Genomic DNA, 115343 nt, shown 5'->3' on the forward strand with positions numbered 1-115343 from the left:
TTAGAAGAACCCCGTACCGTAAGGTGCGGGGTTTTTTGCTTTTGTTTTCTACCCCCTCCTTGAAACTTTCTCACCTTTCGCTTGCAGACTCGACATTCATACCGTTTCTGGGTATCGTTAGCTGTCTGGATGTCTAAACGTTTATACGTATGCTGTGAGGATTTAAGGTTATGCCGATTCGGGTGCAGGACGAGCTACCAGCCGTCAATTTCTTACGTGAAGAAAACGTCTTCGTCATGACAACTTCACGCGCTTCAGGTCAGGAAATTCGCCCGCTGAAGGTGCTTATTCTCAACCTGATGCCCAAAAAGATCGAAACGGAGAATCAGTTCCTGCGCCTGCTGTCGAACTCCCCGCTGCAGGTCGATATTCAACTGCTGCGGATCGATGCCCGTGAGTCACGCAACACCCCCGCTGAGCATCTGAATAACTTCTACTGTAACTTTGACGACATCCGCGATGAGAACTTTGATGGGCTGATCGTCACCGGCGCGCCGCTCGGCCTGGTTGAGTTTAACGATGTCGCCTACTGGCCGCAGATAAAACAGGTTCTGGAGTGGGCAAAAGATCACGTTACCTCCACGCTGTTTGTCTGTTGGGCCGTACAGGCCGCACTGAATATCCTCTACGGAATTCCCAAACAAACCCGCAGCGACAAGCTTTCTGGCGTATACGAACACCATATTCTTCACCCCCACGCGCTGCTGACGCGTGGTTTCGATGACGCCTTCCTGGCCCCGCATTCTCGCTATGCCGATTTCCCGGCACAACTGATCCGTGATTACACCGATCTGGAGATCCTGGCCGAAACGGAAGACGGCGATGCCTATCTGTTTGCCAGCAAAGACAAGCGCATCGCGTTCGTTACGGGGCATCCTGAGTACGATCCCGATACCCTCGCGTCAGAGTATTTCCGTGACGTTGAAGCAGGTCTCAATCCTGATGTCCCGTACAACTATTTCCCGAAAAACGATCCGCAAAACACGCCTCGGGCGACCTGGCGCAGCCACGGAAATTTGCTGTTTACTAACTGGCTCAACTATTACGTCTACCAGATTACGCCATACGATCTTCGTCACATGAATCCGACGCTGGAGTAATCGTCTGCGTTAAACGATCCTAAAGCGTTTCAGCTATTCAAATCAGGCACCTTCGGGTGCCTTTTTTATTTCCGAAATACCACTCATCATCCAATAAAAATTTAATCCCATATTAATCAAATAGTTGCATTGCAAAATAAATTAAAATGGAAATTGTTTTTGATTTTAGAAAAATTACAGATAGTCTTAATTCTGCTGAGCGAAAACTACACAACGATCTTTCGTTCGCATTGGGGGCGTGATTTTGGATCTTTGATGAGGAGTAGAAAGATGACTCAACAGGCAACAACGGTCGATGAACTGACCTTTACCCAGCCGTATGGTGAGCAAGAAAAGCAAGTTTTGACGGCGGAAGCGGTAGAATTTCTGACTGAACTGGTGACCCGCTTTACGTCACAGCGTAATAAGCTGCTGGCGGCACGTATTCATCAGCAGCAGGAAATCGATAACGGCAAGTTGCCTGGATTTATTTCGGAAATCGCTTCCATTCGTCGTGGTGAGTGGAAAGTCCGCGGCATTCCTGAAGATTTACAGGATCGCCGCGTTGAGATCACCGGTCCGGTAGAACGCAAAATGGTGATCAACGCCATGAACGCTAACGTTAAAGTCTTTATGGCGGATTTTGAAGATTCGCTGGCCCCGGACTGGAACAAAGTTATCGACGGGCAGATCAACCTGCGCGATGCCGTAAACGGCACTATCAGCTACACCAACGAAGCTGGCAAAATTTACCAGCTCAAACCGAACCCGGCGGTGCTGATCTGTCGCGTACGCGGTCTGCATCTGCCTGAAAAGCACGTGACCTGGCGCGGGGAAGCCATCCCGGGCAGCCTCTTTGATTTCGCGCTCTATTTCTTCCACAACCATAAAAGCCTGCTGGCCAAAGGCAGCGGCCCCTATTTCTACCTGCCAAAAACACAGTCCTGGCAGGAAGCGGCCTGGTGGAGCGAAGTGTTCAGCTACGCCGAGGATCGTTTTGACCTGCCACGCGGTACCATCAAGGCCACGCTGCTGATTGAAACGCTGCCTGCGGTATTCCAGATGCATGAAATCCTGCATGCGCTGCGCGATCACATTGTCGGGCTGAACTGCGGACGCTGGGACTATATCTTCAGCTACATCAAAACCCTGAAAAATTATCCCGACCGCGTGCTGCCGGATCGCCAGGTCGTGACCATGGATAAACCGTTCCTCAGCGCCTACTCGCGTCTGCTGATTAAAACCTGCCACAAGCGCGGTGCCTTTGCGATGGGCGGCATGGCGGCCTTTATCCCGAGCAAAGACGCGGAGCGCAACAATCAGGTGCTCAACAAGGTGAAAGCCGATAAAGAGCTTGAAGCCCGTAACGGCCACGACGGCACGTGGATTGCACATCCGGGTCTCGCCGATACGGCGATGGAGGTCTTCAACCGCGTACTCGGCGACAACAAAAACCAGCTGTTTGTCACGCGCGAAGAAGATGCTCCAACGGCTGAAGAACAGCTGCTGGCACCGTGCGCAGGTGAGCGTACGGAAGAGGGCATGCGCGCCAATATCCGCGTCGCGGTCCAGTACATCGAGGCGTGGATCTCCGGAAACGGCTGTGTGCCTATCTACGGCCTGATGGAAGATGCTGCCACGGCGGAAATCTCCCGCACCTCTATCTGGCAGTGGATCCACCATCAAAAAACGCTCAGCAACGGCAAGCCGGTGACAAAAGCGCTGTTCCGCCAGATGCTGGCCGAAGAGATGCGCGTCATCCAGGACGAACTGGGCGAACACCGCTTCAGCAGCGGACGTTTTGACGACGCGGCGCGCCTGATGGAGCAAATCACCACCTCAGATGACTTAATCGACTTCCTGACCCTGCCGGGCTACCGCTTCCTGGCGTAACTCACCACATAACAATATGGAGCATCTGCACATGAAAACCCGTACCCAACAAATCGAAGAATTAAAGAAAGAGTGGACTCAACCGCGCTGGGAAGGCATCCGTCGCCCGTACAGCGCAGAGGAAGTGGTGAAATTACGCGGCTCGGTCAACCCGGAATGCACGCTGGCGCAAAATGGCGCGGCGAAAATGTGGAAGCTGCTGCACGGTGGTTCCAAAAAGGGTTATATCAACAGCCTCGGCGCGCTGACCGGCGGTCAGGCACTGCAGCAGGCAAAGGCCGGTATTGAGGCGATTTACCTCTCCGGCTGGCAGGTCGCGGCGGACGCCAACCTGGCCTCCAGCATGTACCCGGATCAGTCGCTCTATCCGGCTAACTCGGTGCCGTCGGTGGTGGATCGGATCAACAACACCTTCCGCCGTGCGGATCAGATCCAGTGGGCCGCCGGTATCGAACCTGGCGATCCGCGCTTTATTGACTACTTCCTGCCGATCGTCGCGGATGCGGAAGCGGGCTTCGGCGGCGTGCTGAACGCCTTCGAGCTGATGAAATCGATGATTGAGGCCGGTGCAGCGGCCGTTCACTTCGAAGACCAGCTGGCGTCAGTGAAAAAATGCGGACACATGGGCGGTAAGGTGCTGGTTCCGACTCAGGAAGCGATTCAGAAGCTGGTTGCCGCGCGTCTGGCTGCTGACGTGCTCGGCGTGCCGACGCTGGTGATTGCCCGCACCGATGCGGATGCGGCGGACCTGATCACCTCTGACTGCGATCCGTACGACAGCGAATTTATTACCGGCGAGCGCACCAGCGAGGGGTTCTATCGCACGCATGCCGGTATCGAACAGGCCATCAGCCGCGGTCTCGCCTATGCCCCTTACGCCGACCTGGTCTGGTGTGAAACCTCCACGCCGGATCTGGCGCTGGCGAAGCGTTTTGCCGATGCGATTCATGCGAAATATCCGGGCAAGCTGCTGGCCTATAACTGTTCGCCGTCCTTCAACTGGCAAAAAAATCTGGACGACACGACCATTGCCAGCTTCCAGCAGCAGCTGTCGGATATGGGCTACAAGTACCAGTTCATCACCCTGGCGGGTATCCACAGCATGTGGTTCAACATGTTCGACCTGGCGCACGCCTACGCGCAGGGCGAAGGCATGAAGCACTACGTTGAAAAGGTACAGCAGCCAGAATTTGCAGCAGGAAAAGAGGGCTATACCTTTGTTTCTCACCAGCAGGAAGTGGGAACCGGCTACTTCGACAATGTGACCACGATTATTCAGGGCGGCACTTCCTCCGTCACGGCATTAACGGGTTCAACCGAAGAAGCACAGTTCTAATTTTTCCCCCTCTCCCCTTTGGGGAGAGGGCAGGGGTGAGGGGGAATATATGTCGCGTGGTCTGGAATTATTGATTGCCCAAACCATTCTTCAGGGCTTTGACGCCCAGTATGGTCGTTTTCTCGAAGTGACATCCGGCGCGCAGCAGCGCTTTGAACATGCAGACTGGCATGCGGTTCAGCAGGCCATGAAGCAGCGTATCCATCTCTACGACCACCACGTGGGTCTGGTGGTGGAGCAACTGCGCTGTATTACCGACGGTAAAAGCCCGGACGCGGATTTTTTACTGCGCGTGAAGGAGCACTACACCCATTTGTTACCCGACTACCCGCGCTTCGAGATTGCGGAGAGCTTTTTCAACTCCGTCTATTGCCGGTTATTTGACCACCGCTCATTATCTCCTGAGCGGTTATTTATTTTCAGCTCCCAGCCCGAGCGACGCTTTCGAACCATTCCGCGTCCGCTGGCGAAAGATTTCTTTCCCGAGCGCGGCTGGGAAAAGCTCCTGCACCGCGTATTAACGGATTTGCCGCTGCGCCTGCCCTGGGAGAATAAAGCCCGGGATATCGGCTATATCCACGCGCATCTCAACGAAACCTTCGGCGCGGAGGTGCTCAGCCACAGCCATTTGCAGGTGGCCAACGAGCTTTTCTACCGCAATAAAGCCGCCTGGCTGGTGGGCAAACTGGTTACGCCGACGGCCATCGTGCCGTTTCTGCTGCCGATTCACCGTACCGACGACGGGGAACTGTTTGTCGATACCTGCCTGACCACCAGCGCCGAGGCCAGCATCGTATTTGGCTTCGCCCGCTCCTATTTCATGGTGTACGCCCCGCTGCCTGCCGCGCTGGTGGAGTGGCTGCGCGAAATCCTGCCCGGTAAAACCACCGCCGAGCTGTATATGGCGATTGGCTGCCAGAAGCACGCCAAAACGGAAAGCTACCGGGAGTACCTGCGCTATGTCACCACGGCCGATGAGCAGTTTATCGAAGCGCCCGGGATTCGCGGTATGGTGATGCTGGTCTTCACGCTGCCGGGCTTTGACCGGGTGTTTAAGGTGATTAAGGACAGATTCGCGCCGCAGAAAGAGATGAGCGCCGCTCACGTCCGCGCCTGCTATCAGCTGGTCAAAGAGCACGACCGCGTCGGGCGCATGGCGGATACGCAGGAATTCGAAAACTTTGTGCTGGATAAGCGGCAGATCGATCCGGCTTTAATGGCCCTGTTACTACAGGAAGCTCCGGCAAAAATCACCGATCTGGGCGACAAAATAGCGATTAGTCATCTGTATATCGAGCGCCGCATGGTGCCGCTGAATATCTGGCTGGAGCAGGCCGAAGGTCAGGCTCTGCGGGATGCCATTGAAGAATACGGCAACGCGATTCGCCAGCTTGCCGCCGCCAATATTTTCCCCGGCGATATGCTGTTTAAAAACTTCGGCGTCACCCGTCACGGGCGGGTGGTGTTCTATGATTACGACGAAATTTGCTACATGACCGAGGTGAACTTCCGCGATATCCCGCCGCCCCGTTACCCGGAGGATGAGCTGTCCAGCGAGCCGTGGTACAGCGTCTCGCCGGGAGATGTGTTTCCTGAAGAGTTTCGCCACTGGCTGTGCGCTGACCCGCGTATCGGGCCGCTATTTGAAGAGATGCATGCCGATCTGTTCCGCGCCAGCTACTGGCGCGGGCTGCAAACGCGGATCAAAAATGGGCATGTGGAAGATGTGTACGCTTACCGCCGCAAGCAGCGGTTTTGTGTGCGGTTTAACGAATCCCACCATACGCCAGCGTCACCTCTTTCGCGGCCTTAATCACCAGCGCGCCCAGCTCGGTCACCCGGTCGTCTGTCATGCGTGAAATCGGTCCGGAGATGGAGATCGCGGCAAACGGCTCGCGGTGCTCGTCAAAAATGCAGGACGCGAGGCAGCGCAGGCCCAGGGCATGTTCTTCGTCATCAAACGAATAGCCGCGCTTGCGGGTCAAAGCCAGATCTTCTTTCAGATGCACCGGCGACACCAGCGTGGCGTGGGTGTAGGCATGCAGACCTTTACGGTGCAGCAGACCCGTCACCTGCTCTTCGCTCAGCTGTGAGAGAAACGCTTTCCCTGCGCCAGAGGCGTGCATCGGCAGCTTGCCGCCAATCGGCGCGGACATACGCATCAGCTGCGTACACTGCACCTGGTCGATGATAATCGCCTGGTGATCGCTCTGGTCCAGCACCGCCAGGTTGACCGTCTCGCCGGACTCCTCCATCAGCTTGCGCAGAATAGGGTGCACAATCGCCAGCAGGTTACGGCTTTGCAGGAAGCTGCTGCCGACAATAAACGCATGCGCCCCCACCGCCCAGTGCCCCAGCTCGCCTACCTGGCGGACAAAACCCAGCTGTTGCATGGTGGTCAGCAGGCGGTGCGTGGTGGAGTTCGGCAGGCCAGCCTGCTGGGCCAGCTCGGTCAGGGCCACGCTGCCGTGCGACTCGGCTATCCACTCCAGCAGCTTCAGACCGCGCGTCAGGGATTGAACCTGTCCGCCGGGTTGTACAGCGGTGGTGGCAGCAGGTTTTCTGCCGCGTTTGGCGGGAACGGTCGCGACCATGACGATCTCCTTTTTCTGTATCGTGGAAATCATTTTCGTTTTATTTGGTGAATTTGCAACCGCTTTCCTGACTGATCGGAGGAGTGATGGTGAACATGTCTCATGTTACCCCTGAGTGGCTTTTCCACCCTGCGAGATTGTGCCAGTATGGAACGCAGCCTTTTGGCCTTGTTGAGCGTTGTCGGGAGCAAGTGTGAGCAGCAAAGTAGAGCAACTGCGTGCGCAGTTAAATGAACGAATTCTGGTGCTGGACGGCGGCATGGGCACCATGATCCAGGGCTATCGCCTGAGCGAAGACGATTTCCGCGGCGAGCGCTTCGCCGACTGGCCCTGCGACCTGAAAGGCAACAACGACCTGCTGGTGCTCAGCAAGCCGTCCGTGATTAAGGATATCCACAACGCCTACTTCGAAGCAGGTGCGGATATCGTTGAAACCAACACCTTCAACTCGACAACCATCGCCATGGCGGATTACCAGATGGAATCCCTGTCGGGGGAGATCAACTTTGAAGCCGCGAAGCTGGCGCGCGCCTGCGCCGACGAATGGACGGCCCGCACGCCGGACAAGCCGCGCTACGTTGCCGGTGTGCTTGGCCCAACGAACCGCACCGCGTCGATTTCACCGGACGTCAACGACCCGGCGTTTCGTAATATCACCTTTGACCAGCTGGTGGCCGCCTACCGTGAATCGACCAGAGCGCTGGTGGAAGGCGGCTCCGATCTGATTCTGATTGAAACCGTATTCGACACGCTCAACGCCAAAGCGGCGATTTATGCGGTGAAAGAGGAGTTTGAGGCGCTGGGCGTGAACCTGCCGATCATGATTTCCGGCACCATCACCGACGCCTCTGGCCGTACCCTGTCCGGCCAGACCACCGAAGCGTTCTATAACTCCCTGCGTCACGCCGACGCGCTCTCCTTTGGCCTTAACTGCGCGCTGGGGCCAGATGAACTGCGCCAGTACGTGCAGGAGCTTTCGCGCATTGCCGAATGCTATGTCACCGCCCACCCGAACGCCGGACTGCCGAACGCGTTCGGTGAATACGATCTCGATGCTGACACCATGGCGGCGCAAATCCGCGAGTGGGCCGAGTCTGGCTTCCTGAACATCGTCGGCGGCTGCTGCGGCACCACGCCGGAGCACATCGCCGCCATGAGCAACGCCGTGGCCGGGCTGCCGCCGCGCAAGCTGCCCGAGCTGCCGGTTGCCTGTCGCCTTTCCGGCCTGGAGCCGTTGACCATCGGCGACGATAGCCTGTTTGTGAACGTGGGTGAGCGTACTAACGTCACCGGTTCTGCAAAGTTCAAGCGCCTGATTAAAGAAGAGAAGTACAGCGAAGCGCTGGACGTTGCCCGCCAGCAGGTGGAAAGCGGCGCGCAGATTATCGATATCAACATGGACGAGGGCATGCTCGACGCCGAAGCGGCGATGGTGCGTTTCCTCAACCTGATTGCCGGTGAGCCGGACATCGCCCGCGTGCCGATCATGATCGACTCCTCCAAGTGGGAAGTCATCGAAAAAGGGCTGAAGTGCATCCAGGGCAAAGGCATCGTCAACTCCATCTCGATGAAAGAGGGCGTCGATATCTTTATCCACCACGCGAAGATGGTGCGCCGCTACGGTGCCGCCGTGGTGGTGATGGCCTTCGACGAAGTAGGCCAGGCCGACACCCGCGAGCGCAAAATTGAGATATGCCGCCGCGCGTACAAGATTTTGACCGAAGAGGTAGGATTCCCGCCGGAAGACATTATCTTCGACCCGAATATCTTCGCCGTCGCGACCGGCATCGAAGAGCACAACAACTACGCGCAGGACTTTATCGGCGCATGTGAAGACATTAAACGCGAGCTGCCGCACGCGCTGATCTCCGGCGGCGTGTCGAACGTCTCGTTCTCGTTCCGTGGTAACGACCCGGTGCGTGAAGCGATCCACGCCGTGTTCCTCTACTACGCCATCCGCAACGGCATGGACATGGGCATCGTTAACGCCGGACAACTGGCGATTTACGACGATTTGCCTGCCGAGCTGCGCGATGCCGTTGAGGACGTGATCCTTAACCGCCGTGACGACGCCACCGAGCGCATGCTGGACCTGGCGGAGAAATACCGCGGCAGCAAAGCGGATGAATCGGCCAACGTTCAGCAGGCCGAGTGGCGCTCCTGGGATGTGAAAAAGCGTCTGGAATACTCGCTGGTGAAAGGCATTACCGAGTTCATCGAGCAGGATACCGAGGAAGCGCGTCAGCAGGCAGCCCGCCCGATTGAAGTGATCGAAGGGCCGCTAATGGACGGCATGAACGTGGTCGGCGATCTGTTCGGCGAGGGCAAGATGTTCCTGCCGCAGGTGGTGAAATCTGCGCGCGTGATGAAGCAGGCCGTGGCGTATCTGGAGCCGTTTATCGAGGCCAGCAAAGAGAAAGGCTCCAGCAACGGCAAGATGGTCATCGCCACCGTGAAGGGGGACGTGCACGACATCGGCAAGAATATCGTCGGCGTGGTGCTGCAGTGTAATAACTACGAGATTATTGACCTCGGCGTGATGGTTCCGGCGGACAAAATCCTCAAGACCGCGCGCGAAGTGAACGCCGACCTGATTGGCCTCTCCGGGCTGATTACCCCGTCGCTGGACGAGATGGTCAACGTGGCTAAGGAGATGGAGCGTCAGGGCTTCACCATTCCGCTGCTGATTGGCGGGGCGACCACCTCCAAAGCGCACACGGCGGTGAAAATCGAGCAGAACTACAGCGGCCCGACGGTCTACGTGCAAAACGCCTCGCGCACGGTGGGCGTGGTCTCCGCGCTGCTCTCCGATACTCAGCGCGACGATTTTGTGGCGCGCACCCGCAAAGAGTACGAAACCGTCCGCATCCAACACGGCCGTAAGAAACCGCGCACCCCGCCTGTTTCGCTTCAGGCGGCGCGCGATAACGACCTGGCCTTTGACTGGTCCAGCTATACGCCGCCGGTCGCGCACCGTCTGGGCGTGCAGGATGTGACGGCCAGCATCGAAACGCTGCGCAACTACATCGACTGGACGCCATTCTTTATGACCTGGTCGCTGGCGGGTAAATATCCGCGCATCCTGGAAGACGAGGTGGTAGGCGAAGAGGCGAAGCGCCTGTTTAAAGACGCCAACGACATGCTCGACAAGCTGAGCGCTGAGAAAGCTCTCAACCCGCGCGGCGTGGTGGGGCTGTTCCCGGCGAACCGCGTGGGCGACGACGTGGAGATCTACCGCGATGAAACCCGCACCCACGTGCTGGCCGTGAGTCACCATCTGCGGCAGCAAACCGAGAAAGTGGGCTTTGCCAACTATTGCCTGGCGGATTTCGTTGCGCCGAAGCTGAGCGGTAAGGCCGACTATATCGGCGCCTTTGCGGTTACCGGCGGTCTGGAAGAAGACGCCCTGGCGGACGCGTTCGACGCGCAGCACGATGATTACAATAAGATCATGGTGAAAGCGATTGCCGACCGCCTGGCGGAAGCCTTTGCCGAGTACCTCCACGAGCGCGTGCGTAAGGTGTACTGGGGCTATGCGGCGAATGAGAACCTCAGCAACGAGGAGTTGATCCGCGAAAATTACCAGGGCATTCGTCCGGCGCCGGGCTATCCGGCCTGTCCGGAACACACCGAAAAAGGCACCATCTGGAAACTGCTGGACGTGGAAGCGCATACCGGCATGAAGCTCACCGAGTCGTTCGCCATGTGGCCGGGCGCGTCCGTCTCGGGCTGGTACTTCAGTCATCCGGACAGCAAGTACTTCGCCGTGGCGCAGTTGCAGCGCGACCAGATCGAAGATTACGCCCTGCGCAAAGGCATGAGCGTGTCTGACGTTGAACGCTGGCTGGCACCGAATTTGGGCTACGACGCAGACTAACGTCACTTTTCCTTACAACAAACAGGGCACCTCAACGGTGCCCTGTCTCTTTCTTACGTTTAAACCCTTATACTCAATCATAAAATCTATAACGATAAGGAGAACCCACTTCCGTGCTGACGTTGTTACATTTGCTTTCGGCAGTCGCACTGCTCGTATGGGGTACCCATATTGTCCGCACCGGCGTGATGCGCGTGTTTGGCGCACGTTTACGTACCGTTCTCAGCGGCAGCGTTGAGAAGAAGCCGCTCGCCTTCTGCGCGGGGATTGGCGTCACGGCGCTGGTGCAAAGCAGCAATGCCACCACCATGCTCGTCACCTCGTTTGTGGCGCAGGATCTGGTCGCGCTCGCCCCGGCGCTGGTGATCGTACTGGGTGCCGACGTCGGTACCGCACTGATGGCGCGTATCCTGACGTTCGATCTCTCCTGGCTGTCGCCGCTGCTGATTTTCATTGGGGTCATCTTCTTCCTTGGCCGCAAGCAGACGCGTGCCGGGCAGCTGGGCCGCGTCGGCATTGGCCTCGGCCTCATCCTGCTGGCGCTTGAGCTGATTGTGCAGGCGGTGACGCCGATCACCCAGGCCAACGGCGTGCAGGTCATTTTCGCCTCGCTGACTGGCGATATCATGCTGGATGCGCTAATCGGGGCGGTATTTGCCATCGTCAGCTACTCCAGCCTGGCGGCGGTGCTGCTGACGGCCACGCTTACCGCCGCGGGCGCGATCTCCTTCCCGGTGGCGCTGTGTCTGGTGATCGGCGCTAACCTCGGCTCTGGCCTGCTGGCGATGCTCAACAACAGCGCCGCCAATGCCGCTGCCCGCCGCGTGGCGCTGGGGAGCCTGCTGTTTAAGCTGGTGGGCAGCCTGATTATTCTGCCGTTTGTGCACCCGCTGGCGAACCTGATGGACAACCTCCCGCTGCCGAAAGCGGAGCTGGTAATCTACTTCCACGTCTTCTACAACCTGGTGCGCTGTCTGGCGATGGTGCCGTTTGCCGCGCCGATGGCCCGCTTCTGCGAGCGCCTTATCCGTGATGAACCGGAGCTGGACGCGCGCCTGAAACCGAAGCATCTGGATACTTCCGTACTGGACACGCCCGCGCTGGCTATCGCCAACGCCGCCCGCGAAACGCTGCGCATGGGTGATGCAATGGAAACCATGCTTGAAGGGCTGCAGAAGGTGATGCACGGCGAGCCGCGCGAAGAGAAAGAGCTGCGCAGGCTGGCGGACGACATCAACGTGCTCTATACCGCCATCAAGCTTTATCTGGCGCGTATCCCGCAGGACGAGCTGGCGGAGGAGGAGTCGCGCCGCTGGGCGGAAATCATCGAGATGTCGCTTAACCTCGAGCAGGCTTCGGATATCGTTGAGCGTATGGGCAGTGAGATCGCCGATAAGTCGCTGGCCGCGCGTCGCGCATTTTCTGTAGAAGGGCTGAAGGAGCTCGAAGCGCTCCACGAACAGCTGGTGAGTAACCTTAAGCTGGCGATGTCAGTCTTCTTCTCCAGCGACGTGCCGAGCGCGCGCCGCCTGCGCCGCAACAAACACCGTTTCCGCATCCTCAACCGCCGCTACTCGCACGCCCATGTTGAGCGTCTGCACCAGCAGAACGTGCAGAGCATCGAGACCAGCTCCCTGCACCTGGGGCTGCTGGGAGATATGAAACGCCTGAATTCGTTGTTCTGCGCGGTGGCGTACAGCGTGATGGAACAGCCGGATGAAGATGACGAACGGGACGAGTATTAATCTCTGAAAGCGCCTCGCAAAACCGTTTTGCGAGGCGTGACACCTTATAAAGCAGCATTTACTCTTCAGACCTTACATTTTGAAGGGAATAGAAAATGCTCGTTTATTACGCTACACTTCGTCAATTCATGCGCATTCCGATGGGGGTTCTCATGCGCACTACTCCTGGCATTAAAAAATCAGTCAATGTGTCGTTAGCACCAGACATTCTTGAAGAGGCGCGACGGCTTAAACTTAATCTTTCCGCTGTGCTCACGGCTGCACTGCAGGAACAGTTTCGTGCGCATCAGCGCGCAGAGTGGTTAGCAGAAAATAAAGCTTCTATCGAGGCCATTAACCACTGGGTTGATGAAAACGGCTCCTTTAGTGATTTTCAGAGGTCGTTTTGATGGAGCAATATTTTGCTTATGAGAATGAAGGTAGGGGAAAAACTGCCTATCCCTGGCTAATCAATATGCAGCATCCCGTGGCTAATGTGATGAAGCATGTTCTGGTTGCCCCCGCAGTTGAGCTTAGCCACCTGGGAGGCATTCAGCCGCCTGCGAAAGTGTGCCCCGTCGTTGAGATAGCGGGTAAGCCCTGCGTGGTCATGATGCACATGATGGCTGGCATATCGCCAAGAGAGTTAGGTGAGCGTGTTGCCGATCTTACGCAAAACCGGGCTTCATTGCGGGATGCACTCGATTTTTTAATCAACGGTTACTAACACTTTTTTGTCAGCCGCAAGGTAAGGTATATTTCGCCCTTCACAGGAGAAACTATGCTGCCAACTCAATCAACCCGATTAAACAAATACATTAGCGAGAGCGGGATCTGCTCACGTCGCGAGGCTGACCGTTACATTGAACAGGGTAACGTGTTTCTTAACGGCAAACGCGCCACCATCGGCGATCAGGTGGTCCCTGGCGATGTGGTTAAAGTGAATGGTCAGGTCATCGAACCGCGTGATGCAGAAGACCTGGTGTTTATCGCGTTGAACAAGCCGGTTGGGATTGTCAGCACCACGGAAGATGGCGAGCGGGACAACATCGTTGATTTCGTGAACCACAGCAGCCGTATCTTCCCGATTGGCCGTCTGGATAAAGATTCTCAGGGGCTGATTTTCCTCACTAACCACGGCGATCTGGTCAACAAAATTCTGCGTGCCGGTAACGACCACGAGAAAGAGTATATCGTTACGGTGAACAAGCCGGTGACTGACGAATTTATCCGTGGCATGGGCGCAGGCGTGCCGATCCTGGGCACCGTGACGAAGAAGTGTAAGGTCAAAAAAGAGGCACCGTTTGCGTTTCGTATCACGCTGGTGCAGGGCCTGAATCGCCAGATCCGCCGCATGTGCGAGCACTTCGGCTATGAAGTGACGAAGCTGGAACGCACGCGCATCATGAACGTTAGCCTGACCGGGATCCCGCTGGGCGAGTGGCGTGACTTAACGGATGACGAGCTGATTGAACTGTTCAAGCTTATCGAGAACTCCTCGTCCGAAGCGAAGCCGAAAGCTAAAGCGAAACCGAAAACGCAGGCGATAAAGCGTCCGGTCGTGAAGGCACCGCAGGCGGAAGAGAAAGGGCGAGGCAAGCCGGGCAACGGAAAACGCTTTACCCAGCCGGGGCGCAAAAAGAAAGGGCGCTGATTAGCGCCTTCCACGGGTTGATGTCGTGGCGGACCAGGAAAAGGTCGCCTCTGCATCCGGCTTATAAGCCTGCTCTTTTTTCAGCTTGCGGGCTTTCTTCGCCGCAGCCTCACGTTGCGCCATCAGTTTATCGATGTACTCTTTTTTAACCTGATTGGTTTCGGCGTTCTTCAGCGTGCGGCCATGCGCGATGCGGGCGCGGTCGAGAAGCGTTTTCAGTTCGCGCTGCTCGGCTTCCGTCATGTCTTTCTGGGTCAAGCGTGGTGTAGCCATTGCTGAAGCCTCCTGATGGGGAGGCTTCAGTGTAAAGCATACTGACAGACAGATATATGATTACCACGAGTGCGGTTAAATCATTTTTGAGTCTTATTTAGCGCAAAACGTAGTGTCCTTCACGAGAAAGGTTCCAGTTGTGGCCATCCAGTGGATATACGCTTTTCTTTTTGGCAATACTCGTTAAGTCGCTGTTAATGCTTAAAAGCAAACTTGCATCCCCTGTTGCCACATAGGACTTCATGTTTTTATTTGCGCGTTCATAAAGCGAGAAGTTATCACCCACGACGACGCCTGCTCTGGCTTCGAACTCATCTTCGGGGTCGTCATTTCTGTTTGTCGGACCAATAAATAAATTACCCGGTAGCCAGGCATAGAACGACGCAAAGTCGTCAAAATAGTCAGGAAATGCCGCCGCAGGATTATTGGTCACCGTGCCGTTGATTATCATATCGATAAGGTTTGCTGTTCCCGCTAAATCGTCGGCGTTAACAGCACAATTTCCTGCGCTGGCATAATCTCGCAGATTATCCCGGAGAGTCAAAAATAGACTACGAAGTTTAGGTAACGCTTTTTCTTGCAGCGCCCGGTTATAAAAATCGCGCAGCAGGTTGTAAGGGATGATGTGATGCCTTGATACATGAACAGGCTCAGTGCCGCCAGCAACAGTAAGGTCTTTACTGTAATTAGGCATGGCAGGGAAACATGAACCATTACGAACGTTCGGCATAGTGATTTTGTAGGCACCGGCAGCGATGGGCCGTGGGGCCGCCAGTGCCTGGTGGGTAAATACGAAGAGTGTTGCGATAACGATCAGGGCTTTTTTCATCTCATTTTTCCTTCAGCAAAAGAGTGTGCCTGTTGAAAATAAAGAAAGTTCCGCTGACAGAAAATTTGCCTTATGCCCTGTGATATTTGACCGGGTGATACAACGAAATAAAAAGCCGGGCACAGGGCCCGGCTTATCTTTTTTGCGAAAAAATTATTCAAACAAATTCTGATGAAGTTTCTGCACCACCTGCTCAGCCTGATCGGCAGGGACCAGGAAGCAAAGGTTATAGCTTGATGCGCCGTAACAGATCATGCGGATGTTGAACGGATCGAGCACGCCGAAGACCTCTTTGCCCACGCCACAGGCGCGCGACAGTTTGTTACCGATGATGGCCACCAGCGCCAGGTCTTCTTCCACTTCCACGCGGCACAGCTCAGACAGCTCAATCAGCAGCGACTGCGTCAGCAGGGTGTCACCCGTGGAGGTGGAACCCGTGGTGTCGAGCGTCAGCGCAATGCTCACTTCGGAAGTGGTAATCAAATCTACAGAGATATTGTGGCGCGCCAGGATGCCAAACACTTCCGCCAGGAAACCGCGGGAGTGCAGCATATTGTGGCTGTGCAGCGTGACCAGCGTCTGGCGGCGGCGCAGGGCCAGCGCGCGGAACAGCGGCGGGTTCTCGGTTTTCTTGCAGACCAGCGTCCCGCCCGCTTTTGGATCTTTACTGGAGCCAACGAAGACCGGAATATCGCTGCGCACGGCAGGCAGCAGCGTTGCCGGATGCAGCACTTTCGCGCCGAAGGTGGCCATTTCCGCCGCTTCTTCAAATGCGATCACATCAATACGTTTTGCCGCAGAGACCACGCGCGGGTCGGTGGTGTAAATACCCGGCACGTCAGTCCAGATATCCACGCGGGTCGCGTGCAGCGCTTCGCCCAGCAGCGCGGCGGTGTAGTCGCTGCCGCCACGGCCAAGCGTGGTGGTGCGTCCTTTTGCTTCGCTGCCGATAAAGCCCTGGGTGATCACCATGCCTTCTGCCAGGCGCGGCGCCAGCTGCTGGTTGGTGAGCTCGGCCAGCATCTCAACGTCCGGTTCGGCGCGCCCAAAACGATCGCTGGTACGCATCACTTTACGCACGTCAAACCACTGGGCCTGAACGTTACGCTCGCGCATGATTTCAACAAACAGCAGGGTGGACATCAGCTCGCCGTGGCTGACCAGTTCATCGGTCAGGGCGGTGGAGGTTGCCAGTGACGCGGCTTCTGCCAGGGTGGTGATATTTTCCAGCAGGCGCTCCACTTCCTCACGAATAACGTTCGGGTTTTGCAGACGTTCAAGAATATCGAACTGAATTTTGCGCAGTGCATCCAGCTTCACGAAACGTTCGGTCGCTTCCAGTCCTTCAGACAAAGAAACCAGCAGGTTCGTCACGCCGGCGGATGCAGAGAGCACCACCAGGCGGGTATTCGGATCGGCCAGCACCACATCGGCGCTGCGGTTCATGGCATCGTAATCGGCCACACTGGTGCCGCCAAACTTGGCGACCACAAAACTCGTCATAACAACCTCGTGTCAGGGAATGAATAAGCGACCTTGGCACAAGAGTGAAACGAAAACAGGTGCAGGCGCAAAATACGGCCCTATAAATAAAATGCGGGGGAGGTCCTGTCAATGCTGGGATTATGCGGATTTTTTATGGGGGGGTACCCCTGAGAAACAGGACTTATAACAGGCCCATATTTTATGCTCCTTTTTACCCCCTTTTGACCAACATTTCGCCACGCCGGAAGGGCGCGACAGCAGCTATACTTTTCGGGTCTTTTCACCTGCGTTTGATGCAGACCAGGGCAATGGCATAAAAACCATCACAATTTTTATTTGCAGGCGCTACAATCGACCGCAGTCACAATTCTCAAATCAGAAGAGTATTGCTAATGAAAAACATCAACCCAACGCAGACCGCTGCCTGGCAGGCACTACAGAAACATTTTGATGAAATGAAAGACGTCACCATCGCGGACCTGTTCGCGAAAGATGCCGATCGTTTCACTAAGTTCTCCGCGACCTTCGACGACCTGATGCTGGTGGATTTCTCCAAGAACCGCATTACCGAAGAGACGCTGGCAAAACTGCAGGACCTGGCGAAAGAGACCCAACTGGCAGACGCCATCAAATCCATGTTCTCCGGTGAGAAGATCAACCGCACCGAAGACCGCGCCGTGCTGCACGTGGCCCTGCGTAACCGTAGCAATACGCCAATCATCGTTGACGGCAAAGATGTCATGCCGGAAGTGAACGCGGTGCTGGAAAAGATGAAAGCTTTCTCCGAAGCGATCATCTCAGGCCAGTGGAAAGGTTACACCGGCAAACCAATTACGGATGTTGTTAACATCGGTATCGGCGGCTCTGACCTCGGTCCGTTCATGGTGACCGAAGCGCTGCGTCCGTACAAAAACCACCTCAACATGCACTTTGTCTCTAACGTCGATGGTACCCACATCGCTGAAGTGCTGAAGAATGTGAATCCGGAAACCACCCTGTTCCTGGTGGCGTCCAAAACCTTTACCACGCAGGAAACCATGACCAACGCCCACAGCGCGCGCGACTGGTTCCTGAAAACCGCAGGCGACAACAAGCACGTGGCGAAACACTTTGCGGCGCTCTCCACCAACGGTAAAGCCGTGAGCGAGTTCGGTATCGACACCGCGAACATGTTCGAGTTCTGGGACTGGGTTGGTGGCCGCTACTCTCTGTGGTCTGCGATTGGTCTGTCCATCATCCTGTCCGTGGGCTTCGACAACTTCGTTGAGCTGCTCTCCGGCGCGCACGCGATGGATAAACACTTCTCTACCACTGCCCCTGAGAAAAACCTGCCGGTGCTGCTGGCGCTGATCGGTATCTGGTACAACAACTTCTTCGGTGCGGAAACCGAAGCGATCCTGCCGTACGACCAGTACATGCACCGCTTTGCGGCCTACTTCCAGCAGGGCAATATGGAATCCAACGGTAAGTACGTTGACCGTAACGGCAACGCGGTGGATTACCAGACCGGTCCAATCATCTGGGGCGAGCCGGGCACTAACGGCCAGCACGCGTTCTACCAGCTGATTCACCAGGGCACCAAAATGGTACCGTGCGATTTCATCGCCCCGGCTATCACCCACAACCCGCTGTCCGACCACCATCCGAAGCTGCTGTCTAACTTCTTCGCACAGACCGAAGCGCTGGCGTTCGGTAAATCCCGCGAGGTGGTAGAGCAGGAATACCGTGACCAGGGTAAAGATCCGGCAACCCTGGACCACGTTGTGCCGTTCAAAGTGTTCGAAGGCAACCGTCCAACTAACTCCATCCTGCTGCGCGAAATCACCCCGTTCAGCCTGGGTGCGCTGATTGCCTTGTATGAGCACAAGATCTTCACGCAGGGCGCTATCCTGAACATCTTCACCTTTGACCAGTGGGGCGTTGAGCTGGGCAAACAGCTGGCAAACCGCATTCTGCCAGAGCTGGGTGACGATAAAGCCATCGACAGTCACGACAGCTCTACAAACGGTTTGATCAACCGTTATAAAGCATGGCGTGCGTAATTAATATGTCATGAAAAATGCCGGCGATATGCCGGCATTTTTTTATCGGATAATTCCTGATGTCTGTTAGTTAACTCAAATTCCGGCTCTGAGTTTAATCCGAAAAAGACGGTTAACCCGTTAATTGCTGCGGTTTATTTTAAGAAAATACGCAGCATGTAGTGAATGTGATTATATTATAACTATTTGATTTTAATTGCTTATATATTTAATTTATTTTTCTTTCGTTTCAGTTTTATCCATTAGTCCGAAAACCCACTCCCTATTTCCAGCCACGGTAAACCCTCTGCTTTAGTTGTGTATACTCGATTCCGCCTGAATTTCTTTTCGGGCAAATCTCCATTCATTCATTGAAGGGAAATTGTTATGAAGAAAGTACTGTATGGCATTTTTGCCATATCTGCACTTGCGGCGACGTCTGTCTATGCAGCTCCGGTCCAGGTCGGGGAAGCAGCAGGGTCGGCAGCGACGTCTGCGTCTGCGGGGAGTTCTACCGCAGCCAGCACCAGCGCCGTAAGTTCAGCCGTGGGTGTCGCGCTGGCGGCAACCGGTGGCGGTGATGGCTCCAATACCGGAACCACGACCACTACGACGACCAGCACCCAGTAATACCGGGTGTTTTAATCATAACCACACTTCGGTGTGGTTATTTCGCCCCTTCGGAGAAGAGTCGTGAAGCGACCTGCAATCATTCTGATTTGCCTGCTGTTGCAGGCGTGCTCAGCCACCACCAAAGGGCTGGGAACCTCACTGTGGGAAAGCATGTTCGGCACACCGGGCGTGCAGTTGACCGATGACGAACTTCAGAACATGCCGTATGCCAGCCAGTACATGCAGCTTAATGATGGCCCGCAGCTGTTTGTGGTGCTCGCTTTCGATGAAAACGGGCAGCAGAAATGGGTGACGCAGGATCAGGCCACCATCGTGACGCAGCATGGCCGAATGGTGAAAACGCTGCTCGGCGGCGACAACCTGCTTGAGGTCAACAACCTCGCGGAAGATCCGCTTATCAAGCCGAATCAGATCGTCGATGGCGCAAGCTGGACGCGCACCCTGGGCTGGACCGAGCACAAGCAGGTTCGTTATGCCACGGCGCGCTCTACCTTCCGCTGGGACGGTACAGACAGCGTGAAAGTGGGTAGCGACGAAACGCAGGTGCGCGTGCTGGACGAAGAGGTGACGACTGACCAGGCTACGTGGCATAACCGCTTCTGGATTGATGAGGAAGGGCAAATTCGTCAGTCCTTGCAATATCTCGGTGCCGGTTTCTTCCCGGTGAAAACCACCCTGATCAAGGCGGCGAAATCATGAAAACGCTCATCCACGTTGCGCTTCTCGCCAGTCTTGCCGCGCCGCTGGCATGGTCCGCAGGAACGGTAAAGGTCTACACGCCGGACAGTGAAAAACCCAAAACCTTAACCAATGCAGAGCATCTGCTCGATCTCGTCGGGCAGCCAAGGCTGGCCAACAGCTGGTGGCCGGGGGCCGTGATCGGCGAGCGCCAGGCGACGGTTGAGACGGAACAACAACATCGTGCCCTGCTGGCCCGCCTGACGGGTCTGGCGGAGCAGGAAGACGGCGACGATGCCGCTGCCATTAACAGCGTTCGCCAGCAGCTTCAGGCGCTGAAGGTGACAGGCCGCCAGAAGGTGAATCTGGATCCCGATAAAGTGCGCGTTACGGAAAACGGCAACCCAACGCTGGTAGGGGATTACACGCTCTGGCTGCCGGTGAAGCCGACGACGGTGACCGTAATGGGGCTTATCAGCAGTCCCGGTAAAAAGCCCTTTACGCCCGGTCGTGATGTGGCGAGCTATCTCGACGAACAAAGCCTGCTGAGCGGCGCGGATAACAGCTACGCGTGGATTATTTATCCGGACGGGCATACGCAAAAAGCGCCGGTGGCGTACTGGAATAAACGCCATATCGAACCCATGCCAGGCAGCATTATTTTTGTCGGTTTTGCCGACCATTTCTGGACGAAGGCGTATGACGGGCTTAACGCCGATATCCTTCACTCCCTGACACAGCGGATACCGGAATAATGAAAAGAACCTATCTCTACAGCATGCTGGCGCTTTGTGTGAGCGCCGCCTGCCATGCAGAAACCTATCCGGCACCCATTGGCCCGTCTCAGTCAGACTTCGGCGGCGTCGGTTTGCTGCAAACGCCCACCGCGCGCATGGCGCGTGAAGGGGAAATTAGCCTGAACTATCGCGATAACGACCAGTATCGCTACTATTCCGCCTCCGTACAGCTGTTCCCGTGGCTCGAAACCACGCTGCGCTACACCGACGTGCGTACGAAACAGTACAGCAGCGTCGATGCGTTCTCCGGCGATCAGACCTACAAAGATAAAGCTTTCGACGTCAAACTGCGCCTGTGGGAAGAGAGCTACTGGATGCCGCAGGTCTCCGTGGGGGCAAAAGATATCGGCGGGACCGGCCTGTTCGACGCGGAATACATCGTGGCCAGCAAGGCCTGGGGACCGTTTGATTTTTCTCTCGGTCTTGGCTGGGGCTATCTCGGCACCAGCGGCAACGTCAAAAACCCGTTCTGTACCTATAGCGACAAATACTGCTACCGCGATAACAGCTACAAGAAAGCGGGTTCCATCAACGGTGACCAGATGTTCCACGGCCCGGCCTCGCTGTTTGGCGGTGTGGAATACCAGACACCGTGGCAGCCGCTGCGCCTGAAGCTGGAGTACGAAGGAAACGACTACTCGCACGATTTCGCCGGGAAGATTGAGCAGAAGAGCAAGTTTAACGTCGGCGCCATTTACCGCGTCACCGACTGGGCCGACGTTAACCTCAGCTACGAGCGTGGCAACACGGTGATGTTTGGCTTCACGCTACGCACCAACTTCAACGACATGCGGCCACACTACAACGATAACGCGCGGCCAGCCTATCGGCCGGAGCCGCAGGATGCGATTCTGCAGCACTCCGTGGTGGCAAACCAACTGACGCTGTTGAAATACAATGCCGGTCTGGCCGATCCGAAAATTCAGGTGAAAGGCGATACGCTTTACGTCACCGGCGAGCAGGTGAAATACCGCGACTCGCGGGAAGGGATCGAACGCGCCAACCGGATCGTGATGAACGATCTGCCGGACGGGATCCGCACGATCCGAGTGACGGAAAACCGCCTGAATCTGCCGCAGGTCACCACCGAAACCGATGTCGCCAGCCTTAAGCGCCATCTGGAAGGCGAACCGCTCGGGCATGAAACCGAACTGGTGCAAAAACGCGTAGAGCCGATCGTGCCGGAAACCACCGAGCAGGGCTGGTATATCGACAAATCACGCTTTGATTTCCATATCGATCCGGTGCTGAACCAGTCCGTCGGCGGGCCGGAAAACTTCTACATGTATCAGCTGGGCGTCATGGCAACGGCGGATCTGTGGGTCACCGACCACCTGCTGACCACCGGCAGCCTGTTCGGCAACATCGCCAACAACTACGACAAATTCAACTATACCAACCCGCCAAAAGACTCGACGCTGCCGCGCGTACGTACCCGCGTGCGTGAGTACGTGCAGAACGATGCCTACGTGAATAACCTGCAGGCTAACTACTTCCAGTACTTCGGCAACGGCTTCTACGGCCAGGTGTACGGCGGGTATCTGGAAACCATGTACGGCGGCGCGGGGGCGGAAGTGCTTTATCGCCCTGTCGACAGCAACTGGGCGTTTGGCATTGATGCCAACTACGTTAAGCAGCGTGACTGGCGCAGCGCACAGGACATGATGAAGTTCACCGACTACAGCGTCAAAACCGGCCACCTGACCGCCTACTGGACGCCGTCGTTCGCGCAGGACGTGCTGGTGAAAGCCAGCGTCGGCCAGTATCTGGCGGGCGATAAGGGCGGCACGCTGGATATCTCCAAACACTTCGACAGCGGCGTCGTGGTGGGCGGCTACGCCACCATCACCAACGTTTCGCCGGACGAGTACGGGGAAGGGGACTTCACCAAAGGGGTGTACGTGTCGATTCCGCTGGATCTGTTCTCATCAGGCCCAACCCGCAGCCGTGCGGCAGTGGGCTGGACGCCGCTGACGCGCGACGGCGGTCAGCAGCTTGGACGTAAATTCCAGCTGTATGATATGACCAGCGATAAGAACATTAATTTCCGCTGATGCTTATTTGCCCGGTGGCGCTGCGCTTACCGGGCCTACGAGAGTGTTTTTGTAGGCCGGGCAAACGCAGTGCCGCCCGGCAAGAATGTTCATCTGGACAAAACATAAACAAAAAATATAGATCCCCGTCACATTTTTGCGTTATACAGGAACCTCGCCCTGGAGAATGAGGTGCTGTATGACATCCCTGACTCGTCCGCGCGTTGAGTTTATCTCAACGATACTCCAGACCGTGCTGAACCTCGGTCTGCTGAGCCTTGGCCTGATCCTGGTCGTCTTTCTCGGTAAAGAGACGGTGCATCTGGCGGATGTGCTGTTCGCCCCTGAGCAAACCAGCAAATATGCGCTGGTGGAAGGGCTGGTGGTCTACTTTCTCTACTTCGAGTTTATTGCCCTGATTGTGAAGTACTTTCAGTCCGGCTTTCACTTCCCGCTACGTTATTTTGTCTACATAGGTATCACTGCGATTGTGCGGCTGATCATCGTCGATCATAAATCCCCGCTCGACGTGCTGATCTACTCGGCGGCGATCCTGCTGCTGGTGATCACCCTCTGGCTATGCAACTCGAAGCGGCTGAAACGCGAATAAAAAAATGGCGCTCCGAAGAGCGCCGAATAACAGTCACAAGTTGGGTCAATACAATACGTCTAAAGTTGAGGGTTGCAGTGGCATAACAAATGAAACTTAACCTTTCACGCCGCCCGCCGTCAGGCCATTCACCAGCCAGCGCTGGGCCAGCAGGAACACCACGGTAATCGGGATGGCGGAGAGTACGGCCGCCGCGGCAAAGTCGCCCCACAGGTAGTTTTGCGGGTTGAGGTATTGCTGCATACCTACGGCCAGGGTGTAGCTGTTCACATCGCGCAGTAACAGTGAGGCGACCGGTACTTCGGTGATCGCCGCGATAAACGACAGGATAAATACCACCGCCAGAATCGGCACGGACAGCGGCAGCAGCACCAGACGGAATGCCTGCCACGGGGTAGCGCCATCCAGCGACGCTGCCTCTTCCAGCGAGCCGTCGATGGTTTCGAAATAGCCTTTGATGGTCCACACGTGCAGGGCGATACCGCCGAGATAGGCGAAGATCACGCCGCCGTGGGTATTCAGGCCGATAAACGGCACATACTGGCCGAGACGGTCAAACAGGGCATACAACGCGACCAGAGACAGCACGGCCGGGAACATCTGGAAAATCAGCATCCCTTTCAGCAGCGTCGCTTTGCCCGGGAAGCGCATACGGGCGAAGGCATAAGCACAGGTGGTGGAGAGCGTCACGATGCCAATCGCCGTAATCGTTGCCACTTTCACCGAGTTCCACAGCCACAGCAGCACCGGGAACGGCGGCGGCGTGACGCGGCCATCGGCGTGCTCCACGCTGAAGCCCAGCGCGAGCTTCCAGTGCTCCCAGGAGATTTCATCCGGGATCAGGCTCCCCGTCGCAAAGTTACCCGAACGCAGGGAGATGGCGATGACCATCAGCAGCGGGAACATAATCGCCGCGATGAAAATCAGCAGGCCTAAGTGCGTCGCGAGGAGGCGCAGTTTCTGAGATTTGGGTTGTACCATAGCCATGATCGATGCCCTCCTTAGTCAAATTTCATACGTGTGGCTTTCAGGTTAACAATCGCCAGGGCGCCAACCAGCAGGAAGATCAGGGTGGCAATCGCCGCCGCCAGGCCGAAGTCCTGACCGCCGCCGCCCTCGAAGGCGATACGGTAGGTGTAGCTCACGAGCAGGTCGGTATAGCCTGCCGGCGTGGTGGTGCCGAGACGGTCCGGGCCACCGTTGGTCAACAGCTGAATCAGCACGAAGTTGTTAAAGTTAAAGGCGAAGCTGGCAATCATCAGCGGCGTTAGCGGCTTAATGAGCAGCGGCAGCGTAATTTTAAAGAAGTTCTGGAACGGACCCGCGCCGTCCATCGCCGAGGCTTCGTACAGATCGTCCGGGATAGCCTTCAGCAGCCCCATGCACAGGATCATCATGTACGGATAACCCAGCCAGGTGTTGACGATGATAATCATCGAGCGGGCGGTGGTCGGGTCGCTGAACCAGGCCGGTTTGATACCGAACAGCGCGCTCAGCATCATGTTGATTTCACCGAAGCTCTGGTTAAACAGCCCTTTGAAAATCAGAATCGAGATAAACGACGGTACGGCATAAGGCAGAATCAGCAGCACGCGGTAAATCGCTTTGCCTTTCAGAGACTCCCACTGCACGAGACAGGCCAGCACCATGCCCACGGCCACGGTCAGGATCACCGTCAGCACCGAGAAGACCACCGTCCAGACGAAGATGGCGAAGAACGGTTTCTGGATACCTTCGTCGGTAAACACGCGGGTAAAGTTGTCCCAGCCGATGGTGACGGTATAGCCAGGGCTGAGTTTGTCATCACCCCATTTGCCGTCGGCAGTAATGGACTGATAGAACCCAATGTCGTTATTTGGACGGTACTTCACGCCGCTCTGGTTGTTGGTCAGCGTGCCGTCGTCCGCCAGGGTATAGAGCGGCTGCGTGCCTGAGAACTGGCGCAGCGAGCTCATGGTCACTTTGCTGTCATCGGGCAGCACGGCGGTGAGCTGGGTCAGCGCCTGGCGATTCTGGGTGATGATTCGCAGGTTGGCACGTTCACCATCCGGCAGGGCCGCAGCCTCTTTTAAGGCCAGCGTCTGCTCGCCGCCAAATTTGAACGCGTCTGAAATATAGTTTTTGCCGCTCTCTCCGTCGGTGAGCGCTAACTTCCACTCGTCGCCCTCAGGATACAAGCCGAAGTTAAAGGTTTTACCCGCCTGATAAGAGCGATCCAGAAGCACCTGAGTGGCGCGCTCCTGCGCGAGCTGGTTGGTGCTGCTGTAGTTGGTGAACGCAATGGCGATGGTACAAATCAGCGGGAAGAGAACAAAAAGCCCCATCCCGGCAACCCCTGGGTAAACATAACGCCAGGCATAGGCTTTACGGTTGGCGAAAATATACAGGCCAGCAGAGCTTAAGATCAGCGTCATGATGGCAAACAGATATTCCCCTTGTACGTACATTAAAACAACAAGGTAACCCACCAGCAGACACAGCAGACCTATCACTGACCACTTCAGTGCGTCGCTTTGCCACCAGTGCTTCTTTTTAATGACATCCATGGGGTTCTTCCTCTACAACGGTGGAAACTTTTCGTCAGGTGGCGCTGCGCTTACCTGACCTACGGATCGTGCCGTAGTTGTAGGGCGGGCGGCGTACGCGCCACCCGCCGTTCTTCTGCTTACTTAGTAATACGACCCTGAGCATCCTTCAGCGCGGCATCGACAGTCTGACGACCGCTTGCAGCGTTGATGACCGCAGTACGGGTGGCGTACCAGAACGCAGCCATCTGTGGGATGTTCGGCATGATTTCGCCTTTCTGGGCGTTATCCATGGTTGCCGCGATGCGTGGGTCTTTCGCCAGCTGATCCTGGAAGGATTTCAGCGCCACGGCGCCCAGCGGTTTGTCCTTGTTCACTTCATCCAGACCCTGATCGGTCAGCAGGTAGTTTTCCAGGAACTCTTTCGCCAGCTCTTTGTTCGGGCTGGCGGCGTTGATGCCCGCGCTCAGCACGCCCACGAACGGTTTAGACGGCTTGCCGTTGAAGGTTGGCAGCAGCGTCACGCCGTAGTTGATTTTGCTCTTGTCGATATTGGTCCAGGCCCACGGACCGTTGATGGTCATCGCGGTTTCGCCTTTGTTGAACGCCGCTTCCGCGATGGAGTAGTCGGTATCGGCGTTCATGTGTTTGTTCTTAATCAGGTCAACCAGGAAGGTCAGGCCTTTTTTCGCGCCCGCGTTGTCCACGCCCACGTCTTTCACGTCATATTTGCCGTTTTCAAACTTGAACGCGTAACCGCCGTCGGCAGCAATCAGCGGCCAGGTGAAGTACGGCTCTTGCAGGTTGAACATCAGGGCGGATTTACCTTTCGCCTTCAGCTCTTTATCCAGTTTCGGGATCTCTTCCCAGGTTTTCGGCGGGTTAGGCACCAGGTCTTTGTTGTAAATCAGAGACAGGGCTTCAACCGCGATAGGGTAAGCAATCAGCTTGCCGTTGTAGCGAACGGCGTCCCAGGTGAACGGGAACAGCTTGTCCTGGAAAGCGTTGTCTGGCGTGACTTCAGCCAGCAGGCCAGACTGCGCGTAACCGCCGAAACGGTCATGCGCCCAGAAGATAATGTCCGGGCCATCGCCGGTTGCCGCAACCTGCGGGAATTTCTCTTCCAGTTTGTCCGGGTGTTCTACGGTAACTTTGATACCGGTGTCTTTCTCGAATTTTTTGCCCACTTCGGCCAGGCCGTTATAGCCCTTGTCGCCGTTAATCCAGATAACCAGCTTGCCTTCTTCAATTTTGGCGAGCGCTGGGGCGGAAACCATCATTGCTGCAAGGGCGGACAATGCGAAAACGCGTGCGCCAGTCTTGATATTCATATCTGCCATCCTTTTTGGTGATGTGCTCGTGGATACATAAGGTGGTTCAACGTGACTCAGTCTCCTTATTTGACATCCTCTTTCCATCCTCCCAACCCCTACGCCCCACCCCCCGTTTGTGTGATCTCCGTTGCATAAATTTAAGTTATGAGTGCTGGCGCACATAAAAACCCACCGAATTTTGCAGGCGGCTTCACGAATTTCGCCTCAGCCCCCCGGATGCGGTCGCAGAGCCTGCTCTCTCATCCTCCCGCCTCCTCCCCCATAAAAAAGACGGGGGGTGGAGGATTCACGAAAGTAATGGATACCCCATAGTGAACTTATCTTGAATGTTTCTGTCGGTGACAGGTTGTAACGAAGGGAGAAGGGCATGGCGAGCGTACAGCTGCGTAATGTAACGAAAGCCTGGGGCGACGTAGTGGTGTCGAAAGATATCAATCTGGACATCACCGAAGGCGAATTTGTAGTGTTTGTCGGCCCATCAGGCTGTGGTAAATCGACTCTGCTGCGTATGATTGCCGGTCTTGAAACCATCACCAGCGGCGACCTGCTGATCGGTGATACCCGAATGAACGACATCCCGCCTGCCGAACGCGGCGTAGGCATGGTGTTCCAGTCTTATGCGCTTTATCCCCATCTGTCCGTTGCCGAGAACATGTCCTTTGGCCTGAAGCTTGCCGGGGCGAAGAAAGAGGTCATTAACCAGCGCGTCACGCAGGTCGCGGAAGTGTTACAGCTGGCTCACCTGCTGGAGCGCAAACCGAAAGCGCTCTCCGGCGGTCAGCGTCAGCGCGTGGCGATTGGCCGTACGCTGGTAGCCGAACCGCGCGTGTTCCTGCTTGATGAACCTCTCTCTAACCTGGATGCCGCCCTGCGCGTCCAGATGCGTATCGAAATCTCCCGTCTGCATAAGCGCCTTGGCCGCACGATGATTTACGTCACCCACGATCAGGTCGAAGCGATGACTCTGGCCGACAAAATCGTGGTGCTGGACGCCGGTCGCGTGGCGCAGGTGGGCAAACCGCTGGAGCTCTATCACTACCCGGCAGACCGCTTTGTTGCGGGCTTCATTGGCTCGCCAAAGATGAACTTCCTGCCCGTCAAAGTGACGGCGACAGCGATTGAACAGGTACAGGTGGAGCTGCCAAACCGCCAGCAGGTCTGGCTGCCGGTCGACAGCGCCAACGTACAGGTCGGGGCAAATATGTCCCTCGGTATCCGTCCTGAGCATCTGCTGCCGAGCCACATCGCCGATGTGACCCTGGAAGGTGACGTTCAGGTCGTCGAACAGCTTGGTCACGAAACACAGATTCATATCCAGATCCCCGCCATCCGTCAGAACCTGGTCTACCGCCAGAATGACGTGGTGTTGGTAGAAGAGGGTGCCACATTCGCTATCGGCTTGCCGCCAGAGCGTTGCCATCTGTTCCGTGAGGATGGCACTGCATGTCGTCGGCTGCACAAAGAGCCAGGCGTTTAAGCAATCCCAAAAGAAGACACGAAACCGACAGGTGAAGTGTTCAAAGAAAAGCAATGATCTCAGGAGATAGAATGATGATTACTCTGCGCAAACTTCCTCTGGCAGTTGCCGTCGCAGCGGGCGTAATGTCTGCTCAGGCACTGGCCGTGGATTTCCATGGTTATGCTCGTTCCGGTATCGGCTGGACGGGTAGTGGCGGCGAACAACAGTGCTTCCAGGCAACCGGTGCTCAAAGTAAATACCGTCTTGGTAACGAATGTGAAACCTATGCGGAATTGAAACTGGGCCAGGAAGTGTGGAAAGAAGGTGACAAGAGCTTCTACTTCGACACCAACGTAGCGTACTCCGTGGCGCAGCAGAACGACTGGGAAGCGACTGACCCGGCGTTCCGTGAAGCTAACGTGCAGGGTAAAAACCTGATCGAATGGCTGCCTGGCTCCACCATCTGGGCCGGTAAGCGCTTCTATCAGCGTCACGACGTCCACATGATCGACTTCTACTACTGGGATATTTCAGGTCCTGGTGCGGGTCTGGAAAACATTGACGTCGGTTTCGGTAAGCTCTCTCTGGCTGCAACCCGTTCTTCTGAAGCAGGCGGTTCTTCATCCTTCGCCAGCAACAGCATCTATGATTACACCACCCGCACGGCGAACGATGTCTTTGACGTCCGTTTAGCCCAGATGGAAATTAACCCGGGCGGTACCCTGGAGCTTGGCGTTGACTACGGTCGCGCAAACCCACGTGATGATTATCATCTGATCGATGGCGCATCCAAAGATGGCTGGATGTTCACCGCTGAACACACGCAGAGCATGCTGAAAGGCTACAACAAGTTCGTTCTGCAATATGCAACTGACTCTATGACCTCTCAGGGCAAAGGTCTGTCGCAAGGTTCGAACATCGGTACCACTGACGATATCAACTACGGCATCAACAACAACGGTCACCTGTGGCGCGTACTTGACCACGGTGCTATCTCCCTGGGCGATAGCTGGGACCTGATGTATGTCGGTATGTACCAGGATATCAACTGGGATAACAACAACGGTACGAAATGGTGGACCGTGGGCGTTCGTCCTATGTACAAATGGACGCCAATCATGAGCACCCTGCTGGAAGTGGGTTATGACAACGTCAAATCCCAGGAAACCGGCGAAACCAACGACCAGTATAAAATTACCCTGGCCCAGCAGTGGCAGGCAGGCGACAGCATCTGGTCACGTCCGGCAATCCGCGTATTCGCAACCTATGCGAAGTGGGATGAGAAGTGGGGCTATGCGCCAACCGGTAAAAACTCCGTTGCGGGTTACACCCCAGGCATGGCCTATAGCGATACCACTGCGAAAAGCTTCAGCCGCGGCGACAGCGATGAGTGGTCCTTCGGCGCCCAGATGGAAATCTGGTGGTAATCCCGTCTTAATCTGACGTAATGACCAAACTGAGGGGCGCAAGCCCCTCAATCCTTGGGACGGCGCGCTATTGCCTGGCTACCGCTGAACCTGTGCATTTTGAGGTGATAACAATGAAAATGAACAAAACTCTCCTTGCCCTTTGTTTATCCGCAGGGCTGCTGGCAAGCGCGCCTGCCGTAACGCTCGCTAACGTCAATTTCGTTCCGCAAAACACAACATCTGCGCCAGCCATTCCGACAGCGGCATTGCAACAGCTTGTCTGGACGCCTGTCGATCAGTCTAAAACCCAGACCACCCAGCTCTCAACGGCCGGCCAGTCGCTTAATGTTCCGGGTATTACCGGCCCGGTCGCTGCGTATAGCGTACCCGCCAATATCGGTGAACTGGCCATTACCCTGACCAGTGAAGTCAACAAGCAGACGAGCGTATTTGCGCCTAACGTGCTGATTCTCGATCAGAACATGACGCCATCTGCCTTTTTCCCAAGCGAATACTTTACCTATCAGGAACCCGGCGTGATGAGCGCAGATCGTCTGGAAGGCGTCATGCGCCTGACGCCTGCGCTGGGCCAGCAAAAACTCTACGTGCTGGTCTTTACCACCGAGCAGGATCTCCAGAAGACCACCACGCTGCTCGATCCGGCTAAAGCCTACGCAAAAGGCACCGGTAACGCGGTTCCGGATATTCCAGACCCGATCGCCCGTCACGTCACCGACGGAACGTTAAAGCTGAAGGTGAAAACAAACAGCGGTTCCAGCGTGCTGGTTGGCCCGCTGTTTGGCTCCTCCGGTAACGGCCCTGTTACGGTGGGCAACACGGCTGCACCTGCTTACGCCGCCCCAGCTGCCGCGGCAGCCGCACCGGTCGCTACCGCAGCGCCAGCCCCGGCGAAGAAAGCCGAACCGGTACTGAACGACACCGAAGAGTACTTCAACAACGCCATTAAGCAGGCGGTGAAGCGCGGCGACGTTGATAAAGCGCTGAAACTGCTTGATGAAGCCGAACGTTTAGGTTCAACCACTGCCCGTTCCACCTTTATCAGCAGTGTAAAAGGCAAGGGGTAACCGTTTCCCCACAGTGCTGATTTGTTAGTAGTTTAGTGCGCCTGAGTGGGCGCACTTTTTTTCGTATCCGCCAGGCTGTTGCGCCCATGTTGCGATCGTGATCGTTAAATAACGTTTGGCCCCCCTCAATCCGTGTTTCTGCGATACAATGCCATTACGTTATGTATCGGAGAGTCTGGCATGTCACACCCCGCGCTAACGCAACTGCGTGCGCTGCGCTATTTCGACCAAATACCTGCGCTTGATCCGCAGCAGCTGGACTGGTTGCTGCTGGAAGATTCAATGACCAAACGTTTTGAGCAACAGGGTAAAACGGTCACGGTAACCCTGATACACGAAGGGTTTGTCTCCGGCGATGAGATCGCCAGCGAGCTGCCGCTATTGCCGCAAGAGGAACGCTACTGGCTGCGCGAAATTTTGCTCTGTGCCGATGGCGAACCCTGGCTTGCCGGGCGCACCGTGGTACCCGAATCCACCCTGTCCGGGCCTGAGCTTGCGCTGCAACGGCTGGGGAAAACGCCGCTGGGACGTTATCTTTTCACCTCATCTGAGCTGACCAGGGATTTCATTGAGATTGGGCGTGATGCCGAACTGTGGGGACGCCGTTCCCGCCTTCGCCTGAGCGGTAAGCCGTTAATCCTGACGGAGCTATTTTTACCGGCATCACCGTTGTACTAAGAGGAAGAAAAAATGGAGTGGAGCCTGACGCAGAATAAGCTGCTGGCGTATCACCGCTTAATGCGTACTGATAAACCCATCGGCGCGTTGCTGCTACTGTGGCCGACCTTATGGGCGCTGTGGGTGGCCACGCCGGGCGTGCCGCCGCTGTGGATCCTGGGCGTGTTTGTTGCCGGCGTCTGGCTGATGCGCGCGGCGGGCTGCGTGGTGAATGACTATGCCGATCGTAAATTTGACGGCCACGTAAAGCGTACCGCCAATCGCCCGCTACCCAGTGGACAGGTCACCGGGAAAGAAGCTCGCGTGCTGTTCCTCGTTCTGGTGCTGCTCTCTTTCCTGCTGGTATTAACCCTGAACACCATGACGATTCTGCTGTCCGTCGCGGCGCTCGCACTGGCCTGGGTTTATCCCTTTATGAAGCGCTATACCCATCTGCCTCAGGTGGTGCTGGGGGCGGCGTTTGGCTGGTCAATTCCGATGGCGTTTGCGGCAGTTAGTGAGTCCTTACCGCTTAGCTGCTGGCTGATGTTCCTGGCGAACATCCTCTGGGCCGTGGCGTATGACACGCAATATGCGATGGTTGACCGCGACGATGACCTGAAAATTGGCATTAAATCCACCGCCATTCTCTTTGGACGCCAGGACAAACTTATCATTGGCATTCTGCAGGTTGCGGTACTGGCGCTGATGGTCGCGATTGCGCGCCTGAACGGACTGAACTGGGAATTTTACTGGTCGATACTGGTAGCAGGACTGCTGTTTGCCTACCAGCAGAAGCTGATTGCAAAACGCGAACGCGAAGCCTGCTTTAAAGCGTTTATGAACAATAACTATGTCGGTCTGGTGCTGTTTTTAGGACTGGTCATGAGCTATTTTTCCTGATTGACGTGCGGTCATGCCCAGCCGGGTATGACCGCATCGTTACCCGGCATTACCGCCCTCACAAATTTAAACCATCGTTTCATAAATTCGCGCTTTTGTGAGGCGCTTCACCTACGCTTCTCCCGGGCTAGTCTATTTTCTAAGCGTAAAAAAATAAAACACTGTTTTAACGCTGACATCACTACCCTGGAGCTGACTCAATGAAAACGACCCTCAAGCCGTTACTGGCCGCGCTGTGCCTGTCTGCTTTTGCCTGCACCGTTTCTGCCCAAACCATCAAAGCTGCCGATGTGCATCCTGAAGGCTACCCGAACGTGGTCGCGGTTCAGCACATGGGTGAAAAACTCAAACAGCAAACCGACGGCAAGCTGGAGATTAAGGTCTTCCCGGGCGGCGTGCTGGGGGATGAAAAACAGATGATTGAGCAGGCGCAAATGGGGGCGATTGACATGATCCGCGTCTCCATGGCGCCGGTTGCCGCTATCCTGCCGGATATCGAAGTCTTCACGCTGCCGTACGTTTTTCGCGATGAGGACCACATGCACAAGGTGATCGACGGGGATATCGGCAAGCAGATCGGCGACAAGCTGACCGCGAACCCGAAATCCCGCCTGGTGTTCCTCGGCTGGATGGATTCCGGTACCCGTAACCTCATCACCAAAGAGCCGATCGTGAAGCCGGAAGATCTGAAAGGGAAGAAAATCCGCGTGCAGGGCAGCCCGGTGGCGCTCGCCACGCTGAAGGACATGGGGGCGAACTCGGTGGCGATGGGCGTTAGCGAGGTGTACAGCGGCATGCAGACCGGCGTGATCGACGGCGCGGAGAACAACCCGCCCACCTTTATCGCCCATAACTACATGCCGGTTGCCAAAAACTACACCCTCAGCGGCCACTTTATCACTCCTGAAATGCTGCTCTACTCCAAAGTGAAATGGGACAAACTGAGCGCTGATGAACAGCAAAAAATTCTGACCCTGGCCCGTGAAGCGCAGTTTGAACAGCGCAAGCTGTGGAATGCGTATAACGACCAGGCGCTGGCGAAAATGAAGGCGGGCGGCGTGCAGTTCCACGACATCGATAAGTCAGTCTTCATCAAGGCCACAGAGCCGGTGCGCGCCCAGTATGGCGACAAGCATCAGGATCTGATGAAAGCCATTGCTGACGTCCAGTAATCCGGAGTACGTATGTCCGAACTCTACCTGAAGTGGATGGACCGTCTGTACCTCTTCGCTATGGCTGTGGCGGGTATTTCGCTGCTGGTGATGACGATTGTCATCCCCATCGGCATTTTTTCACGCTACGTGCTCAATCGCGGCGAATCCTGGCCGGAGCCGATCGCCATTATCTGCATGGTGACGTTCACCTTCATCGGCGCGGCGGTGAGCTACCGTGCCGGGTCGCATATCGCGGTCAATATGCTCACCGACCGTCTGCCCGCGTCGCTGCAAAAGCTGTGCGCGCGGGTGGTGGATCTGCTGATGCTGCTGATCTCCGGCCTGATGTGCTGGTACAGCTACTGGCTGTGCGTCGAGCTGTGGGAGCAACCGGTGGCGGAGTTCCCGATCCTGACCTCCGGCGAAAGTTATCTGCCGCTGCCGATCGGGTCGGCGATTTTGATCCTGTTTGTGCTTGAACGCCTGCTGTTTGGCTCACAGGAAAACCGTCCGGTCGTGCTGATCGGCAATCACAGTTAAGGGGTGAACGATGGATGCTTTTGTTTTGTTATTCACCCTCGCCATTTTGCTGGCGCTGGGGATGCCGGTGGCGTTTGCCGTGGGGCTGAGCGCCGTGGCAGGTGCGCTATGGATTGATTTACCGCTGGAGGCGCTGATGATCCAGATCACCAGTGGGGTGAACAAATTTACCCTGCTGGCGATCCCGTTCTTCATCCTCGCCGGAGCGATCATGGCGGAAGGGGGCATTGCCCGACGGCTGGTCAACTTCGCCTATGTGTTTGTCGGCTTTATTCGCGGCGGGCTGTCGCTGGTGAACATTGTTGCCTCAACGTTCTTCGGCGCGATTTCCGGATCGTCGGTGGCGGACACGGCGTCTATCGGCAGCGTGATGATCCCGGAGATGGAGAAGAAGGGCTATCCGCGCGAATACGCTGCGGCGGTCACGGCGAGCGGGTCGGTGCAGGCGATTCTGATCCCGCCCAGCCACAACTCGGTAATTTACTCCCTGGCGGCGGGGGGCACGGTCTCTATTGCCACGCTGTTTATTGCGGGCGTACTGCCGGGTCTGCTGTTGGGTATGAGTTTGATGGCGCTCTGCCTGTGCTTCGCCCGCAAGCGCGGCTATCCGAAGGGGGACAAAATCCCCCTTAAACAGGCGCTGAAAATCATGCTCGATGCCCTGTGGGGGCTGATGACGGTGGTGATTATCCTGGGTGGGATCTTGTCCGGGATATTCACGGCGACCGAATCCGCCGCTGTGGCCTGCCTGTGGGCGTTCTTCGTCACCATGTTCATCTACCGCGACTACAAGTGGAATGAACTGCCGAAGCTGATGTGTCGCACGGTCAAAACCGTCACCATCGTGATGATTTTGATTGGCTTTGCGGCGGCGTTTGGTGCGGTGATGACCTACATGCAGCTGCCGATGCGCATCACCGAGTTCTTTACGTCGCTCTCCGATAACAAGTACGTGATCCTGATGTACCTCAACATCATGCTGTTGCTGATTGGCACCCTGATGGACATGGCACCGATCATTCTGATCCTGACACCGGTGCTGCTGCCGGTGACCAACTCGCTGGGGATCGACCCGGTGCATTTCGGGATGATCATGATGGTGAACCTGGGGATCGGGCTGATCACCCCGCCGGTCGGGTCGGTGCTGTTCGTGGCGAGCGCGGTGAGCAAACAGAAGATCGAGCACGTTGTGCGAGCGATGCTGCCGTTTTACGGTATGTTGCTGATCGTGCTGGGGATGGTGACCTATATCCCGGCGATCTCATTATGGCTGCCAGGGGTGTTAGGAATGCAGTGATGTCGTTTTATGCCGGGTGGCGGCTACGCCTTACCCGGCCTACGGTTCGGAGATGTTGTAGGCCCGGTAAGGCGTAGCCGCCACCGGGCGTTTTACTGACGGCGCAACAGCCTCAACGCGTTCGCCGTCACCAGCACCGTCGCCCCCGTATCCGCCAGCACCGCCAGCCACAGGCCAGTCATGCCGAGCAGCGTGGTCACGAGGAAAATCCCCTTCAGACCCAGCGCAATGCCGATGTTCTGGCGGATATTGGCCCGCGTCGCTCGCGCCAGGCTAATCATCTGCGCCAGGCCGGTCAGGCGGTTGTGCGTCAGTGCCGCATCCGCCGTCTCCAGCGCCACGTCGGTTCCGCTGCCCATCGCAATGCCGATGGTGGAAGCTTTCATCGCAGGTGCATCGTTGATCCCGTCGCCGACCATCGCCAGCGGAGCGCGTGCGTTCAGCTCCGTGACCGCGCTGACCTTATCCGCTGGCAACAATCCGGCCTCAAATTCCAGCCCCAGCTCGCCGGCAATCGCAGCCGCGGCGCGCGGGTTATCGCCGGTGAGGATCACGCCCTGTACGCCCAGCTGATGCAACGCCGCTACGGCGTCTCTGGCGTCATCGCGCAGAGTGTCGCGCATTGCCAGCATGCCCTTCGACACGCCGTCCTGCATCACGGCAACGACCGTCTGCCCGGCCTGCTCTAACGCCTCAACCTGTGGATGAGAGAACGCGTCCGCCGCGACAATCAGCACCTTTTTACCGTCGACGATAGCCTCAATCCCTGACCCGACCAGCGCCCGTTGGGCGGTTGCCGGAGGGATGTTCAGCCCGCGCCCCTGCGCTTCACGCACTATCGCCTGCGCCAGCGGGTGAGTTGAACCCTGCTCAACGGCGGCGGCCATTATCAGCAGTTCGTCTTCACTGATGTCCTGCGGATAGACGCCGGTGACCTGCGGCTTGCCAACCGTCAGCGTGCCGGTTTTATCGAAGGCGATGTGCTGAACCTGGCTCAGCTGTTCCAGCGCCGCGCCGCCCTTAATCAGCGCTCCGCGACGTGCCGCCGCTGCCAGCCCCGAGGTAATCGCCGCGGGCGTGGAGATCACCAGTGCGCACGGACAGCCGATCAGCAGCAGGGTCAGCCCTTTGTAAATCCAGCCCTCCCACGGCGCGCCGAAGAAAAGCGGTGGCACCACGGTAACCAGCAGGGCGACCAGCATGATGGCGGGGGTGTAAATCCGGCTAAAGCGGTCAATAAAGCGCTCAACTGGCGCGCGGCGCTCTTCGGCTTCTTCAATCAGCCTGAGGATGCGGTCGATGGCGCTGTCGCCCGGCTCGGACAGGACTTTGAGCTGCACCAGACGGTCAACGCTGGTGGCACCGGCAGGGACTTTTTCGCCTGCCGCACGCTCCACGGGAATGGATTCCCCGGTCAGGGCACTTTCGTCAAAGCTCGCGGTGGCGGTAACCAGCGCACCATCGGCGGGTAAACGCCCGCCCGCGGCGACTTCAATCACGTCGCCCGGGCGCAGCGTGCTGATGGCGACCGTTTCACGCTTGCCTTCATTAACTCGCGTGGCGGTTTCGGGCTTCAGCGCCATCAGCGCACTCACCCCTTTACGCGCCCGGCTCGCCGCCCAGCCCTCAAGCTGTTCGCCGATCAGGAACAGCAGCAGCACCATCGCCGCTTCCGCCGTCGCGCCAATGAACAGCGCGCCGATGGCCGCCACGCTCATCAACGTTTCAATGGCAAACCAGCTGCCGCTTCTCATCAGTCGCAGCGCCTGGCGGGCAATCGGGAACAGGCCGACCAGCGTGGTGGCGATAAACGCCAGATTGCCGAACGGGTGGTTAATCTGCTCCAGCCCCCAGCTCAGGGTCATCATGATGACGAGCGTGATAAGGGGCAGGTTTTCTTTTAACGGGGACGTTTTTTCAGCAAGAGCCGTTTCGCTGCGCAAGGCATAGCCCGCTTTGCTGACGGCGGCTTCAACCTGTTTGCTGACGTCATTATCGGCGCTGACCAGCAGCTTTTCGGTGGCGAACAGCACCTGAACGTGATTCACGCCCGGCACCTGTTTCACCGCATTTTCCACTTTACGGGCGCAGGCCGCGCAGTCCATGCCGTTGACGATCCAGCTGTAGTGATTGCCGCTTTCAGGCAGCGCTTTGACCTGCGTTTCGCACGCGCCCTCGCAGCAGCAGCCGTCTTTCGGCGGAACCGGACTGAGCTTAAGTGCCGAGAATTGTGGGACTTTTCTGGGTGTTTCTGGAGTCGACATGGCAGTCTCCGGTAATGATAATTTTCTCATTAACCGCAGCATACACTCTGGAGTCGACTCCAGAGTCAAGCGTTATTTAGATATACAATGAACGCACGATCAGGAAGTGCCCGGCAAAGTAGCAGGCGGACGCAATCGCGTTATCGGCGCGGAAGCGGCGGCGATAGTGGCTGCCCAGCCAGACAATATTGCCGATTAACAGCAACGCCGCCCCGAAGAACGCGGACATAGCCTGAGATGTCGGACGAAAAAACCACAGCTCCCCGGCCAGCCACACCATCACCAGCGTCATGGCGATAAACGTGCATACCGGCAGACGCATCTCTTCCAGGCGCGACCAGATCACCGCAATCAGCAGCGCGCCAATCACCAGCAGCACCAGCGGCAGCGGCCAGAAGAAGGAGAGCGTCATCTGGCTGGCAAAGTAGATAGTATACAGCAGATGGGAAAGGAAGAACGCCCCAACGGCGTACAGCAGGCGCTGACGCGGCAGCAGGGTTAAGGCATCGCCAATCAGGGAGGCACACAGCCCGGCGAGCACCAGATAGCTGATGGCGTTAAACATCGGGGCCTGCCAGGCGAGCAGCAGAAGCAACAGCAGCGTGACGGGTTTAAACAACCAGCGCTGCCAGGCTGGACCGCGATAGGACGCATCGACATAAAGCCATGCGGAAAAACAGACAGCGATAAATGACCAAAGCATATTAACTCCCTGTAACTGTTGAGGCTGAATAATCAGTTTCTGATCCAGTGTAGTGACGCGGGCAGGCGTTTGGCAATGACGGGGAAGGCGAGGTATCCTGAATTCCGCATAATCTGATGGGATTTATCAATGAGCAAGATGCCGCTGTTTTTCATTATTGTGGTGGCGATTATCGTCATTGCCGCCTCGTTTCGCTTCGTGCAGCAGCGCCGTGAAAAAGCGGACAACGACGCCGCGCCGCTGATGCAAAAGCGCGTCGTGGTGACAAATAAGCGCGAGAAGCCGCTTAACGATCGCCGCTCGCGCCAGCAGCAGGTGACGCCTGCGGGATCCGGTATGCGCTATGAAGCGAGCTTTAAGCCGGAAACGGGCGGCCTGGAGATGACCTTCCGCCTGGAGGCGCAGCAGTACCACCAACTGACGGTAGGGGAGAAAGGCACGCTGAGCTATAAAGGGTCGCGGTTTGAGGGGTTCAGGACGGAATAATGCACGAACGGTTCCCTCTCCCCGTGGGAGAGGGTTAGGGTGAGGGCATCAGGCCGCACCTTACTTCTTCACCTGCGCCTTAAACTTCTTCATCCACACCAGCAGTTCAAACACGCCGAAAATAAACACCCGCAGCTGCTGCCAGCCGGTCATCGGCGGGCCATCTTTCGGCAGGCCGTTTTTCAGCATCACCATCTGCAGGGCGTGCATGAACGAGGTGAAAATCAGCGCCACGTTAACGAAGATGTTCAGCGGGCGCGGGAACGGGTGCACCAGATTCAAAATCAAAAATGCCCAGACGCCCAGCATCAGCAAACGTCCCAGGTTAATCAGTACCGGCATCGGATCCTCCTTGTGCCTGACGGTGATACAGACGATAAGCAACCTGACCTGCGACCTTTTCGCGGTGCAGATCCCAGTGCGCGGGCACCGGCGGCAAACCGTTTTCCACTTCGCTTTCTACATAAATTAGCGCGTCATCCGCCAGCCAGCCATTGTGCTCCAGCAGGGATAACGTCTCTTCCAGCAGCCCCTTGCGGAACGGCGGATCGACAAATACTACGGTATGCGGCGTGCCCGGTTGCGCGAGAAAGCTCAGCGTATTGGTGTTCACGACTTTTGCATTCGTCGCCTTCAGCGTCGCCAGATTTTGCTGCAGCGTCTGCGCGACGCCGCGCTCCATCTCCAGCAGCGTGGCGCTGGCGGCATAACGCGACAGCGCTTCCAGCCCTAATGCGCCGCTTCCGGCGAAGCAGTCCAGGCAGCGGGCGTCTACCATTGACGGGGCGAGCCAGTTAAACAGCGTCTCGCGCACGCGGTCGGTGGTGGGGCGTAAACCGGGGCTATCCGGCACCGGTAATTTCCGGCCTCGCCACTGGCCGCCGATAATGCGAATTTGACCGGCCGGGGCGCGGGTGGGTTTCTTCATCTCAGGAAAGCTCTGTTAACCATTGCCCTACGATTGCGGGCGGTGATGTCAATTAAGTAAAGTGTTAGACTATTTCATCATTTTTTTAGCTTCCCTGTATATAGCGCCGCGAGGAGTGTAGTCGCAGATGGCAAAACAAAAAAAACGTGGCTTCTTTTCCTGGTTGGGTTTCGGTGAAAAAGAGCAAGAAACAGAACAGAAAACCGAAGAACAACAGGTTGTAGAAGAGCAGTCACAGCCTGAAACGCCTGTAGAAACCGCTGCGGTTGTCGAAGCGGAAGAGCCTGCCCACAGCAAAGAAGAGATCGAGTCCTTTGCTGAAGAGGTGGTTGAGGTCACTGAGCAGGTTCAGGAGAGCGAGAAGCCAGAACCTGTCGTCATCGAAGCCGTTACCGAGGCGCCGCAGGCTGTACTCGAACACGAAGAGCTGCCGCTGCCGGAAGAGGTCAACGCCGAAGAGGTGTCTGCCGAAGAGTGGCAGGCTGAAGCGGAAACCGTTGAAATCGTTGAGGCGGTGGAAGAAGAGGCGGCACTTGAGCCAGAGCTGACCGACGAAGAGCTGGAAGCCCAGGCGCTGGCGGCGGAAGCGGCTGAAGAAGCGGTTATCGTCGTGCCGGTGGAAGAGCAGGCCGAAGAAGAGATCGTTCAGGAGCAGGAAAAACCGACCAAAGAAGGTTTCTTCGCGCGCCTGAAGCGCAGCCTGCTTAAAACCAAAGAAAACTTAGGTTCCGGATTTATCAGTCTGTTCCGCGGCAAGAAGATCGACGACGATCTGTTTGAAGAGCTGGAAGAGCAACTGCTGATTGCGGACGTGGGCGTTGAAACCACCCGTAAGATCATCGCCAACCTGACCGAAGGGGCGAGCCGCAAACAGCTGCGCGACGCCGAGGCGCTGTACGGCCTGCTGAAAGACGAGATGGGTGAAATTCTCGCAAAAGTTGACGAACCGCTTAATATTGAAGGCAAAACGCCATTTGTTATTCTGATGGTTGGCGTGAACGGCGTGGGTAAAACCACCACCATCGGCAAGCTGGCGCGCCAGTTTGAGCAGCAGGGCAAATCGGTGATGCTGGCGGCGGGCGATACCTTCCGTGCGGCAGCGGTTGAGCAGCTTCAGGTGTGGGGCCAGCGCAACAACATCCCGGTGATTGCTCAGCACACCGGCGCGGATTCCGCGTCCGTGATTTTCGATGCCATTCAGGCGGCGAAGTCGCGCAACGTGGACGTGCTGATTGCCGACACCGCAGGGCGTTTGCAGAACAAATCGCACCTGATGGAAGAGCTGAAGAAAATCGTCCGCGTCATGAAGAAGCTGGACGAAGATGCACCGCATGAAATTATGCTGACTATCGACGCCAGCACCGGGCAGAACGCCATCAGTCAGGCGAAGCTGTTCCATGAAGCGGTAGGACTGACGGGGATCGCGCTGACCAAGCTGGACGGCACCGCGAAAGGCGGGGTGATCTTCTCCGTGGCCGACCAGTTCGGCATTCCTATCCGTTACATCGGTGTGGGCGAGCGTATTGAGGATTTGCGTCCGTTTAAGGCGGACGACTTTATTGAGGCATTATTTGCCCGAGAGGACTAACAATGATTCGCTTTGAACACGTCAGCAAGGCCTATCTCGGTGGGAGACAAGCGCTGCAGGGGGTCACGTTCCACCTGCAGCCAGGCGAGATGGCATTCCTGACCGGCCATTCCGGCGCGGGGAAAAGTACCCTGCTCAAGCTTATCTGTGGGATCGAACGGCCAAGCGCCGGGAAAATCTTTTTCAGCGGCCACGAAATTAGCCGCCTGAAAAACCGCGAAGTGCCGTTTCTGCGTCGTCAGATCGGCATGATTTTCCAGGATCACCACCTGCTGATGGATCGCACCGTTTTTGATAACGTGGCGATCCCGCTGATTATTGCCGGCGCCAGCTACGATGATATTCGCCGTCGCGTCTCTGCGGCGCTGGATAAGGTCGGGCTGCTGGACAAAGCGAAGAACTTCCCGATCCAGCTCTCCGGCGGTGAACAGCAGCGCGTGGGCATCGCCCGCGCGGTGGTGAACAAGCCTGCGGTGCTGCTGGCGGATGAACCGACCGGTAACCTGGACGATGCCCTGTCCGAAGGGATTTTGCGTCTGTTTGAGGAATTCAACCGCGTAGGGGTAACGGTACTGATGGCAACGCACGACATGGGGCTGATTTCCCGTCGTTCGTACCGCATGCTGACCCTGAGCGACGGGCATTTGCACGGAGGCCACGGTGAACAAGCGTGATGCAATGAACCAGATTCGGCAGTTCGGGAACCGGTTCGACCGTTTCCGTAAGCCGCAGGGCGGCGGTGACGGTAACCGCAATGCGCCTAAGCGCCAGAAAGCGGCGCCGAAGCCGGCCTCCCGCAAGACCAACGTCTTTAACGAGCAGGTGCGCTACGCCTTCCACGGCGCGCTGCAGGACCTGAAAAGCAAACCGCTGGCGACCTTCCTGACGGTGATGGTGATTGCCATCTCCCTGACGCTGCCAAGCGTCTGCTACATGGTCTATAAGAACGTCAACCAGGCAGCGTCGCAGTATTACCCGTCGCCGCAGATCACCGTTTATCTGGATAAAGCGCTCGACGATAACGCGGCGGCGCAGGTGGTCGGGCAGATTCAGGCCGAGCAGGGCGTGGAGAAGGTCAACTATCTCTCGCGCGATGAAGCGCTGGGCGAGTTCCGCAACTGGTCAGGCTTTGGCGGCGCGCTGGATATGCTCGAAGAGAACCCGCTGCCTGCGGTGGCGGTGGTGATCCCGAAACTGGATTTCCAGGGCACCGATTCGCTGAATACCCTGCGCGACCGCATCACCCGCATCAACGGGATTGATGAAGTGCGCATGGACGACAGCTGGTTTGCCCGTCTTGCGGCGCTGACCGGGCTGGTGGGACGCGTGTCGGCGATGATCGGCGTGCTGATGGTGGCGGCGGTGTTCCTCGTCATCGGTAACAGCGTGCGTCTGAGCATCTTCGCCCGTCGCGATACCATCAACGTCCAGAAACTGATTGGCGCAACGGACGGCTTCATCCTGCGTCCGTTCCTTTACGGTGGCGCACTGCTCGGTTTTTCCGGCGCATTTCTTTCACTGATATTGTCAGAAATTTTGGTGATGCGGCTTTCGTCTGCCGTCACTGAAGTGGCGCAGGTTTTCGGAACTAAGTTTGATATCAGTGGCTTAGGCTTCGATGAGTGCCTGCTGTTGCTGCTGGTGTGCTCAATGATCGGCTGGGTGGCCGCATGGCTGGCAACGGTTCAACATTTACGCCACTTTACTCCCGACTAATAAAAGCGTGATATAATCTTTCCCTGCACCGAGATGTTCGCTCTGCAGGGAAAGCGTCCCTGTTGTCTCTTCCCCTGTTATCATCTCCATGTCACATTTTGTGCGTAATTTATTCACCGTTGCACCTGGAACTTGTGGATAAAATCACTGTCTGATAAAAGAGTGAATGCTAATCTCGTTGCTCAAACGCTTTGGCATGGTTGTTGCCTGACGGGGACAACCTGGACCAGAAGAAACATTGAGAGGAATGAATGACCAAAGAAATGCAAACTTTAGCTTTAGCCCCTGTTGGTAACCTGGAATCTTACATCCGGGCTGCGAACACCTGGCCGATGTTAACGGCCGAGGAAGAAAAGGAGCTTGCTGAAAAGCTGCATTACCAGGGCGATCTGGAAGCAGCGAAAAAGCTGATCCTGTCTCACCTGCGCTTTGTTGTTCACATTGCTCGTAACTATGCGGGCTATGGCCTGCCGCAGGCGGACTTGATTCAGGAAGGTAACATCGGCCTGATGAAGGCTGTACGTCGCTTTAACCCGGAAGTGGGCGTGCGACTGGTCTCCTTCGCCGTGCACTGGATCAAAGCAGAAATTCATGAATACGTGCTGCGCAACTGGCGTATCGTGAAAGTCGCCACGACAAAAGCGCAACGTAAACTGTTCTTCAACCTGCGTAAAACCAAGCAGCGTCTGGGCTGGTTCAACCAGGATGAAGTGGAAATGGTGGCGCGCGAGCTGGGCGTATCCAGCAAAGACGTGCGTGAGATGGAATCCCGTATGGCCGCGCAGGACATGACCTTTGATATGTCCTCCGACGACGACGCATCTGACAGCCAGCCGATGGCACCGGTTCTGTATCTGCAGGATAAAACCTCTAACTTTGCCGACGGCATTGAAGAGGACAACTGGGAAGATCAGGCCGCGAACAAGCTGACCCATGCGATGGAAGGTCTCGACGAGCGTAGCCAGGACATTATCCGCGCCCGCTGGCTGGATGAAGACAACAAGTCCACGCTGCAGGAGCTGGCCGACCGCTACGGCGTTTCTGCGGAACGTGTCCGTCAGCTTGAGAAGAACGCCATGAAAAAACTTCGCGCCGCTATCGAAGCGTAATCTAAGCGAAGTACACCGAGAACCCCTGGATGCGAGTCCGGGGGTTTTGTTTTTTTGGCGCCCGCTCTGGCGAATTCCCTGCCCCTGGCAAACACTTACTGATGCGCTAAGCAGGCGACTTTCTCAGGGGGACAGGGTGAAAAATAACGAACTGAACGATCGGCGTTTACAGGCGACGCCGCGCGGTATCGGCGTCATGTGTAACTTCTATGCCGATAAAGCCGAAAACGCCACGGTGTGGGACGTGGAAGGCAACGAGTACATCGACTTCGCCGCCGGGATCGCGGTGCTGAATACCGGCCATCGCCATCCCAAAGTCATCTCCGCCATCGAAAAACAACTCCACGCCTTTACCCACACGGCCTATCAGATTGTGCCGTACGAGGGCTACGTGGCCCTTGCCGAGCGCATCAACCAGCGTGTGCCGATTGACGGCCCTGCCAAAACCGCGTTCTTCTCGACGGGCGCTGAAGCGGTTGAAAACGCGGTCAAAATTGCCCGCGCGTACACCAGGCGCCCTGGCCTTATCACCTTCGGCGGCGCGTTCCATGGCCGCACCTTTATGACCATGGCGCTGACCGGCAAGGTCGCACCGTATAAGCTGGGCTTCGGCCCGTTCCCCGGCTCGGTGTATCACGCGCAGTATCCGAACGATCTGCACGGCGTCAGCACGGCGGAAGCGTTGAAAAGCCTGGAACGCATCTTTAAGGCGGATATCGCCCCAGACCAGGTGGCGGCCATTATTCTCGAACCGGTTCAGGGGGAGGGCGGTTTCAACATCGCGCCCGCTGATTTTATGCAGGCTCTGCGCGCCCTGTGCGATACCCACGGTATTTTGCTGATTGCCGACGAGGTGCAAAGCGGCTTTGCCCGCACCGGCAAGCTGTTCTCGATGGAACACCACTGCGTGAAGCCGGACCTGATCACCATGGCAAAAAGCCTCGCGGGCGGGATGCCGCTCTCTGCGGTATCGGGCCGTGCGGAGGTGATGGACGCCCCCGCGCCGGGCGGACTGGGCGGCACTTACGCGGGTAACCCGCTGGCGATTGCCGCGGCCCACGCGGTGCTGGACGTGATTGACGAGGAAGATCTCTGCACGCGCTCGGCGCATCTCGGTCATCATCTTGTGGAAGTGCTTAACAAAGCGAAGGAAAACTGCCCGTTCATCGCCGACATCCGTGCCCAGGGCTCGATGGTGGCGGTGGAGTTTAACGATCCGCAATCCGGGCAACCGTCGCCGGAATTCACCCGCCAGGTGCAGGAGCGCGCGCTGAACGAGGGGCTGCTGCTCCTGAGCTGCGGCGTGTACGGCAACGTGATCCGCTTCCTCTATCCGCTCACTATCCCCGAAGCGCAGTTCCGTAAAGCGCTGGACATTATCTTCGCGTCGCTGACTCGTTAAAGCCACCAGCCCGGCGGTAAATCCTGTCGGGCTTATCATATATTCATTTCAAATTAGCTATTCCAAAATCATAAAAATGGGGTATGTTTTAGCAGAGTATGCTGAAAAAGCGCGAACAGCACACCAATAACTGAAATAAAGCGCTGCACAACAACATCACAACAATCGTAATAACCATAATAATGGGGAATCTCAGGATGAACATGAAGGATAAAGCGTTACTGGCAGGATGTATTGCGTTGGCATTCAGCACCATGGCGCAGGCAGACATAAAAGTGGCTGTGGTGGGCGCAATGTCCGGTCCGGTAGCACAGTACGGCGACCAGGAGTTTACGGGCGCTGAACAGGCGGTTGCAGACATTAATGCCAAGGGCGGCATCAAGGGCGAAAAACTGCAGATCGTAAAATACGATGATGCCTGTGACCCGAAACAAGCGGTCGCGGTGGCGAACAAAGTGGTCAACGACGGGATCAAATACGTTATCGGTCACCTGTGTTCCTCTTCCACTCAGCCAGCGTCTGACATCTACGAAGACGAAGGCATTCTGATGATCACCCCAGCGGCAACCGCACCAGAGCTGACCGCGCGTGGCTACAAGCTGACTCTGCGCACCACCGGTCTGGACTCCGATCAGGGCCCAACGGCGGCTAAGTACATTCTGGAAAAAGTGAAGCCGCAGCGTATCGCGATTGTTCACGATAAACAGCAGTATGGCGAAGGTCTGGCCCGTGCAGTGCAGGACGGTCTGAAAAAAGGCAATGCCAACGTGGTCTTCTTTGACGGGATCACCGCCGGTGAGAAAGACTTCTCCACGCTGGTGGCGCGTCTGAAGAAAGAGAATATTGATTTCGTTTACTACGGCGGCTACCACCCGGAAATGGGCCAGATCCTGCGCCAGGCGCGTGCGGCAGGTCTGAAAACCCAGTTCATGGGGCCGGAAGGCGTGGCGAACGTCTCTCTGTCTAACATCGCGGGTGAATCTGCCGAAGGTTTGCTGGTGACCAAGCCGAAGAACTACGACCAGGTGCCTGCGAACAAACCTATCGTGGATGCCATCAAGGCGAAAAAACAGGATCCAAGCGGCGCGTTCGTCTGGACCACCTATGCGGCGCTCCAGTCTCTGCAGGCGGGTCTGAACCAGTCAGCCGATCCGGCTGAGATTGCTACCTGGCTGAAAGCCAACACGGTCGAAACCGTCATGGGGCCGCTGTCCTGGGATGCGAAAGGCGACCTGAAGGGCTTCGAGTTCGGCGTGTTTGACTGGCATGCCAACGGCACGGCGACTGACGCAAAATAATGCTGGTGCGGGGTGAGGGCATCACCCCGCACACATCAACTCTGGCGCTTCTCCCACCCGCTCTCCTGTGCCGTAAACCCTAACGCCTGCATAAACGCCGCCATCACGCCGCGGTCTTCCACGCCCACGTCGGCCATCCACCAGGAGGTTACGCTCGGGTTTTCGCGGATCACTTCTTCAATCAAATACTGTCCGACCCCGCGACGACGGGTGACGTCGCGCACGCGCAGGGAATCCAGCGCCCCTTCCGTGCCGCTCAGGGTCACGCGAACGGCGGCCAGCAGGCGCTCGTTAAAGCGCGCGGCATAGATGCGGTGATTCTCGTCGACGGCCAGCGACGAAGGGGAATATTCCGGCCAGATCTTGCCCAGGTCGATATGATCCTGGTCGCTAAAGGTCACCAGACGCACGATAGTCAGTTTCATTAGCAGCGTGTCCAAATCAAAAAGAGTACGGCCAGTGTACTCAATTTATTTGCTCAGGCGCTGTCTCTTTTTATTCCCATTTGCCAGGTGATTAGTTTTTTGGCAACGCAATGGGCAGTTTGAAAACACATGGATCGAAAAATAAGCAGAATTTTAACCTGAATGGTAGTGATTTATTCGGCGCATTGTGCCGTTATTTTATGCTGCAAACTGCACTTTTATTTGTTTATCTCTGCCTTATTTCAGAATATTATCTTTGCTTAATCGCCTGAAAAATAGAGATTTTAGTCTGGTTTTTGACAAAAAACTGCGCTAAACCATTAAGGGCACTGGTAAAAATAGCGTTGTTCATTAAAAGTACAGAATGCTTTTTAACCATAATAAAACAAAATATAAACACGACATCACGAATGGGGATTCTGAGATGAAAAGGAACGCGAAGACGTTAATCGCGGGGATGGTCGCACTGTCGATCTCGCATGCCGCTATGGCAGACGACATTAAAGTTGCGGTAGTGGGTGCGATATCCGGCCCTGTTGCCCAGTGGGGTGACATGGAGTTCAACGGCGCGCGTCAGGCCATCAAAGACATCAATGCTAAAGGCGGCATCAAAGGCGACAAGCTGGTAGGCGTGGAGTATGACGACGCCTGCGATCCGAAACAGGCCGTCGCGGTTGCCAACAAAATCGTCAACGACGGCATCCAGTACGTCATCGGTCACCTGTGCTCATCCTCCACACAGCCCGCGTCTGATATCTACGAAGACGAAGGCATCCTGATGATCACCCCTGGCGCAACGAACCCGGAGCTGACCCAGCGCGGCTACCAGCACATCATGCGTACCGCCGGTCTGGACTCCTCGCAGGGCCCCACCGCCGCCAAATACATCCTCGAAACCGTTAAGCCACAGCGCATTGCCATTATTCATGACAAACAGCAGTACGGCGAGGGCCTGGCGCGCTCCGTGCAGGACGGCCTGAAAAAAGGCGGCGCGAACATCGTCTTCTTCGACGGCATTACCGCCGGTGAGAAAGACTTTTCCGCGCTGATCGCTCGTCTGCAAAAAGAGAATATCGACTTCGTTTACTACGGCGGCTACTACCCGGAAATGGGCCAGATGCTGCGCCAGGCGCGCGCAACCGGCCTGAAAACCCAGTTTATGGGGCCAGAGGGCGTGGGCAACGCCTCTCTGTCGAACATCGCAGGGGATTCTGCCGAAGGCATGCTGGTGACGATGCCAAAACGCTATGACCAGGATCCGGCGAACAAAGCTATCGTGGATGCGCTCAAGGCGCAGAAGAAAGATCCGAGTGGTCCGTACGTCTGGATCACCTATGCAGCCGTGCAGTCTCTGGCTACCGCGCTGGAGCGTACCGGCAGCAAAGAGCCGCTGGATCTGGTGAAAGATTTAAAAGCACACGGGGCGAACACCGTGATTGGGCCGCTGAACTGGGATGAGAAAGGCGATCTGAAGGGATTTGAGTTTGGTGTCTTTAAGTGGCACGCCGACGGTTCGTCCTCGGTCGCCAAATAATTATCCCACCGCCCGGCTCACCGGGCGGGTATAAAAAGGTTTGCATATGTCCGAGCAGTTTCTCTATTTCCTGCAGCAGATGTTTAACGGCGTCACGCTGGGAAGCACTTACGCGCTGATTGCCATCGGCTATACGATGGTTTACGGCATTATCGGCATGATCAACTTCGCCCACGGCGAGGTGTACATGATCGGTAGCTACGTCTCCTTTATGATTATCGCCGCCCTGATGATGATGGGCATCGACAGCAGCTGGCTGCTGGTGGCCGCCGGGTTTGTCGGCGCGATTGTGATTGCCAGCGCCTACGGCTGGAGCATTGAGCGCGTGGCCTACCGGCCAGTGCGCAGCTCCAAGCGTCTGATTGCGCTCATCTCCGCCATCGGGATGTCCATTTTCCTGCAAAACTACGTCAGCCTGACCGAAGGCTCGCGCGACGTGGCGTTGCCAAGCCTGTTTAACGGCCAGTGGATTGTGGGGGCCAGCGAAAACTTCTCGGCCTCTATCACGACCATGCAGCTGGTGATTTGGGTCGTGACTTTTATCGCGATGCTGGCCCTGACGCTGTTCATCCGTTACTCCCGCATGGGACGCGCCTGTCGCGCCTGCGCGGAAGACCTGAAGATGGCGAGCCTGCTCGGCATCAACACCGACCGCGTAATTGCGCTCACCTTCGTGATCGGCGCGGCGATGGCTGCCGTCGCAGGTGTTCTGCTCGGCCAGTTCTATGGCGTGATCAACCCGTACATCGGCTTTATGGCCGGGATGAAAGCCTTCACCGCGGCGGTATTGGGCGGCATCGGCAGCATTCCGGGCGCGATGATCGGTGGCCTGATCCTGGGCGTGGCGGAAGCGCTCTCCTCGGCGTATCTGAGCACGGAATATAAAGATGTGGTGTCGTTTGCCCTGCTGATTCTGGTTCTGCTGGTGATGCCTACCGGTATTCTGGGCCGTCCGGAGGTAGAGAAAGTATGAAACCGATGCATTTTGCAATGGCGCTGCTCTCTGCCGCCATGTTCTTCGTGCTGGCGGGCGTCTTTATGGGCGTCCAGTTAGGTCTGGACGGCACGAAGCTGGTGGTGGATACCGCCCCCGACATCCGCTGGCAGTGGGTGTTTATCGGCACCGCCGTGGTGTTCCTGTTCCAGCTGCTGCGCCCGCTGTTCCAGAAGACGCTGAAAAACGTCTCCGGGCCGAAGTTCGTGCTGCCGGCAATTGACGGCTCTACCGTTAAGCAGAAGCTGTTCCTCGTGGCGCTGCTGGTGGCCGCCGTGGCGTGGCCGTTTGTGGTGTCGCGTGGCACCGTGGATATCGCCACCCTGACCATGATTTATGTGATCCTTGGCCTCGGTCTGAACGTGGTCGTGGGGCTGTCTGGCCTGCTGGTGCTGGGCTACGGCGGCTTCTACGCCATCGGTGCCTACACCTTTGCGCTGCTGAACCACTATTACGGCCTCGGCTTCTGGACCTGTCTGCCGCTGGCGGGGCTGGTCTCTGCCGCCGCGGGCTTCCTGCTCGGCTTCCCGGTGCTGCGCCTGCGCGGTGACTACCTGGCGATTGTGACCTTAGGCTTCGGTGAAATCGTCCGTATCCTGCTGCTCAACAATACCGAAGTGACCGGCGGCCCGAACGGCATCAGCCAGATCCCGAAACCGACCTTCTTTGGCCTGGAGTTTAGCCGTACCGCTCGCGAAGGGGGCTGGGATACCTTCAGCAACTTCTTCGGCATCAAATATGACCCGTCCGACCGCGTGATCTGGCTTTACCTGGTGGCGCTGCTGCTGGTGGTGATTACCCTGTTCGTGATCAACCGTCTGCTGCGCATGCCGCTGGGCCGCGCGTGGGAAGCGCTGCGTGAAGATGAGATCGCCTGCCGCTCCCTGGGCCTGAACCCGACCCGCATCAAGCTGACCGCGTTTACCATCAGCGCCGCGTTTGCCGGTTTCGCCGGAACGCTGTTTGCCGCGCGTCAGGGCTTCGTTAGCCCGGAATCGTTCACCTTTGCCGAATCCGCCTTTGTGCTGGCGATTGTGGTGCTCGGCGGGATGGGATCGCAGTTCGCCGTGATCCTCGCGGCCATCCTGCTGGTGGTTTCGCGCGAGCTGATGCGCGATTTTAACGAATACAGCATGCTGATGCTGGGTGGTTTGATGGTGCTGATGATGATCTGGCGTCCGCAGGGCCTCCTGCCGATGACGCGTCCACAGCTGAAGCTTAAGAGTGCGGAAGCGAAAGGAGAGCAGGCATGAGTCAGCCATTATTATCCGTTAACGGCCTGATGATGCGTTTTGGCGGCCTGCTGGCAGTCAACAACGTGAATCTGGATCTGCACAAGAAAGAGATTGTCTCCCTGATTGGCCCGAACGGCGCGGGGAAAACCACGGTCTTCAACTGCCTGACCGGCTTCTACAAGCCGACGGGCGGCACCATCATGCTGCGCGACCAGCACCTTGAAGGGCTGCCGGGCCAGCAGATCGCCCGCATGGGCGTGGTGCGTACCTTCCAGCACGTGCGTCTGTTCCGCGAGATGACGGTGATTGAGAACCTGCTGGTGGCACAGCATCAGCAGCTAAAAACCGGGCTGTTCTCCGGCCTGTTGAAAACCCCGGCCTTCCGCCGCGCGCAGGAGGAGGCGCTCGACCGCGCCGCCACCTGGCTCGACCGTATCGGCCTGCTCCAGCACGCTAACCGTCAGGCCAGCAACCTGGCCTACGGCGATCAGCGTCGCCTGGAGATTGTGCGCTGCATGGTGACGCAGCCGGAAATCCTGATGCTCGACGAACCGGCGGCGGGTCTTAACCCGAAAGAGACTAAAGAGCTGGACGAGCTGATTGCCGAGCTGCGCGATAGTCACGACACCACCATTCTGCTGATTGAACACGACATGAAGCTGGTGATGGGTATTTCGGACCGTATCTATGTGGTAAACCAGGGCACGCCGCTGGCAAACGGCACGCCGGAAGAGATCCGCAATAACCCGGACGTGATCCGCGCATACCTTGGTGAGGCATAAGATGGAAAAAGCGATGTTAACGTTCGACAAGGTCAACGCGCACTACGGCAAGATCCAGGCGCTGCACGACGTCAGCCTGCACATCAATCAGGGTGAAATCGTCACCCTGATTGGTGCCAACGGCGCGGGTAAAACCACGCTGCTCGGCACCCTGTGCGGCGACCCGCGCGCCACCAGCGGGCGGATTGTGTTTGATGGCAAAGACATTACCGACTGGCAGACCGCCAGAATCATGCGCGAGGCGGTGGCGATTGTGCCGGAAGGGCGCCGCGTGTTCTCGCGTATGACGGTGGAAGAGAACCTGGCGATGGGCGGTTTCTTCGCCCATCGGGATGAATACCAGACCCGCATCAAGTGGGTATACGAACTCTTCCCGCGCCTGTGGGAGCGCCGCATCCAGCGTGCGGGCACCATGTCCGGCGGTGAGCAGCAGATGCTGGCAATTGGCCGCGCGCTGATGAGCCAGCCGCGCCTGCTGCTGCTGGATGAACCCTCGCTCGGCCTTGCGCCGATCATCATTCAGCAGATCTTCGACACTATCGAGCAGTTGCGTAAAGAGGGGATGACCATCTTCCTCGTCGAGCAGAACGCCAACCAGGCGCTGAAGCTTGCTGACCGTGGCTACGTGCTGGAGAACGGCCGCGTGGTGCTGGAGGATACCGGCGATGCACTGCTGGCGAACGAAGCGGTGCGGAGCGCGTACTTAGGCGGCTGAGCCGTCTGTATCGCCCGGTGGCGCTTACGCTTACCGGGCCTACGGGATCGACCAGGCCGGGTAAGGCGAAGCCGCCACCCGGCTTTTTTTTAACCCAACCCGCTTCACACAACCATCATCCCACTGACCTTTTGTTGTCACTTATCTGTAAACAAACAGTTATTTTTCTGTCATTCGAGCATGTCATGTTACCTCGCGAGCATAAAACGCGTGATATCGCGCATCCGGCACAATAAGAGAGATGACAATGACATCGTTACGACACACAGCTTTGGGTCTGGCACTAAGTCTGGCTTTTGCGACGAACGCAATGGCTGTGACCACCATTCCGTTCTGGCATTCCATGGAAGGGGAGTTGGGTAAAGAGGTTGACTCCCTGGCGCAGCGTTTCAACGACACCCACCCGGATTACAAAATTGTGCCGGTGTACAAAGGCAACTACGAGCAGAGCCTGAGCGCGGGCATCGCCGCCTTCCGTACCGGCAACGCGCCGGCCCTGTTACAGGTTTACGAAGTGGGTACCGCCACCATGATGGCTTCCAAAGCCATCAAGCCGGTGTATGAAGTGTTCAAAGAGGCGGGTATCAACTTCGACGAATCGCAGTTTGTGCCGACCGTAGCGGGTTACTACACCGATTCCAAAACCGGCCATCTGCTGTCCCAGCCGTTTAACAGCTCCACGCCGGTGCTGTACTACAACAAAGACGCCTTCAAAAAAGCCGGTTTAGATCCGGAACAGCCGCCAAAAACCTGGCAGGACCTGGCTGAGTATACCGCGAAGCTGAAAGCGGCGGGCATGAAGTGCGGCTACGCCAGCGGCTGGCAGGGCTGGATCCAGATTGAAAACTTCAGCGCCTGGCACGGCCTGCCGGTTGCGACAAAAAACAACGGCTTCGACGGCACCGACGCGGTGCTGGAGTTCAACAAGCCGGAGCAGGTGAAGCACATCGCATTGCTGGAAGAACTCAACAAGAAGGGCGATTTCAGCTACTTCGGGCGTAAGGACGAATCCACCGAGAAGTTCTACAACGGCGACTGCGCCATTACCACCGCCTCGTCCGGCTCGCTGGCGGATATCCGTCACTACGCCAAATTCAACTACGGCGTGGGCATGATGCCGTATGACGCCGACGTTAAGGGCGCGCCGCAGAACGCCATCATCGGCGGGGCGAGCCTGTGGGTGATGCAGGGTAAAGATAAGGGCACTTACAAAGGGGTGGCCGAGTTCCTCGACTTCCTGGCTAAGCCGGAAAACGCCGCCGAGTGGCACCAGAAGACTGGCTATCTGCCGATCACCAAAGCCGCGTACGACCTGACCCGCGAGCAGGGCTTCTACAGCAAGAACCCGGGCGCAGATATCGCGACGCGTCAGATGCTGAACAAGCCGCCGTTGCCGTTCACCAAGGGCCTGCGTCTGGGCAACATGCCGCAGATCCGCACCATCGTGGATGAAGAGCTGGAAAGCGTCTGGACCGGGAAGAAAACGCCACAGCAGGCGCTGGACTCTGCGGTAGAGCGCGGCAATCAGCTGCTGCGCCGCTTTGAGCAGTCGACGAAATCGTAATCGCTGAAACGCCCGGTGGCGCTGCGCTTACCGGGCCTACGATGTGCCCCATGTAGGCCGGGTAAGGCGCAGCCGCCACCCGGCATTGTTCAGGAATCAAATCTCAATGTCCTCATCCCGTCCGGTGTTCCGTTCCCGCGGGCTGCCGTACCTGCTGGTCGCGCCGCAGCTGGTCATCACCGTTATCTTCTTTATCTGGCCTGCGGGCGAAGCGCTGTGGTACTCGGTACAAAGCGTCGATCCGTTCGGGCTTTCCAGCCAGTTTGTCGGGCTGGACAATTTCACTGCGCTGTTCCACGACAGCTACTACCTGGACTCCTTCTGGACGACGATGAAGTTCAGCGCCCTCGTAACCGTCAGCGGCCTTGTTGCCTCGCTGTTCTTCGCCGCGCTGGTGGATTACGTGGTGCGCGGCAGCCGTCTTTACCAGACGCTGATGCTGCTGCCTTACGCCGTGGCTCCCGCCGTCGCCGCCGTGCTGTGGATCTTCCTGTTTAACCCCGGACGCGGGTTGATTACGCATTTTCTGGCAGAGTTCGGCGTTGACTGGAACCACGCCCAGAACAGCGGTCAGGCGATGTTCCTGGTGGTGTTCGCCTCGGTGTGGAAGCAGATCAGCTACAACTTCCTGTTCTTCTTTGCCGCGCTGCAGTCCATTCCGCGTTCGCTGGTGGAAGCCGCGGCAATTGACGGCGCAGGGCCCATTCGTCGCTTCTTCAGGCTGTCACTGCCGCTGATCGCCCCGGTGAGTTTCTTCCTGCTGGTGGTTAACCTCGTGTACGCCTTCTTCGACACCTTCCCGGTGATCGACGCGGCGACCGCAGGCGGCCCGGTACAGGCGACAACGACGCTGATCTACAAGATCTACCGCGAAGGTTTTGCGGGGCTGGATCTCTCCGCCTCTGCCGCCCAGTCGGTCGTGCTGATGTTCCTCGTCATCATCCTCACGGTGGTGCAGTTCCGCTATGTCGAAAGTAAGGTGCGCTACCAATGATTGAGAACCGTCGCGGGCTGACGATTTTCAGCCATACCATGCTGATTTTAGGGATTATCGTCATTCTCTTCCCGCTGTACGTGGCGTTTGTCGCCGCCACGCTGGACACCAAAGCGGTGTTCGACACGCCGATGACGCTGATCCCAGGCGGGCATCTTTTTGAGAACATGAAAACCATCTGGACCCAGGGCGTGGGTGCCAATAGCGCGCCGTTCTGGCTGATGATGCTCAACAGCTTCATCATGGCGTTCGGCATCACCGTCGGCAAAATCACCGTGTCGATGCTCTCGGCCTTCGCCATCGTCTGGTTCCGCTTTCCGCTGCGTAACCTGTTCTTCTGGATGATCTTCATTACCCTGATGCTGCCGGTGGAAGTGCGTATCTTCCCGACGGTGGAAGTGATCGCCAACCTCAAGATGCTCGACAGCTACGCGGGCTTAACCCTGCCGCTGATGGCCTCGGCGACCGCCACCTTCCTGTTCCGCCAGTTCTTTATGACCCTGCCGGACGAGCTGATTGAGGCCGCGCGCATCGACGGCGCGTCGCCGATGCGCTTCTTCCGCGACATCGTGCTGCCGCTGTCGAAAACCAATCTCGCGGCGCTGTTTGTGATCACCTTTATCTACGGCTGGAACCAGTACCTGTGGCCGCTGCTGATTATTCAGGACGTCAACCTCGGCACCGCCGTAGCAGGCATCAAAGGCATGATCGCCACCGGCGAAGGCACCACTCTCTGGAACCAGGTGATGGCGGCGATGCTGCTCACCCTTATCCCCCCGGTCGTTATCGTTTTAGCCATGCAGCGTGCGTTTGTGCGTGGTTTAGTGGACAGTGAGAAATAAGATGGCAGGTTTAAAATTACAGGCAGTTACCAAAAGCTGGGACGGCAAAACCCAGGTGATTCAGCCGCTGACGCTCGACGTGGCGGACGGGGAATTCATCGTCATGGTCGGCCCGTCCGGCTGCGGAAAATCCACCCTGCTGCGCATGGTGGCGGGGCTGGAGCGCGTCACCTCCGGGGATATCTGGATTGACCGTCAGCGCGTCACCGAGATGGAGCCAAAAGACAGAGGCATCGCGATGGTGTTCCAGAACTACGCCCTCTATCCGCACATGAGCGTGGAGGAGAACATGGCCTGGGGGCTGAAAATTCGCGGCATGGGCAAAGGCCATATCGACGAGCGCGTGAAAGAAGCCGCGCGCATTCTGGAACTCGACGGCCTGCTGAAGCGTCGCCCGCGCGAGCTCTCCGGCGGCCAGCGCCAGCGCGTGGCGATGGGGCGCGCCATCGTGCGCGATCCGGCGGTATTCCTGTTCGACGAGCCGCTGTCTAACCTCGATGCCAAGCTGCGCGTACAGATGCGTCTTGAGCTGCAGCAGCTGCACCGTCGTCTGAAAACCACCTCCCTGTACGTGACCCACGATCAGGTCGAAGCCATGACCCTCGCCCAGCGCGTAATGGTGATGAACAAAGGCATCGCCGAGCAGATTGGCACCCCGGTGGAAGTGTACGAAAAACCGGCCACCCGCTTTGTGGCGAGCTTTATCGGCAGCCCGGCGATGAACCTGCTGGAGGGGCGCATCAGCAGCGCGGGCACGCACTTTGAGCTGGAAAGCGGGATGGCGTTGCCGATCAACTGGTACTATCGTGGCTACGCCGGGCGTAAGATGACGCTCGGCATCCGCCCGGAGCATATTGGCTTAACGTCTCAGGCGGACGGCGGCGTGCCGCTGGTGATGGACACGCTGGAGATGTTGGGTGCAGATAACCTGGCGCACGGGCGCTGGGGCGAGCAAAAAATGGTGGTGCGCCTCGCGCATCAGGAACGCCCGAAAGCGGGCAGCACGCTGTGGCTGCACCTGCCGGAAAACCATCTGCACCTTTTTGACGGTGAAACAGGACAACGAGTATGAGCAACTGGCCTTATCCCCACGTCGTCGCCCACCGCGGCGGCGGTAAGCTGGCCCCGGAAAACACCCTGGCGGCGATTGATGTCGGCGCGCGCTACGGCCACACGATGATCGAGTTCGACGCCAAGCTCTCGAAGGACGGTGAAATTTTCCTGCTGCATGACGACAACCTCGAACGCACCAGCAACGGCTGGGGCGTGGCGGGCGAGCTGCCGTGGCGCGATCTGCTGAAGGTAGACGCCGGAAGCTGGTACAGCGGCGAGTTCAAAGGCGAACCGCTGCCGCTGCTGGCGGAAGTGGCCGAACGCTGCCGCCAGCACGGCATGATGGCCAATATCGAAATCAAACCGACCACCGGCACCGGGCCGCTGACGGGCAAAGTGATTGCGCTGGCCGCGCGCGAGCTGTGGGATGGGATGACCGCGCCGCTGCTGTCGTCGTTTGACATCGACGCGCTGGAAGCCGCACAGGCGGCCGTACCTGAGCTGCCGCGCGGGCTGCTGCTGGACGAGTGGCGTGAGGACTGGCGCGAACTAACGGGCCGCTTAGGCTGCGTCTCGATCCATCTGAACCACAAGCTGCTGGACGAGGCGCGGGTGAAAATGCTGAAAGACGCGGGTCTGCATATTCTGGTCTACACCGTTAACAAACCCCAGCGCGCAGCCGAATTGCTGCGCTGGGGCGTGGACAGCATCTGCACCGATGCGATTGACCAGATCGGGCCGAAGTTTATTTATTGAGCATACTGCCGTTCTGCTGGGTCGGCAGCATATGCTGCTGACCGCTGCTTTGTGACATCCCGCCCCCTAACATTCCGCCGTTTGCATTTGGCAACGGCTGCTCGCGCACCTGTCCCTGCTGCACGCGCTGGGTGTTGGCGTTCATCTGGTTTTGCAGGCTCTGCTGCTGCATCTGGGTCTGTGTTCTCAGCTGCTGATTGAGCATCCCTTTCTGCTGCTGTTGCTGGCTCATCATCTCGGTCTGCATGCGCTGCTGGCTCGGGATAACGTAACCCTGCTGGTTCGGGTTGTTCATGGTGTTGAGTGGCTGTGCGAGCGCGGCAAACGGGATCAGCGCCGCAAGAATCATCAAGCGTTTCATTGTCATTTCCTCCTCTTGAGGGCTCTCTTAAGTTTACCCTGATTTCACCATGACGATGATTTTTTAGGAGTTGTGAACCAGGCTTAAGCGGGGAATATGGATCCCTTCACCTGGAGAACAATAATGATGAAACCAACGTTTTTGCGCTGGGTCGCCATCGCCGCGCTGATGGCAGGCGGTACATTTACCGTGGCGGCCAACCCGCCAGCGGCTCCTCCGGTCTCTTACGGCGTGGAGGAAGATGTTTTTCATCCCGTGCGGGCAACCCATGGCATGGTGGCGTCGGTGGATGCGCTGGCAACTAACGTGGGCGTCGATATTCTTAAGCAGGGCGGTAACGCGGTGGATGCGGCGGTTGCGGTAGGGTACGCGCTGGCGGTAACGCACCCGCAGGCGGGGAACCTGGGCGGCGGCGGCTTTATGATGCTGCGCACCAAAGACGGCAAAACTACCGCCATCGACTTCCGCGAAATGGCACCTTCGCAGGCGTCCCGCGATATGTTCCTCGACGACCAGGGTAACCCGGACAGCAAGAAATCCCTGACCTCGCACCTCGCCTCCGGCACGCCGGGCACCGTTGCGGGCTTCTCGCTGGCGCTGGAAAAATACGGCACGCTGCCGCTGAACAAGGTGGTGCAGCCTGCCATCAAGCTGGCGCGGGAGGGGTTTGTGGTCAATGACGCGCTGGCAGACGACCTCAAAACCTACGGCAGCGAAGTTATTCCGAATCATGAAAACAGCAAGGCCATCTTCTGGAAGGACGGCGAGCCGCTGAAGAAGGGCGATAAGCTGGTGCAGAAGAACCTCGCCAAAAGCCTGGAGCTGATTGCGGAGCACGGTCCGGACGCCTTCTACAAAGGGGCGATTGCCGACCAGATTGCGCAAGAGATGCAAAAGAACGGCGGGCTTATCACCAAAGCGGATCTGGCGGAATACAAGGCGGTGGAGCGCGAGCCGATTAGCGGCACCTACCGCGGCTACGAGGTCTTCTCCATGCCGCCGCCGTCCTCCGGCGGGATCCACATCGTGCAGATCCTCAACATTCTTGAAAACTTCGATATGCACAAGTTCGGCTTCGGCAGCGCGGATGCCATGCAGGTGATGGCGGAGGCAGAAAAACGCGCCTACGCCGACCGCTCGGAATACCTCGGCGATCCGGACTTCGTGAAGGTGCCGTGGCAGGCGCTGACTAATAAAGCCTATGCCAAATCTATTGCCGATCAGATCGACATCAACAAGGCTAAGCCGTCGAGCGAGATCCGCCCCGGCAAGCTGGCACCGTATGAAAGCAACCAGACCACCCACTTCTCGGTGGTGGATAAAGACGGCAACGCGGTGGCGGTGACCTATACGCTGAATACCACCTTTGGTACCGGGATTGTGGCGGGCAACAGCGGTATTCTGCTAAACAACGAGATGGATGACTTCTCTGCCAAGCCGGGCGTGCCGAACGTCTACGGGCTGGTCGGCGGCGATGCGAATGCGGTCGGGCCGAAAAAACGTCCGCTGTCGTCCATGTCGCCCACTATCGTGGTGAAAGACGGTAAAACCTGGCTGGTGACCGGCAGCCCGGGCGGCAGCCGGATTATCACTACCGTGCTGCAGATGGTGGTGAACAGCATCGACTTTGGCATGAACGTCGCCGAAGCCACCAACGCTCCGCGTTTCCACCACCAGTGGCTGCCGGACGAGCTGCGCGTGGAGAAGGGCTTTAGCCCGGACACCATCAAGCTGCTGGAACAGCGCGGACAGAAGGTGGCGGTGAAAGAGGCGATGGGCAGCACCCAGAGCATTATGGTCGGGCCGGACGGCGCGCTGTTTGGGGCGTCGGACCCGCGTTCGGTGGATGATTTAACGGCGGGATATTGAACATCCCCCTCACCCCGGCCCTCTCCCCAAAGGGGAGAGGGTTAGGGTGAGGGGTCTGTGTCACTTCATTCTCGCCATATAATACGCATCCACATACTCGCCTTTGCGCAGGCCGTAGCGCTTGCCGGTGCCTTCAATTTCAAACCCGTGCTTTTTGTACACCGCGATAGCCGGTTCGTTATCCACAAATACCGTTAACTCAATGCGGTCGACGCGCAGCCAGTTGTCGCACATATCGATCATGGTTCGCATCAGCGCGCTGGCAACGCCCCGATTTTGCCACTGCGCACCCACACAAATACCGAAATCGGCAACGTGGCTGCGACGCGGGCGTTGTGCGACGGCAATGCACAGATGCCCGGCGACGGTATCGTCGATGCAGGCGACCAGTTGCTTGATGCCGGGCTGGTCGGTTAGCCGCTCCTGCCACATTTGCTCTGAGGGATGAGGAACCTGTAGCGTGTTGTGGTACACCTCCGGCTGGGCGTGGATCTGACGAATGGCGTCGTAATCTCTCGGTTCAGCGTGGCGTATCACTATCTCACTCATTCCTTGTTCCTCAGTTAGTTAAAAGTCCCCTCCAACATCAATGACTTTAAAATTTGAGTCAACCGCTATTTTTTGCAAAAAGTATTGGACAAGTGCGAATGAGAATGATTATTATTGCTTTGCATTCAGGAAGACCCCTACGGGAACCTGAAAGCACGACATTGCTCACATTGCTTCCAGTATTACTTTAGCCAGCTTCTCGCTGGCTTTTTTTTTGTTATGGTTAGATTCAGTAACCTTCCAAAAGGACTGAGCCATGACACTACATTGCGCATTTATTGGATTTGGCAAAAGCACGACGCGTTACCACCTTCCGTATGTCCTCCATCGTAAAGACACCTGGCACGTCGCCCACATCTACCGCCGCAGCGCGAAGCCGGAAGAGCAGTCTCCGCAGTATTCCCACATTCACTTCACCAGCGATCTTGATGAAGTGTTGAATGACCCGCAGGTAAAGCTGGTGGTTGTCTGCACCCATGCCGACAGCCATTTTGACTATGCGAAACGCGCGCTCGAAGCGGGTAAGAACGTGCTGGTGGAAAAGCCGTTCACCCCGACCATTGCCGAAGCGAAAGCGCTGTTTGCGCTGGCGAAAAGTAAAGGGCTGACCGTCACCCCGTATCAGAACCGTCGCTTTGACAGCTGTTTCCTGACGGCGAAAAAAGCGATTGAGGGCGGCAGGCTGGGCGACATCGTGGAAATTGAAAGCCACTTCGATTACTACCGCCCTGTGGCGGAGACCCAACCCGGTCTGCCGCAGGACGGCTCGTTCTATGGTCTGGGCGTACACACCATGGACCAGATCATCTCCCTGTTTGGTCGCCCGGACCATGTGGCGTATGACATCCGCAGCCTGCGCAATAAAGCCAACCCGGACGACACTTTTGAAGCGCAGCTTTTCTACGGCGACCTGAAAGCCATCGTCAAAACCAGCCATCTGGTGAAAATCGACTACCCGAAATTTATCGTTCACGGCACCAGAGGCTCGTTCATTAAGTATGGCATTGACCAGCAGGAGACCAGCCTGAAGGCCAACATCATGCCGGGCGAACCGGGCTTTGCGGCGGATGATTCCGTGGGCGTGCTGGAGTATGTGAACGATGAGGGTGTGACGGTCAAAGAAGAGCTGAAACCGGAAACCGGCGACTATGGTCGCGTCTACGATGCGCTGTATGAAACCCTCACCAGCGGCGCACCGAATTACGTCAAGGAATCTGACGTTCTGACCAACCTTGAAATCCTTGAGCGGGCCTTTGAGCAGGCTTCTCCTGCCACGGTAACCCTAGCGAAATAAGCAAAAACGGCTCCTCTGCACTTATTCATAATTTTTGAACAGAGGAGTCAATTTTCACCCTCTATGATCCCCGACCGTTTGCGTCCACACTTACTCCATCGAAACGAACTGAGGGTGAAAACAATGATCTACTTACGCAAAGCAAACGAACGTGGTCACGCAAATCATGGCTGGCTGGACTCATGGCATTCATTCTCGTTTGCCGACTACTACGACCCGAACTTCATGGGCTTCTCCGCACTGCGCGTGATTAACGACGACGTGATTGATGCAGGCCAGGGCTTCGGTACTCACCCGCACAAAGACATGGAAATCCTGACCTATGTGCTGGAAGGGGCGGTTGAGCACCAGGACAGCATGGGCAACAAAGAGCAGGTTCCGGCGGGCGAGTTTCAGATTATGAGCGCGGGTACCGGGGTGCGCCACTCCGAGTACAACCCGAGCAAAACGGAAAAACTGCACCTGTATCAAATCTGGATCATTCCAGAAGAGACCGGCATCACGCCGCGCTACGAACAGCGCCGCTTCGACGCGAAACAGGGCAAACAGCTGGTGCTCTCCCCGGATGCGCGTGAAGGTTCCCTGAAGGTGCATCAGGATATGGAGCTGTACCGCTGGGCGCTGGCAAAAGACGAACAGTCTGTGCACCAGATTGCCGCCAACCGCCGCGTCTGGATCCAGGTGGTAAAAGGTGAAGTGTCCATTAACGGCACCAAAGCCACTACCGCCGATGGTCTGGCAATCTGGGATGAGCAGGCGCTCTCCGTGCATGCCGACAGCGAAAGTGAAATCCTGCTGTTTGACCTGCCTCCGGTCTAAATAATTTCTCAACCTTCCCTTTAAACGGGGAAGGTTGAGCTTTGTCCGTGATAAACTGAGCAAATCTCTCACTTCAAGATTTCTCAGGACGATGAAAAAGAAACGCCCCGTACTTCAGGATGTCGCCGATCGCGTCGGTGTGACCAAAATGACGGTCAGCCGCTTTTTACGTAACCCGGAGCAGGTTTCCGTGGCGTTGCGTGGCAAGATTGCTGCCGCTCTTGATGAACTGGGTTATATCCCTAACCGCGCACCCGATATTCTCTCCAATGCGACCAGCCGTGCGGTAGGTGTCCTGCTTCCTTCCCTGACCAACCAGGTTTTCGCCGAAGTTCTGCGCGGCATTGAAAGCGTCACCGATGCTTTTGGCTACCAGACCATGCTTGCCCACTATGGGTACAAGCCGGAACTGGAAGAAGAACGTCTTGAATCGATGCTTTCCTGGAACATCGACGGCCTGATTTTAACCGAACGTACCCACACTGCCCGCACGCTCAAAATGATTGAAGTCGCCGGTATCCCGGTGGTGGAGCTCATGGACAGCCAGTCGCCATGCCTCGATATCGCCGTTGGGTTCGATAACTTTGAAGCGGCTCGTCAGATGACGGCGGCCATCATTGCCCGCGGTCATCGTCATATTGCTTATCTGGGTGCGCGTCTTGATGAACGTACTATCATCAAACAGAAGGGATACGAGCAGGCGATGCTCGACGCGAACTTAACCCCGTACAGCGTGATGGTGGAGCAGTCCTCATCTTACACCTCGGGTATTGAGCTGATGCGTCAGGCACGACGCGAGTATCCGCAACTGGACGGTATTTTCTGTACCAACGATGACCTTGCGGTCGGTGCAGCGTTCGAATGCCAGCGTCTGGGGTTGAAGATCCCTGAGGATATGGCAATTGCTGGCTTCCACGGCCACGATATTGGTCAGGTGATGGAACCGCGTCTGGCGAGCGTTCTGACACCGCGTGAGCGTATGGGTCGCATTGGCGCAGAACGCCTGCTGGCGCGTATTCGTGGCGAAGCGGTTACCCCTAAAATGTTAGATTTAGGTTTCACCTTGTCACCGGGTGGATCTATTTGAGCTGACAAGTTTGAAGTAGGTCACACTTATTCACTTCGCGCACGTTTGGATATTGCTTCTCTTTTGCCCCGGCAGGACAATGTTACCGATAACTGTTACCCGTAACAATTGACTGAGGGACACCCTTTGAGCACGACTAATCACGATCACCACGTTTACGTCCTGATGGGCGTGTCCGGTAGCGGTAAATCTGCCGTGGCGAGCGAAGTGGCGCATCAACTTCAGGCTGCGTTTCTTGATGGTGACTTCCTCCATCCCCGCAGCAACATTATGAAAATGGCCTCCGGCGAACCGCTGAACGACGACGACCGCAAACCGTGGTTGCAGGCGCTGAACGATGCCGCCTTTGCGATGCAGCGTACCAACAAAGTTTCCCTGATTGTTTGCTCCGCGCTGAAAAAAACCTACCGCGATCTGCTGCGCGACGGCAACCCAAACCTCTCCTTCATCTACCTGAAGGGCGATTTCGAAGTGATTGAAAGCCGTCTGAAGGCGCGCAAAGGTCACTTCTTCAAAACCCAGATGCTGGTCACGCAGTTCGACGCGCTGCAGGAGCCGGGTGAAGACGAAAAAGACGTCTTAGTGGTTGATATCGATCAGTCACTGGAGGGTGTTGTAGCCAGCACCATCGAGGTCATTAATAAAAGGCAGTAAGTTTTGAGTACATTAACGCTAGTGTTGACAGCAGTGGGTTCGGTTTTGCTGCTGCTGTTTTTAGTGATGAAGGCGCGTATGCACGCCTTCGTTGCTTTGATGGTGGTTTCTATTGGTGCAGGTCTCTTTTCCGGTATGCCGCTCGACAAGATCGCCGCGACGATGGAAAAAGGGATGGGAGGCACGCTGGGCTTCCTGGCGATTGTGGTCGCGCTGGGCGCGATGTTTGGCAAGATCCTGCATGAGACGGGCGCGGTCGACCAGATTGCCGTCAAGATGCTCAAATCCTTCGGTCACAGCCGCGCGCACTACGCGATTGGCCTGGCCGGTCTGATTTGCGCGCTGCCGCTGTTCTTCGAAGTGGCGGTGGTGCTGCTCATCAGCGTCGCGTTCTCTATGGCGCGCCATACCGGCACTAACCTCGTGAAGCTGGTTATTCCACTGTTTGCGGGCGTGGCGGCGGCGGCAGCGTTTCTGCTGCCTGGACCTGCGCCGATGCTGCTGGCCTCACAGATGCACGCCGATTTTGGCTGGATGATCCTGATTGGCCTGTGCGCTGCGATCCCGGGAATGATTATCGCCGGTCCGCTGTGGGGCAACTTCATCAGCCGTTACGTTGAGCTGCACATTCCTGACGACATCACCGAGCCGCACCTTGGCGAAGGCAAAATGCCGTCCTTCGGCTTTAGCCTGTCGCTGATCCTGCTGCCGCTGGTGCTGGTGGGCCTGAAAACCATCGCCGCGCGCTTTGTGCCGGTCGGTTCTACCGCGTACGAATGGTTTGAGTTTATCGGCCATCCGTTCACGGCGATTCTGGTGGCGTGTCTGGTGGCGATTTACGGCCTGGCGATGCGCCAGGGTATGCCGAAAGACCGCGTGATGGAGATCTGCGGTGCGGCGCTGCAGCCTGCGGGGATTATCCTGCTGGTGATCGGTGCCGGTGGCGTGTTCAAGCAGGTGCTGGTGGATTCCGGCGTGGGCCCGGCTCTGGGTGAAGCGCTGACCGGGATGGGCCTGCCGATTGCGGTAACCTGCTTCGTGCTGGCTGCGGCGGTGCGTATCATTCAGGGTTCCGCGACCGTCGCGTGCTTAACCGCCGTGGGTCTGGTGATGCCGGTGATTGAACAGCTCAACTACTCTGGTGCGCAGATGGCCGCGCTGTCTATCTGTATCGCGGGCGGTTCGATTGTCGTCTCGCACGTTAACGATGCTGGCTTCTGGCTGTTCGGTAAGTTTACCGGCGCGACCGAAGCGCAAACCCTGAAAACCTGGACGCTGATGGAAACCATCCTCGGCACGACGGGTGCGATTGTCGGGATGATTGCCTTTACGCTTCTGAGCTGAATACGGTGATTTAATAAGGCTCAAAAATAAGGCCCGGTAGCGTTAGCGCTTACCGGGCCTTTCTGTTATGCAGAACGTCAGGCCGGGCAAGGTGAAACACCACCCGGCTTTTTCACATCACTCGCCCTGCGTCGCGCTCTCAATCGTCAAACGCACGTCCGACGTAATCAGCTCAGCCAGCATCTGGTAAACCTTCAGCGTCTCTTCCGGCTCGGCATCGCCCGTATCGCTGATGAAGCCTTCGTCACGCAGCGTCAGCACCAGCGAGCTAAAGACCGCCTTGTCGAAGAATTCCGGGGCGTTAATGCCGTGCAGAACGGACAAGCGCTGTGCCAGCGTCCGGCTCTCTTTCTCCAGCGTACCGCGGTTGATAGACGGGTTCGCGCTCAGCAGCCAGAACGTAATGGCGTAGCGCTGCAGCGTTTCGCGCGCACCGGCCGCCAGCAGTTGGAGGGTGCGGGAGCGTGACGGATTGATGTGCAGCTCGTCGTTCGCAACGGTGATCAGCCCCTGACGGCGCAGTTCTTCCGTCAGTTTTTCCAGCTCAACGGCCAGCTCTTCCTTGCTCCAGCGCAGGAACAGCTCCGCTTTCAGCATCGGGTAGAGCGTCTCAACGTGACGCAACAGTTCCTGACGTGAAATGCGGCGATGCTGGGTGATAATGGCCGCCATGAGCGACGGCAGCATTAGCATATGGGCGATGTTGTTGCGATAGTACGTCATCAGCACCGCCTGCTCGCGCGGCAAAATGATGATGTCGCCGATCGTGTCCTTCTCGACTTCAAACTTATTCATCTGCAACGCGTGATCGATAAGCTCGCTGGCGGTAGCAGAAGGCGCTGTCGAATCAACCGAGTACGGTACGTTGCGCATCATGTCCAGATAGCAGTCCAGCTGCTCCGTGAGCTGTTCACGGGTCAGGGAACGCTGACGGGAAGCCAGCAGCGCCGTACAGCACAGGTTCATGGCATTGGCCGCACCGGCGTTGTTAATGCGCACCATCAGCTCGGACGCGATACCGTTCACCGTTGGCGTCAGCCAGGCCGGACGAACCGCTTCGATAGGATCGATAGACTCGCGCCAATCCGGAACATGATGGTTCAGATACGTCATCAGCGGCATCGGCTCGCCAAAGTTTACGTAGCCCTGACCCAGGTTGCGTAACTTGCTCAGGCCGCGCAGCATCTGCGGCAGGCTCTCTTTTTCTTTGGTCGCACCACGCAGCTCTTTCGCGTAGGTGCCCACTTCCATTACGTGCTCATAGCCAATATAGATCGGCACAAGCGTAATCGGACGCGTACCGCCGCGCAGCATCGCCTGGATGGTCATCGACAGCGTGCCGGTCTTCGGATCGAGCAGACGACCGGTACGGGAACGTCCCCCTTCCACGAAGTACTCTACGGAATAACCGCGGCTGAACAGCTCGCCCAGATACTCGCGGAACACGGTGGAGTAGAGCTTGTTGCCCTTAAAGGTACGACGAATAAAGAACGCACCCAGGCGGCGGAAGATCGGGCCTGCTGGCCAGAAGTTCAGGTTAATACCGGCAGCGATATGTGGCGGTACCAGCCCCTGGTGATAGAGCACGTAGGAGAGAAGCAGGTAGTCCATGTGGCTGCGGTGGCAGGGGACATAGACAATCTCATGGCCATCGTGCGCCAGCTGACGTACACGCTCAGCATTATGCACGTTGATGCCCTGATACAGACGGTTCCAGGTAAAGCCGAGAATACGATCGGAAAGACGAATCATCTCGTAAGAGAAGTTCGCTGCGATCTCTTCCATCAGCGCAATGGCGTTCTGCTGGGCTTTCTCATGCGAAATTTTCTTGCTGCGCGCTTCGTCTTCAACGGCGCGGGCGATCGCTTTGGAGGCCAGCAGCTTGTTGAACAGATCCTGACGCGCAGGGAGACGTGGCCCTACGGCCGCCAGGCGCTGACGGGCGAAGTGCATACGCGCCACGCGCGCCAGTTTTTGCGCGATGATCTTATCGGTGCCGTGCTCGTCCGCCATTCGGCGAAGGGAGACGGAAGGGGAGAAGCGCACAAAGCTGTCGCGTCCCAGCCAGGAGACCGCGAAGAACTTCTGGATGCCGTTAAGCATGCGCAGCGGCGGGTTCTCTTCGCCTTTTTCGCGGCCCGGACGGCGGCCAAACATCACCGATACCGGCACCATCTGCACATCCAGGTCAGGATTGCTGCGGTGCAGATCGAGATAGTCGTGGAACAGCTTGATGGACTCTTCTTTCGGTGTGTAATAGGTAAACACGCGCGGCCCGCCATGAATGAACACGTAGCGCGGCAGCAAAGTGCCGTCAACTTCCAGCGGTTCAAGCGGGTCGGGTAAATCATGCGCCAGACACTGGGCGCGAAGTGTCAGCAGGTCTGCCTTCGAGTTATAAGGCAAAACATACATAATAGGGCGCGACGTATCGAGCCCCAGTTCCAGCGCGGGTTCTGCTGGGATAGACTTGCTTTTTACCAGTATGCTTAATGGTAAATTAAGTAATTTGTAGTAAATTCGTGGCCAGCCGGACATAAACGATGTAAAGCCTCTGGTTAATAATGCAATTGCGGCGCAAGGATAACAGAAAGCGCGCAAAATTTCTGTTGTTACCCGTCATACTTCAGGCGGCAGCGCAACGCGCTACGCCTTCTGTTACTGACGCTCTTTTTTAAAAAAGGTTCTTTTAATGGCCAATAATACCACTGGGTTAACGCGTATCATCAAAGCTGCCGGTTATTCATGGAAAGGTTTCCGTGCCGCCTGGGTTAATGAAGCCGCTTTTCGCCAGGAAGGTGTCGCCGCTATCGTCGCGGTTATCATCGCCTGTTTCCTTGATGTAGATGCCATTACCCGCGTGCTTCTCATCGGTTCCGTACTTCTGGTGATGATAGTGGAAATTCTCAATAGCGCTATTGAGGCCGTGGTCGACCGGATCGGCTCTGATTTCCACGAGCTTTCTGGCCGCGCGAAAGATATGGGCTCCGCCGCTGTCCTGCTGGCGATTATCACCGCAGCCATTACCTGGGTCACGCTGCTTTGGTCACATTTCCGATGAGCCTCGAGGAATAATTAAGTCCCTGGTTTTTTGTGCAGTTTTTGGTTCCAAAATCGCCTTTGACTGTATATACTCACAGCATAACTGTATATACACCCAGGGGGCGGAATGAAAGCATTAACGACCAGGCAGCAAGAGGTGTTTGATCTCATTCGGGATCATATCGGCCAGACGGGTATGCCACCCACGCGTGCGGAAATCGCGCAGCGTCTGGGCTTCCGTTCTCCGAATGCTGCCGAGGAACACCTGAAAGCGCTGGCGCGTAAGGGTGTGATTGAGATTGTGTCAGGCGCGTCGCGTGGTATTCGCCTGCTGGTGGAAGAAGAGACGGGCATTCCGCTGATAGGCCGCGTTGCTGCAGGTGAACCGCTGCTGGCACAACAGCATATTGAAGGTCACTACCAGGTCGATCCTGGCATGTTCAAACCGAGCGCTGATTTCCTGCTGCGCGTCAGCGGGATGTCCATGAAAGACATCGGTATCCTGGACGGCGATCTGCTGGCCGTTCACAAAACGCAGGATGTACGTAACGGCCAGGTGGTGGTCGCGCGTATTGATGACGAAGTGACCGTTAAGCGTTTGAAAAAACAGGGTAACACCGTTCAGCTGCTGCCCGAAAACAGCGAATTCACTCCGATTGTGGTCGATCTCCGCGAACAGAGCTTCTCTATTGAAGGTTTGGCTGTTGGCGTGATTCGTAACGGCGAATGGCTGTAATCTCTTCCTGACAGGCTACGCTTCCGCTGTAGCCTGCTTCATTTACCCTTGCCGGTATCTCTCATGTTACTGCTGACGGCATCTGATAAGGCATTGTGGCGTCTTGCCCTGCCGATGATTTTTTCCAATATCACCGTGCCCTTGCTGGGTCTGGTCGACACGGCCGTTATTGGCCATCTCGATTCCCCTGTTTATCTTGGCGGCGTGGCGATTGGCGCAACCGCAACCAGCTTCCTGTTTATGCTGCTGCTCTTTTTGCGGATGAGCACTACCGGGCTCACGGCACAGGCGTATGGTGCAAAAGACCCGTTACGTCTGGCGCGCGCGCTGGTGCAGCCGCTGATCCTGGCGCTTGGCGCGGGGGCGCTCATTGTTTTACTGCGCACGCCCCTGATAGACCTTGCGCTCCATGTTGTTGGCGGCAGCGAGGCGGTACTGGAGCAGGCGCGTCGCTTCCTGGAAATCCGCTGGCTCAGCGCGCCTGCCTCGCTGGCGAATCTCGTTCTGCTGGGGTGGCTACTGGGCGTGCAGTACGCCCGTGCGCCCGTAATTTTACTGGTCGTGGGAAACCTGCTTAACATTGCGCTCGATCTCTGGCTGGTGATAGGCCTGCATATGGACGTGCGCGGGGCGGCACTGGCGACGGCAATTGCCGAATACGGAACCTTATTCATTGGGCTGTGGATGGTCTGGCGCGTACTGGTCCTGCGCGGGATATCCCTCGTAATGCTGAAAACCGCATGGCGCGGCAATATCCGTAAACTGCTGGCGCTCAACCGTGACATCATGCTGCGCTCGCTTCTGCTACAGCTCTGTTTTGGCGCGTTGACGGTTTTTGGTGCCCGCCTTGGGCCTGAGATTGTCGCGGTGAATGCGGTCCTGATGACATTGCTGACGTTTACCGCCTACGCGCTGGACGGTTTCGCCTACGCCGTTGAGGCGCATTCAGGGCAGGCGTACGGTGCGCGTGAAAGTGGCCAGCTTCGTGAAGTATGGCGCGCGGCATGCCGTCAGTCGGGCCTGGTCGCGCTGGCATTCGCACTGATTTACGCCTGCTTTGGTCGCGACATTATTGCATTACTCACTTCGATCCCGTCTTTACGCGGACTTGCGGGCCACTACATCGTCTGGCAGGTGATCTTGCCGGTGGTAGGTGTCTGGTGTTATCTGCTGGACGGCATGTTTATCGGTGCGACGCGCGGGGCGGAAATGCGTAACAGTATGGCGGTCGCGGCGGCGGGGTTTGGTCTGACGCTGCTGACGCTTCCCTGGCTGGGTAATCACGGTTTGTGGCTGGCGCTTGCGGTCTTTCTCTCCCTGCGCGGCCTGTCGCTTGCGTTTATCTGGCACCGTCACTGGCAAAATAATACCTGGCTTCCTTCCCGTCACGATATATCGTGACGGTTAAAGATTCCGAATATGAAATCAACTGCCGAATCCTTAACTACAATAATTATCACGTCCAGCAGAAAAGAACGTAACGGACGTTACGACCCGACGCTTAACTAAGAGGACACGATGATGAATAAAGACGAAATCGGCGGCAACTGGAAGCAGTTCAAAGGTAAAGCGAAAGAACAGTGGGGTAAGCTGACTGATGACGATATGACCGTCATTGAAGGTAAACGCGATCAGCTTGTCGGTAAAATTCAGGAACGTTACGGCTACGCGAAAGATCAGGCGGAAAATGAAGTCAAAGACTGGGAAACCCGTAACGACTACCGCTGGTAACGCTGAATAACCCACACAGGCGGCTCTAAGCCGCCTTTTCTTTTGCCCTTAACGCGGCTTTTTCTTCACCAGGATTGAGTGGTCGTGCTGACACGCATCCTGATGCCGACAGGCTTCCACCTCAACGCATGCTGAACACAACCCGTGTGCTTCAATCACGTTATGACGCAGGGCAAAACCCATTTTTGCCGCCAGCGTATGCATAATATCCTCTACGCCCTCCGCTCCCTCTTCTTTCACCACGCCGCAACGATCGCAGATAAACATGGCCGATGTATGCGTTGGCTGATCGAAAAGATGGCACAGGACATAGCTGTTTGTGGATTCGACCTTATGCACAAACCCTTGTTCCAGCAGGAAATCCAGCGCGCGATACACCGTCGGCGGTTTAGCCTGCGGCTCGCTTTCGCGGAGCAGGTCGAGGAGGTCATATGCGCTGATGGCACCCTGCTGCAGGCTCATCAGACGCAGGACTTCAAGGCGCTGCGGGGTCAGGCGCACATTGCGTTGCGCGCACAGCTTTTCGGCCTGCGCTAACAGCTCTTTTGTGGACTTATCCATATAGCACCTCGGATGTTCTGGGACGTAAAACCCTCACTTTACCATGTTCTGGCAAAAACACCGATATCCGCCAGGCTGTGCTATACCTGACGCATCGCAAACCGGGAATACCACCATGAAAAAACCAGACTGTATCAAGCACTGGCGCGACGTAGAAGGGCCCGATGACGCCACCTACCCCGACAGTAACGAGCTTTTTTCCATCGGATCGCCGCTGGCGCGCAGCCTCGGCCTCAGGCGCATCGGCATTCACCATGAGCGTTTACCGCCGGGGCGTCGGACATCCTATCCCCATGCGGAAAGTGACGAAGAAGAGTTTATCTATGTACTTGAAGGTTATCCCGAAGCCTGGATTAATGGCTATTTGTGGAAACTAGAACCAGGAGACAGCGTGGGCTTTCCTGCCGGAACCGGCGTCTGCCATACCTTTATCAACAACACGGAAGAAGAGGTGCGGTTGCTGGTTGTGGGGGAAGCCAACAAGAAGCACAACCGCATCTACTATCCGCTCAACCCGGTCTATGCCGCCACGCGAGAGGACCGCTGGGTGGACCATCCACCGCAGTTTTTCGGGCCGCATGATGGAAAACCTGGGAAAAAATAATTTCCTCTTCTATAAATATTGAGGGCCGTCACAAATTACAACAGGCCGTAAGGAAGTTTTACTTAGGGAATGAATTAGCGGGTCTTTTTATCTTTATTCACAGCAATAGTTCGCGCCTGTTTGGGGGATAACAGACAGGGGTTATTTCATAACAGACTATAAGACGAGCATACTGTGAAAAAACATTTTAAATTTTCGGTGGTTAGCATCGCTGTCTCCTTGTTTATGGCAAATCAGGCGGGAGCAGCCAATACCTGGACAGAATCACGAAGCGACGCCATGGGCGGCACCGGCGTTGCTTCGGGCAATTATGGTAGCGGGGCGTTAATTAACCCAGCGCTGCTGGCAAAGGCAAAACCGGACGATGACGTGACGGTCATTTTACCGTCCGTTGGGGTGCAGGTAACGGATGAGGACAATCTTCAGGATGAGATTGATACCATCAACGACAAAATCAATCACTATAAGGATGTGGTTGATAACCTTACGCCAATTCAGGTCATCACTAATCCTTTAGGCTCAATCAACCAGTTCCAGGGCGCGGCCAAAGATCTGGCCGATGAGCTGGACTATCTTAAGGGCAAAACCGCTCGCGCGACGGCAGGAGCAGGCCTCGCCGTGAGTATCCCTAACGATGTGCTTTCCGTGGCCTTTATGGCGAAAGGCTATGCCCATGGCCGGGTAAGTTCGTCTATCGACCAGCAGGATATTGAATATCTGCGCGGTATTCAACGCAGCAATGTGGTGGCTGCCGGCGTTGCTCTGGACGCTGCACTGAGGGGCACGGACCAGATTACCAAAAACCTTAACTCAACGGCGTCTGGCCGGGCGGCAATTGTCTCCGACTACGGTATTGCCGTAGCGCGTCAGTTTGACCTCGGCGGCGTTCCGGTTTCCGTGGGCGTGACGCCAAAACTGCAGAAAACCTGGGTCTACAACTACACCACCTCAATCTACGATTACGACAGTAATAAGTGGAACGACAGCCGCTACCGCACGGACGACACGGGCTTCAACGTCGATGCCGGTATTGCCGCTGACTTAGGCGAACATTGGACGGTCGGCGTGAGTGGGCAAAACCTGATGTCGCGCGATATCGACACCAAAGATGTCCGCATTAGCAACGGGCGTACGGGGGAAGTGGTGAGCTATAAAGACACCTACCAGATTCGTCCGCTGGTGACCGCGGGCGCCGCCTGGCACAACGATCTGGTGACCCTGACCGCCGATGGCGATCTGACCGAAACCAAAGGCTTTAAGAGCGAAGATACGTCGCAGTATGTTGGGGTCGGCGCTGAAGTAACTCCGCTCAGCTGGCTGGCGGTGCGTGCCGGTTATCGTGCGGATATGAAAGGGAACGACAGCAACGTCTTTACCGGTGGTGTCGGTTTCGCGCCGTTTAATACCGTGCATGTTGACCTGATGGGCCTGTACGGTGAAGACGAAACCTGGGGCGCGGGGGCTCAGCTGAGCATGACGTTCTAAAGTACACCGGAGGCGCTGCGCCTCCGGCTTTTCTTTGTGCTATAGTAGCGCCCCTTTTCCACCAGATGCTTAAAACTTCGCCATGTCGTCAGAACACCAGACCGCTTTTCCTGCACACCGTTTCTCCATTGCGCCAATGCTCGACTGGACGGACAGACACTGCCGCTACTTCCTGCGCCAGCTCTCCCGCCATACGCTGCTGTATACCGAAATGGTGACCACGGGCGCAATTATTCACGGGAAGGGCGACTACCTGGCATACAGTGAAGAAGAGCATCCGGTTGCGCTGCAGCTGGGGGGTAGCGATCCGGCCGCGCTGGCGCACTGTGCGAAGCTGGCGGAAGAACGCGGCTACGATGAGATCAACCTCAACGTCGGTTGCCCTTCCGACCGCGTGCAGAACGGCATGTTCGGCGCCTGTCTGATGGGTAACGCCCAACTGGTGGCGGACTGCATCAAAGCGATGCGCGATGTGGTCTCCATTCCGGTGACGGTCAAAACCCGTATCGGCATTGACGACCAGGACAGCTACGAATTCCTGTGCGATTTCATCAACACGGTTTCAGGGAAAGGCGAGTGTGAGATGTTTATCATCCACGCCCGTAAAGCCTGGCTCTCGGGTCTGAGCCCGAAAGAAAATCGTGAGATCCCGCCGCTGGACTACCCGCGCGTGTATCAACTGAAGCGTGATTTTCCCCACCTGACGATGTCGATCAACGGCGGTATCAGGTCGCTGGACGAGGCGAAGGCGCACCTTGAGCATATGGATGGCGTGATGGTCGGGCGCGAGGCGTATCAGAATCCGGGCATTCTGGCGACGGTTGACCGTGAGATCTTTGGCGTTGCAGGCGCAGAAGCCGATCCGGTTGCGGTCGTGCGCGCCATGTACCCCTACATTGAGCGTGAGCTGAGCAGCGGCACGTATCTTGGCCACATCACCCGCCATATGCTTGGCCTGTTCCAGGGGATTCCGGGCGCGCGCCAGTGGCGTCGTTACCTCAGCGAGAACGCACATAAAGCCGGTGCCGATATTGAAGTGCTGGAACATGCGCTGCGACTGGTGGCTGATAAGCGATAATTTTCGCTAAAAGATCGTCAAATTCACCACGCCCTGCGAATTCTCGCGGGGCGTTTTTCTTTAAGAACAATACGTTAGCTTTGGCATGATTCTTGTAATGGTTACAGCATCATTCGGGAACTCGTGGGAGAGCACCATGCTGGAATTACTTTTTGTTATTGGCTTTTTCGTCATGCTGTTAGCCACAGGCGTGTCGCTACTCGGCATTTTCGCGGCGATTGTTGTGGCGACGGTGGTCATGTTCATTGGCGGATTATTTGCCCTGACGATCAAACTGCTGCCATGGCTGCTTTTGGCTATCGCGGTGGTGTGGGTAATACGGGCGATTAAAGCGCCAAAACTGCCGACTTATCAGCGCAATAACCGCTTCCGTTACTAAGGTATTGAGGGGTTCGTCACATACTTGTAACTTTTCCGGCAGCATGGCTTAGAACAGAATAGGATTTACTTATCGAATCTGTCACTATGACTGCCGCTACAGAATTCATCGAGCTGTACCCTACATACAGCCGAACTAAAAAAAGAAAGGGCTTCCCACGGGAAGCCCAATTTCTTTTCTGGGGTCAGGGGATTAGCAAACTTGAACCCTGCGTCGCCCGGCTCTCCAGCACCTCATGCGCACGCTGCGCATCGGTTAGCGGGTATTTTTGCGCATCCGCCACATCCACCTTAATCACGCCGCTGGCGATCAGCGAAAACAGCTCGTTGCTGGCTTCCTCCAGTTCTTCCCGGTTGGTGATGTAACCCTGCAAAGAAGGGCGCGTCACGTACAGAGATCCTTTCTGGTTCAGAATGCCCAGATTAACGCCGGTTACAGCGCCTGAGGCGTTACCGAAGCTCACCATCAGCCCGCGACGCTGCAGGCAGTCCAGCGACGCCTCCCAGGTATCTTTCCCTACCGAGTCATACACTACGCGTACTTTTTTGCCGCCAGTGATCTCTTTTAGTCGCTCGACGATGCTCTCTTCCCGGTAGTTGATCACCTGCCACGCGCCCGCGTCCAGCGCCCGCTGCGCTTTTTGCGCGCTGCCCACGGTGCCGATAAGCTTCGCGCCTAGCGCTTTCGCCCACTGGCAGGCAATCAGCCCCACGCCGCCCGCAGCGGCATGGAACAGGAACTGTTCATCGGGCTTAATTTCGTAGGTTTTGCGCAGCAGGTAATAGACCGTCAGCCCTTTCAGGAACGAGGCGGCCGCCTGCTCAAAGGAGATGGCGTTCGGCAGCAGGGCGGCTTTTTCCGCCGGGACGTTGTGGACGGAGCTATAAGCGCCCAGGGCAGACTGCGCGTACACCACGCGGTCGCCTTCTTTGATGTGCTTAACGGCACTGCCCACTTTGCTGACAATGCCAGCCGCTTCAGTACCCAGGCCGCTCGGCATTGACGGAGGCGGGTAGAGACCGCCGCGAATATAGGTATCAATGTAGTTAATGCCAATCGCTTTGTTTTCAACCTGGATTTCATTTTCGCCAGGCGCAGCGGGAGTAAACTCCACCGCTTTCAGCACTTCAGGACCGCCGTGTTTCTGGAACTCAATGCGCGTTGCCATGCTCCCTCCGTCAAAAAAATATGGTAATCTTTCGACCCACTCTTTATCTCGGTAACTCCATTCACTATGGCAGGAAACAAACCCTTCAACAAACAGACTGAACCTCGCGAGCGTGATTTCCAGGTCGCAGGGTTAAAAGTCCCGCCGCACTCGATTGAAGCGGAACAGTCGGTGTTGGGCGGTTTAATGCTGGATAACGAACGCTGGGATGACGTGGCCGAGCGCGTGGTGTCTGAAGATTTCTATACCCGACCGCACCGCCATATCTTTACCGAAATGGCACGCCTGCAGGAATCGGGCAGCCCGATTGACCTGATTACGCTCGCGGAATCACTGGAGCGTCAGGGCCAGCTGGACAGCGTCGGCGGCTTTGCCTACCTTGCAGAATTATCAAAAAATACGCCTAGTGCGGCGAACATCAGCGCTTACGCGGATATTGTGCGCGAACGTGCCGTTGTTCGCGAGATGATCTCGGTGGCGAACGAGATTGCCGAAGCCGGTTTTGATCCTCAGGGCCGCACCAGTGAAGACCTGCTCGACCTTGCCGAGTCCCGCGTCTTCAAAATCGCCGAAAGCCGCGCCAATAAAGACGAAGGCCCGAAAAATATCGCCGACGTGCTCGACGCCACCGTGGCGCGTATCGAGCAGCTGTTCCAGCAGCCGCACGACGGCGTGACCGGCGTGAACACCGGTTATGACGATCTGAACAAGAAAACCGCTGGTCTGCAGCCGTCGGATTTGATTATCGTCGCCGCGCGTCCGTCGATGGGTAAAACGACATTTGCGATGAACCTCGTCGAAAATGCGGCGATGTTGCAGGATAAGCCCGTTCTTATCTTTAGTCTGGAGATGCCCTCCGAGCAGATCATGATGCGTTCTCTGGCGTCGCTGTCGCGCGTGGATCAGACCCGCATCCGTACCGGTCAGCTCGACGATGAGGACTGGGCGCGCATCTCCGGCACCATGGGCATTCTGCTGGAAAAACGGAACATCTACATCGATGACTCCTCCGGCCTGACGCCGACGGAAGTGCGCTCCCGCGCGCGCCGTATTGCCCGTGAGCACGGCGGCATCGGCCTTATCATGATCGACTACCTTCAGCTGATGCGCGTGCCGTCGCTCTCCGACAACCGTACGCTGGAAATTGCAGAGATTTCCCGCTCGCTCAAGGCGTTAGCAAAAGAGCTGCACGTACCGGTGGTGGCGCTCTCCCAGCTTAACCGCTCCCTGGAACAACGCGCCGACAAGCGCCCGGTCAACTCCGACCTGCGTGAATCCGGCTCCATCGAGCAGGATGCTGACTTAATCATGTTCATTTACCGTGATGAGGTTTATCACGAGAACAGCGACCTGAAAGGGATCGCCGAAATTATTATTGGTAAGCAACGTAACGGCCCAATCGGTACGGTGCGTCTGACCTTTAACGGCCAGTGGTCGCGTTTCGACAACTATGCCGGACCTCAATATGATGATGAGTAATTTCTAAGGAATTCAAATGCAAGCGGCAACTGTTGTTATTAACCGCCGCGCTCTGCGACACAACCTGCAACGTCTGCGTGAACTGGCACCCGCCAGCAAGCTCGTTGCAGTCGTGAAAGCGAACGCTTACGGACACGGTCTTCTGGAGACCGCGCGAACGCTCCCCGATGCCGACGCCTTTGGCGTCGCCCGTCTCGAAGAAGCTCTCCGCCTGCGCGCAGGCGGCATTACTCAACCGATTCTGCTCCTCGAAGGCTTTTTTGAAGCCACAGATCTGCCAACCATCGCTGACCAGCATCTGCATACGGCGGTACACAACGAAGAACAGCTGGCCGCGCTGGAAACCGCCGAGCTGAGCGAGCCGGTAACCGTCTGGATGAAGCTCGATACGGGCATGCACCGTCTGGGCGTGCGTCCGGAAAGCGCGGAAGCGTTTTATCAGCGCCTGTGCCAGTGCAAAAACGTGCGCCAGCCGGTGAATATCGTCAGCCATTTTGCCCGTGCTGATGAGCCCGAGTGCGGGGCAACCGAGCAGCAGCTCGATATCTTCAACACCTTTTGCGAAGGCAAGCCGGGGATGCGCTCCATTGCGGCCTCCGGCGGGATCCTGCTGTGGCCGCAGTCGCACTTTGACTGGGCGCGTCCGGGCATCATTCTTTATGGCGTTTCGCCGCTGGAGAACAAACCCTGGGGGCCGGACTTTGGCTTTAAGCCAGTTATGTCGCTGGTTTCAAAGCTGATTGCCGTGCGTGAGCACAAAGCGGGAGAGCCGGTGGGTTATGGCGGTACCTGGACCAGCGAGCGCGACACGCGTCTTGGCGTGGTGGCGATGGGGTACGGCGACGGTTACCCGCGCGCGGCACCAACGGGTACGCCGGTGCTGGTCAACGGTCGTGAAGTGAAGATTGTCGGCCGCGTGGCGATGGACATGATTTGCGTTGATCTGGGGCCCGACGCGCAGGATAAAGCAGGCGATGATGCGTTGATGTGGGGCGAAGGTCTGCCCGTTGAACGCATTGCCGAAATTACGAAAGTAAGTGCTTACGAACTTATCACGCGCCTGACCTCACGAGTGGCGATGAAGTACGTGGATTGACCCTGCAAAAAAGGGTGGTTCCTCGGGAACCACCCTCACTTTTATGGGCGCAGCAGCATCACAAAGGTTCCGGCAATAATGGGTTGCCCGTTCGCTCTGTTAATCACCCGCACAGCGTGTTGCCCCTGATGCTCGACAACATCAATATCCAGATTTGCATAGTGCTCAACGTGAACCTGGTTGATGTCCGGAGAAGGGATCACGTGCACAAACCCCGTGCTTGTCCGGTAAATCACTGTCGCATGCCCGACGCCGATAATCATAGCGCTATAATCAGCCAGATAGTGCTGTGCCTCTTGCTCCAGCGCCTGACGATTAACATAATCTCCCAGCATTGAAGGCGTAATGATTCGGCATCCTGCACCTTTCAGATCGGTACGAGCCAGGTTGCGATTAACATCATCTTCATTCGGCGCCTGCGCCGCCAGGCCGGGAAGATGGTGGGCAACCTGAAGGGCATCCCACTGGTTTTCGAGAATATCGTTACGGGAATAGGTGCCGAAATTAGCCAGGACCATCTGCAGGCAATTCGGGAAACACGAATTCTGGAAAACCATATTTTTGTAATTAAAACCATATTGATTTAACCACGGCATATCTTTCTCCTTTGTTAATTGTGTTTACAGCACAGAAATAATAATCAGCAGGGTGATGGATGAATATATGCCCTGTGGTAAATGCTATTTTTCGTAGAAAATGATGCAGAACATTATTTGTGAATTGTACTCATGCTTCATCGTGATTTTAGTCATGCTGTATATGATGTTTACCCTATGGCAAATGATGTTTTATAAGATCTCAATTAGCGCTCATACTCATTTTCGGAATATGTTGATATTCATAACCTAAAAGAATAGTACTCAGATGAGGTTAAATTGAGATGAATATATTGATGATCGATGAATCACCGATCTACATTCATGGTATGAAAAATGAACTGAAGCGAGTCATGCCTGAATGTACTTTTTCTGCTACCAACAGCTACGAAGATGCAAAAGAAGTCCTCAAGTCAACGCCTGTTTCGATTGTACTGCTTGATGGCGATATGGACTATTCTGGGTTCAGTGATGAACTCGAACTGGAATGGCCGACGGTTCCGATAGTGATGATGTTCCGTAAAACGTGCGAGCGCAATGTTAACCTTTATCAGCATCATAATATACGAGGCGTTGTAACAAAATCACTTTCCGCTGAAAAAATAATGCAGGTTATCCATGTGGTATTATCGGGTGTTATCTGTATTCCTGAGCAGGTCATTATGCAGGGCGGCTCGTCAACAGTGAATTCGCCGGTTCTCATGCTCAGCCAGCGCCAGAAAGAAGTATTAACTTTACTGGCAAATGGCGGAACAAATAAACAAATTGGTAGAGAGTTGAATATTAGTGCAGGTACCGTTAAGGTCCACCTGGAATCAATATTCCATCGGCTACAGGTGAATAATCGCACACAGGCGGCAAGGTTGTATTTTAAGTACATTGATAAATAAATTATTCTTGTTGTTTCATTCTGGTCTGAAATCTTCAACTTAAATAAATGCGTGACAACGATGATGTTTGTCACGCATTTTTTGTGCGTCGCTTATTTTGATAAAAAGAAACGAACAATGATCATTAAGGTACCCGCATCCTGAAGAAACCAGAAAGGGACGCTGGCGCTTAAATTATCATGCCCTGTCAGTAAGCTTTCAATATTTAACCCACTCTGCGCAAAGAGCCCGAAGGCAATAGCAGCAAATCCTGTCTTATAGAGAGCAGGTTGTTTTTTGATTCTTTTACTGTAAGCGCAAAAGAGGATCACAAAAGAAATGATAAGATCCAGCATGATTGTGATGAATAACATCCACCAGTCCGTTACGCTGTTCATGTTAATCCTCTTTATCCGTATTGATCAGGGATGAGTCCGGGAGTGTCTCATTACGCACTCTTTTCTTGATGACGGAGGCAACATCAAAAATATCCTGCTGTTCATGGCGGCGGAAAAAATTAGCCAGCCAGACAATAAGACCATTGCTCATCGCCCCCAAAATATAACCTAACCCCAGGGTGATGTCCGGCTGGTTTAAATCAATCTTTAACCATCTTGCTGCAAGGCCACCTAACGCTACGGCGGCCCCCATACTGATTCCACCAAAGATGATGCCCGCAATGAACTTGCTGTGCTGATGTAAGCGCTGCGGTTGCTAGAAAAAAGAGATACTTACACCACCGAATAATCCTGCAAGGGCCAGGAGTGACGCGCTAATTAATGCCGGAGGAATGGAAGCATGCATATTTATTTCCTCATTGATAACAAGACCCTCAAAGGAGGGTCTTGTGTTCAGTACAAGCCTGGCCGCGAAGCCTATTTGCCATAATTGACAAGTGCCTGGCCGACCCCGTTTATGAAGTTTTGCTGCTTATAGCTTTGTAGCGTAATGTTATCAACCAGATCATTCGGGATAATAATTTCCATATCGTTACTGTCTTCATTGTTATAACATTTGAAGTAGAAACGATAGCGGGCCAACGTGGGCATTAATAAATCGCTATCCGCAACAGGAATTTCCATTCTGCGCAGCGCTTCTTTAAGCTCTTTTAATAATGCAGGTTTGTCTTGCGTTGGGGATTTAAACCTTTCATCGTGACAGATAATAATACGAGCGGGGGTATTAATGTTCACGATATTCAGGTAGGCCGTCCCATTCCCCTGCTTGTCTGTGCAATCCGGCATATAGCCGAGCGTCAGGGTTTCCGTACTGCCAACATAAAACCCAGACCACTCCTCAGCATTTTTTGTTTCTTTACGATATTTCGTTGGATCCCACTCTTTTGCTTTAAATTTGCAGGCCTTAAAGCCGAGCACGCCTGCAGGAAGGCATTCTGTTTTCAGCTCCATCATGCTTCTCCGCTGTTAACGTATGGATTATTGGCAGGAATTCACTTCCACTAAGTGCTGATATTTATCGGTAGTGATATAGCGCTGTGGCCCGGAAAGGGTATAGATCAGTCGTTTGGGACTCCGGTATCCTTTAAAAACATCTATATCGGCACTTAGCCAGGATTGCGCTGAGGGGAGTTTCGGGCTGATATAGTTATCCCCGCCGATCCATTTGTTATTGGTAGGTTTTAGACCCCACAGTGTTTCTGTTTCACTACCCGACCAGCCCAGGCGCTTCGCTTCATTACTGGTGATATATCGCGCCGGCAGGTGCCCGGTTTGTGTCAGGCTGCGCAATGTTTTTGCCAGGTCATCCACATCGTTTATTCGGGCGGCACCCTGCTGAGAAAGGAAGGTGTTAACGTCCTTAATCTCGTTTTCGCAGGTGGGCAACGCTGCACTGGCCTGCATAACGGTCAGCAATGATGCAAAGAAAACGACTTTTTTAAATGTCACAGATAACGTCATGTTAACCTCCAGATTTAACTAAGAAATAATTTCATTTCGGCGTCGCGACGACGCGTCAGACCAGCCAGCACTTTACCGCCCGCCTTATTCCAGCTTTTGAACTGCAGTGCGGCGCCCTGGATATCGCCCGCGTTGAATTTTTTGAGCAGCGTTGATTTTTTTAAATTGCCAACGCCGAGGTTAAAGGCGAATGAGACCAGCGCGTCGAATTGCGACTGCGTTGCTGGCTGGTTCAGCAGCTTTTTCACGCCACCTTCCGTGCGTTTCAGATCTTTGCGAAGCAGATCTTTCGCTTCACCGGTAGTGATTTTGGTGAGCTTTTCCATCTCCTCTTTGAGGATTAAATGGCCATAGCCGATGGTCCACAATCCCACGGCATCGCGATAGCGTTCCAGCTTCAGCCCTTCAAACTGGCAAATAAGCTGAATGCCTTTTTCACCTGTACGTTCTGGTTGTTTTTGCATTACGGCGTCTCCTCTGTTTTCGGGCGGGGAATCACTTTGTTGGTGTACTCATCAATCAAACGCATGACGCTTTCCGGTGGCGCAAGCGCGGTAAATTGCATCTCCACATCCACGTGGCGGCTGTCACGCCCACCTTTGTTATCGCTTGAAGGCGAAAGGGTGACGTGAAAGCGGCCAAATTCGTTTTCACCGGACTGGCGGGAAGGTGCCTGCATACCCTCCGTGCGGATGGTCAGGTTGACCTTCATCTTTTCCAGCATCAGCCCGCGTGGTGTTGAAAGCGCGACTAAGGGCAGGTCAAAATAGTGTTTCTCATCAAGCGCCAGCTGCACGGTGCGCGGAATCAATGACCCGTCTTCAGCGGGTTCAAAAAAGGGATCCAGCGCTTTCATATACTGCTGAGCAATCAGTTCGTTGGCCGCAGTAGCCGCGTATTGCATCCCGCGCGTGATATCTTCCAGCGAGATCGGCATGCCGGGGATATCCGCCGGCGGCGGGGGCGTATTGTCCTGCACCGGCGGTGACGTTCCTTCCGCCTTGTTTTCCGGCTCTTCATCCTTGCCGCCGCGCAGCCATGTTTTAAAAGACATAATTCGCTCCTGAAAAAGGGCCACCCCAGGCAGCCCCTGCGTTACGGAATCGCACTTCTGTCGCGGCGTGAACGTTATTGCGCGGCGACAGGTTTGGTCTTGGCGTTGGTCAGATAATCAATGACGCGCTGCAGAGCCTCAGGTGGCTCCTGGCGTTTAATCTGCGTATGGATGGAGTATTTCGCGCGGGTATCCGTTGAACGGGTCTGCTCAGATTTATGCGAGACTTTGCCGGTCATTTTCGCTTTAAAGACGCCCCAGCCGACCGATGCCTCCACGGAGGCTTCCGCTTCGGTGCTGCTTGAGCTGGCCTCGCTTTGGCTCACTTCCAGCTCAAAGTCGATGGTGCCGTCTTCGATACAGATGATAGGGTGGGTGACCGCCGCAAGAAGGGGAATACTCATCTTGCGGGTCACGCTGCCTTTATTGACCCCCTGTTCGTCTACCACGGTTTCGTCGTAGTCGAACTCGATCGCGACGGCTTTGCCGTCTTTAATACAGACGGAGAGCAGGAAATCGGTATAGGCCTTGCTCGCCTGAACCTGTGCTTTGATCATCGCCTGCAGCGGACCGCCGATCATATGCTCCAGCGGCAGGGCGTTAATGACTGAACCAATAAATTGTGAATCCATGATGTGAACTCCTTGAATCAGTGAATGCGCGGTTGCGCAGGAGTCACATTACGGAAAGCCGGAGGGTGAAAATATTGGGTAAATGTCATGGCGAGCAGGTGCAAAAAACCTATGCCGATCGCAGGATAATCTTAAGGGGTGGTGTTGCGTGATGTTCCGGTTTATTGTTGAAATTCCTGCCTCATCGAATTCCGGAGAACCATCGCGTGTTTCAGAAAGTTGACGCCTATGCCGGCGACCCTATTCTCTCCTTAATGGAGCGTTTCAAAGACGATCCTCGCAGCGACAAAGTGAACCTCAGCATTGGCCTGTATTACAACGAGGATGGCATCATTCCTCAATTAAAAGCCGTGGCCGAAGCCGAAGCGCGCCTTAACGCTGTCCCGCACGGTGCTTCTCTTTATCTGCCGATGGAAGGGCTAAACACCTACCGCAACACCATCGCACCGCTGTTATTTGGTGCCGATCATGCAGTACTTGCGCAAAAACGCGTGGCGACCATCCAGACGCTGGGCGGCTCGGGTGCGCTGAAGGTGGGGGCTGACTTCCTGAAAAAGTACTTCCCGGATTCCGGCGTATGGGTCAGCGACCCGACGTGGGAAAACCACGTTGCGATTTTCGAGGGTGCAGGCTTCAGGGTTGAAACCTATCCGTGGTTCGACAGCGAAACTAACGGCGTGCGCGTCGAAGCGCTGCTGGAAAAACTGAACACGCTCCCGGCGCGCAGCATCGTATTGCTGCACCCGTGCTGCCATAACCCGACCGGTGCGGACCTCACCCATGCCCAGTGGGATGCGGTGATCGAGGTGCTGAAGGCCCGTAACCTGATCCCGTTCCTCGACATCGCCTATCAGGGCTTTGGCGCGGGCATGGAAGACGATGCTTACGCCATCCGCGCCGTTGCCAGCGCCGGGCTGCCAGCGCTGGTCAGCAACTCCTTCTCGAAAATCTTCTCACTGTACGGCGAGCGCGTTGGCGGTCTGTCCGTGGTATGTGAGGATGCCGAAGCGGCAGGTCGCGTGCTTGGCCAGCTTAAGGCGACAGTGCGCCGTATCTACTCCAGCCCGCCAAACTTTGGTGCGCAGGTGGTGGCGACGGTACTCGGTGACGAACAGCTGAAAGCGTCCTGGCTTGCCGAAGTGGAAGCGATGCGTAAGCGCATTCTTTCTATGCGTCAGGAGCTGGTGAACGTGCTGAAAGAGGCCGTGCCGGGACATAACTTCGACTATCTGCTCAAGCAGCGCGGAATGTTCAGCTATACCGGACTGAGCGCGGCACAGGTCAATCGTCTGCGCGAAGAGTTCGGCGTCTACCTGATCGCAAGCGGGCGTATGTGCGTAGCGGGCCTGAATGCCAGCAACGTTCAGCGCGTGGCGCAGGCGTTTGCTGCAGTAATGTAAGTACTTACTTACCCTACCTCTCCCCGTGGGAGAGGGCCGGGGTGAGGGCATCAGGCCGCACAAACAGGATGCCCGGCATTATGTGATCGTCTTCTTTTTATTCAGCTTGATAAGTAAAAACTCCTTTCCTTCCCCTCCCGCCGGGGTTATGGTCGGATAGTTTTTTGACCATTCACTCAAAATAAAACGATAACAAACTGAATATTCAGGGGAAAATATGCGCAAGATCACACTGGCGCTCAGCGCCGCCTGCTTATTGTTCTCGCTTAACGATGCCGTCGTTGCGCGAGCTTCCGCACCGACGCCGCTTTACACCGGCACCACTGCCGCCATCCTTGCCGAGCAGGCACCTATTCACTGGGTCTCTGTGGCACAAATCGAAAACAGCCTGATGGGCCGTCCGCCAATGGCCGTGGGCTTCGACATTGACGATACCGTGTTGTTCTCAAGCCCTGGTTTCTGGCGCGGTAAGAAAACGTACTCCCCGGACAGCGAAGCGTATCTGAAGAACCCGGAGTTCTGGGAAAAAATGAATAACGGCTGGGATGAGTTCAGCATTCCGAAAGAGGTAGCCCGCGCGCTGATCGCCATGCACGTTAAGCGCGGCGACAGCATTTATTTCGTCACCGGGCGTAGCCAGACCAAAACCGAAACCGTCTCTAAAACGCTGCAGGACGATTTCCAGATCCCGGCGACCAGCATGAATCCGGTGATTTTTGCGGGTGACAAAGAAGGGCAAAACACCAAAACCCAGTGGCTGGAACAGAAAAATATCAAAGTGTTCTACGGTGATTCGGATAACGACATCACTGCCGCACAGGATGTGGGCGTCAGAGGGATCAGGGTATTACGCGCCTCTAACTCGACCTATCGACCGCTGCCAATGGCCGGAAAATTTGGCGAAGAGGTGATCGTTAACTCCGAGTATTAGTTCATGAACGGCGGCTTTGATTCTTTTTTGATCAAATCCGCCGCTGCGGGTTTTACCTTTCGCCTTCTTGCTGCACACTTAGAAAGATTCATCTTTCAGAACGGAGCAGCTCATGTGGTATCAACAGACCCTGACCTTAAGCGCGAAACCGCGCGGATTTCACCTGGTGACGGACGAAGTCGTCGGGCAACTCCGCGACCTGTCGCGCGTCAAAACGGGTTTGCTGCATCTGCTGCTTCAGCATACATCGGCTTCTCTCACGCTTAATGAAAATTGCGATCCCACCGTCCGGTCTGATATGGAACACCATTTCCTGAAGACGGTTCCGGACAATGCCCCCTACGAGCACGATTATGAAGGGGCAGATGATATGCCTTCACATATCAAATCTTCTCTGCTGGGCGTATCGCTGATGCTGCCGGTTCATAACGGGCGGCTAATGCTGGGAACGTGGCAAGGGATCTGGCTGGGAGAACATCGCATTCACGGTGGTTCGCGTAAAATTATCGCAACGCTACAAGGGGAATAAAGATGACAATTTCGGAGCTACTTCAGTACTGCATGAGCAAACCTGGCGCGGAGCAGAGCGTCCATAGCGACTGGAAAGCCACGCAGATTAAAGTGGGAGACGTACTGTTTGCGATGGTAAAAGAGGTGGAGGGGCGCCCGGCGGCGTCGCTGAAAACCAGCCCGGAACTGGCGGATCTGTTACGTCAGCAGCATGATGATGTGAGGCCGAGCAAGCACCTCAATAAGGCGCACTGGAGCACCGTTTATCTGGATGGTTCGCTGCCAGGCTCGCAAATTTACTATCTGGTGGATGCATCTTATAAGCAGGCGGTAGAGCTGCTGCCGGAAGCAACCCGACAGCAACTCTCCGTGTAACGATTACAGCAACGGTTTAAGGAAGCGCGCGGTGTGCGAGGCTTCGCACTCTGCAACGGTCTCTGGCGTACCGGAGACGAGGATTTCACCGCCGCCGCTGCCGCCTTCCGGGCCGAGATCGACAATCCAGTCCGCGGTTTTAATCACGTCCAGGTTATGTTCGATGACTACAATCGTGTTGCCCTGATCGCGCAGCTGGTGCAGGACGTCGAGCAGCTGCTGGATATCCGCAAAGTGCAGGCCGGTGGTCGGCTCATCCAGAATATAGAGCGTCTGGCCGGTTCCGCGTTTGGATAGCTCACGCGCCAGCTTCACGCGCTGTGCTTCACCGCCGGACAGCGTTGTCGCTGACTGCCCCAGACGAATATAGGTCAGACCCACGTCCATCAGCGTTTGTAGCTTACGCGCCAGCGCAGGGACGGCGTCAAAGAACTCGCGCGCCTCTTCGATGGTCATGTCCAGCACTTCGTGGATGGTCTTGCCTTTGTACTTGATCTCCAGCGTTTCGCGGTTATAGCGCTTGCCTTTGCACTGGTCGCACGGCACGTAGATATCCGGCAGGAAGTGCATCTCAACCTTGATCACGCCATCGCCCTGGCACGCTTCACAGCGGCCACCGCGCACGTTAAAGCTGAAACGTCCTGGCGTATACCCGCGCGAACGCGCTTCCGGTACGCCGGCGAACAGTTCACGCACGGGCGTAAAGACGCCAGTATAGGTCGCCGGGTTAGAGCGCGGCGTACGGCCAATCGGACTCTGGTCGATGTCGATAACCTTATCGAAATGTTCCAGCCCCTGAATGTCGCGGTACGGCGCAGGTTCAGCCAGCGTCGCGCCGTTCAGCGCCGTCTGCGCAATCGGGAACAGCGTATCGTTGATCAGCGTCGATTTACCGGAACCAGACACGCCGGTGATGCAGGTAAACAGGCCAACCGGCAACGTCAGGGTGACGTCCTTCAGGTTGTTGCCGCGCGCGCCGGTCAGCTTCAGCACTTTTTCTGGATCTGCCGCTACCCGCTGTTTCGGCACTTCAATTTTGCGCTTGCCGCTCATGTACTGGCCGGTCAGCGATTCAGGCACCGCCATGATGTCTTTTAACGTCCCTTCTGCGACCACCTGGCCGCCGTGTACGCCCGCGCCAGGACCGATGTCGATCACGTGGTCAGCCGCGCGGATCGCATCTTCGTCGTGCTCAACCACGATCACCGTGTTGCCGAGATTGCGCAGGTGAACCAGCGTCCCGAGCAGGCGTTCGTTATCGCGCTGGTGCAGGCCGATAGAGGGTTCATCCAGCACGTACATCACGCCGACCAGGCCGGCACCAATCTGGCTCGCCAGACGGATACGCTGGGCTTCACCGCCGGAGAGCGTTTCCGCCGAGCGGGAAAGCGTCAGGTAGTTCAGGCCGACGTTCACCAGAAACTTCAGGCGGTCACCGATCTCTTTCAGCACTTTTTCGGCGATTTTTGCGCGCTGGCCGGAAAGCTTCAGGTTGTTGAAGAAGTCCATCGCGTGGCCGATGCTCATGTCTGAGATGGTCGGCAGCGCCGTGTTTTCAACAAACACGTGACGCGCTTCACGGCGCAGACGCGTGCCCTCACAGGTGGCGCAGGAACGGTTGCTGATGAACTTCGCCAGCTCTTCGCGCACCGCGCTGGATTCGGTCTCTTTGTAGCGGCGCTCCATATTGTGCAGCACCCCTTCGAACGGGTGGCGACGCACGGAGGTATCGCCGCGATCGTTCATGTACTTGAACTCGATGTTCTCTTTGCCGGAACCGAACAGGATCACTTTGTGCACGTTCGGGCTCAGGCTCGCCCACGGCGCTTCAACGTCGAACTTGTAGTGCTCCGCCAGCGATTTCAGCATCTGGAAGTAGTAGAAGTTACGCTTGTCCCAGCCGCGAATGGCCCCGCCCGCGAGCGACAGTTCCGGGTTCTGGATCACGCGGTCCGGGTCGAAATACTGCTGTACGCCCAGGCCATCACACGTCGGGCACGCGCCCGCCGGGTTGTTGAATGAGAACAGGCGCGGTTCCAGCTCGCGCATGCTGTAGCCGCAAATCGGGCAGGCGAAGTTGGCGGAGAAGAGCAGCTCTTCCGCTTTCGGGTCATCCATGTCGGAGACCACGGCCGTGCCGCCGGAGAGTTCCAGCGCGGTTTCAAAAGATTCCGCCAGACGCGTAGCGAGATCGTCACGTACCTTAAAGCGGTCAATCACCACTTCGATGGTGTGCTTCTTCTGCAGCTCAAGCTTTGGCGGATCCGACAGGTCACACACTTCACCATCGATACGGGCGCGGATATAGCCCTGGCTTGCCAGGTTCTCCAGCGTTTTGGTGTGCTCGCCTTTACGCTCTTTGATGATCGGCGCGAGCAGCATCAGGCGCTTGCCTTCCGGCTGCGACAGCACGTTATCCACCATCTGGCTCACGGTCTGGGCCGCCAGCGGGACGTCGTGGTCCGGGCAGCGCGGCTCGCCCACGCGCGCATACAGCAGACGCAGGTAGTCGTGAATTTCGGTAATCGTACCGACCGTGGAGCGCGGGTTATGCGAGGTAGACTTCTGCTCAATAGAGATAGCAGGGGATAACCCTTCAATGTGGTCGACATCCGGTTTTTCCATCAGCGACAGGAATTGACGCGCGTACGCAGAGAGTGATTCAACGTAACGACGCTGTCCTTCGGCATACAAAGTGTCGAAAGCCAGTGAGGATTTGCCAGACCCCGAAAGCCCGGTCACGACGATGAGTTTGTCGCGAGGGATTATGAGGTTGATATTCTTGAGATTGTGGGTGCGGGCGCCCCGAACTTCGATCTTATCCATTCACCTTTCCCGGTTGGAACACGGATTGCCTGGTTTGTTTGAAGGACAAACGGCTGTCAGAAACGGCTAATTATGACACAATTTAACCTGTTTGAATATACAGTATTGGAATGCATTTTCTGATTCACTGTGTAACAATGTCGAGTTCGCGGGAGAACTCTGGAACGTGCTACGCAACTATCAAAGTGCAGCATGGAAATGGTACACTCGCGCGTTTACACTATTAAGAAACGTATTCAGGAGACACGAACATGGCCAGCAGAGGCGTAAACAAGGTGATTCTCGTCGGTAATCTGGGCCAGGACCCGGAAGTACGCTACATGCCGAGTGGTGGCGCAGTTGCCAACATTACGCTGGCTACTTCCGAATCCTGGCGTGATAAAGCGACCGGTGAGATGAAAGAGCAGACCGAATGGCACCGCGTTGTGCTGTTTGGCAAACTGGCCGAAGTGGCCGGTGAGTATCTGCGTAAAGGTTCTCAGGTCTATATCGAAGGCCAGCTGCGTACCCGCAAATGGACCGATCAATCCGGTCAGGAAAAATACACCACGGAAGTGGTGGTGAACGTGGGCGGCACCATGCAGATGCTGGGTGGCCGTCAGGGCGGTGGCGCACCGGCTGGCGGTGGTCAGAACCAGCAGCAGGGTGGTTGGGGTCAGCCTCAGCAGCCGCAGGGCGGCAACCAGTTCAGCGGCGGCGCGCAGTCTCGTCCACAGCAGCAGTCTGCTCCGGCGCCGTCTAACGAACCGCCAATGGACTTCGACGACGACATTCCATTCTGATCCACGGATGCGAAAACAAAAAACCCAGACATCGTCTGGGTTTTTTTATTGATAGAGGGATCAGGTAATCACCATCGGCCAGTCTGGTGGCGTGTGGCTCATGGCTTCCACCATCACCACTTTAATATTTTCCCAAACGGCGGCAATATCCAGCAGGGTAATGCCAAGCAGGCCCGTCGCGAACCAGCAGGCTGCGCCCAGCCCAAGCAGGGTGCTGATCACCGCAAGGCCAGCGTAGTCAGACTTACGAAATTGAATGTTCAGCGTGCTGGCTAAAAACATCAAAACCGCACTCAACAAAGGCCATCGAAGAAGAACCATGCTGGTAGTAATGGTTGCCATAAAACCTATCCTCAACAAAACAGACGAACTAAATGAAACGGTGTTTCTCGTTACACAATATGTGTGAACTATATCACATTTGTTGATTTATTCGCCAGTGTCTGTCCGGCCAAAAAGGGGGATTTTATTACCCGGAAAAAAGCGTGTGCAGGGCGGACTGGCCTCCTCACCGGGCAAGCGATGAGGTCAGCGGGAGAGAAAGGGACGAGCTGGATACATCGTTTTTATAGAAGAGGCGTTATTCTTATCATGAAAATAGTCCAATGCGGGCTGATTATTTATAAATCAATGAACAAAATATACCCGAATAAATAGGATAAACTGCCATGTTGACGTTGTACTTTTTTCACGCCGCCAGAAGTTTGGCTTAATCAGCGATCCTCTGTTGTGTTCTCTTCAAACCTCCCATGCGCGCTGGATAAATATTTTCCTTAATTGAAACGGAACGAATACTTACAGTTTAGCTTACGGGAAAATATTATCGTCATAACGAAATTTAAGATTTTTAATACTAAAAGTCAGTTGCTAACTTCGCATGATTCATGCAACGTAATCACCTGTTTAACAAAGCATCCGGCCTTCATTACTACAGGCGTACAACATGCAGGGATATAGGGCGGGAAATGAATCGTAGCGCGCGGCGCAAAATGCTCAGGGTGGTAGGGATCATCATGGTAGTTATGCTGCCGGTGATGCTTGCCCTATGGTTTGCCCAGCTACGAGCCGTGTCGGAAACGAGCGCTCAGCTACGTACCTTTGCTGAACTGGCCTTAGACAAAACAGAACTGGTAATTCAACAGGTTGAGCTGGCCCGGGACGAGGCAGAAAAATATCAGGGTGAACGTTGTACGCCAGGGCACCGTCAATATATGTTGAACGTTGTTCGTGGCCGCCTGTTTGTTGCCGATTTAATTTATGCTGAAGGTCAGAATTTTCTTTGTTCGACCGTTTTTACACCGGAACAACCCTACGCTATTCCCGTCGCTAATTACACGCGTAAACCTGACGTTGCTATCTATTATTTTCGCGATACGCCATTTTATACTGGCTATAAAATGACGTATATGCAGCGTGGAAATTATGTTGTGGTGGTCAATCCGCTTTCTTACAGTGAAGTGATGTCTACCGATCATTCCCTCGCATGGGGCGTGTACGACACGGTAACGAATGCCTTCTTTTCCTTCAGCCAGAAAGCCAATGTTTCTTTATTAAACTCGATGATTCGGGATAAGGAATCGGTATTTCAAAAAGATAACCGCTTTTATACTGTCGTAAAATCAGCAAAACGGCCTATTGCCGCTATCGTGTCGACATCAGATAAACGGTTTTATGAAACGCTCTATCACCAGGCGACGTTGACGCTGCCGTTGGGCATGATCTGCAGCATTATTATTTTGCTGGTGTGGTCCCGCACTCATCGTGAACTTAATTCGCCGGGGCGGTTACTGCACCGGGCGCTGAACAAGCGCCAGCTTTGTGTGCACTATCAGCCGATTATCGATATCAAGAATAACCAGTGCGTGGGGGCTGAGGCGCTGTTGCGCTGGCCTGGTTTCAACGGGCAGGTAATGAGCCCGGCTGAGTTTATTCCGCTGGCGGAAAAAGAGGGAATGAGCGAGCGCATTACGGATTACGTCGTTGAGGAGGTGTTCAGCGATCTGGGCCATTTCCTGGCGGCGCATCCGCATCTTTATATTTCGATTAACCTGTCGGCCACGGACTTCCACTCCTCGCGGCTGATCGCCATGATTTCTGACAAGGCCCGGCACTACGCCGTACGCGCCCAGCAAATTAAAATTGAAGTGACGGAACGCGGCTTTATCGATGTGCCAAAAACCACGCCGGTGATTCAGGCTTTCCGTCAGGCGGGTTATGAAGTGGTGATCGATGATTTCGGGACCGGTTACTCAAACCTGCACAACCTCTACTCGCTGAACGTGGATATTCTGAAAATCGATAAATCGTTTATCGATACCTTAACGACGAACAGTACCAGCCACCTGATCGCCGAGCATATTATCGAGATGGCGCAAAGCCTGCGGCTTAAAACCATCGCGGAAGGGGTGGAAACGGCCGAGCAGGTGAGCTGGTTGTTGAAGCGCGGAGTACAGTTCTGTCAGGGATGGCACTTCGCGAAAGCGATGCCGCCCCAGGAATTTATGACCTGGCAGCAGCAACCTTTGCACTGATACGCTTTAATTCAACTGGTGGCGGTAATCGCTCGGCGTGCGGTCAAACTCGCGGCGAAACACGCGAGAAAAGGTTTGTTGCGAGACGTAGCCAAGATCCATCGCGATATCAAAAATCGGCCGCTGCGTTGAGCGTAACGCCTGTGCCGCCAGCAGCAGCCTGCGCTGACGAATGTACTCCCCCAGCGTCTGATGCATAACGGTGCGGAACATTCTCTGTAAATACCATTTCGAATAGCCCGACTTTTTGGCGACCACATCAATGTTCAACGGTTGGTCGATATGTTCATCAATCCATTCAATAAGTGTCTGAATAATTTGCTGATGCGACATAAGGTTGCCCCTCTGTAGATACAACTTTCTCGGTTGATTCGTCGTTTTCTCTGCGGGGGAGTATAATTCCTCAAGTTAACTTGAGGTAAAGAGGTTTTATGGAAAAGAGATTGCCGCGCATTAAAGCGCTTTTAACCCCCGGTGAAGTGGCTAAGCGAAGCGGTGTTGCGGTATCGGCGCTCCACTTCTATGAAAGCAAAGGGTTAATTAAAAGCATCCGTAACGGCGGTAACCAGCGCCGCTATACCCGTGACGTGCTCCGCTACGTGGCGATTATCAAAATTGCGCAACGCATCGGCATTCCCCTGGCGACGATTGGCGAGGCATTCGGCGTGTTGCCGGAAGGGCATACGCTGAGCCCGAAAGAGTGGAAAGAGCTGTCGTCCCAGTGGCGTGAAGAGCTGGACAGGCGTATCCACACGCTGGTGGCGCTGCGTGATGAGCTGGACGGGTGCATCGGCTGCGGCTGCCTGTCCCGTAGCGACTGCCCGTTGCGTAACCCCGGCGACAGGTTGGGTGCTCAGGGGACGGGGGCGCGATTGCTGGAAGAGGATTGAGTCCGTGCGGCCTGTTTGCCGGGTAAGGTGCAGCCGCCATCCGGCAAAAAGCACAATAAAGAACTAAAGCGCCACAAAGGGCGCTTTAGTTTTTCCCGGTCTTTGTCTTTCTCTCTATCCCGCTGGTTCACGGGAGGGTTTCCCCCGACATCAGCACCCCTCGTGTCGAGCTGGTTGGTGAGGTTCCGGATTGTGCTGACACTTTAATTCTATGCAGAACCCGTCTTTTCGCCAGCCGCGCCCACCGTTTTTTCGGCGAAATTTTTTCGTGGTGTTGTTCGATTTTCTATAGTTAAAAAGTATGAATAACAGGAGAAAACCATGCTCACGGTACATCACCTTAACCAGTCGCGCTCGCACCGCGTGATCTGGGCGCTGGAAGAGCTCGGCCTGCCTTATGAAATTGTTCACTACCAGCGCGAGAAGAATATGCTGGCACCCGAGTCCCTCAAAAAGGTGCATCCGTTGGGTAAATCGCCGGTCATTGAAGATAACGGGCTGATCCTTGCGGAATCAGGCGCCATTCTGGAGTATCTGCAGGAAACCTATGATGCCGAATCACGGCTGAAGCCTTTAGATCCGGCGCATAGGGTGCAATACCGCTTCTGGCTGCATTACGCCGAAGGATCGCTGATGCCGTTGCTGTTAATGAAGCTGGTTTTCAGCAGTCTCGGTAAACCTCCCGTACCGTTTGGTATACGAACGCTGGGCAAAGCGCTGGGGCAGGGGGTGCAGAAAGCGTATCTCAACCGTCAGCTGGAAACCCATGCACGCTTTATTGACTCACATCTTGCTAAAAACAGCTGGTTTGCCGGGGATGCGTTCAGTATGGCCGACATTCAGATGAGTTTCCCGATCTTTGCCCTGCTGGCGCGCGGCGGCATTGATAATCTTCCGCATATTCAGGCCTGGAAGAACCAAGTGGATAACAGCCCTGGCTGGCAAAGAACACTGCAACAAGGCGGACCGTTAACGATCCCTGGCGAGGACTGAAATGTAAACAAATTGCGCATAAACGATAACGTTTGCGCATCCTCTGTTTATTTCTTCAGCGTCATAAGTGAATTTTAGCGAAAAACGAGAAAGTTCAGTTGAAAAGGGCAGGTATTAGGCTAGATAATCGTTTGCCTTAATTTGACCACCCGTTTGTAAGCGCGGAGCTAAACGTTTGCTTTTTTTGTGACGCCCTTTCGTCGCAAACGCAACACACGGATTTGACGTTTAGCTGGCAGCGGCGTCTCCACCACGCTTACGGACTTCCTAAAAAACTCTCAGGGGATGTTTTCTATGTCTACGCCATCTGCGCGTACCGGCGGTTCATTAGACGCCATGTTTAAAATTTCGGCTCGCGGCAGCACCGTGCGCCAGGAAGTTGTTGCCGGTCTGACCACGTTTCTGGCGATGGTTTACTCCGTCATCGTGGTGCCGGGCATGCTGGGCAAAGCGGGCTTCCCGCCTGCGGCGGTCTTTGTGGCCACCTGCCTGGTCGCGGGTGTCGGTTCGATTGTCATGGGCCTGTGGGCGAACCTGCCGCTGGCGATCGGTTGCGCCATCTCTCTGACCGCGTTTACCGCATTCAGCCTGGTGCTGGGCCAGCAGATCAGCGTACCGGTGGCACTCGGCGCAGTGTTCCTGATGGGCGTACTGTTTACCGTGATTTCTGCCACCGGCATCCGTAGCTGGATTTTGCGCAACCTGCCGCAGGGCGTGGCGCATGGCACCGGTATCGGCATCGGCCTGTTTCTGCTGCTGATCGCTGCTAACGGCGTGGGTCTGGTCATCAAGAACCCGCTGGACGGCCTGCCGGTTGCGCTGGGTCATTTCGCGAGCTTCCCGGTGATCATGTCGCTGGTGGGTCTGGCGGTGATTATTGGTCTGGAAAAACTGAAGGTGCCGGGTGGCATTTTGCTGACCATTATCGGCGTGTCCATCGTCGGCCTGATCTTCGATCCGACCGTTCACTTCTCCGGTATCTTCGCCATGCCATCGCTGAGCGATGACAAAGGTAACTCTCTGATTGGCAGCCTGGACATCGTCGGCGCGCTGAACCCGGTGATCCTGCCAAGCGTGCTGGCGCTGGTAATGACCGCGGTGTTTGACGCCACCGGTACTATCCGCGCGGTGGCCGGTCAGGCGAACCTGCTGGATAAAGACGGCCAGATTATTGACGGCGGCAAAGCGCTGACCACCGACTCCCTGAGCAGCGTCTTCTCTGGTCTGGTGGGTGCGGCGCCTGCGGCGGTGTATATCGAATCTGCAGCGGGTACGGCGGCGGGCGGTAAAACCGGCCTGACGGCGATCACCGTCGGCGTGCTGTTCCTGCTGATCCTGTTCCTCTCCCCGCTCTCTTATCTGGTCCCGGCCTACGCGACCGCGCCAGCGCTGATGTACGTCGGCCTGCTGATGCTGAGCAACGTGGCGAAAATCGATTTTGCGGACTTCGTGGATGCGATGTCCGGCCTGATTACTGCGGTCTTTATCGTGCTGACCTGTAACATCGTGACCGGCATCATGATCGGTTTCGCCTCGCTGGTGATTGGGCGTCTGGTTTCCGGTGAGTGGCGCAAGCTGAACATCGGCACCGTGGTCATCGCCGTTGCGCTGGTGGCGTTCTACGCGGGCGGCTGGGCAATCTAAGTTATCCATTGATGCGAAAACGGGTGGCTCAGGCCGCCCGTTTTTATTTTCAGGACTCATCCCGTTGCCTTTTGCGTTACTCTGGAGAAGATAGAATAAGAGGCACGACGCCTTAGGTTTGGCTTTTAAGCAACACAGCAAACAGGGAACGCATGGAAATTTTCTTCACAATACTCATCATGACCCTTGTGGTCTCGTTATCCGGGGTGGTTACACGCGTACTGCCCTTCCAGGTCCCCCTGCCTTTAATGCAAATAGCTATCGGTGCGCTGCTGGCGTGGCCGACGTTCGGTCTGCACGTGGAGTTTGATCCGGAACTGTTCCTCGTGCTGTTTATCCCGCCGCTGCTGTTTGCCGATGGCTGGAAAACCCCCACGCGCGAGTTTCTTGAGCACGGACGAGAGATCTTCGGCCTGGCGCTGGCGCTGGTGGTCGTTACCGTGGTTGGGATTGGTTTCCTGATCTACTGGGCCGTACCGGGGATCCCGCTCATCCCTGCCTTTGCGCTGGCCGCCGTGCTGTCACCGACCGACGCCGTGGCACTGTCCGGCATTGTGGGCGAAGGGCGCATTCCAAAGAAAATTATGGGTATTTTGCAGGGCGAGGCGCTGATGAATGACGCCTCCGGCCTGGTGGCCCTGAAGTTTGCCGTGGCGGTTGCCATGGGAACCATGGTCTTTACCGTTGGCGGCGCGACGCTGGAATTCTTCAAAGTGGCGATTGGCGGCATCCTCGCGGGCTTCGTGGTGAGCTGGCTGTACGGACGCTCGCTGCGCTTCCTCAGCCGCTGGGGGGGCGACGAACCGGCAACGCAGATCGTCCTGCTGTTCCTGCTGCCGTTTGCCTCTTACCTGATTGCAGAACACATCGGCGTGTCGGGCATTCTGGCAGCGGTGGCGGCGGGGATGACCATCACCCGCTCCGGCGTAATGCGCCGCGCGCCGCTGGCGATGCGCCTGCGTGCGAACAGCACCTGGGCGATGCTCGAGTTCGTGTTTAACGGCATGGTGTTCCTGCTGTTGGGCCTGCAGCTGCCGGGTATTATGGAATCCTCACTGATTGCAGCGGAGGCGGATCCAAACGTTGAAGTCTGGATGCTGTTTACCGATATCGTGCTGATCTACATGGCGCTGATGCTGGTGCGTTTCGGCTGGCTGTGGACGATGAAGAAATTCAGCGTGCGCTTCCTGACCAAAAAGCCGATGGAGTTCGGCTCCTGGACCACGCGCGAGCTGCTGATTGCCTCCTTCGCGGGCGTGCGCGGGGCGATTACCCTCGCCGGTGTGCTCTCTATACCGCTGCTGCTGCCGACGGGGGACGTCTTCCCGGCGCGCTACGAGCTGGTATTCCTGGCGGCGGGCGTGATTCTCTTCTCGCTGTTTGTCGGCGTGATTATGCTGCCGATTTTACTCCAGCATATTGATGCCGGAGATTCGACCCAACAGCATAAAGAGGAGCGGATTGCCCGGGCGGCCACGGCGGAAGTGGCCATTGTCGCGATCCAGAAAATGGAGGAGCGTCTCGCCGCAGATACGGAAGAGAACATCGACAATCAGCTGCTGACGGAAGTCAGTTCCCGCGTGATTGGTAACTTGCGCCGCCGCGCCGACGGGCGTAACGACGTAGAAAGCTCGCTGCAGGAAGAGAACCTGGAGCGCCGCTTCCGCCTGGCGGCACTGCGCTCAGAGCGCGCCGAGCTTTACCATCTGCGCGCCACGCGGCAGATCAGCAACGAGACGCTGCAAAAGCTGCTGCACGATCTGGACTTGCTGGAAGCGCTGCTGATAGAGAATCAGTAGCGCGCTTTTGCCCGGTGGCGCTGCGCTTACCGGGCCTACGTTTGAACCGTAGGCCGGGTAAGGCGAAGCCGCCACCCGGTACTATTCAGACCGCACCCAAAACCCCTCACAACATTGCAGCCACGCCTGTGCGCTGTGCGACAGATACACCCCTTCACGCCAGATCATCCCCAGCTGCCAGTGCAGATCGCTCTCCAGCGGGATCCAGCGCAGCGTGTTTTTATCCAGCCGCTCGCAAATCGGCTGCGGCAGAATGGCTATCCCCACGCCTGCCTGTACCATCGCTGCCAGAAAATCCCACTGGCCGCTGCGCACCGCAATGCGCGGTTTTACGTTGTGCTGATTAAACAGCGCCATCAGCTGGCGGCTCAAGGCGAAGTCTTCGTTGTAGATCAGCAGCGGGTGTTCGCCGAGCAGATCGGGTTTCACCGAGTCTATCTTTAGCCAGTCGCCGGAGCGGGGCACCAGTACGCACAGCGGGTGGCTAAAGAGCGGCAGCGTCGCCAGGCCGCTCTCCTCCTCAACAGGGAGCGCGGTCATCGCCACGTCCAGTTCGCCGTTCATCACCGCCTGCTGCACGGTCAGACCGCCAAATTCAGAAATTTTAAGCTCAACGCCGGGGTAACGCTGACGAAACAGGCTTATCGGCCCGGCCATCATCATGCCAACCATCGGCGGAATGCCGAGCCGCAGCAGCCCTCTTGTCAGGTGGTTGATGTCGCCAAGCTCGGCCTCCAGCTGGCGGAACTCCGCCAGGATGGCCAGCCCGCGTTCGAACACCACGCGCCCGGTATCGGTCAGCAGCAGCTTGCGTCCGTCGCGGATCAGCAGGGTACAGTTCAGCTCATCTTCGAGGTTTTTCAGCATCTTGCTGATGGTCGGCTGGGTAACGAACAACTTCTCCGCTGCGCGGGTGAAACTTTGCTGGCGAACCACCTCGACAAAATAGCGCAGCGTTCTTATGTCCATGATTATTCCTCGAAACTATACCTTCGATGATTTTAATTCATTTCAGTCCACACCGTGCGGTCTCTATACTGGCGCCTCGTCTCATTTTTGAGGAAACCCTCCATGGCCGTGGCGTTAAGCCGTGTTACGCCTGCCGTTGTGCAACGACTTCAGGTACCGGTTCAGGTACTGCTCTATGCGGGACTGTTTGTTTTCGCGGAATATCTGGTCGGCTGGCTGCATCTTCCGCTGCCTGCCAACCTTGTCGGCATGGTATTGATGCTGACGCTCATCCTGTGTCGCGTGATCCCCCTCCGCTGGGTCCGCGCCGGGGCGCGCTGGCTGCTGGCGGAGATGCTGCTGTTCTTTGTGCCGGCCGTGGTGGCGGTGGTGAACTATGCGCAACTGCTGATGGTCGACGGCTGGCGCATCTTTGCGGTCATTGCGTTAAGCACGCTGATGGTGCTGGGCACCACCGCCTGGGTGGTGGATAAAGTGTATCGCTTTGAAATCAGCAGGCAGAAGCATGACTAACTTTCAGATAAGCGTGCTGTGCCTGATTGCGACAGTCGTCATCTACTTTGCCAACAAGCGCCTGTACCGCCGTTTCCGCGCGCTGCCGCTGATGCCGCTGGTCTTCACGCCCATCCTGCTGGTGCTGATGCTGGTCTTTGGCCATATCTCCTGGCAGAACTATATCGGTGAGTCCCACTGGCTGCTGTGGCTGCTCGGCCCGGCAACCATTGCTTTTGCCGTACCCGTTTATGACAACCTCGCCATTATCAAACGCCACTGGATGTCACTCAGCGCGGGCGTGATTACCGCGACGGTGGTGGCGGTGTGCAGCTCGGTCTGGCTGGCGCGGCTGTTTACGTTGTCTGATGAAATCCAGCGCAGCCTGGCCGTGCGCTCGGTGACCACGCCGTTTGCGCTGGCAGCCGCGAAACCGCTCGGCGGGCAGCCGGATCTGGTGGCGCTGTTTGTGGTGGTAACGGGCGTTTTTGGCATGGCGGTGGGGGATGTACTGTTCCTGCGGCTCTCTATCCGCGAAGGGATGGCGAAAGGAGCAGGGTTTGGCGCGGCGTCGCACGGGGCAGGCACGGCACGTTCGTATGAGCTGGGTCAGCAGGAAGGGGTCGTTGCAAGCCTGGTGATGATGCTCTCGGGCGTAACGATGGTGCTGATTGCGCCGCTGGTGGCGTGGGTGATGTTTTAAGCTCCCCGGCCAGAGCGACCGGGGAGAAAGGCTTAATGCGCGCGACCCTGTTCAACGCCCAGGCCGGTTTGTGAACGGATGAACTGGGCGCGGAATTTCTCACGCTCCAGGTTACCCTCCGGCGAGTTGTCGGTGGCCGAGAAGACCCAGATCCCGATAAACGCCACGGCAATGGAGAACAGCGCCGGGTATTCATACGGGAAGATAGCGCTTTCGTGACCGAGGATCTGCACCCAGATGGTTGGGCCGAGGATCATCAAAATCACCGCCGTCAGCAGGCCCAGCCAGCCGCCAATCATCGCCCCACGGGTGGTCAGTTTTGACCAGTACATGGAGAGCAGGATGATCGGGAAGTTACAGCTTGCCGCAATCGAGAAGGCCAGCCCCACCATAAAGGCGATGTTCTGCTTCTCGAACAAAATCCCCAGCAGGATCGCCACTACGCCCAGCACCAGCACGGTAATTTTGGAGACCTTCAGCTCATCGCGCTCGCTTGCGCCTTTACGGAAGACGTTGGCGTAGAGGTCATGCGATACCGCAGACGCACCGGCCAGCGTCAGCCCTGCAACCACCGCGAGGATGGTGGCGAAGGCCACGGCAGAGATAAAGCCGAGGAACAGATTGCCGCCCACCGCGTCGGCCAGGTGTACCGCCGCCATGTTGTTACCGCCAATCAGCGCGCCCGCCGCGTCTTTAAACGCCGGGTTCGCCCCCACCAGCATGATCGCGCCGAAGCCGATGATAAAGGTCAGGATGTAGAAGTAACCCATGAAACCGGTGGCGTAGAAGACGCTCTTGCGCGCTTCACGCGCATCGCTCACGGTAAAGAAGCGCATCAGGATATGCGGCAGACCCGCAGTGCCGAACATCAGGCCGAGACCGAGTGAGAGCGCGGATATCGGATCTTTCACCAGCCCGCCCGGGCTCATGATCGCTTCCCCTTTCGGGTGGACCGCCATCGCTTCGGTGAACAGGTTATTGAAGCTGAACCCGACGTGCTTCATCACCATAAAGGCCATAAAGCTGGCGCCGAACAGCAGCAGGACGGCTTTGATGATCTGCACCCAGGTGGTCGCCAGCATGCCGCCGAACAGCACGTACATCACCATCAGCACGCCCACCAGTACCACCGCGACGTGGTAGTTCAGGCCGAACAGCAGTTCGATAAGCTTGCCTGCGCCCACCATCTGGGCAATCAGGTACAGCGCCACCACCACCAGCGAGCCGCAGGCGGAGAGGGTACGAATTGGCCCCTGCTTCAGGCGATAGGAGGCGACGTCCGCAAAGGTGTAGCGTCCCAGGTTGCGCAGGCGCTCGGCAATCAGGAACAGAATGATCGGCCAGCCGACGAGGAAGCCGAGGGAGTAAATCAGGCCGTCATAGCCGGAGGTGTAGACCAGCGCGGAGATCCCGAGGAACGAGGCGGCGGACATAAAGTCCCCCGCGATCGCCAGCCCGTTCTGGAAGCCGGTTATGTTGCCGCCCGCGGTGTAGTAATCATTACGGGAGCGCACGCGTTTCGATGCCCAGTACGTAATGTACAGCGTCAGCACCACGAAAATCAGGAACATGATAATCGCCTGCCAGTTGGTTGGCTGGCGCTGGACCTCGCCAGTAATGGCATCCGCCGCGTGTGCAGCAAAGGGAAGTGTGGCGGCTAGCGCCGTCAGGACTCGCTTCATGATGCTTTTACCTCGCGCAGGACTTCTTTATTAAGACGATCGAATTCACCGTTGGCGCGCCAGACATAAACGCCGGTCAGCACAAATGAAATTACAATGACACCAATGCCAATCGGAATGCCGCGCGTGACGCTGGTACCCTCATGCAGCGGGGTGCCCAGCCAGTGCGGAGCAAAGGCGATCAGCAGAATAAAGCCGACGTAAATAATCAGCATGATGATGGAAAGGATGAAGGCAAACCGTTGCCGTTTTTCGACGAGCTCCCTGTAGTGCGCACTATTCTCTATCTGCTGACAAATATCATGATTCATCACAGAGTCTCCAAAGGTAAGGTAGGTTTGTTTTTAGTCCCCTCTCCCCTATGGGGAGAGGGTTAGGGTGAGGGGAGAGGGAGAAAAGATTACGAAGGCATTGCGATGGCCTGCTTCTCTTCGAGCAGTTTGTCCACCACGCCAGGATCCGCAAGCGTCGAGGTATCACCGAGGTTGCTGGTGTCACCTGCCGCGATTTTGCGCAGAATACGGCGCATAATCTTGCCGGAACGGGTTTTCGGCAGCGAGTCGGTCCAGTGCAGCACGTCCGGCGTCGCCAGCGGGCCGATCTCTTTGCGGACCCAGTTGCGCACCTCGGTATACAGCTCTGGCGACGGCTCTTCGCCGTGGTTCAGGGTGACGTAGGCGTAGATTGCCTGGCCCTTGATGTTGTGAGGAATGCCCACGACCGCCGCTTCGGCAATCTTCGGATGCGATACCAGCGCGGACTCAATCTCCGCCGTGCCCAGACGGTGGCCGGAGACGTTCAGCACGTCGTCCACGCGTCCGGTGATCCAGTAATAGCCGTCTTCATCCCGGCGCGCGCCGTCGCCGCTGAAGTACATGTTTTTAAAGGTCGAGAAGTAGGTCTGCTCGAAGCGCTCATGATCGCCGAAGAGGGTACGCGCCTGGCCCGGCCAGGAGTCTGTGATCACCAGGTTACCCTCGGTGGCCCCTTCCTGCGGGTTGCCTTCGTTATCCACCAGCGCAGGCTGCACGCCGAAGAACGGGCGGGTTGCGGAACCGGCCTTCAGCTGCGTCGCGCCCGGCATCGGGGTGATCATGAAGCCGCCGGTTTCGGTCTGCCACCAGGTGTCCATCACCGGGCATTTCTCGTTGCCGATTTTCTTCCAGTACCACTCCCAGGCTTCCGGGTTAATGGGCTCGCCCACGGAACCGAGGATGCGCAATGAGGATCGGTCGGTGCCCTCGATGGCCTTATCACCTTCTGCCATTAACGCGCGGATCGCCGTTGGCGCGGTGTAGAGAATGTTGACCTGGTGCTTGTCGACCACCTGACACATACGCGCCGGAGTCGGCCAGTTCGGTACGCCCTCAAACATCAGCGTCGTTGCGCCGCAGGCCAGCGGGCCGTAAAGCAGGTAGCTGTGGCCGGTGACCCAGCCCACGTCGGCGGTACACCAGTAAATGTCGCCCGGATGGTAATCGAAGACGTATTTAAAGGTCGTAGCCGCGTAAACCAGATAACCGCCGGTGGTGTGCAGCACGCCTTTCGGTTTACCGGTGGAGCCGGAGGTGTAAAGAATGAAGAGCGGATCTTCCGCGTTCATCTCTTCCGGCTGATGCTGGTCGCTCGCGTTTTCAATCAGGTCGCTCCACCACAGGTCACGCCCCTCGTTCCAGTCGATCTTGCCGCCGGTACGCTTGAGGACAATGACATTATTGATGGATTTTACGTTCGGGTTTTTCAGCGCTTCATCGACGTTTTTCTTCAGCGGAATACCGCGACCGGCGCGTACGCCCTCGTCGGCGGTGATCACCAGCTTCGAGTTCGAGTCAACGATGCGCCCGGCAACCGCTTCAGGGGAGAAGCCGCCGAAGATAACGGAGTGGATAGCGCCGATACGCGCACAGGCGAGCATAGCCACCGCCGCTTCCGGAACCATCGGCATGTAGATCGCCACCACGTCGCCTTTTTTAATCCCCTGGTCCAGCAGCACGTTGGCGAAGCGGCACACGTCGCGGTGCAGCTCTTTATAAGAGATGTGTTTGCTCTGAGAGGCATCGTCGCCTTCCCAGATAATGGCCGTTTCGTTGCCGCGTTCGGCAAGATGACGGTCCAGGCAGTTCGCCGCCAGGTTCAGCGTGCCGTCTTCATACCATTTAATGGAGACGTTGCCTGGCGCGAAAGAGGTGTTCTTCACCTTCTGATAAGGTTTGATCCAGTCAAGGATGTGGCCCTGCTCGCCCCAGAAGGCGTCCGGGTTGGTAACTGATTGCTGATATTTCTCGTGGTATTGCTCCGGGGTGATCAGGCAACGGTCCGCAATGTTTGCGGGAATGTCGTGTTTGTGTATTTGGCTCATGGCTTTTTTTCTCCTTGTAAGATGTTAATAATATGTCGCAAAAACGTTAATAGTAGGGGCTTTACAAGCTTTGTTTAGTATTTGGGCGACAGATCACGCATTGTCTGAAGAGTATGAAAATTGAGCGAATGAAACTTTGAAGAGAAATAATTCACGATGCCGATTATTCACATTTCTTTATAAAAAAGCGTTTTTATAACAAAAGGTTATTTATCAGAATTATGACAAACTCGCGTCATAACTGCTTTTGGTAGTGAAATGCGTCGTTCTTTAAGGCTTGCGCAACAGGTCGCGCAGATGATACTCATACGCCGCGTTAAAAAATCCCATAAACCAACGCAACACAATTCATACCCTTTCAGTATGTCTCCATATTCATGCAGTTTTGATGGTGCGGAGATTTCATTGAGGAAGTCAGTTTTTATGAAAAATTTGAAAGTCAGCCTGGCCTGGCAGATCCTGCTGGCCCTTGTGCTGGGCATCTTGTTGGGCAGTTATCTCCATTATCATAGCGACAGCCGCGAGTGGCTGATTGCGAACCTGCTTTCACCGGCAGGGGACATCTTTATTCATCTGATCAAGATGATTGTGGTGCCGATTGTGATCTCGACGCTGGTGGTCGGTATTGCGGGCGTCGGCGATGCAAAGCAGTTGGGCCGCATCGGTGCGAAAACCATTATCTATTTCGAAGTGATCACTACGGTTGCGATTATCCTCGGCATTACGCTGGCAAACGTGTTCCAGCCAGGCTCCGGGATTGATATGTCGCAGCTGGCAACGGTGGATATTTCGAAATACCAAAGTACCACCGCTGACGTGCAGAGCCATGCGCACGGCCTGATGGGCACAATCCTGTCGCTGGTGCCGACCAACATTATTGCTTCCATGGCGAAAGGCGAGATGCTGCCGATCATCTTCTTCTCGGTGCTGTTTGGCCTGGGGCTCTCCTCGCTGCCAGCGACGCACCGCGAGCCGCTGGTCACCGTGTTCCGCTCTGTCTCCGAAACCATGTTTAAAGTGACCCACATGGTGATGCGCTACGCGCCGGTAGGGGTGTTTGCGCTTATCGCCGTCACCGTGGCGAACTTCGGTTTTGCCTCCCTGTGGCCGCTGGCGAAGCTGGTGCTCCTGGTGCATTTCGCGATCCTGTTCTTCGCGCTGGTGGTGCTGGGCATTGTGGCGCGCCTGTGCGGGCTGAGCATCTGGATCCTGATTCGTATCCTTAAGGATGAGCTGATTCTGGCGTACTCGACGGCAAGCTCCGAGAGCGTGCTGCCGCGCATTATTGAGAAGATGGAAGCCTACGGCGCACCTGCCTCTATTACCAGCTTCGTGGTCCCGACCGGCTACTCCTTTAACCTCGACGGCTCAACGCTGTACCAGAGTATCGCCGCTATCTTTATCGCGCAGCTGTATGGCATTGACCTGTCGCTGTGGCAGGAGATCGTGCTGGTGCTGACGCTGATGGTGACATCCAAAGGTATCGCAGGTGTGCCGGGCGTCTCCTTCGTGGTGCTGCTGGCGACGCTGGGCAGCGTCGGTATTCCGCTGGAAGGTCTGGCGTTTATCGCCGGTGTCGACCGTATCCTCGACATGGCGCGTACCGCGCTGAACGTGGTGGGGAATGCCCTGGCGGTGCTGGTTATCGCCAAGTGGGAACACAAATTCGATCGTAAAAAAGCGCTGGCGTATGAACGCGAGGTGCTGGGTCGTTTTGATAAGACGGCTGACCAGTGATGTAACGTATTCTTCCCTCTCCCCTTTGGGGAGAGGGTTAGGGTGAGGGGATTTTACTCCCCGCTCAACGCATCAAACTCTTCACACCCCGTATCAAACCCTTCCGTACAGCTCAGGTTCAACCAGTACAGCGCTTTCTGTTTATTGGGCGTGATAAAGCCTTTCTCACCCTGCTGGAACAGCATCCCAGCCCAGTATTCCGCGTAGCCTGTACGTGACAGAGACGAACTGCGCTTAAACCATGACGCTGCCTGTACGTCATCCTGCGGCACCTCTACGCCGTTGGCATAAATCAGTCCCAGCAGCAGCTGCGCATCGACCGCCGAGTCGCTGTCGATATCTTCGGTCGCCGTTTGCAGGAGCTTGATGGCCTGAGGATAGTCGGTTTTACCCGCCTGCGTATTCACCAGAATGCGCGCCAGCATAATCGTGCCGCGATTGCTGCCTGCGATGGTGGCCTGCTGCGCCAGCGCTTTAGCCTGAGCGTAATCCCCCTGCGTAAAGAGGATCTGCGAGAGTAACCCCATGGCGTCGACATCGCCGCCTTTCGCGGCTTTCTCGGCCCACAGCGCTGCCTGCTTGCTGTCACCGGAGCTGAAGTACGTATCGGCAAGATAATACTGAGCACGGGCATCGCCGGCTTCCGCCTGCTTCTGATACTGGCTGCCTATCTCATCCGCGCGGGCGAACGACGTAAAAAATAACAACAACAGAAAAATGGCTTTCATGGATTCTTATCATCTGGGTACACGCCGCGCAGTATAATCGCGGTAGCAAAAGAAAAAAATGGGTGCATTAAGACCTCAGCATCCTACAAGCCGGGCGGAACCGTGGTTCCGCCCGGAGAGGTTAGCCTGCCACGCAGGCTAATTTCGCCGCCACCTCCTGATGTTCACTCTTTATTGAAAACTCGCAGAGCTTACCGCGAGTAATAAAGGTAAAAATCACTATCGTCAGGCAGATAATAAAGACGATACCTAACGCAGTTTTTAATGGCGTCATGCCTTTTACTCCTTGTCAAAAAAAGAATAAGAGGCTACTCTCAACCTGTTGGTTGTTGAGGGGTAGCCTCGGGTGAATGAAAATTCCCGGGGCTTTCCACTTTCTGTCCCTCAACAATGCTCAAGACAGAAAGTCTTAAGCACCCGCCGCACATCTTATCCCTCTGAATTAAAATGCAAAGATGTAATTCCATTTTGGTAAAATTACATTATTTCTGCGAGCCGCTTACCAGAATAATAATTGATATTTTTAATGTATTAAGCGGAAATAAAAAGGGAGTGAATAACTCACTCCCTTTATTCAACGATTAATTAACGGCTTCAACCCATTGCGCTTTCACGCAGCCGGGCTTTCAGCTTGTTATATTCGTCGATCACATACTGTTCCGCCGCGTGCTGATCCGCAATCGGCTCCACGTTGACGGCGCAGTATTTATACTCCGGCGTTTTGGTTATCGGGCTGAGGTTCTCCGTCACCAGCTCGTTACAGGCGCCAATCCACCACTGGTAGGTCATATAGACCGCCCCTTTGTTTGGACGGTCGCTGACCTGCGCGCGGGTAATGATGCGACCTTTGCGCGAATTGACCCACACCAGCGCTTCATCCTCAATACCAAGGCGCTTTGCGTCGGCGGTGTTGATTTGCGCATAACCCGGTTCATCAGCCAGCGCGGCGAGGGCTGCACAGTTGCCGGTCATCGAACGGCAGGAGTAGTGGCCCACTTCGCGCACGGTAGAGAGCACCATCGGATACTCGTCGGTGAGCTTATCGATTGGCGCGACCCAGTCGCAGGTGAAGAAATGCGCCAGCCCGTTCGGCGTGTCGAACTTCTCTTCAAAGAGGTACGACGTGCCCTGATCGGACTCAGACTCATCGCGGCACGGCCACTGGATGTAGCCCAGTTCACCCATTTTTTCATAGGTTGCCCCATAAAAGTCCGGACACAGGTGGCGCAACTCGTCCCAGATCTCCTGGGTGTTGTTGTAATGCATCGGATAGCCCATACGGGTGGCAATTTCGCTGATGATCTGCCAGTCGGTTTTGAGGTCCCACTTAGGCTCGACAGCCTTGAAGAAGCGCTGGAAGCCGCGATCTGCCGCCGTATAGACACCTTCATGCTCGCCCCAGGAGGTCGACGGCAGGATCACATCCGCCGCCGCCGCGGTTTTGGTCATGAAGATATCCTGGACAATCACCAGCTCCAGATCCTCAAAGCCTTTGCGCACCGCAGACAGCTCGGCATCGGTCTGGAGCGGATCTTCACCCATGATGTAGGCCGCACGCACTTCACCGTGCGCCGCGCGGTGCGGCAGCTCGCTGATGCGATAGCCGGTGTGTGCCGGCAGGCTCTCCACGCCCCAGGCCTTCGCAAACTTCTCGCGGTTTTCCGGGAACTTGACGTACTGATAGCCTGGATACGTGTCCGGCAGCGCGCCCATATCGCAGGCGCCCTGGACGTTATTCTGGCCGCGAACCGGGTTAACGCCGACGTGCGCCTTGCCCAGATTACCCGTAAGCATCGCGAGGCTCGTCAGGGAACGCACGGTTTCCACGCCCTGGTAGAACTGGGTCACGCCCATGCCCCACAGGATGGCGGCGGTTTTCGCCCCGGCATACATCCGCGCCGCCTGACGGATCTCCTGCGCGCTCACGCCGGTGATCGCTTCCACCGACTCCGGCGTATAGCCTTCGACGATTTTCCGATACTCTTCAAAGCCTTCCGTACGGCTCGCGACAAACGCCTGGTCGTACAGGTTCTCCTCAATAATGACGTGCCCCATCGCATTCAACAGCGCGATGTTCGAGCCGTTTTTCAGTGCGATGTGCATATCCGCAATGCGCGCGGTTTCAATTTTACGCGGATCGCAGACGATGATTTTCGCCCCGTTCTGTTTAGCGCGAATAACGTGATTCGCGACGATAGGGTGAGAATCCGCCGGGTTATAGCCAAAGATGAACACCAGATCGGTGTTATCTATCTCGTTGATGGCATTACTCATTGCGCCGTTACCGACCGACTGGTGCAGACCTGCAACCGATGGGCCGTGTCAAACGCGAGCGCAGCAGTCGACGTTATTGGTTCCAATAACGGCGCGCGCGAATTTTTGCATCACATAGTTGGTTTCATTCCCGGTCCCGCGTGAAGAGCCGGTGGTCTGAATCGCATCCGGGCCATACTTGGCCTTGATGGCGCTCAGGCGCGTGGCGACGTAATCCAGCGCCTCGTTCCAGGAGACGGTTTCCAGCTTGCCGCCGCGCTCGCGGCGGATCATAGGGGTTTTCAGGCGCGGGGTGAGGATTTGGGTATCGTTAATAAAATCCCAGCCGTAATACCCCTTCAGGCACAGCGTGCCCTGGTTGGTTTTCCCCTGCGCGGCTTCCGCCCGGACGATTTTGCCGTTATCGACCACCAGGTGGATCTTGCAACCTGAGGCACAATAAGGGCAAACCGTGACGACTTTTTTCATCAGTCTGCTCCAGTTATTCAAATCTTTCGCACCGACTAATGCAGCTTCTATGCCATGTTTTTAGTGTGGTTACTCCCCGGCTCTACGGTACATTCCCGGAGAAATCCCTGACGAAAAGCAGACTATCGTCAAAATTGACGTGTCGAATGAGCGGCGGATGTGACATGGGTTGAATTTCCGTCATGGAAAAACCCATTTGACTGGAGCCGACGGCAGAATGGTTCAGACTTAACATAATCCCCTGACGGAAGCATATGATGAAACCGGCGATTCTGGTGGTTGATGACGATATAGCAGTGTGTGAACTGCTGCAGGATGTGCTGAGCGAGCACGTCTTTAGCGTGCTTGTCTGCCACAACGGCCAGGACGCGCTGCGGCAGGTCCAGCAGGAGCCGGCTATCGCGCTTGTTCTGCTGGACATGATGCTGCCGGACATTAACGGCCTGCAGGTTTTGCTGCAGCTGCAAAAGCTGCGTCCGGCACTGCCGGTGGTGATGTTAACCGGGCTGGGCAGTGAATCAGACGTGGTGGTGGGGCTGGAGATGGGGGCTGACGATTATATTGGCAAGCCGTTTAATCCACGCGTGGTGGTGGCCCGGGTTAAAGCCGTGTTGCGGCGTACCGGGGCGCTGGCAGCCGAAGCGCCGATACCGCGCGCGGCGGGGATAACCTTTAACGACTGGACGCTGGACACCACCCGCTGTGAACTGATTGATCCGCAGCGTAACGTCGTGCCGCTGACTCAGGGTGAATATGGCCTGCTGTTGGCGCTCACGCAAAATGCCCGCCGGGTACTCAGCCGCGAGCAACTGCTTGAACTCACCCACAGCGAAAGTACCGAGGTGTTCGACCGCACGATTGACGTGTTGATCATGCGCCTGCGCCGGAAAATTGAAGCTAACCCGCATCAGCCTGCGCTTATCAAAACCATACGTGGGCTGGGCTACGTTTTTGCCGCCGATGTGTCTCATAGCGAGAAAGCAGCCTAGGTACTCTCTTTAATAAACAGCTTCAGCTCGTCCAGCGTTTTCGCGCCGTCAATCGCATTGGCCGCCAGCAGGCTGGCCCGCGCGCAGGCGTGCGCCAGATAAATGCTCTCCGTTAGCGTGAACGATTCATGGCAGCCGTATAAAAAGCCCGCGCAAAACGCGTCGCCCGCGCCGACGCTGCCGATTATCTCGTTCTGCTCCAGCCTCCACGACGGAACCCATTTGCCTGCTTCTCCCGGGGCTTCACCCCATGCCCCTTCCGGGCAGTGGATCACCACCCGCTGGCGAACGCCTGCCGCCAGCAGCTGCGTCGCGGCCTCGGCGATATGGGCGATGTTCAGCGCATCGTTGCCGTCGCGCATCTCCAGCCCGCTAAACTCCCCGGCTTCCAGCTCGTTAATGACCAGATAATCAAGATGGCGAAGGGCAGGGAAGACCAGCGGCTGATAGCGCGGGGCACCCTTGCGGGACACCAGATCGAGCGAGGTTTCATACCCGTACTCACGCATCTGCGCCAGCAGCCGCGCGCTGCGGGTGCCAAACTCGTCATCCGGCATGTCCAGGCTGTCGAGCAGCAGCAGGTAGCCGAGATGGAAGATCTTCATCGATCCGTCGAGACGATCGAAGGCGGGAAGATCCAGCAGGCGGTTAGCGCCCGGCGAGTGGAAAAAGGTGCGCTGTCCGCTGGGATCGGTCATCACCTGCGACATGGAGGTCGGGGCGAAGGTGGTGCGCTGCACCCGCTGGCGGTTGACGTGATACTGGTCGAGCATCGCCAGAATGTAATCCCCGTCGCCGTCTTCCCCGATCAGCCCCACCGCCTGCAGCGGCAGGCCTGCATGCATTTTCGCCAGCGTCAACAGAACGTTGAGCGGCGCGCCGCCGGTTGAGCGTTCGCTGTGGGTGATTTCCGCCAGCCAGCCGCGCTCCGGCCACTGCACGATCTGGTGGACGTGATCCACCAGCATGTTGCCTGCGGCGATGATGCCTTTGCGTTCCATTATGCCTGCCCCGCGCTGCCGAAGACGCGCATCTGCTCGGCGACCGTATCGGTTATCGCCTCTTCTATCCCCAGCAGCAGTTCGGCAAACTCATCGTACAGCGGCTGGCGGTTCGCCATACGCTGCTCAACGGCGGCGAGCGCGGCCTGCGACATGCCGGTGTAGAAGTTGATTTTATGAATGCCCAGCTCGATGGCGCGGCGGAAGTCGGCATCGCTAATCCCGGAGCCGCCGTGCAGCACCAGCGGCAGCCCCGTCTGCTGAGGAATGGCGTCCAGGCGCGGGAAATCGAGCTTCGGCTCGCCTTTGTATTTGCCGTGCGCGTTGCCGATGGCGACCGCCAGCGCGTCGATGCCGGTCTTATCGACAAATTCGCGCGCCAGCTGCGGGTCGGTAAAGCACGCTTCGTCCGCATGACCGTAGAGCGCGCCGCCTTCATCCCCGCCGACCGCGCCCAGCTCCGCCTCCACCGAGACGCCCACCGCGTGGCACATCTTCACCACTTCCCGGGTCTGGCGAATGTTCTCCTCATAGCTCAGCGTCGAGCCGTCGAACATCACCGAGCTAAACCCCAGGCGCAGGGCGCGCACGACGGCCTCGAAATGCAGGCCGTGGTCGAGATTCAGCACCACGGGAATATCGTGACGGGCGGCTTCGAACTTGACCGCTTCGACAAGCGAATCCAGGGACACATACTTAAAGTGCACTTCGGCGATGTTGATGATAAACGGCGAGCGTTCCTGCTTTGCGGCGGCAAACAGCGCGCGCAGAAAGTGGGAGTCGAGCACGTTAAACGCGCCCAGCGCGTAGCGATGTTTCCTGGCGTGCTCAAGACCGTCGGCAAGAGAAATCAGTGGCATCATTCACTCCTTATCTCCGAAACAGGTTGTACTCGTTGCACAGCACCAGCACCGCCGGTTCGTCTTCTTCGATGTTGTTATAGCGGGCAATTGGCTGTAAAAAGTGGTTGTCGTGCTCGTCGTCGTTCACAGAAGACACTTCGCCCACCAGCACGTCGCCAAACCCGCGTTCCCCCCAGAAGCTGTGATACAGGCAGGGTGTCAGACAGATGCTTTCCCCAGGCGTGAGGCGCAGCTGGCTACCGGGCGCGTGGGTTTGCCGACAGCCGTCTACCGTGACGGTCACGTCGGTGTTTTCGGTCTCCTCATGCGCGCCTGCATTCCATAACTCAATAATCAGATTCCCGCCGCCCCGGTTAATGATGTCTTCCCGCTTGCGCCAGTGAAAATGCATCGGCGTCACCTGGCCGTCGCGAACGTGCATGATTTTTTCGGCGTAGCACTTTTCATAAGGCACGCCGTTGGGCGAGCCGTTGCGCAGGGTAAACAGCGTCAGGCCCTCAGCGGCAAAGCTATTTCCGCCGAACGCCGTCACGTCCCAGCCGAGCTTGAGGTCGAACACCTCCTGCCATGCGGCCTGATCAAGCTGCTGCCATTTGGTCGGCGGAAAGCTGGCAAACGGCGGGAGATGTACGTCGTGCATGGAAAAGAACTGTCGCGTGTGGCCGAGAATTTCATTGATGTCGGAGCGTTTCATGGGGACTCCTGGCATTATGTGCAAAACGTACCCCTCATCCTAACCCTCTCCCCTTTGGGGAGAGGGCCGGGGTGAGGGGTGTTATTTAACCGTCCACCCCTTATACGTGCCGACGTTCTTTTTATCGATCATCGTCACCGGGATCAGCACAGGCTCTTTCGGCGCAGGTTTGCCCTGCAGAATGTCATAGCCGATCTCCACCGCCTTCGCCGCCATCACCTGCGGATCCTGCGCTGGCGTCGCCACAAACAGGGAGTTTTCGCGCTTCAGCGCCTCTTCACCGTCCGGGGAACCGTCCACGCCGACGATAAAGAACTCGTTGCGCTGGGCCTGTTTCGCTGCCAGATCGGCACCGATCGCCGTCGGATCGTTAATCGCAAATACGCCGTCGATCTTCGGATTGGCCGCCAGCAGGGAGGTCATGACTTCCAGTCCGCCTTCACGACTGCCCTTGGCGTTTTGGTTATCCGAGAGCACCTTGATATCCGGATGTTTTTTGAATTCCGTCTGGCAGCCTTCCACACGGTTCTGCACCGCAGAGACCGGTGGTCCGTTGATGATCACCACGTTGCCTTTGCCTTTCAGGCGGTCGGTAATGTACTTACAGGCCATCTCCCCCGCCTGGGTGTTATCGGAGGTGATGGTTGCATCGGCCCCTTCCGCCGCCACGTCCACCGCCACGACCACGATCCCCGCCTCTTTGGCGCGCTTCACCGCCGGGCCGATCCCTTTGGAGTCCGCGGCGTTGAGGATGATCATGTCCACCTTCGCGGCGATGAAGTTATCGATCTGCGACACCTGCTGGCCCAGATCGTAACCGCTGGAGACCAGCGTCACCTTGACGTTATCGCCAGCCAGCTTGCGTGCTTCCAGCTCGGCACCTTTGGTGATCTGCACGAAGAACGGGTTAGCCAGGTCGCCCACCGTCACGCCGATGGACTTCAGATCTTTTGCCTGCGCAAACGGCGTTGCGGCCAGCAGCGCGCCAGCACAGAGCGCGGTCACTAAGGGTTTCAAACGCATCTTGTCT

Annotated in this window: 110 protein-coding genes; 71 read left to right on the forward strand and 39 right to left on the reverse strand. The window is 56.4% G+C overall.

All coding sequences use genetic code 11. The features are described from left to right. The first annotated feature begins 170 nt into the window (after window positions 1-170). The 4 genes from metA to aceK all read left to right on the forward strand — a co-directional run bounded on the left by metA (window position 171) and on the right by aceK (window position 6121). On the forward strand, window positions 171-1100 hold the full coding sequence (gene metA / locus D5066_RS16245) for a homoserine O-acetyltransferase MetA (RefSeq protein ID WP_080329914.1): 930 nt from the start codon (window positions 171-173) through the stop codon (window positions 1098-1100). A 270-nt stretch (window positions 1101-1370) separates the two neighbouring features. Beyond that, complete coding sequence (gene aceB / locus D5066_RS16250; protein ID WP_119916522.1) at window positions 1371-2972, forward strand: malate synthase A; 1602 nt, start codon at window positions 1371-1373, stop codon at window positions 2970-2972. Between the two features lie 31 nt (window positions 2973-3003). Continuing rightward, window positions 3004-4308: an isocitrate lyase gene (gene aceA / locus D5066_RS16255; protein ID WP_119916523.1), complete on the forward strand. Its 1305-nt coding sequence runs from the start codon at window positions 3004-3006 to the stop codon at window positions 4306-4308. 49 nt (window positions 4309-4357) lie between these two features. Further along, complete coding sequence (gene aceK / locus D5066_RS16260) at window positions 4358-6121, forward strand: bifunctional isocitrate dehydrogenase kinase/phosphatase (protein WP_119916524.1); 1764 nt, start codon at window positions 4358-4360, stop codon at window positions 6119-6121. On the opposite strand, the gene iclR is transcribed toward aceK, so the two are convergent. Then, a complete protein-coding gene (iclR, locus tag D5066_RS16265; RefSeq protein WP_133300915.1) occupies window positions 6075-6902 on the reverse strand; it encodes a glyoxylate bypass operon transcriptional repressor IclR in 828 nt (275 codons plus the stop codon). The two genes, aceK and iclR, sit on opposite strands and share 47 nt — an antisense overlap. 193 nt (window positions 6903-7095) lie before the next feature. Here iclR and metH point away from each other — a divergent pair, with 193 nt between their 5' ends. The 5 genes from metH to rluF all read left to right on the forward strand — a co-directional run bounded on the left by metH (window position 7096) and on the right by rluF (window position 14157). Further along, complete coding sequence (gene metH / locus D5066_RS16270; RefSeq protein WP_119916525.1) at window positions 7096-10779, forward strand: methionine synthase; 3684 nt, start codon at window positions 7096-7098, stop codon at window positions 10777-10779. 113 nt (window positions 10780-10892) lie between these two features. Then, window positions 10893-12524, forward strand: coding sequence for a Na/Pi cotransporter family protein (locus D5066_RS16275; RefSeq protein ID WP_080329920.1), 1632 nt, complete (start codon window positions 10893-10895; stop codon window positions 12522-12524). A 95-nt stretch (window positions 12525-12619) separates the two neighbouring features. Continuing rightward, the gene (locus D5066_RS16280; protein WP_119916526.1) at window positions 12620-12913 is read left to right on the forward strand and encodes a type II toxin-antitoxin system CcdA family antitoxin; all 294 of its coding nucleotides are present in this window, start codon (window positions 12620-12622) and stop codon (window positions 12911-12913) included. Continuing rightward, complete coding sequence (locus tag D5066_RS16285) at window positions 12913-13230, forward strand: CcdB family protein (RefSeq protein ID WP_119916527.1); 318 nt, start codon at window positions 12913-12915, stop codon at window positions 13228-13230. The genes D5066_RS16280 and D5066_RS16285 overlap by 1 nt, the downstream gene beginning before the upstream one ends. 54 nt (window positions 13231-13284) lie before the next feature. Beyond that, window positions 13285-14157, forward strand: a complete 873-nt coding sequence (gene rluF, locus D5066_RS16290) for a 23S rRNA pseudouridine(2604) synthase RluF (protein WP_080329923.1) — start codon at window positions 13285-13287, stop codon at window positions 14155-14157. On the opposite strand, the gene D5066_RS16295 is transcribed toward rluF, so the two are convergent. The 3 genes from D5066_RS16295 to lysC all read right to left on the reverse strand — a co-directional run bounded on the left by D5066_RS16295 (window position 14158) and on the right by lysC (window position 16762). Next, a complete protein-coding gene (locus D5066_RS16295) occupies window positions 14158-14430 on the reverse strand; it encodes a YjbD family protein (protein ID WP_119916528.1) in 273 nt (90 codons plus the stop codon). A gap of 97 nt (window positions 14431-14527) precedes the next feature. After that, window positions 14528-15259, reverse strand: a complete 732-nt coding sequence (locus D5066_RS16300; RefSeq protein ID WP_119916529.1) for a hypothetical protein — start codon at window positions 15257-15259, stop codon at window positions 14528-14530. 153 nt (window positions 15260-15412) lie between these two features. Next, entirely contained in the window at window positions 15413-16762 is a 1350-nt protein-coding gene (lysC, locus tag D5066_RS16305) for a lysine-sensitive aspartokinase 3 (protein WP_041911575.1), read from the reverse strand. 374 nt (window positions 16763-17136) lie between these two features. Here lysC and pgi point away from each other — a divergent pair, with 374 nt between their 5' ends. The 6 genes from pgi (at window position 17137) to psiE (ending at window position 23516) form a co-directional block, all read left to right on the forward strand. After that, a complete protein-coding gene (gene pgi / locus D5066_RS16310) occupies window positions 17137-18786 on the forward strand; it encodes a glucose-6-phosphate isomerase (RefSeq protein WP_119916530.1) in 1650 nt (549 codons plus the stop codon). Between the two features lie 366 nt (window positions 18787-19152). Further along, on the forward strand, window positions 19153-19395 hold the full coding sequence (yjbE, locus tag D5066_RS16315) for an exopolysaccharide production protein YjbE (protein ID WP_003860341.1): 243 nt from the start codon (window positions 19153-19155) through the stop codon (window positions 19393-19395). A gap of 63 nt (window positions 19396-19458) precedes the next feature. Next, window positions 19459-20097, forward strand: coding sequence for a YjbF family lipoprotein (locus tag D5066_RS16320; RefSeq protein WP_080329927.1), 639 nt, complete (start codon window positions 19459-19461; stop codon window positions 20095-20097). Continuing rightward, on the forward strand, window positions 20094-20831 hold the full coding sequence (locus tag D5066_RS16325; protein WP_119916531.1) for a capsule biosynthesis GfcC family protein: 738 nt from the start codon (window positions 20094-20096) through the stop codon (window positions 20829-20831). Before D5066_RS16320 ends, D5066_RS16325 begins: the two co-directional genes overlap by 4 nt. After that, window positions 20831-22927, forward strand: coding sequence for a YjbH domain-containing protein (locus D5066_RS16330; protein WP_119916532.1), 2097 nt, complete (start codon window positions 20831-20833; stop codon window positions 22925-22927). The genes D5066_RS16325 and D5066_RS16330 overlap by 1 nt, the downstream gene beginning before the upstream one ends. Before the next feature lie 178 nt (window positions 22928-23105). After that, the gene (gene psiE / locus D5066_RS16335; protein WP_000202963.1) at window positions 23106-23516 is read left to right on the forward strand and encodes a phosphate-starvation-inducible protein PsiE; all 411 of its coding nucleotides are present in this window, start codon (window positions 23106-23108) and stop codon (window positions 23514-23516) included. 96 nt (window positions 23517-23612) lie between these two features. Here psiE and malG read toward each other — a convergent pair whose 3' ends face one another. The 3 genes from malG to malE form a co-directional block, all read right to left on the reverse strand. Further along, window positions 23613-24503 (reverse strand): maltose ABC transporter permease MalG, encoded by an 891-nt coding sequence (gene malG / locus D5066_RS16340; RefSeq protein WP_006810496.1) that lies wholly within the window; start codon window positions 24501-24503, stop codon window positions 23613-23615. A gap of 14 nt (window positions 24504-24517) precedes the next feature. Continuing rightward, a complete protein-coding gene (gene malF, locus D5066_RS16345) occupies window positions 24518-26062 on the reverse strand; it encodes a maltose ABC transporter permease MalF (RefSeq protein ID WP_119916533.1) in 1545 nt (514 codons plus the stop codon). 119 nt (window positions 26063-26181) lie between these two features. Continuing rightward, window positions 26182-27372, reverse strand: a complete 1191-nt coding sequence (malE, locus tag D5066_RS16350) for a maltose/maltodextrin ABC transporter substrate-binding protein MalE (protein ID WP_119916534.1) — start codon at window positions 27370-27372, stop codon at window positions 26182-26184. Window positions 27373-27742: 370 nt separating this feature from the next. Between malE and malK the strand changes: the two genes are divergently transcribed. The 8 genes from malK to D5066_RS16390 all read left to right on the forward strand — a co-directional run bounded on the left by malK (window position 27743) and on the right by D5066_RS16390 (window position 35879). Then, window positions 27743-28852: a maltose/maltodextrin ABC transporter ATP-binding protein MalK gene (malK, locus tag D5066_RS16355; protein WP_080329931.1), complete on the forward strand. Its 1110-nt coding sequence runs from the start codon at window positions 27743-27745 to the stop codon at window positions 28850-28852. Window positions 28853-28923: 71 nt separating this feature from the next. Next, window positions 28924-30261: a maltoporin gene (locus D5066_RS16360; protein ID WP_119916535.1), complete on the forward strand. Its 1338-nt coding sequence runs from the start codon at window positions 28924-28926 to the stop codon at window positions 30259-30261. A 113-nt stretch (window positions 30262-30374) separates the two neighbouring features. Next, the gene (malM, locus tag D5066_RS16365; protein ID WP_119916536.1) at window positions 30375-31328 is read left to right on the forward strand and encodes a maltose operon protein MalM; all 954 of its coding nucleotides are present in this window, start codon (window positions 30375-30377) and stop codon (window positions 31326-31328) included. A 180-nt stretch (window positions 31329-31508) separates the two neighbouring features. Beyond that, window positions 31509-32006, forward strand: a complete 498-nt coding sequence (ubiC, locus tag D5066_RS16370) for a chorismate lyase (RefSeq protein ID WP_119916537.1) — start codon at window positions 31509-31511, stop codon at window positions 32004-32006. Window positions 32007-32018: 12 nt separating this feature from the next. Then, a complete protein-coding gene (ubiA, locus tag D5066_RS16375; RefSeq protein WP_119916538.1) occupies window positions 32019-32888 on the forward strand; it encodes a 4-hydroxybenzoate octaprenyltransferase in 870 nt (289 codons plus the stop codon). 200 nt (window positions 32889-33088) lie between these two features. After that, window positions 33089-34060, forward strand: coding sequence for a TRAP transporter substrate-binding protein (locus D5066_RS16380; RefSeq protein ID WP_080329934.1), 972 nt, complete (start codon window positions 33089-33091; stop codon window positions 34058-34060). 12 nt (window positions 34061-34072) lie between these two features. Next, window positions 34073-34582, forward strand: coding sequence for a TRAP transporter small permease (locus D5066_RS16385; RefSeq protein ID WP_119916539.1), 510 nt, complete (start codon window positions 34073-34075; stop codon window positions 34580-34582). Between the two features lie 10 nt (window positions 34583-34592). After that, complete coding sequence (locus D5066_RS16390) at window positions 34593-35879, forward strand: TRAP transporter large permease (protein ID WP_119916540.1); 1287 nt, start codon at window positions 34593-34595, stop codon at window positions 35877-35879. Between the two features lie 92 nt (window positions 35880-35971). Here the strand turns inward: D5066_RS16390 and zntA are convergent, their stop codons facing one another. Both zntA and D5066_RS16400 read right to left on the reverse strand, forming a co-directional pair. Beyond that, the gene (gene zntA / locus D5066_RS16395; RefSeq protein WP_119916541.1) at window positions 35972-38143 is read right to left on the reverse strand and encodes a Zn(II)/Cd(II)/Pb(II) translocating P-type ATPase ZntA; all 2172 of its coding nucleotides are present in this window, start codon (window positions 38141-38143) and stop codon (window positions 35972-35974) included. Between the two features lie 76 nt (window positions 38144-38219). Beyond that, window positions 38220-38846, reverse strand: coding sequence for a lysoplasmalogenase (locus D5066_RS16400; RefSeq protein ID WP_013099145.1), 627 nt, complete (start codon window positions 38844-38846; stop codon window positions 38220-38222). A 129-nt stretch (window positions 38847-38975) separates the two neighbouring features. Here D5066_RS16400 and D5066_RS16405 point away from each other — a divergent pair, with 129 nt between their 5' ends. Continuing rightward, complete coding sequence (locus D5066_RS16405; RefSeq protein WP_061099574.1) at window positions 38976-39332, forward strand: DUF2500 domain-containing protein; 357 nt, start codon at window positions 38976-38978, stop codon at window positions 39330-39332. 60 nt (window positions 39333-39392) lie between these two features. On the opposite strand, the gene D5066_RS16410 is transcribed toward D5066_RS16405, so the two are convergent. Then, window positions 39393-39674, reverse strand: a complete 282-nt coding sequence (locus D5066_RS16410; RefSeq protein ID WP_014882110.1) for a DUF1145 family protein — start codon at window positions 39672-39674, stop codon at window positions 39393-39395. Then, window positions 39658-40260: a 16S rRNA (guanine(966)-N(2))-methyltransferase gene (gene rsmD, locus D5066_RS16415; RefSeq protein ID WP_080329939.1), complete on the reverse strand. Its 603-nt coding sequence runs from the start codon at window positions 40258-40260 to the stop codon at window positions 39658-39660. Before rsmD ends, D5066_RS16410 begins: the two co-directional genes overlap by 17 nt. Window positions 40261-40387: 127 nt before the next feature. On the opposite strand from rsmD, the gene ftsY reads away from it, so the two are divergent. The 6 genes from ftsY (at window position 40388) to livJ (ending at window position 47373) form a co-directional block, all read left to right on the forward strand. Then, window positions 40388-41848 carry a signal recognition particle-docking protein FtsY gene (gene ftsY, locus D5066_RS16420; RefSeq protein ID WP_119916542.1) on the forward strand — a complete coding sequence of 487 codons (1461 nt, stop codon included), beginning with the start codon at window positions 40388-40390 and terminating at the stop codon, window positions 41846-41848. A 2-nt stretch (window positions 41849-41850) separates the two neighbouring features. Beyond that, complete coding sequence (ftsE, locus tag D5066_RS16425; protein WP_080329941.1) at window positions 41851-42522, forward strand: cell division ATP-binding protein FtsE; 672 nt, start codon at window positions 41851-41853, stop codon at window positions 42520-42522. Beyond that, window positions 42509-43564 (forward strand): permease-like cell division protein FtsX, encoded by a 1056-nt coding sequence (gene ftsX, locus D5066_RS16430; RefSeq protein ID WP_119916543.1) that lies wholly within the window; start codon window positions 42509-42511, stop codon window positions 43562-43564. Before ftsE ends, ftsX begins: the two co-directional genes overlap by 14 nt. 251 nt (window positions 43565-43815) lie before the next feature. After that, window positions 43816-44673, forward strand: coding sequence for an RNA polymerase sigma factor RpoH (rpoH, locus tag D5066_RS16435; RefSeq protein ID WP_028015143.1), 858 nt, complete (start codon window positions 43816-43818; stop codon window positions 44671-44673). 136 nt (window positions 44674-44809) lie between these two features. Continuing rightward, on the forward strand, window positions 44810-46075 hold the full coding sequence (locus D5066_RS16440) for a 4-aminobutyrate--2-oxoglutarate transaminase (protein ID WP_119916544.1): 1266 nt from the start codon (window positions 44810-44812) through the stop codon (window positions 46073-46075). Window positions 46076-46272: 197 nt separating this feature from the next. After that, on the forward strand, window positions 46273-47373 hold the full coding sequence (gene livJ, locus D5066_RS16445) for a branched chain amino acid ABC transporter substrate-binding protein LivJ (RefSeq protein ID WP_165853354.1): 1101 nt from the start codon (window positions 46273-46275) through the stop codon (window positions 47371-47373). Between the two features lie 35 nt (window positions 47374-47408). On the opposite strand, the gene panM is transcribed toward livJ, so the two are convergent. Then, the gene (panM, locus tag D5066_RS16450; protein ID WP_119916546.1) at window positions 47409-47798 is read right to left on the reverse strand and encodes an aspartate 1-decarboxylase autocleavage activator PanM; all 390 of its coding nucleotides are present in this window, start codon (window positions 47796-47798) and stop codon (window positions 47409-47411) included. A 424-nt stretch (window positions 47799-48222) separates the two neighbouring features. Between panM and livK the strand changes: the two genes are divergently transcribed. The 10 genes from livK to ugpQ all read left to right on the forward strand — a co-directional run bounded on the left by livK (window position 48223) and on the right by ugpQ (window position 58267). Further along, window positions 48223-49332, forward strand: coding sequence for a high-affinity branched-chain amino acid ABC transporter substrate-binding protein LivK (gene livK / locus D5066_RS16455; protein WP_119916547.1), 1110 nt, complete (start codon window positions 48223-48225; stop codon window positions 49330-49332). 46 nt (window positions 49333-49378) lie between these two features. Next, entirely contained in the window at window positions 49379-50305 is a 927-nt protein-coding gene (gene livH / locus D5066_RS16460) for a high-affinity branched-chain amino acid ABC transporter permease LivH (protein ID WP_013099131.1), read from the forward strand. Then, on the forward strand, window positions 50302-51579 hold the full coding sequence (locus tag D5066_RS16465; RefSeq protein ID WP_080329946.1) for a high-affinity branched-chain amino acid ABC transporter permease LivM: 1278 nt from the start codon (window positions 50302-50304) through the stop codon (window positions 51577-51579). Before livH ends, D5066_RS16465 begins: the two co-directional genes overlap by 4 nt. Next, on the forward strand, window positions 51576-52343 hold the full coding sequence (gene livG, locus D5066_RS16470) for a high-affinity branched-chain amino acid ABC transporter ATP-binding protein LivG (RefSeq protein WP_080329947.1): 768 nt from the start codon (window positions 51576-51578) through the stop codon (window positions 52341-52343). The genes D5066_RS16465 and livG overlap by 4 nt, the downstream gene beginning before the upstream one ends. Before the next feature lies 1 nt (window position 52344). After that, on the forward strand, window positions 52345-53058 hold the full coding sequence (livF, locus tag D5066_RS16475) for a high-affinity branched-chain amino acid ABC transporter ATP-binding protein LivF (protein ID WP_008500102.1): 714 nt from the start codon (window positions 52345-52347) through the stop codon (window positions 53056-53058). A 247-nt stretch (window positions 53059-53305) separates the two neighbouring features. Further along, window positions 53306-54622, forward strand: coding sequence for a sn-glycerol-3-phosphate ABC transporter substrate-binding protein UgpB (gene ugpB / locus D5066_RS16480; protein ID WP_119916548.1), 1317 nt, complete (start codon window positions 53306-53308; stop codon window positions 54620-54622). A 106-nt stretch (window positions 54623-54728) separates the two neighbouring features. Next, on the forward strand, window positions 54729-55616 hold the full coding sequence (gene ugpA / locus D5066_RS16485; protein WP_119916549.1) for a sn-glycerol-3-phosphate ABC transporter permease UgpA: 888 nt from the start codon (window positions 54729-54731) through the stop codon (window positions 55614-55616). Then, window positions 55613-56458, forward strand: a complete 846-nt coding sequence (gene ugpE, locus D5066_RS16490) for a sn-glycerol-3-phosphate ABC transporter permease UgpE (protein ID WP_028015153.1) — start codon at window positions 55613-55615, stop codon at window positions 56456-56458. The genes ugpA and ugpE overlap by 4 nt, the downstream gene beginning before the upstream one ends. Window position 56459: 1 nt before the next feature. Further along, complete coding sequence (locus D5066_RS16495) at window positions 56460-57530, forward strand: sn-glycerol-3-phosphate import ATP-binding protein UgpC (RefSeq protein WP_080329950.1); 1071 nt, start codon at window positions 56460-56462, stop codon at window positions 57528-57530. Further along, the gene (ugpQ, locus tag D5066_RS16500; RefSeq protein ID WP_119916550.1) at window positions 57527-58267 is read left to right on the forward strand and encodes a glycerophosphodiester phosphodiesterase; all 741 of its coding nucleotides are present in this window, start codon (window positions 57527-57529) and stop codon (window positions 58265-58267) included. Before D5066_RS16495 ends, ugpQ begins: the two co-directional genes overlap by 4 nt. Here the strand turns inward: ugpQ and D5066_RS16505 are convergent. Beyond that, window positions 58257-58628 carry a DUF2756 family protein gene (locus tag D5066_RS16505; RefSeq protein ID WP_119916551.1) on the reverse strand — a complete coding sequence of 124 codons (372 nt, stop codon included), beginning with the start codon at window positions 58626-58628 and terminating at the stop codon, window positions 58257-58259. The two genes, ugpQ and D5066_RS16505, sit on opposite strands and share 11 nt — an antisense overlap. A gap of 123 nt (window positions 58629-58751) precedes the next feature. Here D5066_RS16505 and ggt point away from each other — a divergent pair, with 123 nt between their 5' ends. After that, window positions 58752-60497: a gamma-glutamyltransferase gene (gene ggt, locus D5066_RS16510; RefSeq protein ID WP_208861689.1), complete on the forward strand. Its 1746-nt coding sequence runs from the start codon at window positions 58752-58754 to the stop codon at window positions 60495-60497. A gap of 60 nt (window positions 60498-60557) precedes the next feature. Here the strand turns inward: ggt and yhhY are convergent, their stop codons facing one another. Beyond that, the gene (gene yhhY, locus D5066_RS16515; protein WP_119916552.1) at window positions 60558-61046 is read right to left on the reverse strand and encodes an N-acetyltransferase; all 489 of its coding nucleotides are present in this window, start codon (window positions 61044-61046) and stop codon (window positions 60558-60560) included. A 256-nt stretch (window positions 61047-61302) separates the two neighbouring features. Between yhhY and D5066_RS16520 the strand changes: the two genes are divergently transcribed. From D5066_RS16520 to gntU, 5 genes are all read left to right on the forward strand, one after another. Further along, entirely contained in the window at window positions 61303-62340 is a 1038-nt protein-coding gene (locus D5066_RS16520; RefSeq protein ID WP_119916553.1) for an oxidoreductase, read from the forward strand. Between the two features lie 123 nt (window positions 62341-62463). Next, the gene (locus D5066_RS16525; RefSeq protein WP_000639796.1) at window positions 62464-63159 is read left to right on the forward strand and encodes a pirin family protein; all 696 of its coding nucleotides are present in this window, start codon (window positions 62464-62466) and stop codon (window positions 63157-63159) included. 91 nt (window positions 63160-63250) lie between these two features. Next, window positions 63251-64246, forward strand: coding sequence for a gluconate operon transcriptional repressor GntR (gene gntR / locus D5066_RS16530; RefSeq protein ID WP_080329955.1), 996 nt, complete (start codon window positions 63251-63253; stop codon window positions 64244-64246). Between the two features lie 126 nt (window positions 64247-64372). Continuing rightward, a complete protein-coding gene (gene gntK, locus D5066_RS16535; RefSeq protein ID WP_014882134.1) occupies window positions 64373-64900 on the forward strand; it encodes a gluconokinase in 528 nt (175 codons plus the stop codon). Window positions 64901-64903: 3 nt separating this feature from the next. Beyond that, window positions 64904-66244 (forward strand): gluconate transporter, encoded by a 1341-nt coding sequence (gntU, locus tag D5066_RS16540; RefSeq protein ID WP_014833577.1) that lies wholly within the window; start codon window positions 64904-64906, stop codon window positions 66242-66244. 117 nt (window positions 66245-66361) lie between these two features. Here the strand turns inward: gntU and plsB are convergent, their stop codons facing one another. After that, window positions 66362-68782 (reverse strand): glycerol-3-phosphate 1-O-acyltransferase PlsB, encoded by a 2421-nt coding sequence (plsB, locus tag D5066_RS16545; protein ID WP_119916554.1) that lies wholly within the window; start codon window positions 68780-68782, stop codon window positions 66362-66364. Window positions 68783-68936: 154 nt separating this feature from the next. Here plsB and D5066_RS16550 point away from each other — a divergent pair, with 154 nt between their 5' ends. The 4 genes from D5066_RS16550 (at window position 68937) to D5066_RS16565 (ending at window position 71753) form a co-directional block, all read left to right on the forward strand. After that, a complete protein-coding gene (locus D5066_RS16550; protein WP_014830281.1) occupies window positions 68937-69305 on the forward strand; it encodes a diacylglycerol kinase in 369 nt (122 codons plus the stop codon). A gap of 108 nt (window positions 69306-69413) precedes the next feature. Continuing rightward, window positions 69414-70022 carry a transcriptional repressor LexA gene (lexA, locus tag D5066_RS16555; RefSeq protein WP_008503366.1) on the forward strand — a complete coding sequence of 203 codons (609 nt, stop codon included), beginning with the start codon at window positions 69414-69416 and terminating at the stop codon, window positions 70020-70022. A gap of 63 nt (window positions 70023-70085) precedes the next feature. Then, the gene (dinF, locus tag D5066_RS16560) at window positions 70086-71423 is read left to right on the forward strand and encodes an MATE family efflux transporter DinF (RefSeq protein WP_119916555.1); all 1338 of its coding nucleotides are present in this window, start codon (window positions 70086-70088) and stop codon (window positions 71421-71423) included. Window positions 71424-71543: 120 nt separating this feature from the next. Then, a complete protein-coding gene (locus D5066_RS16565) occupies window positions 71544-71753 on the forward strand; it encodes a CsbD family protein (RefSeq protein WP_014882139.1) in 210 nt (69 codons plus the stop codon). Between the two features lie 48 nt (window positions 71754-71801). Here D5066_RS16565 and zur read toward each other — a convergent pair whose 3' ends face one another. Further along, on the reverse strand, window positions 71802-72314 hold the full coding sequence (gene zur, locus D5066_RS16570; RefSeq protein ID WP_025757832.1) for a zinc uptake transcriptional repressor Zur: 513 nt from the start codon (window positions 72312-72314) through the stop codon (window positions 71802-71804). 115 nt (window positions 72315-72429) lie between these two features. Between zur and D5066_RS16575 the strand changes: the two genes are divergently transcribed. The 4 genes from D5066_RS16575 to pspG all read left to right on the forward strand — a co-directional run bounded on the left by D5066_RS16575 (window position 72430) and on the right by pspG (window position 75860). Further along, window positions 72430-72918: a cupin domain-containing protein gene (locus D5066_RS16575; RefSeq protein WP_045260944.1), complete on the forward strand. Its 489-nt coding sequence runs from the start codon at window positions 72430-72432 to the stop codon at window positions 72916-72918. A gap of 225 nt (window positions 72919-73143) precedes the next feature. Further along, complete coding sequence (locus D5066_RS16580; RefSeq protein ID WP_419179121.1) at window positions 73144-74403, forward strand: conjugal transfer protein TraF; 1260 nt, start codon at window positions 73144-73146, stop codon at window positions 74401-74403. An 82-nt stretch (window positions 74404-74485) separates the two neighbouring features. Continuing rightward, window positions 74486-75481 carry a tRNA dihydrouridine(20/20a) synthase DusA gene (gene dusA / locus D5066_RS16585; protein WP_119916557.1) on the forward strand — a complete coding sequence of 332 codons (996 nt, stop codon included), beginning with the start codon at window positions 74486-74488 and terminating at the stop codon, window positions 75479-75481. A gap of 136 nt (window positions 75482-75617) precedes the next feature. Then, the gene (gene pspG / locus D5066_RS16590; protein WP_080329961.1) at window positions 75618-75860 is read left to right on the forward strand and encodes an envelope stress response protein PspG; all 243 of its coding nucleotides are present in this window, start codon (window positions 75618-75620) and stop codon (window positions 75858-75860) included. Window positions 75861-76044: 184 nt separating this feature from the next. On the opposite strand, the gene D5066_RS16595 is transcribed toward pspG, so the two are convergent. Continuing rightward, window positions 76045-77028 (reverse strand): quinone oxidoreductase, encoded by a 984-nt coding sequence (locus D5066_RS16595; RefSeq protein WP_080329962.1) that lies wholly within the window; start codon window positions 77026-77028, stop codon window positions 76045-76047. A 66-nt stretch (window positions 77029-77094) separates the two neighbouring features. Here D5066_RS16595 and dnaB point away from each other — a divergent pair, with 66 nt between their 5' ends. Beyond that, window positions 77095-78507 (forward strand): replicative DNA helicase, encoded by a 1413-nt coding sequence (dnaB, locus tag D5066_RS16600; protein WP_008503375.1) that lies wholly within the window; start codon window positions 77095-77097, stop codon window positions 78505-78507. Between the two features lie 16 nt (window positions 78508-78523). After that, entirely contained in the window at window positions 78524-79603 is a 1080-nt protein-coding gene (gene alr, locus D5066_RS16605; RefSeq protein WP_119916558.1) for an alanine racemase, read from the forward strand. Between the two features lie 41 nt (window positions 79604-79644). Here the strand turns inward: alr and D5066_RS16610 are convergent, their stop codons facing one another. Then, the gene (locus tag D5066_RS16610; RefSeq protein ID WP_080329964.1) at window positions 79645-80199 is read right to left on the reverse strand and encodes a hypothetical protein; all 555 of its coding nucleotides are present in this window, start codon (window positions 80197-80199) and stop codon (window positions 79645-79647) included. Window positions 80200-80495: 296 nt separating this feature from the next. On the opposite strand from D5066_RS16610, the gene D5066_RS16615 reads away from it, so the two are divergent. Then, window positions 80496-81089: a helix-turn-helix transcriptional regulator gene (locus tag D5066_RS16615; RefSeq protein ID WP_244288148.1), complete on the forward strand. Its 594-nt coding sequence runs from the start codon at window positions 80496-80498 to the stop codon at window positions 81087-81089. Window positions 81090-81181: 92 nt separating this feature from the next. Here the strand turns inward: D5066_RS16615 and D5066_RS16620 are convergent, their stop codons facing one another. From D5066_RS16620 to D5066_RS16650, 7 genes are all read right to left on the reverse strand, one after another. After that, window positions 81182-81466 (reverse strand): hypothetical protein, encoded by a 285-nt coding sequence (locus D5066_RS16620; protein WP_119916560.1) that lies wholly within the window; start codon window positions 81464-81466, stop codon window positions 81182-81184. Between the two features lies 1 nt (window position 81467). Then, the gene (locus D5066_RS23135) at window positions 81468-81719 is read right to left on the reverse strand and encodes a hypothetical protein (protein ID WP_244288149.1); all 252 of its coding nucleotides are present in this window, start codon (window positions 81717-81719) and stop codon (window positions 81468-81470) included. 224 nt (window positions 81720-81943) lie between these two features. Then, the gene (locus D5066_RS16630) at window positions 81944-82480 is read right to left on the reverse strand and encodes a hypothetical protein (RefSeq protein ID WP_133300916.1); all 537 of its coding nucleotides are present in this window, start codon (window positions 82478-82480) and stop codon (window positions 81944-81946) included. 24 nt (window positions 82481-82504) lie between these two features. Beyond that, window positions 82505-82987, reverse strand: a complete 483-nt coding sequence (locus tag D5066_RS16635) for a ribonuclease domain-containing protein (RefSeq protein ID WP_080329969.1) — start codon at window positions 82985-82987, stop codon at window positions 82505-82507. Between the two features lie 14 nt (window positions 82988-83001). Next, on the reverse strand, window positions 83002-83451 hold the full coding sequence (locus D5066_RS16640) for a lysozyme (protein WP_119916562.1): 450 nt from the start codon (window positions 83449-83451) through the stop codon (window positions 83002-83004). Then, entirely contained in the window at window positions 83451-84041 is a 591-nt protein-coding gene (locus D5066_RS16645; RefSeq protein WP_119916563.1) for a DUF2589 domain-containing protein, read from the reverse strand. Before D5066_RS16645 ends, D5066_RS16640 begins: the two co-directional genes overlap by 1 nt. Before the next feature lie 74 nt (window positions 84042-84115). Further along, entirely contained in the window at window positions 84116-84673 is a 558-nt protein-coding gene (locus tag D5066_RS16650; protein WP_023334176.1) for a DUF2589 domain-containing protein, read from the reverse strand. A 206-nt stretch (window positions 84674-84879) separates the two neighbouring features. Here D5066_RS16650 and tyrB point away from each other — a divergent pair, with 206 nt between their 5' ends. The 4 genes from tyrB (at window position 84880) to D5066_RS16670 (ending at window position 87889) form a co-directional block, all read left to right on the forward strand. Beyond that, a complete protein-coding gene (gene tyrB / locus D5066_RS16655) occupies window positions 84880-86073 on the forward strand; it encodes an aromatic amino acid transaminase (protein WP_119916564.1) in 1194 nt (397 codons plus the stop codon). A 217-nt stretch (window positions 86074-86290) separates the two neighbouring features. Further along, complete coding sequence (aphA, locus tag D5066_RS16660) at window positions 86291-87004, forward strand: acid phosphatase AphA (RefSeq protein WP_119916565.1); 714 nt, start codon at window positions 86291-86293, stop codon at window positions 87002-87004. A gap of 112 nt (window positions 87005-87116) precedes the next feature. Beyond that, a complete protein-coding gene (locus D5066_RS16665; RefSeq protein ID WP_119916566.1) occupies window positions 87117-87533 on the forward strand; it encodes a secondary thiamine-phosphate synthase enzyme YjbQ in 417 nt (138 codons plus the stop codon). Between the two features lie 2 nt (window positions 87534-87535). Then, the gene (locus D5066_RS16670) at window positions 87536-87889 is read left to right on the forward strand and encodes an MmcQ/YjbR family DNA-binding protein (RefSeq protein ID WP_014882150.1); all 354 of its coding nucleotides are present in this window, start codon (window positions 87536-87538) and stop codon (window positions 87887-87889) included. Window positions 87890-87892: 3 nt separating this feature from the next. On the opposite strand, the gene uvrA is transcribed toward D5066_RS16670, so the two are convergent. Beyond that, complete coding sequence (gene uvrA / locus D5066_RS16675) at window positions 87893-90715, reverse strand: excinuclease ABC subunit UvrA (RefSeq protein ID WP_045328845.1); 2823 nt, start codon at window positions 90713-90715, stop codon at window positions 87893-87895. A 251-nt stretch (window positions 90716-90966) separates the two neighbouring features. Between uvrA and ssb1 the strand changes: the two genes are divergently transcribed. Continuing rightward, complete coding sequence (gene ssb1, locus D5066_RS16685; protein WP_006810470.1) at window positions 90967-91497, forward strand: single-stranded DNA-binding protein SSB1; 531 nt, start codon at window positions 90967-90969, stop codon at window positions 91495-91497. Window positions 91498-91557: 60 nt separating this feature from the next. Here ssb1 and D5066_RS16690 read toward each other — a convergent pair whose 3' ends face one another. Next, the gene (locus D5066_RS16690; RefSeq protein WP_008503385.1) at window positions 91558-91839 is read right to left on the reverse strand and encodes a YjcB family protein; all 282 of its coding nucleotides are present in this window, start codon (window positions 91837-91839) and stop codon (window positions 91558-91560) included. Between the two features lie 623 nt (window positions 91840-92462). On the opposite strand from D5066_RS16690, the gene pdeC reads away from it, so the two are divergent. Next, window positions 92463-94028 (forward strand): cyclic di-3',5'-guanosine monophosphate phosphodiesterase PdeC, encoded by a 1566-nt coding sequence (gene pdeC / locus D5066_RS16695; RefSeq protein ID WP_119916567.1) that lies wholly within the window; start codon window positions 92463-92465, stop codon window positions 94026-94028. A 6-nt stretch (window positions 94029-94034) separates the two neighbouring features. On the opposite strand, the gene soxS is transcribed toward pdeC, so the two are convergent. Beyond that, a complete protein-coding gene (gene soxS / locus D5066_RS16700) occupies window positions 94035-94361 on the reverse strand; it encodes a superoxide response transcriptional regulator SoxS (protein WP_013095071.1) in 327 nt (108 codons plus the stop codon). Window positions 94362-94459: 98 nt separating this feature from the next. Here soxS and soxR point away from each other — a divergent pair, with 98 nt between their 5' ends. From soxR to D5066_RS16720, 4 genes are all read left to right on the forward strand, one after another. Then, on the forward strand, window positions 94460-94918 hold the full coding sequence (soxR, locus tag D5066_RS16705) for a redox-sensitive transcriptional activator SoxR (RefSeq protein ID WP_119916568.1): 459 nt from the start codon (window positions 94460-94462) through the stop codon (window positions 94916-94918). Window positions 94919-95239: 321 nt separating this feature from the next. Then, the gene (locus D5066_RS16710) at window positions 95240-95911 is read left to right on the forward strand and encodes a glutathione S-transferase family protein (RefSeq protein WP_119916569.1); all 672 of its coding nucleotides are present in this window, start codon (window positions 95240-95242) and stop codon (window positions 95909-95911) included. A gap of 294 nt (window positions 95912-96205) precedes the next feature. Beyond that, a complete protein-coding gene (ghxP, locus tag D5066_RS16715; RefSeq protein WP_061099544.1) occupies window positions 96206-97555 on the forward strand; it encodes a guanine/hypoxanthine transporter GhxP in 1350 nt (449 codons plus the stop codon). A 152-nt stretch (window positions 97556-97707) separates the two neighbouring features. Beyond that, window positions 97708-99354, forward strand: a complete 1647-nt coding sequence (locus D5066_RS16720; protein WP_080329978.1) for a Na+/H+ antiporter — start codon at window positions 97708-97710, stop codon at window positions 99352-99354. An 81-nt stretch (window positions 99355-99435) separates the two neighbouring features. Here the strand turns inward: D5066_RS16720 and D5066_RS16725 are convergent, their stop codons facing one another. Continuing rightward, complete coding sequence (locus tag D5066_RS16725) at window positions 99436-100323, reverse strand: LysR family transcriptional regulator (RefSeq protein WP_119916570.1); 888 nt, start codon at window positions 100321-100323, stop codon at window positions 99436-99438. A gap of 102 nt (window positions 100324-100425) precedes the next feature. Here D5066_RS16725 and D5066_RS16730 point away from each other — a divergent pair, with 102 nt between their 5' ends. Continuing rightward, a complete protein-coding gene (locus tag D5066_RS16730) occupies window positions 100426-100836 on the forward strand; it encodes a CidA/LrgA family protein (protein ID WP_080329980.1) in 411 nt (136 codons plus the stop codon). Continuing rightward, complete coding sequence (locus D5066_RS16735) at window positions 100829-101518, forward strand: LrgB family protein (RefSeq protein ID WP_006810462.1); 690 nt, start codon at window positions 100829-100831, stop codon at window positions 101516-101518. The genes D5066_RS16730 and D5066_RS16735 overlap by 8 nt, the downstream gene beginning before the upstream one ends. A gap of 32 nt (window positions 101519-101550) precedes the next feature. Here the strand turns inward: D5066_RS16735 and actP are convergent, their stop codons facing one another. The 3 genes from actP to acs form a co-directional block, all read right to left on the reverse strand. Then, entirely contained in the window at window positions 101551-103200 is a 1650-nt protein-coding gene (actP, locus tag D5066_RS16740) for a cation/acetate symporter ActP (RefSeq protein ID WP_045261053.1), read from the reverse strand. Next, window positions 103197-103511 (reverse strand): DUF485 domain-containing protein, encoded by a 315-nt coding sequence (locus tag D5066_RS16745; protein WP_080329982.1) that lies wholly within the window; start codon window positions 103509-103511, stop codon window positions 103197-103199. Before D5066_RS16745 ends, actP begins: the two co-directional genes overlap by 4 nt. An 89-nt stretch (window positions 103512-103600) precedes the next feature. Further along, window positions 103601-105559 carry an acetate--CoA ligase gene (gene acs, locus D5066_RS16750; protein WP_119916571.1) on the reverse strand — a complete coding sequence of 653 codons (1959 nt, stop codon included), beginning with the start codon at window positions 105557-105559 and terminating at the stop codon, window positions 103601-103603. 423 nt (window positions 105560-105982) lie between these two features. On the opposite strand from acs, the gene gltP reads away from it, so the two are divergent. Continuing rightward, entirely contained in the window at window positions 105983-107296 is a 1314-nt protein-coding gene (gene gltP / locus D5066_RS16755; RefSeq protein WP_080329984.1) for a glutamate/aspartate:proton symporter GltP, read from the forward strand. Window positions 107297-107349: 53 nt separating this feature from the next. Here the strand turns inward: gltP and D5066_RS16760 are convergent, their stop codons facing one another. The 3 genes from D5066_RS16760 to fdhF form a co-directional block, all read right to left on the reverse strand. Next, complete coding sequence (locus D5066_RS16760; RefSeq protein WP_119916572.1) at window positions 107350-108024, reverse strand: tetratricopeptide repeat protein; 675 nt, start codon at window positions 108022-108024, stop codon at window positions 107350-107352. A gap of 121 nt (window positions 108025-108145) precedes the next feature. Continuing rightward, a complete protein-coding gene (locus tag D5066_RS16765) occupies window positions 108146-108298 on the reverse strand; it encodes a Hok/Gef family protein (RefSeq protein WP_080329986.1) in 153 nt (50 codons plus the stop codon). A 320-nt stretch (window positions 108299-108618) separates the two neighbouring features. Further along, on the reverse strand, window positions 108619-110766 hold the full coding sequence (gene fdhF, locus D5066_RS16770; RefSeq protein ID WP_119916573.1) for a formate dehydrogenase subunit alpha: 2148 nt from the start codon (window positions 110764-110766) through the stop codon (window positions 108619-108621). 257 nt (window positions 110767-111023) lie between these two features. Between fdhF and D5066_RS16775 the strand changes: the two genes are divergently transcribed. Continuing rightward, complete coding sequence (locus D5066_RS16775; RefSeq protein ID WP_119916593.1) at window positions 111024-111755, forward strand: response regulator; 732 nt, start codon at window positions 111024-111026, stop codon at window positions 111753-111755. On the opposite strand, the gene D5066_RS16780 is transcribed toward D5066_RS16775, so the two are convergent. From D5066_RS16780 to D5066_RS16795, 4 genes are all read right to left on the reverse strand, one after another. Continuing rightward, window positions 111752-112759: a carbohydrate kinase family protein gene (locus D5066_RS16780; protein ID WP_119916574.1), complete on the reverse strand. Its 1008-nt coding sequence runs from the start codon at window positions 112757-112759 to the stop codon at window positions 111752-111754. The two genes, D5066_RS16775 and D5066_RS16780, sit on opposite strands and share 4 nt — an antisense overlap. After that, the gene (locus tag D5066_RS16785; protein WP_119916575.1) at window positions 112756-113616 is read right to left on the reverse strand and encodes a ketose 1,6-bisphosphate aldolase; all 861 of its coding nucleotides are present in this window, start codon (window positions 113614-113616) and stop codon (window positions 112756-112758) included. Before D5066_RS16785 ends, D5066_RS16780 begins: the two co-directional genes overlap by 4 nt. 10 nt (window positions 113617-113626) lie before the next feature. Next, window positions 113627-114313, reverse strand: a complete 687-nt coding sequence (locus tag D5066_RS16790; RefSeq protein ID WP_080329990.1) for a D-lyxose/D-mannose isomerase — start codon at window positions 114311-114313, stop codon at window positions 113627-113629. An 81-nt stretch (window positions 114314-114394) separates the two neighbouring features. After that, window positions 114395-115336 carry an ABC transporter substrate-binding protein gene (locus D5066_RS16795; protein ID WP_028015197.1) on the reverse strand — a complete coding sequence of 314 codons (942 nt, stop codon included), beginning with the start codon at window positions 115334-115336 and terminating at the stop codon, window positions 114395-114397. Between the last annotated feature and the right edge of the window lie 7 nt (window positions 115337-115343).

Origin of the sequence: Enterobacter chuandaensis, from assembly GCF_003594915.1 — a bacterium.
GTDB classification, from domain to species: domain Bacteria; phylum Pseudomonadota; class Gammaproteobacteria; order Enterobacterales; family Enterobacteriaceae; genus Enterobacter; species Enterobacter chuandaensis.

Bases quoted from the DNA above. Each gene is read 5' to 3' on its own strand.
- metA (WP_080329914.1), top strand. From the start codon at position 171: ATGCCGATTCGGGTGCAGGACGAGCTACCAGCCGTCAATTTCTTACGT.
- aceB (WP_119916522.1), top strand. From the start codon at position 1,371: ATGACTCAACAGGCAACAACGGTCGATGAACTGACCTTTACCCAGCCG.
- aceA (WP_119916523.1), top strand. From the start codon at position 3,004: ATGAAAACCCGTACCCAACAAATCGAAGAATTAAAGAAAGAGTGGACT.
- aceK (WP_119916524.1), top strand. From the start codon at position 4,358: ATGTCGCGTGGTCTGGAATTATTGATTGCCCAAACCATTCTTCAGGGC.
- iclR (WP_133300915.1), bottom strand. From the start codon at position 6,902: ATGGTCGCGACCGTTCCCGCCAAACGCGGCAGAAAACCTGCTGCCACC.
- D5066_RS16280 (WP_119916526.1), top strand. From the start codon at position 12,620: ATGCTCGTTTATTACGCTACACTTCGTCAATTCATGCGCATTCCGATG.
- D5066_RS16285 (WP_119916527.1), top strand. From the start codon at position 12,913: ATGGAGCAATATTTTGCTTATGAGAATGAAGGTAGGGGAAAAACTGCC.
- rluF (WP_080329923.1), top strand. From the start codon at position 13,285: ATGCTGCCAACTCAATCAACCCGATTAAACAAATACATTAGCGAGAGC.
- D5066_RS16295 (WP_119916528.1), bottom strand. From the start codon at position 14,430: ATGGCTACACCACGCTTGACCCAGAAAGACATGACGGAAGCCGAGCAG.
- D5066_RS16300 (WP_119916529.1), bottom strand. From the start codon at position 15,259: ATGAAAAAAGCCCTGATCGTTATCGCAACACTCTTCGTATTTACCCAC.
- lysC (WP_041911575.1), bottom strand. From the start codon at position 16,762: ATGACGAGTTTTGTGGTCGCCAAGTTTGGCGGCACCAGTGTGGCCGAT.
- pgi (WP_119916530.1), top strand. From the start codon at position 17,137: ATGAAAAACATCAACCCAACGCAGACCGCTGCCTGGCAGGCACTACAG.
- yjbE (WP_003860341.1), top strand. From the start codon at position 19,153: ATGAAGAAAGTACTGTATGGCATTTTTGCCATATCTGCACTTGCGGCG.
- D5066_RS16325 (WP_119916531.1), top strand. From the start codon at position 20,094: ATGAAAACGCTCATCCACGTTGCGCTTCTCGCCAGTCTTGCCGCGCCG.
- D5066_RS16330 (WP_119916532.1), top strand. From the start codon at position 20,831: ATGAAAAGAACCTATCTCTACAGCATGCTGGCGCTTTGTGTGAGCGCC.
- psiE (WP_000202963.1), top strand. From the start codon at position 23,106: ATGACATCCCTGACTCGTCCGCGCGTTGAGTTTATCTCAACGATACTC.
- malG (WP_006810496.1), bottom strand. From the start codon at position 24,503: ATGGCTATGGTACAACCCAAATCTCAGAAACTGCGCCTCCTCGCGACG.
- malF (WP_119916533.1), bottom strand. From the start codon at position 26,062: ATGGATGTCATTAAAAAGAAGCACTGGTGGCAAAGCGACGCACTGAAG.
- malE (WP_119916534.1), bottom strand. From the start codon at position 27,372: ATGAATATCAAGACTGGCGCACGCGTTTTCGCATTGTCCGCCCTTGCA.
- malK (WP_080329931.1), top strand. From the start codon at position 27,743: ATGGCGAGCGTACAGCTGCGTAATGTAACGAAAGCCTGGGGCGACGTA.
- D5066_RS16360 (WP_119916535.1), top strand. From the start codon at position 28,924: ATGATGATTACTCTGCGCAAACTTCCTCTGGCAGTTGCCGTCGCAGCG.
- malM (WP_119916536.1), top strand. From the start codon at position 30,375: ATGAAAATGAACAAAACTCTCCTTGCCCTTTGTTTATCCGCAGGGCTG.
- ubiC (WP_119916537.1), top strand. From the start codon at position 31,509: ATGTCACACCCCGCGCTAACGCAACTGCGTGCGCTGCGCTATTTCGAC.
- ubiA (WP_119916538.1), top strand. From the start codon at position 32,019: ATGGAGTGGAGCCTGACGCAGAATAAGCTGCTGGCGTATCACCGCTTA.
- D5066_RS16380 (WP_080329934.1), top strand. From the start codon at position 33,089: ATGAAAACGACCCTCAAGCCGTTACTGGCCGCGCTGTGCCTGTCTGCT.
- D5066_RS16385 (WP_119916539.1), top strand. From the start codon at position 34,073: ATGTCCGAACTCTACCTGAAGTGGATGGACCGTCTGTACCTCTTCGCT.
- D5066_RS16390 (WP_119916540.1), top strand. From the start codon at position 34,593: ATGGATGCTTTTGTTTTGTTATTCACCCTCGCCATTTTGCTGGCGCTG.
- zntA (WP_119916541.1), bottom strand. From the start codon at position 38,143: ATGTCGACTCCAGAAACACCCAGAAAAGTCCCACAATTCTCGGCACTT.
- D5066_RS16400 (WP_013099145.1), bottom strand. From the start codon at position 38,846: ATGCTTTGGTCATTTATCGCTGTCTGTTTTTCCGCATGGCTTTATGTC.
- D5066_RS16405 (WP_061099574.1), top strand. From the start codon at position 38,976: ATGAGCAAGATGCCGCTGTTTTTCATTATTGTGGTGGCGATTATCGTC.
- D5066_RS16410 (WP_014882110.1), bottom strand. From the start codon at position 39,674: ATGCCGGTACTGATTAACCTGGGACGTTTGCTGATGCTGGGCGTCTGG.
- rsmD (WP_080329939.1), bottom strand. From the start codon at position 40,260: ATGAAGAAACCCACCCGCGCCCCGGCCGGTCAAATTCGCATTATCGGC.
- ftsY (WP_119916542.1), top strand. From the start codon at position 40,388: ATGGCAAAACAAAAAAAACGTGGCTTCTTTTCCTGGTTGGGTTTCGGT.
- ftsE (WP_080329941.1), top strand. From the start codon at position 41,851: ATGATTCGCTTTGAACACGTCAGCAAGGCCTATCTCGGTGGGAGACAA.
- rpoH (WP_028015143.1), top strand. From the start codon at position 43,816: ATGACCAAAGAAATGCAAACTTTAGCTTTAGCCCCTGTTGGTAACCTG.
- livJ (WP_165853354.1), top strand. From the start codon at position 46,273: ATGAACATGAAGGATAAAGCGTTACTGGCAGGATGTATTGCGTTGGCA.
- panM (WP_119916546.1), bottom strand. From the start codon at position 47,798: ATGAAACTGACTATCGTGCGTCTGGTGACCTTTAGCGACCAGGATCAT.
- livK (WP_119916547.1), top strand. From the start codon at position 48,223: ATGAAAAGGAACGCGAAGACGTTAATCGCGGGGATGGTCGCACTGTCG.
- livH (WP_013099131.1), top strand. From the start codon at position 49,379: ATGTCCGAGCAGTTTCTCTATTTCCTGCAGCAGATGTTTAACGGCGTC.
- D5066_RS16465 (WP_080329946.1), top strand. From the start codon at position 50,302: ATGAAACCGATGCATTTTGCAATGGCGCTGCTCTCTGCCGCCATGTTC.
- livG (WP_080329947.1), top strand. From the start codon at position 51,576: ATGAGTCAGCCATTATTATCCGTTAACGGCCTGATGATGCGTTTTGGC.
- livF (WP_008500102.1), top strand. From the start codon at position 52,345: ATGGAAAAAGCGATGTTAACGTTCGACAAGGTCAACGCGCACTACGGC.
- ugpB (WP_119916548.1), top strand. From the start codon at position 53,306: ATGACATCGTTACGACACACAGCTTTGGGTCTGGCACTAAGTCTGGCT.
- ugpA (WP_119916549.1), top strand. From the start codon at position 54,729: ATGTCCTCATCCCGTCCGGTGTTCCGTTCCCGCGGGCTGCCGTACCTG.
- ugpE (WP_028015153.1), top strand. From the start codon at position 55,613: ATGATTGAGAACCGTCGCGGGCTGACGATTTTCAGCCATACCATGCTG.
- D5066_RS16495 (WP_080329950.1), top strand. From the start codon at position 56,460: ATGGCAGGTTTAAAATTACAGGCAGTTACCAAAAGCTGGGACGGCAAA.
- ugpQ (WP_119916550.1), top strand. From the start codon at position 57,527: ATGAGCAACTGGCCTTATCCCCACGTCGTCGCCCACCGCGGCGGCGGT.
- D5066_RS16505 (WP_119916551.1), bottom strand. From the start codon at position 58,628: ATGAAACGCTTGATGATTCTTGCGGCGCTGATCCCGTTTGCCGCGCTC.
- ggt (WP_208861689.1), top strand. From the start codon at position 58,752: ATGATGAAACCAACGTTTTTGCGCTGGGTCGCCATCGCCGCGCTGATG.
- yhhY (WP_119916552.1), bottom strand. From the start codon at position 61,046: ATGAGTGAGATAGTGATACGCCACGCTGAACCGAGAGATTACGACGCC.
- D5066_RS16520 (WP_119916553.1), top strand. From the start codon at position 61,303: ATGACACTACATTGCGCATTTATTGGATTTGGCAAAAGCACGACGCGT.
- D5066_RS16525 (WP_000639796.1), top strand. From the start codon at position 62,464: ATGATCTACTTACGCAAAGCAAACGAACGTGGTCACGCAAATCATGGC.
- gntR (WP_080329955.1), top strand. From the start codon at position 63,251: ATGAAAAAGAAACGCCCCGTACTTCAGGATGTCGCCGATCGCGTCGGT.
- plsB (WP_119916554.1), bottom strand. From the start codon at position 68,782: ATGTCCGGCTGGCCACGAATTTACTACAAATTACTTAATTTACCATTA.
- D5066_RS16550 (WP_014830281.1), top strand. From the start codon at position 68,937: ATGGCCAATAATACCACTGGGTTAACGCGTATCATCAAAGCTGCCGGT.
- lexA (WP_008503366.1), top strand. From the start codon at position 69,414: ATGAAAGCATTAACGACCAGGCAGCAAGAGGTGTTTGATCTCATTCGG.
- dinF (WP_119916555.1), top strand. From the start codon at position 70,086: ATGTTACTGCTGACGGCATCTGATAAGGCATTGTGGCGTCTTGCCCTG.
- D5066_RS16565 (WP_014882139.1), top strand. From the start codon at position 71,544: ATGAATAAAGACGAAATCGGCGGCAACTGGAAGCAGTTCAAAGGTAAA.
- zur (WP_025757832.1), bottom strand. From the start codon at position 72,314: ATGGATAAGTCCACAAAAGAGCTGTTAGCGCAGGCCGAAAAGCTGTGC.
- D5066_RS16575 (WP_045260944.1), top strand. From the start codon at position 72,430: ATGAAAAAACCAGACTGTATCAAGCACTGGCGCGACGTAGAAGGGCCC.
- D5066_RS16580 (WP_419179121.1), top strand. From the start codon at position 73,144: ATGGCAAATCAGGCGGGAGCAGCCAATACCTGGACAGAATCACGAAGC.
- dusA (WP_119916557.1), top strand. From the start codon at position 74,486: ATGTCGTCAGAACACCAGACCGCTTTTCCTGCACACCGTTTCTCCATT.
- pspG (WP_080329961.1), top strand. From the start codon at position 75,618: ATGCTGGAATTACTTTTTGTTATTGGCTTTTTCGTCATGCTGTTAGCC.
- D5066_RS16595 (WP_080329962.1), bottom strand. From the start codon at position 77,028: ATGGCAACGCGCATTGAGTTCCAGAAACACGGCGGTCCTGAAGTGCTG.
- dnaB (WP_008503375.1), top strand. From the start codon at position 77,095: ATGGCAGGAAACAAACCCTTCAACAAACAGACTGAACCTCGCGAGCGT.
- alr (WP_119916558.1), top strand. From the start codon at position 78,524: ATGCAAGCGGCAACTGTTGTTATTAACCGCCGCGCTCTGCGACACAAC.
- D5066_RS16610 (WP_080329964.1), bottom strand. From the start codon at position 80,199: ATGCCGTGGTTAAATCAATATGGTTTTAATTACAAAAATATGGTTTTC.
- D5066_RS16615 (WP_244288148.1), top strand. From the start codon at position 80,496: ATGATCGATGAATCACCGATCTACATTCATGGTATGAAAAATGAACTG.
- D5066_RS16620 (WP_119916560.1), bottom strand. From the start codon at position 81,466: ATGAACAGCGTAACGGACTGGTGGATGTTATTCATCACAATCATGCTG.
- D5066_RS23135 (WP_244288149.1), bottom strand. From the start codon at position 81,719: ATGGGGGCCGCCGTAGCGTTAGGTGGCCTTGCAGCAAGATGGTTAAAG.
- D5066_RS16630 (WP_133300916.1), bottom strand. From the start codon at position 82,480: ATGATGGAGCTGAAAACAGAATGCCTTCCTGCAGGCGTGCTCGGCTTT.
- D5066_RS16635 (WP_080329969.1), bottom strand. From the start codon at position 82,987: ATGACGTTATCTGTGACATTTAAAAAAGTCGTTTTCTTTGCATCATTG.
- D5066_RS16640 (WP_119916562.1), bottom strand. From the start codon at position 83,451: ATGCAAAAACAACCAGAACGTACAGGTGAAAAAGGCATTCAGCTTATT.
- D5066_RS16645 (WP_119916563.1), bottom strand. From the start codon at position 84,041: ATGTCTTTTAAAACATGGCTGCGCGGCGGCAAGGATGAAGAGCCGGAA.
- D5066_RS16650 (WP_023334176.1), bottom strand. From the start codon at position 84,673: ATGGATTCACAATTTATTGGTTCAGTCATTAACGCCCTGCCGCTGGAG.
- aphA (WP_119916565.1), top strand. From the start codon at position 86,291: ATGCGCAAGATCACACTGGCGCTCAGCGCCGCCTGCTTATTGTTCTCG.
- D5066_RS16665 (WP_119916566.1), top strand. From the start codon at position 87,117: ATGTGGTATCAACAGACCCTGACCTTAAGCGCGAAACCGCGCGGATTT.
- D5066_RS16670 (WP_014882150.1), top strand. From the start codon at position 87,536: ATGACAATTTCGGAGCTACTTCAGTACTGCATGAGCAAACCTGGCGCG.
- uvrA (WP_045328845.1), bottom strand. From the start codon at position 90,715: ATGGATAAGATCGAAGTTCGGGGCGCCCGCACCCACAATCTCAAGAAT.
- ssb1 (WP_006810470.1), top strand. From the start codon at position 90,967: ATGGCCAGCAGAGGCGTAAACAAGGTGATTCTCGTCGGTAATCTGGGC.
- D5066_RS16690 (WP_008503385.1), bottom strand. From the start codon at position 91,839: ATGGCAACCATTACTACCAGCATGGTTCTTCTTCGATGGCCTTTGTTG.
- pdeC (WP_119916567.1), top strand. From the start codon at position 92,463: ATGAATCGTAGCGCGCGGCGCAAAATGCTCAGGGTGGTAGGGATCATC.
- soxS (WP_013095071.1), bottom strand. From the start codon at position 94,361: ATGTCGCATCAGCAAATTATTCAGACACTTATTGAATGGATTGATGAA.
- soxR (WP_119916568.1), top strand. From the start codon at position 94,460: ATGGAAAAGAGATTGCCGCGCATTAAAGCGCTTTTAACCCCCGGTGAA.
- D5066_RS16710 (WP_119916569.1), top strand. From the start codon at position 95,240: ATGCTCACGGTACATCACCTTAACCAGTCGCGCTCGCACCGCGTGATC.
- ghxP (WP_061099544.1), top strand. From the start codon at position 96,206: ATGTCTACGCCATCTGCGCGTACCGGCGGTTCATTAGACGCCATGTTT.
- D5066_RS16720 (WP_080329978.1), top strand. From the start codon at position 97,708: ATGGAAATTTTCTTCACAATACTCATCATGACCCTTGTGGTCTCGTTA.
- D5066_RS16725 (WP_119916570.1), bottom strand. From the start codon at position 100,323: ATGGACATAAGAACGCTGCGCTATTTTGTCGAGGTGGTTCGCCAGCAA.
- D5066_RS16730 (WP_080329980.1), top strand. From the start codon at position 100,426: ATGGCCGTGGCGTTAAGCCGTGTTACGCCTGCCGTTGTGCAACGACTT.
- D5066_RS16735 (WP_006810462.1), top strand. From the start codon at position 100,829: ATGACTAACTTTCAGATAAGCGTGCTGTGCCTGATTGCGACAGTCGTC.
- actP (WP_045261053.1), bottom strand. From the start codon at position 103,200: ATGAAGCGAGTCCTGACGGCGCTAGCCGCCACACTTCCCTTTGCTGCA.
- D5066_RS16745 (WP_080329982.1), bottom strand. From the start codon at position 103,511: ATGAATCATGATATTTGTCAGCAGATAGAGAATAGTGCGCACTACAGG.
- acs (WP_119916571.1), bottom strand. From the start codon at position 105,559: ATGAGCCAAATACACAAACACGACATTCCCGCAAACATTGCGGACCGT.
- gltP (WP_080329984.1), top strand. From the start codon at position 105,983: ATGAAAAATTTGAAAGTCAGCCTGGCCTGGCAGATCCTGCTGGCCCTT.
- D5066_RS16760 (WP_119916572.1), bottom strand. From the start codon at position 108,024: ATGAAAGCCATTTTTCTGTTGTTGTTATTTTTTACGTCGTTCGCCCGC.
- D5066_RS16765 (WP_080329986.1), bottom strand. From the start codon at position 108,298: ATGACGCCATTAAAAACTGCGTTAGGTATCGTCTTTATTATCTGCCTG.
- D5066_RS16775 (WP_119916593.1), top strand. From the start codon at position 111,024: ATGAAACCGGCGATTCTGGTGGTTGATGACGATATAGCAGTGTGTGAA.
- D5066_RS16785 (WP_119916575.1), bottom strand. From the start codon at position 113,616: ATGCCACTGATTTCTCTTGCCGACGGTCTTGAGCACGCCAGGAAACAT.
- D5066_RS16790 (WP_080329990.1), bottom strand. From the start codon at position 114,313: ATGAAACGCTCCGACATCAATGAAATTCTCGGCCACACGCGACAGTTC.
- D5066_RS16795 (WP_028015197.1), bottom strand. From the start codon at position 115,336: ATGCGTTTGAAACCCTTAGTGACCGCGCTCTGTGCTGGCGCGCTGCTG.